We start from the raw sequence: 96014 nt of genomic DNA on the forward strand, positions 1-96014 counted from the left end.
GGGCGCGCAGATCGCCCGCTCGGCCGGTACCTCGGCCACGCTGCTGGCCCGTGAAGGCGTCTACGCCCAGGTCCGCATGCGTTCGGGCGAAGTCCGCCGCATTCACATCGAATGCCGCGCGACCATCGGTGAAGTGGCCAACGAAGAACACAGCCTGCGCCAGCTCGGCAAGGCCGGTGTGAAGCGCTGGATGGGTATCCGCCCGACCGTTCGCGGCGTGGTGATGAACCCGGTCGACCACCCGCACGGTGGTGGCGAAGGCAAGACCGGCGAAGGCCGTCACCCTGTCGACCCGTGGGGCAACCTGACCAAGGGTTACCGTACCCGTAACAACAAGCGCACGCAGGTCTTCATCGTGTCGCGCCGCAAGAAGTAAGGGATAGCAAATGACTCGCTCTCTCAAAAAGGGTCCGTTTGTTGACCATCACCTCGTTGCCAAGGCCGACAAGGCCGTGACGACGAAGGACAAGAAGCCGATCAAGACCTGGTCGCGCCGCTCGATGGTCCTGCCCGAATTCATCGGCCTGACCATTGCCGTGCACAACGGCAAGCAGCACGTGCCCGTGTACATCACCGACCAGATGGTCGGCCACAAGCTCGGCGAATTTGCGCTCACGCGCACGTTCAAGGGGCACCCCGCGGACAAGAAAGTCCAGAAGAAGTAAGGAACGACCATGTCTGAAACACGTGCAGTCCTCCGCGGTGTCCGCCTCTCGGTCGACAAGGGCCGTCTGGTCGCCGACCTGATCCGCGGCAAGAAGGTCGATCAAGCGCTCAACATCCTGCAATTCACGCAGAAGAAGGCCGCTGTGATCGTCAAGAAGGTGCTCGAGTCGGCCATCGCCAACGCGGAGCACAACGACGGTGCCGACATCGACGAACTGAAGGTCAAGACCATCTACGTCGAACAGGGCGCCACGCTCAAGCGCTTCACGGCGCGCGCCAAGGGTCGCGGCAATCGCATCAGCAAGCCCACGTGCCATGTGTACGTGACGGTTGGCAACTAAGAGCCTGGAAGAAATATGGGACAGAAAATCCATCCGACCGGCTTCCGTCTGGCGGTTACCCGTAACTGGTCCAGCCGCTGGTACGCCAGCGACCGCGATTTCGCGGGCATGCTGGCCGAAGACATCAAGGTTCGCGAATACCTGAAGAAGAAGCTGAAGAACGCTTCGGTGTCGCGCGTCCTGATCGAGCGTCCCGCCAAGAACGCCCGCATCACGATCTACTCGGCTCGTCCGGGCGTCGTGATCGGCAAGAAGGGCGAAGACATCGAGAACCTCAAGCGCGAACTGGGCCGCCAGCTCGGCGTGCCGGTGGCAGTGAACATCGAGGAAGTGCGCAAGCCCGAAATCGATGCCCAGCTGATCGCCGACAGCATCACGCAGCAGCTCGAAAAGCGGATCATGTTCCGCCGCGCCATGAAGCGCGCCATGCAGAACGCCATGCGTCTGGGTGCCCAGGGCATCAAGATCATGTCGGCTGGCCGCCTGAACGGCATCGAAATCGCTCGTACCGAGTGGTACCGCGAAGGTCGCGTGCCGCTTCACACGCTGCGCGCCGACATCGACTACGGCACCTCGGAAGCCAAGACCACCTACGGCGTCATCGGCGTCAAGGTGTGGGTCTACAAGGGCGACACCCTGGGCCGCAACGACCTGCCCGCCGTCGAGACCCCGCGTCCCGAGGAAGAGCGTCGTCCGCGTGGTCCGCGCCGCGATGGCCGCCCGGGTGGCGACCGTCCGGGCGGTGACCGCCGCGGCGGTCCGCGTGCCGGTGCCCGTGGCCCGATCGGTGGCAACACCGCTCCCGCCGACGGCAGCGACAAGCCCGCAGAAGCAACCGGCGGTGCCGGTGCAGACTCGAAACCCGCCGTTAAGCGCGTCCGCAAAGCCGCGCCCGCTGCAGCAGCGGACGGTGCCAAGACCGAGTAATCGGTCTGTAGCCCCGGGTGTGCATCCGCACAGGAAGCCCGGGGCAGTCCTCACGGAGTAACAAGACATGCTGCAACCTGCACGCAGAAAGTTCCGCAAGGAACAAAAGGGCCGCAACACCGGCGTCGCCACCCGGGGCAACTCGGTGGCCTTCGGTGACTTCGGTCTGAAATGCACCGACCGCGGCCGCCTCACGGCGCGCCAGATCGAAGCCGCTCGCCGCGCGATTTCGCGTCACGTGAAGCGCGGTGGTCGTATCTGGATCCGCGTGTTCCCCGACAAGCCGATCTCGACCAAGCCCGCAGAAGTGCGGATGGGTAACGGCAAGGGCAACCCCGAGTACTACGTCGCCGAGATCCAGCCCGGCAAGATCGTGTTCGAGATCGTCGGCGTGCCCGAAGAACTCGCCCGCGAAGCCTTCCGCCTGGCCGCTGCCAAGCTGCCGCTGCGCACGACGTTCGTCTCGCGCCAGCTCGGCGCCTGAGAGGAGAACATCCATGGCAACACGTAAGAAGAAAGAAGCCGCGGCTCCGGCCAAGGTGAGCAAGGCAGCAGCACTGCGCGAGAAGGACGTCGCCGGTCTGCAAGCCGAAATCAAGGATCTGCAGAAGGCCCATTTCGGCCTGCGCATGCAGAAAGCCACGCAACAGCTGTCGAACACCTCGACGCTGCGCGTGACGCGTCGCGACATCGCGCGCGCCAAGACCGTTCTTGCTCAGAAGCAGCAAGAAACCCAAGCCGCCAAGTAAGGAGTGAACATGACGGAAGCTAAAAAATCCCTCAAGCGCACCTTGATCGGCAAGGTGGTCAGCGACAAGCGTGCCAAGACCGTGACCGTGCTGGTCGAGCGCCGTGTGAAGCACGAGCTCTACGGCAAGATCGTGGCGAAGACGAGCAAGTACCACGCCCATGACGAAAAGGGCGAGTACAAGCTGGGCGACACCATCGAGATCACGGAAAGCCGTCCGATCTCGAAGACCAAGAACTGGGTCGTGACCCGTCTGGTCGAGAAGGCCGTCCTGGTCTGATCCCCCTCGGGTAAGCCGGCTCCGCGAGGCAGCCGGCAGTCCATCGCGAAACGGCCCACAATGTGGGCCGTTTTTCTTTTTCCAGGAGCACTTTCAAATGATCAAAGTTGGCGACACCCTTCCCTCGGCCACCCTGCAGGAGTATTCCGAAGTCGAGGGCGAAGGCTGCAGCATCGGCCCGAACCCCGTCGACGTGAGCAAGGCAATGGCTGGCAAGACCATCGCGCTGTTCGCGCTGCCGGGCGCCTTCACGCCCACCTGCTCGGCCAAGCACGTGCCCGGCTATGTGCAGCACTTCGACGACTTCAAGGCCGCGGGCGTGGACGAGATCTGGTGCGTGAGCGTGAACGACGCCTTCGTGATGGGCGCCTGGGCGCGCGATCAGAAGACCGGCGCCAAGGTGCGCATGCTGGCCGACGGCAGCGCCGATTTCGCCAAGGCCACCGGCCTCACGCTGGACCTCACGGGTCGCGGCATGGGCCTGCGCAGCAACCGCTACTCGATGCTCGTGAAGGACGGCAAGGTCGCGACGCTCAATGTCGAGGCACCGGGCAAGTTCGAGGTCAGCAACGCCGAGACGCTGCTGGCGCAAGCCAAGGGCTGAAGCGGCGAAGCCGGGGCGACGCCTACAGGTCCACCTTCAGGTAGTGCGCCCCCGCAATGGGGTTGTGATAGAAGGGCGGCACCTCTGCGAAGCCCAGGTCCTCGTAGAGGGCGCGTGCCGACTCCATCTCGTCGAGCGTGTCGAGCAGCACGCAGCCGTAGCCCGCGCCACGCGCCGCGTCGAGGATCGCCTCGGCGAGCTGGCGGCCCAGTCCCAGGCCGCGAAAGCCCGGGCGCACGTACAGGCGCTTCATCTCCGCCGCATTCACATAGTCCGCGCTGTCGAGCGGCCGCAGCGCGCAGCAGCCGGCCACGTGCGCGAGCCGGCCATCGGCGCGCACCAGCGTGGGCGTGGCGCGGCCGGCCTCGTCCCTGACGTGCGCCGGATCGACCAGCGCCAGCAGCAGCGTGCCGCGCGGCTCGACGTATTCGCCCGGCAGCGCGGCCAGTTCCTGGTCGAAATTCTGGAAATCGAGATCGATGCCCAGCGAGGCGGCGTAGTCGCGGAAGATGAGGCGCGCGGCCTCGAGTTCGTGGGCCTCGTCGGGCGTGAGCAGCACGACGGCCGGCGTGTCCGACAGCGGCAGGGGGCGTGAGACGGATGAGCTCATGCGCGCAACGACGAAACCCAGTACGCGACGCCCGCGCACAGCAGCGCGAGCACCAGCGCGAAGCCACGCGACGCGGCGTCGTCGCGGCTGCCGGCGGCGGCGATGTGCTTGTCGCCCGACACCATCGGCGCGACCAGCCGGTGGCGCTTCACCAGCACGTAGAACAGCACCGCGAGCACGTGCAGGCTCGCGAGCGCGATCACGATCCACTTGCCCTGCGTGCTGTGCCAGCCCGTGGCCAGGCTCACGAGATCGCCCGAGACGAAGCGCGTGAGCGGCCCGGCGGCCGAGATCTCGTCGTCGGCCACGAGGCCGGTGGCCACCTGCAGCGCCAGGATCGCGAGCACCGCGAACACCGACAGCGCGCCCAGCGGCGTGTGGCCGATCAGGTGGTCGGGATGGGCGCGGCCGCGCAGGTAGGCGAGGAGCGAGCCCGGCGCGTAGACGAAGGCCGCGAAGCGCGACCAGCGTCCGCCGACGAAACCCCAGACCAGCCGGAACAGCAGCAGCGCGAGCACCGTGTAGCCGAGGCGGAAATGCCATTCCATGACGCCGCCGAGGCCGGTGGCGATCAGCCCGATCACGGCGGCGGCCAGGGCCCAGTGGAACAGCCGGGTCGGCAGGTCCCAGACGCGTGTTCGGGTGGCCTGGCGGGACGCCGCGGCCGCGGGGGAGTCGGTCATCGAAGGAGGGGGGAGCGCAAGGCTGCGGAAGGCGCAGATTAGCAAAGTCCGGGCCGTCCGCTCCATCGGGTTGTTGCTATGCGCGCCGGCCGGCCTGCCCCTACACTGCCGCGCAGGTGCCGCGCCCGACGGCATCACCCACGATTTCCCCACGTCAGGAGGACCCCGATGATCCGACTCGCCACCTTCGCGCTGGCCGCCGCCTGCGCCGCCACCACCCTGCCGGCCGCGGCCCAGTTCGCGAAGCCTGAAGACGCCATCAAGTACCGCCAGAGCGCGCTGTTCGTCATGTCGCAGCACTTCGGCCGCCTGGGCGCCATGGCCAATGGCCGCGCGCCCTACGACGCGGCCGCCGCCGCGGCCAATGCCGAGGTGGTGGCCGACATGGCGAAGCTGCCCTGGGCCGGCTTCGGCGCCGGTACCGAGGGCGGCAAGGCCAAGCCCGAGGTCTGGAAGGAAGCGCCGAAGTTCAAGGAGCACCAAGACAAGCTGATCGCCGAGACCGGCAAGCTGCTGGTGGCCGCCAAGGCCGGCAACATCGATGCGCTCAAGGCCCAGTTCGGCCCGACCGCCGCGAGCTGCAAGGCTTGCCACGACAGCTTCCGCGACCGCTGATCCGCCATCGCTTGCCCCAACGAAAAAGGCGCTGCCCGGTCACGGGCAGCGCCTTTTTGGCGGGCAGGGGGAGGGCTCAGGCCTCGGCCAGCAGCTTCTCGATCAGCTTGTGCAGCTCGGCGAAATCGGGTTCGCCCACGTAGCGCTTGACGATCTGGCCCTGCTTGTTCACGAGGTAGGTGGTCGGCGTGAGCTTCACGTCGCCCCAGGCCTGCGCCACGCTGCCGGTGTTGTCGATCGCCACCTTGAACGGCAGCTTGCGGGTTTCGGCGAAATTGACGACGTAGCTCGGCGGGTCGTAGCTCATGGCCACCGCCAGCGTGTCGTAGCCGCGCGCCTTGTACTTGTCGTAGGTGGCGATCACCTTGGGCATCTCGCCGACGCAGGTCACGCAGCTGGTGGCCCAGAAGTTGACCAGCGTGACCTTGCCCTTGAGGTCCTCGGTGCTCTTTTTCGTGCCGTCGAGCAGCACGAAGGTCGAGGCGGGCGCCGCGGTGGTGCCCGAGCCGAGGTACACCCCCACGCCGGTGGCCAGGGCGACGGCAACGGCGGCTGCGATAACGTACTTTTTCATGGCTGCTGACTGAGTGGGGCGGCGCGATTCTAGTTCCGTGCGTCCGAACGTGCAGGCGCGCGCGACAGTCTCCGTGGAACGGTGGATCGATAATCCGATCCCCATGCCGCTGCCCACCTCCCGTCTTCGCCGCCGTGCGCGCGCCGCCTGCGCCGCCGCCGCGGTCCTCGCGCTCGCGGCCTGCAGCCCGACCTTCAACTGGCGCGAAGTCCCGGTGGCCGAGGCCGGCCTGATCGCGCTGCTGCCCTGCAAGGCCGACCGCGCCACCCGCGCGCAGCCGCTGGGCGCCGAATCGGTGCAGGTCGACATGGCCGGCTGCGAGGCCGGCGGTGCCACCTTCGCGATCGCGCATGCCACCGCCGCCGATGCCGCCCAGGCCGAGAGCTGGCTGCGCGCCTGGCAGCTCGCCACGCGCGAGCAGCTGCAGGGCGCGGCCACCACCGAGGCGCCCGCCACGGTGCCGCGCGCCGCCCCCGTGCCCGCGCCGCTGCGGCTCGACGCGCCGGCCACGCCCACGGGGCAGCCGCTGCAGGTGCTGTGGTTCGCCCAGGCCGAGACCCGCTCGACGCCGCCGGGCGCCGTGTCGCTCTACCAGGCGATGGTGCTGGGCCGGCCCTCGTCGGGCGAGGCCGCCAAGACCTTCTTCGAAGGACTGCGGCTGCCATGAGCCGCGCGCGGCGACGGTTTCGATCGTGCGTCGTTGCCGCGCGCCGCGGCGTCCGTTGCGCAATGGCCAAGCTTGCGGGCTGGCGCGTTATGTCGTCTATCTACTTCCTCCGGGCGCCCCCGCATAATCGAAGCGCCGTCCCCCGAGCCGCATGAACAGCATCCTCATCATTGCCCATTCGCCGTTCGCACAAGCGTTGCGGAAGTGCGCGCTGCATGTGTTTCCCGACAGCGAGAACGCCATCGTCGCGCTCGACGTGCTGCCCAACGTGCCGCCCGAGGAAACCCTGGCGGCCGCGCGCATCACGCTCGCGCAGCAGCTCAACGGGCCGCGCGTGCAGGTGCTGGTGCTGGCCGACGTGTTCGGCGCCACGCCCTGCAACGTGGCGCAGAAGCTGGTGGACGGCGTGCGCTCGCGGCTCGTGGCGGGCGTCAATCTTCCGATGCTGCTGCGCGCCGTGACCTACCGGCACGAGCCGCTCGACGTGCTCGTGCAGCGCGCCATCACTGGCGGCACTTCGGGCGTGATGCAAGTGGCGGTGGCGGCACCGCAGAACCAGGCCAAGAGAAAGCACAGTGATCAAGAAATCCGTGACCATCAGCAATAAGCTGGGACTGCATGCGCGCGCATCGGCCAAGCTGACCAAGCTCGCCGGCAGCTTCCCCTGCGAGGTGTGGCTCTCGCGCGGTGACCGCCGCATCAACGCCAAGAGCATCATGGGCGTGATGATGCTGGCCGCCGGGCTCGGCTCGACCGTCGAGCTCGAGACCAACGGGCCGCAGGAAGAAGAAGCGATGAACGCCATCGTCCAGCTCATGGACGACAAGTTCGGCGAGGGCGAATGACCTTCGCAGTCCACGGCCTCCCCGTCGCCCGTGGCATCGCCATCGGCCGCGCGGTGCTGGTGGTGTCGAGCCGCATCGACGTGGCCCACTACTTCATCAAGCCCGAGGAGATCGAGACCGAGATCGACCGGGTGCGCATCGCGCGCAACGAGGTGGCCGAGGAACTCGCCAAGCTGCAGACCAGCGTCGCGCAGATGGGGCCCAACGACGCGCCGCACGAACTCGCGGCGCTGCTCGAGGTGCACCAGCTGCTGCTGCAGGACGAGGCGCTGACCGGCGGCGTCAAGCACTGGATCACCGAGCGGCTCTACAACGCCGAGTGGGCGCTGACCACGCAGCTGGAGATCGTCGCGCGCCAGTTCGACGAGATGGAGGACGAGTACCTGCGCGAGCGCAAGGCCGACCTCGAGCAGGTGGTGGAGCGGCTGCTGCACCGCATGAAGGGCACGGCCGCGGTGCTGGCACCGAGCCCGCCGCGGCGCAAGCGCGCCTCGTCCGACGAGGACGACGACCTCACCGCGGGCGACGGCATCGACGTGCCGCTGGTGCTGATCGCGCACGACCTCTCGCCGGCCGACATGCTGCAGTTCAAGAAGAGCGTGTTCGCCGGCTTCGTCACCGACGTCGGCGGACGCACCTCGCACACCGCGATCGTGGCGCGCAGCATGGACGTGCCGGCCGTGGTCGGCGCGCGCACCGCGAGCCAGCTGGTGCGGCAGGACGACTGGGTCATCATCGACGGCGATGCCGGCGTGATGATCATCGATCCCTCGCCGATCATCCTGGCCGAGTACGGCTTCAAGCAGCGCCAGGGCGACCTCGAGCGCGGGCGCCTCGCGCGGCTGCGCCACAAGCCGGCCGTCACGCTCGACGGCCAGCGCGTCGAGCTGCTCGCCAACATCGAGATGCCAGAGGACACGGTGGGCGCGATGAAGGCCGGTGCGGTCGGCGTGGGCCTGTTCCGCAGCGAGTTCCTGTTCATGGGCCGCGAGTCGTCGGCGCGCCAGACCCGGCTGCCCGACGAGGAGGAGCAGTACCAGGCCTACAAGCGCGCGGTCGAGGGCATGCAGGGCATGCCGGTCACCATCCGCACCATCGACGTGGGCGCCGACAAGCCGCTGGACAACAAGTCCGCCAACAAGCAGGAGCACCTGAACCCCGCGCTCGGCCTGCGCGCCATCCGCTGGAGCCTGGCCGATCCCGCGATGTTCCTCACGCAGTTGCGCGCCATCCTGCGCGCGGCCGCGCACGGAGAGATCCACCTGCTGATCCCGATGCTCGCGCATGCGAGCGAGATCCGCCAGACGCTGGCGTTGCTCGCGCTCGCGCGCACCGAGCTCGACAACCGCGGCGCGGTGCACGGCCAGGTGAAGCTCGGCGCCATGATCGAGATCCCGGCCGCGGCGCTCACGCTGCGCACCTTCCTGAAGCACTTCGACTTCCTCTCGATCGGCACCAACGACCTGATCCAGTACACGCTGGCGATCGACCGCGCCGACGAGTCGGTGGCGCACCTCTACGACCCGGCCCATCCGGCGGTGCTCAAGCTGGTGGCCGACACCATCGCGGAGTGCCGGCGCCAGGGCAAGGCCGTGGCGGTGTGCGGCGAGATGGCGGGCGACGTCGCCTTCACGCGGCTGCTGCTGGGCCTGGGGCTGCGCAGCTTCTCGATGCATCCCTCGCGCATCCTCGCGGTCAAGCAGGAGGTGCTGCGCGCCGACACGAGCAAGCTCGAGGCCTGGGCGCGCTCGGTGGTCGACTCGGACGATCCCGCCACCATGCTCGCGGGCTGAGCGCCGCGCGCGCTTCAAGCCCGCCGCAATAAAACGAAACACGCCGAAACCGCGGCGAAAGGACTTGCCGCGCGCCGGCAAGCACGATCAGGCCTTCTCTTCACCAACCCTGAAAGGCCCGATCCATGAAGCTCTCCCTGACCCAGGCTGTCGCCGTCGCCTCCTTCGCCATGCTCGCCGCCGCGGGCGCCAAGGCCGAAAGCTATGACGGCGTGCACCAGGCCGTGTCGGCCAAGACCCGCGCCGAGATCAACGAGGAAGCCGTGCGCGCCGCCGCGGCACCGAACCAGAACGTGACGCGCGGCTCGCGCGGTCCCGAGACCGTGGCGCGCTCCACCGACCGTGCCAACGTGGTGGCCGAGGCGGTGCGCACCGCGGCCGCGCCCGACCAGAACGTGAGCTCGGGTTCGCGCGTCAACAGCAAGGTGATCTCGACGCTGCAGAACCCGGTGGACGCACGCGCCGCCGCCTCGCGCGACGCCAGCAAGCTCTGAGCGACACGGCCCTTCGCGCCCCCGGAAGCAAGCGACGCATCGGCGTCGCTTTTTCGTTTCGGCCCTCCGGCCTCGCATCGCAATAAAACGAAACACGCCGATACCGCGGTGAAAGGACGCGAAGCCGCTCCGAAAGCACCATCGAGCTTCCTCCTCCAACACACACAAGGACCCGTCATGAAACACTGGATCAAACGCACGCTCTTCGGTTTTGCCGGGCTCGCCGTGGTGGCCGGCAGCGTCGCCGGCTGCGCTGGCCATCGCCACGGCTGGAACGGCGACAGCGCCGAGTTCCGCGCCAAGATGGTCGAGCGCGTGGGCAGCAAGCTCGACCTCGATGCAGCGCAGAAGCAGAAGCTCACCGTGCTGGCCGAGAAGCTGCAGGCGCAGCGCCAGGCCCTGCGCGGCGCCGACGGCTCGGGCGACCCGCGCTCGCAGTTCCGCGCCCTGTTCGCCGGCAACAAGCTCGACCAGGCTGGCGCCACGCGCCTGGTCAACGAGAAGACCGCGGCGCTGCGCAACGGCAGTCCCGAGATCATCGCGGCCGCGGCCGACTTCTTCGACCACCTGAACCCCGCGCAGCAGCAGAAGGTGCGCGAGTTCATGGAGCGCGGCGGACGCCGCTGGAGCCGCCAAGGCTGATGCACCGGCGGCCCCGTCCCCCGGCCGGGGCCGCATTCCCATCCTTTCCGGGGCCCGGCGCCCTCCACCTGATGCGAGCACACCATGAAGACCATCGAACCGAACCTGGCCGACCTGATCGCGCTGCGGCGCCAGGCCGCGCGCCGCGCGAGCGATGCCGCGACCGATGCGCAGGAAGGCGCCGCGACCGGCGGCGTGCGCACCACGCTGCGGCTCGAGGCACTGGCCGTGCTGGCGGGCGCGCTGATCGCCTACGACCGCACCGGCAGCGGCTGGGGCCTGTTCGCGCTGCTGTTCCTGCTGCCCGACCTGTCGATGCTCGGCTACCTGACCAATGCACGCATCGGCGCGCGGGTCTACAACCTCGCGCACTCGTACCTGGTGCCGCTGGGCATCGGCGCGCTGGGCCTGCTGGTGGCGCTGCCCTTCGCGCTGCCGCTGGCGCTGGTCTGGGCCGCGCACATCGCGTTCGACCGGACGCTGGGCTTCGGCCTCAAGTACGAGGCGGGCTTCGGCTTCACGCACCTGGGCCGCGTCGGAAGGCAGGACCCATGGTGAGCGCGCGTCCCGACGATGTCGTGCGGCCCGTGCTGCGCCCCGCCGTCGCGCGCACCTGGCTGCTGGCCGAGGCGCTCGCGCTCGGCACTGCCTCGGCCGTGCACGCGGGCCGGCTGATCCCCGGCTTCGCGCATGCGCAGGCGCGCACGGCCGAGGCCGTGATCGCGCTGGTGCTGGTGGGTGCCGCGGCCGCGAGCTGGCTGCGCCCGGCCTGGACGCGCTGGTTCGCGATCCGTGCCCAGGGCTTCGCGCTGCTCGGCACGCTGGTGGGCCTGTTCACCATCGCGATCGGCATCGGGCCGCAGACCGTGCCCGATGTCGCCTATCACCTGGTCCTGCTCGCCGCGCTCGCGGCCGGCCTCGTCGTGGCGGTGCGATGCCGGGCGGGTTGATCATCAGCCAGCTCCTGGCCAGGAGGCACAATCCGCCCATGCCGCGCATCCTGCTGATCGACGACGACGAGCATCTCGGCGCGCCGCTGGCGAGCTACTTCGCGCGCTTCGGCTGCACGCTCGAGAGCGCGGTGCGGCCCAGCGAAGGCCTGGCGCGACTGCGCGCCGAGAGCTTCGACGCCGCCATCCTCGACGTCATGCTGCCCGAGATGGACGGCTTCGCGCTGTGCCGCGAGATCCGCAAGGAAAGCGACATCCCGATCGTGATGCTGACCGCGCGCGGCGAGGTGATGGACCGCGTGGTCGGCCTCGAGCTCGGTGCCGACGACTACGTGCCCAAGCCCTTCGAGCCGCGCGAGCTGGTGGCGCGCGTGCAGACCATCCTGCGGCGCCAGCGCGTCGCGCCGCCCGCGGCGGCCGCGTCGCAGCAGCGCGTGTTCGACGGCCTGGCGATCGACCTCGACCGGCGCCTGGTGCTGCGCCAGGGCGAGCGCGTCGACCTCACCGGCACCGAGTTCGAGCTGCTGGCGCTGCTGGCGGCCGAGCCCGGCAAGGTGTTCAGCCGCGACGACATCCTCAACCGGCTGCGCGGCCACGAGGCCGAGCTCTACACGCGCGCGGTCGACATCGTGGTGAGCCGCCTGCGCAAGAAGCTCGAGCCGCTGGACTGCATCAAGACGCTGCGCAACGCGGGCTACGCGCTGGCCGTGGCGCCCGGCGAGCCTTCTTCATGAACTTCCGCCGCAGGGAACGCCGCGATCGCGAGGGCGCGTGGCATGCCTTCGCCTGCCGCCGCGACGAGCTGCACCGGCAGTGGCATGCGCAGTGGCACGAGAAGGTGCAGGGCAAGCGCCGCTGGCGCCGCTCGCTGCGCATCCGGCTGGTGATGATGTTCGTGCTGCTCGCGGTGGTCATGACCGGCGTGTTCCTCGCGGGCATGAAGAAGTCCTTCTCCACCGGCTGGGCCGAGGCCGCGCAGCCGATGCTGGTCGACTACGCCGACCGGCTGGTGGCCGAGCTCGGCACGCCGCCCGACGTGTCGCGCGCGCAGGCGCTGGTCGACCGCCTGCCGATCACCATCCGCATCGTGGGGCCGACGGTCAACTGGGATTCCAATCCCGGCGAGCACGGCACGCGCGGCGGCTGGATGCGCGACCACGACGAATCGATGTGGGGCGACAAGTGGTTCATCCGGCCCACGGCCGACGGCCACCGCGTGATCTTCGGCTGGGCGCCGCGGCTGTGGCAGATCGCGCCGCGCGCGGCCGGCTGGGCCACGCTGAGCCTGCTGCTGCTGCTCGTGGTGCTGGGCTATGCCTACGTGAGCCGGCTGCTGCGGCCGCTGATCGACATCCGCGAGGGCGCGCAGCGCTTCGGCCGCGGCGACTTCGAGCGACCGATCCCGGTGCGGCGCAACGACGACATCGGCGACCTCGCGGAACACATCAACACCATGGCCCACGACATCCAGGCCATGCTCGATGCCAAGCGCGGCCTGCTGCTGGCGCTGAGCCACGAGCTGCGCTCGCCGCTCACGCGCGCGCGGCTCAATGCCGAACTGCTGCCGTCCACGGCCGAAGGCCGGGCCGAGCGCGAGGCGCTGCTGCGCGATCTCAACGAGATGCGTGACCTGATCAGCGACCTGCTCGAGAGCGAACGGCTCGCGAGCCCGCACGCGGCACTGCAGCGCGAGCGCATCGACCTCGCGGCGCTGGTGCGCGAGACCGTGGCCGAGATGCCGGCCGCGCGCGAGGTCCACCTCGACCTCGCCGAGGGCCTGCCGGCCCATTCGGTGGATCGCATGCGCATCCGCCTGCTGGTGCGCAACCTGCTGGACAACGCGCTGCGCTACAGCACCGAGGCGCCGCGTCCGCCGAGCGTGTCGGTGCGCGCCGTGCTCGAGGGCCAGGCGCAGGGCGTGGAGATCGAGGTGCGCGACTTCGGCCCGGGGGTGGACGAGGCGCAGCTCGAGCGGCTGACCGAGGCCTTCTACCGCACCGACGGCGCGCGCCAGCGCGCCACCGGCGGCGTCGGCCTGGGCATGTACCTGTGCCGGCTGATCGCCGAGGCGCACGGCGGCAGCCTGCGGGTGCGCAATGCCTCGCCGGGGCTGCAGATCGTGGTGCGGCTGGGCTGAGCGCGGGCCTCGCTGTCGCCTGCGCTACGCGCTGCCTGGAGCGGCGCGGCTAGCATGCGCCGCATCCGCCACACCGGGGCGCGGGCCCCATCTCCAGGAGACGCTTCATGACCGACACCACCGCACTCGTCAACCACCAGGTCCGCCTTGCCAAGCGTCCCGAGGGCGCCGCCACGCGCGAGCACTGGAGCTTCGGCAGCGAGCCCGTGGCCCAGCCGGCCGAGGGCGGCGTGCTGGTCAAGACGCTGTCGCTGTCGCTCGACCCGGCCATGCGCGGCTGGCTCAACGACGCCAAGAGCTACATCCCGCCGGTCGAGATCGGCGCCGTGATGCGCGCCGGCGGCATCGGCCGCGTCATCGCCTCGAAGAACCCGCAGTTCGCGGTCGGCGACACCGTCTACGGCACGCTCAACGTGCAGGAATACATGCTGATCCCGCAGGAGGAGATCAAGCGCAACGGCCTGGTGAAGATCGACCTGCGCGTGGGCAGCATCACCCAGTGGCTCAACGTGCTGGGCATGCCCGGCATGACCGGCTACTTCGGCCTGATGGACGTGGGCCAGCCCAAGGCCGGCGAGACCGTCGTGATCTCGGGCGCCGCCGGCGCGGTCGGCCAGACCGTGGGCCAGCTGGCCAAGATCAAGGGCTGCCGCGTGGTCGGCATCGCGGGCGGCGAGGCCAAGTGCGACTGGGTGGTCAAGGAGCTGGGCTTCGACGCCTGCATCGACTACAAGGCCGGCGCCGCCGCCGTGCGCGACGGCCTCAAGCAGCACTGCCCCAAGGGCGTGGACATCTACTTCGACAACGTCGGCGGCGAGATCCTCGACCTCGTGCTGGCGCGCATCGCGCGCAAGGCCCGCATCATCATCTGCGGCGCCATCAGCCAGTACAACAACGCCAACAGCATGCCTGCGGCCGGCCCGCGCAACTACCTGAGCCTGCTGGTGAACCGGGCCCGCATGGAAGGCATCGTGGTGTTCGACTACGCCGACCGCTATCCCGTGGCCATTGCCGAATTGGCCGGCTACCTGAAAGATGGGCGCATGAAGAGCAAGGAAGACATCGTGCAGGGCCTCGATACCTTCCCCGAGGCCCTGAACCGGCTCTTCAGCGGCGCCAACTTCGGCAAGCTGGTCCTGCAGGTGGCGACCGAGTGATGACAGCTGGGTAGTATTTGGCAAAACTTTCGTATCGAAAAGTTCGCGATTGGCTTTAGTTCACAAACAGTTAGTTAACAATGTCAACCACTGTCAACTGAGGCCAAATGCACTTCTTCTCCTAGGAATTGATTAATAGACTGCGCTCTGCCTTGTAAAGGCATGTAGTCCTTTTGTTAACAATCCCCAGGGAATTCAGATGCGTAAAAGTTTCTTCAAGCTGGCGGCTCTGGCCGCTGTTGCCGGTGCGCTGTCTCAAGGCGCGATGGCTGCCGACGGCACCATCAACTTCACGGGCGAAATCGTCGATGCGCCCTGCTCGATCTCGCCGAACAGCCAGAACATGACCGTGCCGCTGGGCAAGGTCGCGCGTACGGTGCTCGACGGCGGCAAGGGCAAGAAGGCCACGCCGTCGAAGTTCACGATCGACCTGCTCGGCTGCGGCGCCACCGCCAAGGGCGCGACCGTGTCGTTCACCGGCACGCCCGACCTCGACGACGCCACCACCCTGCGCCTGGCGAATGCCGGCCAGGTCGGCGTGACCACCGCTTCGGGCGTGGCCATCGAGCTCGGCGATTCCGCCGCCACCAAGATTCCGCTCGGCTCGGAATCGGCGCAGTACGTCCTGGGCCAGGGCGACAACGCCCTGAAGTTCCAGGCCGTGTACGTGTCGACCAAGGACACCGTGACGGTCGGTCCGGCCAACTCGGTGGCCCAGTTCACGGTCAACTACAAGTAAGCCGCTGACGCGGGATCCGGCCCCTGCCATCGCGCAGGCGCCGGCCGGATTTCGCTCCGGACCGACGCGGCGCGGCGACCTCGCGTGGGCGCGCCGCGTCGGCCGGTTTTTTCCATCACCCGTCTTTTTTCCGCCGGTGCGCCGCGTGCGCCGCCGTGCTGGGGTGCGCCCGGACGCCAGCGTCCACCGCACCGAGGAACCCGTCGTATGTGCAGCAAGAATCGAATTCGTTGGACCCTGGGCATCGTGGCGATGCTCTGCCTTCAATGGCCGGCCGCGGCGGGCGTGATGCTCGGCGGCACGCGCGTCATCCTGGGCGAGAAGGACCGCGAAGCCTCGATCCCGGTGAAGAACACCGGCACCTCGCCCTACGTGGTCCAGGCCTGGATCGACGCCGGCGAAGGCAAGAACAAGACCCCGATGCTGGTCACGCCGCCGCTGTCGCGGCTCGATCCCGGCATGGAGAACATCCTGCGCATCATGCGCGTGGCGGGTGAGCTGCCCGCCGACCGCGAATCGGTGTTCTGGCTCAACGTGAAGGAGATTCCCGAGCGCTCGAAGGACGAGAACGTGCTGCAGATCGCGGTGCGCAGCCGCATCAAGCTGTTCTACCGGCCCAGCGGCCTGGGCGGCAAGTCCGAGGAGGCCCGCGCGCAACTGCAGTGGGCGGTGGCCGGCGGCGCGCAGGGCCCGGTGCTTCGAATCGGCAACCCGACGCCCTACCACGTGACCTTCACGGGTCTGAAGATCAACGGCGGCCAGCAGGACATCAACGCCGACATGGTGCCGCCCTTCGGCGAGTCGGTGTATCCGCTGACCGCGGTGAAGGCGCCGCAGGCGATCCAGGTCAACTTCACCACGCTCAACGACTACGGCGGCGAAACGCCCGAGGAGCTGGTGCGCGTGCCCGCGGGCGATGCGCCGGTGGCCGTGAAGGCCGAGCTGGTTCCGGTCGCGGCGGACGCCGCGAAGCGCTGAGGAAGGCGAGCCGAGCCATGCGCCGCCGCGTGCCCACCTTCCCCGCGCTGCGTCGCGCGCCGGTCGCCGCCGCGCTGCTCGCGGGACTCGGCATGCACGGCGCCCATGCCACGCCCGCGCCGCAGAAGCAGCAGCTCGCCGCCTCGAGCTTCAACGAGGAATTCCTCGGCATCGGCGGCGACCAGCCGAATGCCGACCTCTCGCTGTTCTCGTTCGGCAACCGCGTGCTCGCGGGCAAGTACACCGTCGACGTCTCGCTCAACGAGCGCGGCGTGGGCCAGAGCGAGGTCCGCTTCGAGGACAGGGAAGGCACGAACGACGCGGTGGCCTGCCTCACGCGCGGCCTGCTCGAGGGCTGGGGCGTGAACGTCGCCGTGTTCCCCACGATCGCCGGCGCCGCCGACGAGGCCTGCATCGACCTCGCCAGCGCCATTCCCGAATCGAAGCTCAGCTACGACGCCGGCCGCCAGCGCCTGTTCCTGAGCATTCCGCAGGCCGCGCTCAAGCGCAGCGCGCGCGGCGCCGTGGGTCCCGAGAAGTGGGACAAGGGCATCACCGCCTTCATGCTGGACTACCAGCTCAACTACTCGCGCTTCAGCGGCAGCAACTACCGCAACGACACCCCGCTGGCCAACCCGCAGCTCAACGTCTTCGACGCGGCCGACCCGTTCAACCGCAACCGCAACACGCTCCAGCGCAACACCTTCTTCGCGGGCGTGCGCGCGGGCTTCAACATGGGCGACTGGCGCTTTCGCCACTACTCGACCTACAACCGCGGTCTCGACGGCAAGAGCCGCTGGCAGGGCGTCACCAGCTACGCGCAGCGCGACCTGGCCTCGATCAACGGCCAGCTGCTGATCGGCGACGGCAACACGCCCGGCAACTTCTTCGACAGCCTGCCGTTCCGCGGCGTGCAGGTGTCCTCCGACGACGCGATGCTGCCCGACAGCCTGCAGGGCTACGCGCCCACGATCCGCGGCATCGCCCAGACCAATGCGCGCGTCACCGTGCGGCAGAACGGCTACGTGGTCTACAGCACCTTCGTGGCGCCCGGGCCGTTCGTGCTCGACGACCTCTACCCGACCTCCTCGAGCGGCGACCTCGAGGTCACGATCACCGAGGCCGACGGCCGCCAGACCAGGTACACCCAGGCCTTCTCGGCCGTGCCCACGCTGTTGCGCGAAGGCACCTGGCGCTACTCGGCCACCGTGGGCAAGTACCGCAACGGCTACGACAGCGTGAACACCAACCCGCTGCTGCCGAGCCAGGTGCCGGCCGAGCCCGTGTTCCTGCAGGCGACCCTGGCGCGCGGCCTGCCCGACGAATACTCGGTGTACGGCGGCCTGATCGCCGCGCGCAGGTACCAGTCGGGCCTGGTGGGCGTGGGCAAGAACATGCGCACCTTCGGCGCGGTCTCGGTCGATCTCTCGGCCGCGCGCACCGTCGACCGCTTCGACAAGACCTACAACGGCCAGTCGCTGCGCTTCCTCTATTCGAAGGCCTTCGTCGATTCCGGCACCAACTTCCGCGTGGCCGGCTACCGCTACTCGACCAGCGGCTATCGCACCTTCCAGGAGGCGGCGCTGATGCAGGGGCTGCTCGCGCCCGGCAACTTCAACAGCCGCCGCAACGAGCTGCGCTTCGAACTCTCGCAGCAGATCGGCGACTGGGGCTCGGTGTTCGCCTCGGCGCGCCAGCAGACCTACTGGGGCACGCCCGCCAAGGACCGGCTGGTGCAGATCGGTTGGTCGGGCAACTACAAGCAGTTCGGCTACAGCATCTTCTACAACTACAGCACCAACAACGGCAGCGTCGACGCCCTCGGCACCGGCGTGGCGCGCCCGGCCAACCGGCAGCTCATGGTGCTTTTCACCATTCCGCTGGGCGACACCCGCGCGAGCGCGCAGTACACGGTCAGCCGCGACAGCGACGGGCGCCTGAACCAGCAGGCCAGCGTCTACGGCAGCGCCTTCGAGGACAGCCGGCTGACCTACAACGTCACGGCGGGCCACACCAGCGTGCAGGGCGACGGCGCGAGCGGCAGCAGCAGCGCCAGCGCCAGCGCCAGCGCCAGCTATCTCTCGCCGGTCGGGCGCTTCGACCTCGGCCACTCGCAAGGCAAGGGCTACGGGCAGACCACCTTCGGCATGTCGGGCGGCCTGCTGGTCCACGGCGGCGGCATGACGCTGTCGCAGCCGCTGGGCGAGACCATCGCGCTGGTGCAGGCACCCAAGGCCGGTGGCGTGGGGCTGGAGTCGCAGCCGGGCGTGGCCACGGACAGCGCGGGCAACGCCGTCATCCCGAACCTGAGCCCGTACCGTCTCAACCGCCTCGCGCTGCGCACCGGCGACCTCGGCGACACCGTCGAGGTGAAGAACGCGGCGATGGAGGTGGTGCCCACGCGCGGCGCCGTGGTGGTCGCCAAGTTCGAGACCTCGGTGGGCTTCCGCCTGCTGATGACGCTGACCGACACGAAGGGCCGGGCGTTGCCGCTGGGCTCGAAGATCGAGAACGAGGCGGGGCAGGAGGTCGGCATCGTCGGCCCCGACGGCCAGGCTTTCGTGACCGGCGCGGGGCAGAGCGGGCGCCTCGTGGTGCGCTGGGGGCAGGGCGCGAGCGACCAGTGCTCGGTGGCCTACAGCCTGCCCGAGGACGCCAATCCGCCGCCGATCCGCGAGCTCGCGGGGCGCTGCGACGCCGAGCCGGCGCCGCAGGCCGTGCCCGGCTTCCTGCAATCCAGGGATGGCGCGGGAGGCGGCCAGGACGCCCGCGCCACCCCCTCATCGAAGGGAGCGGAATGACGCATCTCCGACACCGACCCGCCGCGCGGCGCCTGCTTCGCCTCGCGCTGCCCGTCGCCATGCTTTCGCTGGGCGCCCAGGGCGCATGGGCCGCCTGCACGAAGAATCCCGCCTACACCGAGCGCGTCATCAACATGGTGATGGGGACGATCGTCGTGCCCAACGACGCGGTCGTGGGGCAGAAGATCGGCGAGAAGGACTTTCCCGTCTACACCGCCGGCGTGAACAACCAGCCCTGGGTCTGCAATGGTGCGGGCGGCACGGTGAGCGGCGTGATGCTGCAGGGGCAGGACCTGAACTTCCCGGGGTTGGAGAAGCTGTACTCCACCAATGTCCCGGGCATCGGCATCCGGCTGCTGCGCACCATCTCCAGCACGCAGAAGACCTACTACCCGCACACGCTCACGGGCAGCTTCGGCTCGTTCGACCCGAACGCCGCGTTCCGCGTCGAGGTGTACAAGACCGCGGCCACCACCGGCAGCGGGCCGCTCGCCTCGGGCACCTACACCCAGTACTACAGCCTCGACGACGGCAAGTCGGTGCTGACCACCTTCCTGAGCGCCAACGCGATCACGATCATCACGCCGACCTGCTCCGTGGACGTGGGCTCGCGCAACATCTCGGTGCAGTTCGGCAAGGTGCCGCAGAGCGATTTCAAGGGGCGGGGCACGACCGCGGCCGAGCGCAACTTCAACATCAAGCTCAACTGCAAGGCGGGCACGGGCATCACGAACACGGTCTACCTGCGCATGGATGCGACCAAGGATCCGGCCGGCGACGATGGCGTGCTGCGCATCACCCAGGGCGGCGCCGGAACCGCCACCGGCGTCGGCATCCAGGTGATCGACGGGCAGAAGACGCCGGTGAAGTACGGCGAGGGCGCGCTGGTCGGCCCCTCGAAGGACGGCGACTACACGCTGCCCTACACCGCGCGCTATTTCCAGACGGGCAACGCGGTGACGCCCGGGCGCGCCGACGGCACCGCGACCTTCACGCTCGAATACAAGTAGCGGCGGCGCGCGCTGGAAGGACCGGACAGGCTGTGACTCAGCCCAGGTCCGGCCGCATCGGAATGTCGCCCATCGCGTCATCCTCGCGCAGCCCGCGCGCGGCCTTCAGCAGCTCGATCGACAGTCCGTCGCCATGGCCCGCGAAGCCCTGCGCGATGCCCTCCAGCGCGGTCGAGAGTCCGAGTTCCCCGTCGGCGCGCGCGTCCATGCTGATGTTGAGCACGCGCGCCGCCATCTGGCGGTAGGTGACGGCGCCCGCGCCCTCGAGCGCCGCGACCAGGTCGAGGTACAGCGCGAGGTTCATGTCGAACACGAGCTTGGGGGTGATCTCGAAATCCTCGTTGTTGTTCTTCTTGTCCATGCGGTGACTCCTTTCTTCGGGAGTCACCACTCTAGCCACAAAAAGCGCGCGCGCCCGTCGGACACGGGCGATGTTGTGCCGCGTGCACGCATCCGGGGCCGCGCCCGCGCCGCGGTCATCCCAGCCGCAGCAGCAGCGCTGAGGCCGCGCACACCAGCAGGAAGGGCACGCTCAGGCGATGGAACTCGCGCAGCCCGTTCGGCAGCTTCGCGAGCCGCAGCGCGATCAGGTTGGCGAGCGAGCCCAGCACGCAGCCGAAGCCGCCCACGCTCACGCCAGCGGCCAGCGCCGGCAGGTCGTGCACGTAGCGGTCGAGCAGGATGGTGGCCGGCACGTTGCTGATGAACTGCGAGCTCACGATCGCCGCCAGGTAGGCGCGCCAGCCCTCGGCGATCGGCCACTGCGTCATCAGCGCGGCGATGAAGGGCAGCTCGGCGAGCTGGCGCAGGTCGACGAACATCAGCGCGATGATCGCGAGCAGCGCCCAGTCGACGTCGCGCAGCACGCGGCGCTGGAACAGCAGGTAGGCGCCGAACACCACCGCCAGGCCCGCGGCCAGCCAGTGCCGGTCGAGCGCGACCACGAAGCCCACGAACAGCAGGCCCGACAGCGCCAGCAGCCGCGGCTGCACCGGCGCGCTGTCGGCCGCCGGCTTGAGCGCGATCGCGGTGCGGGGCACCAGCAGCCAGACGGCGGCGAACAGCCAGAACAGCATCACGCCCACGGTGGGCGCCATCATTCCCATGAAGCCCGCGAAGCTCTCGCCGCTGCGGTGCCACAGGTAGAGGTTCTGCGGATTGCCGATCGGCGTGAGCGCCGAGCCCGCGTTGACCGCCAGCGCCTCCAGCACCACCAGCCGTGCCAGCGGCAGGTGCGCCTGGGTGGCGAGCACGCGCGTGAGCGGCACCAGCAGGAACAGGCTGACGTCGTTGGTGACCAGCGCCGACAGCACGGCGGCGCTGGCCACGAGCAGCAGCGCGAGCCGGCGCAGGTCGGTGGTGCGCGCCAGCAGGCGCTGCGCGGCCGACTGCAGCACGCCGCTCTTCTCCACGCCCTGCGTGATCGCGAGCAGGCCCGCGAGCGCGCCCACGGTCTGCCAGTCGATCAGCTTGAGCCAGTCGAGCGGCGCGTGCGGCCGCAGGAAGGCGAACAGCACGGCCACCGCCACCAGCACCCAGAGCAGGCCGTTGCCGCCGCCCTCGTGCGGCGGTGCGGAGTCCGTGGAGGCGGTGGCGGGGGGCAGGGCGGACGCGGTGTCTTTGGTCATGGAGCGGCGGTGATCGGGGCACGGGCGGCGGGAGCGTGCGCGGCACGCACCTGCCGCCCCCGAGTTTCGGGCATGGCGAGCGCGAACAGCGCGAGCGCCGCGGCGGCGATGGCCGCGAGCACGACGAAGGCGCTGCCGTAGCCGGCCGCGTGCGCGATGCTGCCCGCCAGCAGGTTGCTGAGCGCGGCACCCAGCCCGACGCAGGCCGCGCCCAGGCCGAGCGCGAAGTTGAAGTGGCCGCTGCCGCGCGTGAGGTCGCCGATCATCAGGGTCAGCATCACGCCGAAGATGCCCGCGCCGATGCCGTCGAGCACCTGCAGCGCGAGCAGCGCGGCGGGGCTGTCGGCCAGCAGGTAGAGCAGCCCGCGCACCGGCAGCACCGCGAAGCCGACCAGGAACACCGGCTTGCGCGCGAGCCGCGGCGCCCAGCGCCCGACCGCCATCGCGATCGGGATGGTCACCAGCTGCGTGACGATCACGCCGGCCGACAGCCACAGCGTGGCGACTGCGCCGGTGCGCGTGCCGACCTTCTGCGCCACCAGCGTCAGCATCGCGGCATTGGCCAGGTGGAACAGGAAGGCGCAGGCCAGCAGCACGACGAGGCGGCGGTCGTGCCAGCGGACGGTGCCCTGGGCGGCGTCATCGGATGGCGCGTCGGCGCCGCGCGCCAGCCGCGGGTCGACGTCGCGGTCGCGGATCAGCAGCGCCGCCGCGATGGTCGGCAGCGCCATCGCCACCGCGTAGAAAAACATCGCGCGCGGCCCGAAGGCATGGCCGACCCAGCCGGTGCCCAGCGCCCACAGCACGGTGCCGGCCGCGGTGATCGCGGCATTGCGGCCGATGCGCGCATCGAGGCCGGCGCGGCCCACCATGCCGAGGCTGGTGGCCGCGATGGCGGGCGCGACCAGCGTGCCCGCGGCGCCGATCAGCGACTGGCCCGCGAGGATCACGCCATAGGTCGGCCAGCGCGCCATCGCCACCAGGCACAGCGCGATCAGCGCGATGGCGCCCGCGATCCAGCGCGGCTTGCGGCGCACGCTGTCGATCAGCGCGCCGGCCGGCGCCTGCACCGCCAGCCCGACCAGCGCCGAGACGAACATCACGCTGCCGATGCGCTGCGGATCCCAGGCCAAGGAGCCGGCCATGAAGACCACCAGGAAGGGGCCGACGCCGCCCTGGATGTCGGGTGCGAAGAAGGCCAGCGCATCGAGGGCGCGCAGGCTGCGGCGGGCGGGCGTGGTCGTCATGGCGGGGCGAGCCGAGGATCAGGAAGCCGGGCCGCGCGGGGCAGGGCGCGGACCGGGCCCGGACGTGGACCGCGCAGCACCTCGGCGACCGTGTCCGCCGTCGGGCCCAGGCCGGTGGCCTCGAGCGCCGTGCCCTGCGCGCCGCGCGTGCCCCAGCCGCGCGCATGGAGCTCGGCGCCCGGCCGCAGCTGGTCGCGGTACATCGCGCCCACATGCGGCGGGAAGCGCACGATGGTCTGGTCGGCCAGCAGCACGCCGTTCACATCGCCGCGGTCGGTGTAGAGCAGGCGGTCGATGCGGCCCTGCGCGCTCAGCGCGTCGAGCGCGCCCGGTTCGCGCGGCGGCCGCGGCGGCGCCTTGCCGGGCGCGGGCGGGGTGTCGGCCAGGCTGCGGCCGTTGGCCTCGAGCGAGCGCATGCGCAGCACCGGCACGCCGGGCGCGCGCCAGCCGCCGACCTGCACCGTGTCGCCGGGCCGCAGCAGCTGCATCGCGTCGGCCGACAGGTGCGGCGGGAACGCGACCTGGGTGCCGTCGGCCAGCAGCAGGCCGTCGGCCTCGCCGCCGGGGTTGAGCAGGAAGCGCTGCACGCGGCCTGTGACGACCGTGCCGGCCTCGGGCGCGGCGGTTGCGGCGCCCGGGGGCAGCGGAGCACCGGGCGGCGGGGACGGCAGTTGGGCGAAGGCCGTGCCGCCCGCGAGCAGGAGGGCGGCGGCGATGAAGGGGGTGCGGACGGTCATGGGAGGCTCCTTGCGGGGTGGATGTCTCCAGGACATCTCACGCAACGTGCCAGCACCGGAATCCTTTGGAATCAACGACTTGCGAGCGCCGCCGCGGCGGCGTCCGGATGATCCGGGGACAGCGGGCGTCCGCTTTCCGGACACCGCGTCACTCGAGCCCGTACTGCGTCAGCTTGCGATAGAGCAGTTGGCGGTGGATGCCGAGCCGGCGCGCGGCCTCGGCCCGGTTGCCTTGCGCCTGCGCGAGCGCATGCGCGATCAGCAGCCGCTCCAGCCTTTCGACGGCCACCGGCAGTTCGGCCTCGAGCCAGTCCGCGGGCAGCGCCGGCGCGGCATCGGTGGCCGGCGCGGCACCCAGCGCGGCGGCCAGGTCGGCCTCGCCGATCACGCGGTGCCGCACCAGCGCCTGGCAGCGCTCCATCGCATTGCGCAGCTCGCGCACGTTGCCGGGCCAGGGATGGCCGAGCAGGCGGCGGGCGGCCTCGGCCGACAGCGACTTCGGCGGCTCGGTCGCATCGCGCGGGACCGCGCGGCGCAGGAAGTGCTCGGCCAGCGGGATGATGTCGGCCAGCCGCTCGCGCAGCGGCGGCAGGCGGATCGACAGCACGTCGAGCCGGTACAGCAGGTCCTCGCGGAAGCGCCCCTCGCGCACGGCCGCGCGCAGGTCGCGGTGGGTCGCTGCGACCACGCGCACGTCGACCTTCACCGTGCGGTGCCCGCCCAGCGGCGTCACTTCGCCCTCCTGCAGCGCGCGCAGCATCTTGGCCTGCACGTCGAGCGCCATGTCGCCGATCTCGTCGAGCAGCAGCACGCCGCCGTCGGCCGCGCGAAAGCACCCGGGCCGCTCGCCGGTGGCGCCCGTGAAGGCGCCGCGCACATGGCCGAACAGCTCGCTCTCGAGCAGCTCCTTCGGGATGGCCGAGCAGTTGATGGCCACGAAGGGCCCGCCGGCGCGCGCCGAATGGCGGTGCAGCGCGCGCGCCACCATCTCCTTGCCGGTGCCCGTCTCGCCGAGCACCAGCACCGGCATCGCGCTGGCGGCGGCCAGGCCGATGCGCTTGTGCACCTCGCGCATGGCTTCGCTCGGCCCGATCAGTTCGGCGTCGTCCGCGTCGTCGGGTGCGGCCGAGGGCGCGGTCGCCGTGCGCTGCTGCAGCGCGCGCTCGAGCACCTCGCGCACCGCCTCGCGGCCGATCGGCTTGGCCAGGTGGTCGAAGGCACCCAGGCGCATCGCCTCGATGGTGTTGCCCGCGCTCGCGAACGCGGTCAGCACGATCACCGGCGGCAGCCGGCCCGCGCGGGCGCGCAGCGCCGAGAGCGTCTGCAGGCCGTCCATGCCGGGCATGCGGTGGTCGAGGAACACGGCGTCGAAGCGCGTGCGCGCGAGCGCATCGAGGGCCTCGGCGCCGCCGGCCACGGCCGTCACGCCATGGCCCAGGCCCTCGAGGGTTTCGGCCAGCGTGTCGCGGAAAGCGTCGTCGTCGTCGACGATCAGGAGGTGCGCCATGGAAGCTCCAGTTCGAAACGGGTGCCCGGCGCCAGCGGCAGGTGGCGCAGCTCGCCGCCATGCGCCAGCGCCACCTCGCGCGCCAGCGCCAGGCCCAGGCCGGTGCCGTCGGCGCGACCGGTGGCGAAGGGCTCGAACAGGCTGGCCTGCAGCGATTCGGGCACGCCCGCGCCGTCGTCGTCGACGCGCAGCGCCAGCGTGCGCGCATCGGGTTGCACCGCCGCGAGCACGACCTCGCCGCCGCGCGGCGCATGGCGCACGGCGTTGTCGAGCAGGTTGTCGATGGCGCGCGCCAGGTGCACGGGGTCGAACACGGCGCTGTCGGGCGCCTCGTGCCGCAGTACGAGCCGCACGCCCGCGGCCTCGGCCTTCGGCGCCACGGCCGCCAGCCGCTCCTCGAGCCAGCGCGCGAGCGGCACCGGCACCGGGGTCAGCGTCACGGGCTGCACCAGCGCCAGCAGGCTCTGCACCAGTCCGTCGAGCCGGTCGATCTGGCCGACGATGGCCTGCAGCGCCGGGCCCTGCCGTTCGGGCGAGGCGGCCAGCGCGTTCTCGGCCTTCAGCCGCATGGTGGCGATGGGGTTGCGGATCTCGTGCGCGATGCCGCCCGTCATGCGGCCCAGCGCGGCCAGCCGCTGGTCGCGGCTGCGCTGCTGCGCGGCCGCGCGCAGGTGGGCGCGCGCCTCCTCGAAGCGCAGCCGGTAGCGGTTGAAGCCGTCGACGATGCGGTCGAGCTCGCGCACGCCGGTGCGCGGCAGCTCGGGCATGGCGTCGCCATCGGCGTCGGCCCGCGCCAGCCGGCTCTCGAGGCGCTGCACGTGGCGCAGCCCGCGCAGCAGGATCGAGCCCAGCCACAGGCCCGAGGCCAGCACCAGCAACAGCAGCACGCCGAGCCCGGTGCGCAGGCTGTCCTGGGCCGCGAGCGCGCCGCCGTTGGTGCGCGTCATGGTCCAGGCGGCGAGGTCGTCGGCCGGCGCCGGGAGCGGGCAGGCCGAGACGATCAGCGCCTCGCGGCTGCCGCGCACCACGTCGGTCTGCGGCTGGCGGGTGCGCGCCGCGAGCTGCGCCAGCTGGGCGATCAGCGGCTGCTCGGCCGCGGGCACGTCGCGCTTGACGCCGCTGCCCTCGTAGGTCGGGTAGGCATAGGCCAGCGGGCCGTCGACCGCATGCCAGACGCCGCCCTCGACATGCGGCGCCTCGATCAGCACCAGTTGCAGCAGCACGCGCAGCAGGTCGAGTTCGGGCCGCGGCGGGGCGGGCGTGGCGATCGACCTGGCGTAGCGCGTCGCGATCGCGCGGCAGGACTGCTCGGTGGCGGCGCGTCCGGCCGCCACCTGGGCGCCCGCGCTGCTGCGGTAGAGCGTGAACATCACGACCGCGAGCGCCGCGCACATGCCGAGCAGCAGCACCCAGAAGAAGACCAGTTGACCGCGCAGCGATTTCATCTGCCGCGATCCTGCCCGGTCTTCACGGCGCGGCGCGTCAGCCGCGGACGCGTTCTCTCAGCTCGCGCTTGAGCACCTTGCCGATCGCGCTGCGCGGCAGTTCGTCGATCAGCTCCAGGCCCGCGAGCCGCTGCGTCTTGCCGAGCTGGGCGTTGGCCCACTGCAGCAGCGCCTCGGCATCGGTGGCATCGCCCTCGCGGCGCACCACGAAGGCCACCGGTGTCTCGCCCCATTGCTCGGACGGCACACCGACCACCGCCACGTCGGCCACGGCCGCATGGCCGCGCAGCACCGCCTCGAGGTCGCTCGGGTAGATGTTGAAGCCGCCGCTGATGATCATGTCCTTCTTGCGGTCGAACAGCGTGAGGAAGCCGTCGGCGTCGAAGCGGCCCACGTCGCCGGTGCGGATGAAGCGCTTGCCCGTCGCGTCGAACCACTCGGCCTCGCGCGTCTTCTCGGGCTGGCGGTGGTAGCCGGTCATCATGCCGGCCGAGTGGCCGACCACCTCGCCGGCCACCTCGGTGTCGCCGGCCGGCAGCTCGCGGCCTTCCTCGTCGATCAGCCGGATGTCGCTGCCCGGCGCCGGCTGGCCCACGGTGTGCAGCTTGGTCGGATGCAGGTGGGCCTCGAGGATGCAGGTGCCGCCGCCCTCGGTCATGCCGTAGAACTCGATCAGCCCGCCGGGCCAGCGCGCGAGCACGTCGGCCTTGAGCGCGGCATTGAAGGGCGCGCTGGTGCTGAACTTGAAGCGGTAGGCCGAGAGGTCGTGCGCGTCGAAGCGTGGATGCGCCATCAGCCGCTGGTACTGCACCGGCACCAGCATGGTGTGGGTCACGCGGTGCCGTTCGGCCAGCTGCAGGTAGCCGAGCGCGTCGAACTTCGGCATCAGCACCACGCAGCCGCCGAAGGCCAGCGTGGGGAAGAACACGACCAGCGTGGTGTTGGAATAGAGCGGCGTCGACAGCAGCGTGACGGTGTGGCTGTCGTACTCGTACTTGGCACCGCGCTGCACGTGGGCCCAGCGCATGCCGTGGCCCTGCACGATGCCCTTGGGTTCGCCCGTGGTGCCCGAGGAATAGATGATGTTGAAGGCCGTGCCGGGCTGCACGTCGGCGGGCTCGGGCGTGGCGCCTTCGGGCGCGAGCCAGTCGACCAGCGAGCGGCCGATGGCCGAACCGTCGAGCGCCACGCGCGCGATGCCGCCGGGCTGCGCCGGGCCGATCACCTCGGCCGCGCCCGCGTCGGCGAAGAGGATGCGCGCATCGGCGTCCGAGATCATGCGCGCCAGGCTGGCCGGCGTGGAGCCCGGGGCCAGCGGCGCCACCGCCACGCCCGCGCGCAGCGCGCCCAGGAACACGGCCGCGTAGTTCACCGACGAGGCGGCGCAGACCGCGATCGCGTCGCCGGCGCGCAGGCCGTCGCGCTGCAGGCTGGCGGCGATGCGGTCCATCAGCGCGTCGAGCGCGCGGTAGTCGAGTTGCTGCGCGGCATCGGCGAGCGCGGGCCGCTCGGGGGTGTTGTGCGCGTGGAAGCGGATCAGGTCGGCGATCACGCCGAAGTCGCGTTCCATCAGGGCCTGAAAGGAAGCGTCGGAAGAAGCGGAAGCGGGTTGCTGCAAGGTCGGTCCTCGGTCGTTGCCGGTCGTGCAGGATAGCGAAGATGCCCCGCGCCCGGTGAGCCCGAGGCGACGGGCCGCGCCATGAAAAAAGCGGCCCGGAGGCCGCTCGTTGCAGGGGCTCGCGCGGCTCAGACGCCGGCCGCGTGCGCCTGCTGGTCCGCGTGGTAGCTCGAGCGCACCATCGCGCCCACGGCCGCGTGCGTGAAGCCCATCTTGTAGGCCTCTTCCTCGAACATCTTGAAGGTGTCGGGATGCACGTAGCGGCGCACCGGCAGGTGCGAGCCCGACGGCGACAGGTACTGGCCGATGGTCAGCATGTCGATGTCGTGCGCGCGCATGTCGCGCATCACTTGGAGGATCTCCTCGTCGGTCTCGCCGAGGCCGACCATGATGCCGCTCTTGGTCGGCACGTCGGGGTGCAGCGCCTTGAACTTCTTCAGCAGGTTGAGGCTGAACTGGTAGTCGCTGCCCGGGCGCGCTTCCTTGTACAGGCGCGGCGCGGTCTCGAGGTTGTGGTTCATCACGTCGGGCGGCGCGGCCTTGAGGATCTCGAGCGCGCGGTCGTCGCGGCCGCGGAAGTCGGGCACCAGGATCTCGATCTGCGTCATCGGCGAGAGCTCGCGGATGTTCCTGATGCAGTCGACGAAGTGCTGGCTGCCGCCGTCGCGCAGGTCGTCGCGGTCGACGCTGGTGATCACCACGTACTTCAGGCGCAGCTTGGCGATGGTCTTCGCGAGGTTGAGCGGCTCGTCCTTGTCGAGCGGATCGGGGCGGCCATGGCCCACGTCGCAGAAGGGGCAGCGCCGCGTGCACTTGTCGCCCATGATCATGAAGGTGGCGGTGCCGTTGCCGAAGCATTCGCCGATGTTGGGGCACGAAGCCTCTTCGCAGACCGTGTGCAGGTTGCTCTCGCGCAGGATCTGCTTGATCTCGTAGAAGCGCGTGGTGGGGCTGCCGGCCTTGACGCGGATCCACTCGGGCTTCTTGAGCACCTCGCCCTGCTGGATCACCTTGACGGGGATGCGCGAGAGCTTGGCCGCGGCCTTCTGCTTGGCCAGCGGGTTGTAGGTTTCGGCGCTCTGGGCGTCGCGGACGACTTCGGTGGTGCTCATTGGAGTTCTCGTCAAGGCGCCAGGAAAGTACCGAGCTTGCGGCCCAGCACGGCGGCGGCTTCTTCCCATGTGGATTGGACGCCGATTGTAGAAAGGTCGACCGTTTGCAGCCCGGCGTAGCCGCAAGGGTTGATTCGCGAGAAGGGTTCGAGGTCCATCGCGACGTTGAGCGCCACGCCGTGGTAGGTGGCGTGGCGGCTGACCTTGATGCCCAGCGCGGCGATCTTGCCGAGGCCGCGGAACGGGTCGTGCGCGGGCCGCGGGCCGGTGAGGGCGGCGTGCGAGAACGGGTCGTCCAGGCGCACGTAGATGCCGGGCGCGCCCGCCACGCGGTGGCCGGTGACGCCGAAATGCGCCAGCGTGCGCAGCACCGCCTCCTCGAGCCGGTAGACGTATTCCTTGACGAAGTAGCCCGCGCGGCGCAGGTCGATCAGCGGATAGGCCACCACCTGGCCCGGGCCGTGGAAGGTGACCTGTCCGCCGCGGTCGGTCTGCACCACGGGGATCTCGCCGGGGTTGAGGATGTGGTCCTGGCGGCCCGCGATGCCCTGCGTGAAGACCGGTGCGTGCTCGCAAATCCATAGCGCATCGGGCGTGTCGGGCGTGCGTTCCAGCGTGAACTGCTTCATCGCGGCGAAGGTGGCGGCGTAGTCGACGCGGCCTTGCCGGTCGAGGGCGATGGGGGGCGCTGCGGTGTCGGTGCTCATCGTGGGGGCTGCCGCTCGGGCAGGGTGCGGGTCTCGCCGATGGCGAGCGTGAAGAAGTCGTCGGCGGCCACGCCCTGGGCCCGGCGCGCGGCGGCGAGGTCGCGCGGCGGCTGGTCGAGCGCCTCGTCGGTCAGCGCGAAGGTGCCCCAGTGCACGCCCAGGCTGCGCCTGGCGCCGAGTTCGCGGTGGATGCGCACGCTCTCCTCGGGATTCACGTGCTGGTCCTTCATGAACCAGCGCGGCTCGTAGGCGCCCACGGGCAGCAGCGCGAGGTCGAAGCCGCCGCCCTGGCTCGGGCCCTGGCGCGGCGCGAAGCGGGCCTGGATGTCGGCGAAGTCGCGCGAGTAGCCGGTGTCGCCCGAATAGAAGAGCTGCAGCTTCGGCGACAGCACGGCGAAGCCGCCCCACAGCGTCTTCAGGCGGTCGCCGAGGCCGCGCGCGCTCCAGTGCTGGGCGGGCGTGAGGAAGACCTGGGTGGCGTCCGTCGCGGCCGCGAGGCCCGCGCCGTTGCGCTGGATGCGCGCCTGCGAAGCCCGCGGCGGGGCGCTGCCGGCGCCCGTGCCGGCCGGCAGCTCGAGGCTGTCCCACCAGTCGAGCTCGACCGCGTTGGCGATGCCGCGCTCGGCCAGCCAGGGCGCGATGCCCAGCGGCACCACGAACAGCGGCGATCCGCCGGCCTGCGCCGCGAGCGCCTTCACGCTGGCCTCGTCGAGGTGGTCGTAGTGGTTGTGGCTGATCAGCACCAGGTCGATGCGCGGCAGCTCGGCCAACGCCAGGCCCGGCGGCTGGAAGCGCTTCGGGCCCGCGAAGGACACCGGCGAGGCGCGTTCGCCGAACACCGGGTCGGTCAGCACCTGGAGGCCGCCGGTCGCGGTCGGCAGCTGCACCAGCACGGTGGCATGGCCGATGAAGGTGGCGGTAGGGCGCATCGGCTGCGCCGTGGCGTTGGCGCGCAGCAGCGCGAGGTCGGGCTTCACTACCGGTGGCGGCGCCTCGGGCGCCTTCGGCAGGCCCTTGAACCAGGACGGGATCTGCCAGCGCACCAGCACGTCGATGAAGAAGTTCTTGGGCTGGAACTCGACGTAGTTGTCCTGGAAGCCGTCGGGCCGGTGGTGCGGGCGGCTCGCGTCGTAGTAGGGAGTGGGGGCGGTGGAGCAGGCCACCGCCAGGCCGCCCGCGCACAGCGCGGCCGCGAGGTGCCGCCAGCGTGTCAGCGCGGAACGCGGCATCGCTCGCCCGTGCTCAGAGCACGACCTTGACCATCGGGTGCGAGGACAGGGCGCGGTAGAGGTCGTCGAGCTGCTCGCGGCTGGTAGCGGTCACGGTGATCGTCACGCCGAGGTAGTTGCCGGCCTTGCTGTCGCGCAGCTCGACGGTGGTGGCGTCGAACGTCGGGTCGAAGCGCTCGGCGATCTGGGTGATCGCGTGCACGAAGCCGTCGACCTTCGCGCCCATCACCTTGATCGGGAACTGCGAGGGGTACTCGATCAGCGAATCCTTGCGCGGATCGGTGACGGCGTCGGTGGCGGGCGTGTCGGGACGTTCGGTGCTCATGCGGATACTCCTCGTGGCGGCTGCTGCGCCTGTGCGTTGCGTCGCTTGGCCTCCTGGTAGGCCGCGTACAAGCTCTGGTAGATGGGGCCGGGTCGGCCATTGCCAATGGGCCGGTCGTCGAGCTGCGTCACGGGCAGCACCTCCTTGGTGGCCGAGGAGATCATCAGCTCGTCGGCCGCGAACACCTCGTCGCGCGCGATGCGCCGCAGCACGAACGGGATGCCGCGCTCGGCGCACAGGCGCTCGAGCAGGCCGTAGCGGATGCCGGTCAGCACGAGGTTGTCGCGCGGCGGGCCGTACACGGTGCCGTCCTTGACCACCCAGACGTTGCTCGAGGCGGCCTCGCTGAGCCATTCGTCGCGGAACATCACGGTCTCGGTCGCGCCCGCGTCGACGCCGATCTGGCGCGCGATCACCGCGCCCAGCAGGCTGGTGCTCTTGATGTGCGCCTTGGCCCAGCGGAACTCGTCGGCCGTCACGCATTTCACGCCGTTGGTGCGCGCCGCCACATTCGGCAGGGTGAGCCGGTTGACCATCGCGAAGACGGTGGGCGCGATGCCCTGGACCATGGCGTGGTCGCGCGGCGCGACCCCGCGCGTGACCTGGATGTAGACTGAAACGGTCGCCTCTTCCGTGGCCGAGTCCACGAGCCGCTGCGCCAGGGCGCGCCAGCCCTCGCGGTCGTGCGGGTTCGGGATGCGCACCTCGGCGAGCGAACGCTCGAGCCGGGCCAGGTGCTCGTCGAGGCAGAACAGGTGGCCGTCGTAGGCCGGGATCACTTCGTAGATGCCGTCGCCGAAGATGAAGCCGCGATCGAGGACGCTGATCTTCGCGTCGCGCAGCGGGAGGTATTCGCCATCGAGGTGGCACAGGGTGGCGGGCAGGGCTTGCATGGCGCAAATTATGAGCGCCGTCCCCAATGTGTCGCTTGTGCGCCCAAGATGTCCGGATCGGGGCGGGTTTGTCCTTATAATCAGAGGCTTTGTAGAATTCTCGGCTGGCGAGGGGTCGCATTCCAAATGACAACCAGAACCCCGGAAGCCCACGTGGAGGCCGAAGAAGATGATTTCAAGCCGCTGACGCCCGAAGAGGCACGGCGGTTGCGCGAGAAAAATCCCGGACTGTCGCCCTGGTGGGTGATCGGGGCCCAGGTGGCCTTGGGATTGATCGTGGCGGGGGTGGCATGGATGTGGACTGGACGGCCTTCGGCTGCCGTGTCGGCGCTCTACGGGGCGATCGCGGTGGCCGTTCCGGCGGCACTGTTCGTTCGAGGCGTACGGCGCGGAACGGGTGCAGTGTCACAGTCGGCTGCCATGCTGAGGTTTTTTGTGTGGGAGTCGATCAAGATCGTGCTGACCGTGGCCATGCTGGTCGCGGCGCCCTGGCTGATCGGCGGGCTGAACTGGCTGGCGCTGGTCGCCGGCGTGATCGCCGCCCTGAAGACGTACTGGATCGCGCTCATGGTGCGGCCCAGGTTGTTGAACCGGATTTGATGTTTAAGAAGAGACGCTGAAGATGGCCGCCGAAGGACACGCACCGACTGCGAGTGAGTACATCGTTCACCACCTCCAGCATTGGCAGGTCGACTGGAATCTCAATCCCGTGGTGCAGAAGTCGATCGTCGACTTCAACATCATCAACCTCGACTCGATCCTGTATGCGCTGGTCATCGGCGCGCTGGGCTGCTTCGTGCTGTGGCTCGCCGCGCGCAAGGCCACGCCGGGCGTGCCGGGCCGCTTCCAGGCCGCGGTCGAGATCCTGGTCGAGATGGTGGACAACCAGGCCAAGGCCAACATCCACAACGCCAAGAGCCGCAAGTTCATCGCGCCGCTCGCGCTCACGGTGTTCGTCTGGATCTTCCTGCTCAACGCCATGGACATGCTGCCGGTGGATCTGCTGCCGGCCATCTGGGCGAAGCTGCACGAGGTCGCCGGCCACGATCCGCACCACGCGTACATGCGCGTCGTGCCCACGGCCGACCTGTCCACCACGCTGGGCCTGTCGACCTCCGTGCTGCTGCTGTGCCTGATCTACAGCGTCAAGATCAAGGGCGCCGGCGGCTGGGCGCACGAACTGGTGACCGCGCCGTTCGGCACCAGCAAGAACCCCGCGTTTGCCGTGATCCTCGGCATCATCAACCTGCTCATGCAGATCATCGAGTACGTGGCCAAGACCGTGTCGCATGGCATGCGGCTGTTCGGCAACATGTACGCGGGCGAACTCGTTTTCATGCTGATCGCGCTCATGGGTGGTGCGATGGCTGCGTCGTTCTCGGGAGTGCTGTTGCCAGTGGGCCACGTCATTGCCGGTACTGTCTGGGCGATCTTCCACATTCTGGTGATCACGCTCCAGGCATTCATTTTCATGATGCTGACGCTCATTTATCTGGGCCAGGCTCATGAGGCCCACTGAGGCTCGGTTCCCTTTCGTTCTTTTTCTTTTGCATTCATCCAGTTAAATCTAAGGAGTCATCATGGAAGCATCCAACGTTCTCGGTCTCGTTGCCCTCGCCTGTGGTCTGATCGTCGGTCTCGGCGCTATCGGTGCATCGATCGGTATCGCCCTGATGGGTGGCAAGTTCCTGGAATCGTCGGCCCGTCAGCCCGAGCTGATGAACGACCTGCAGACCAAGATGTTCATCTTGGCCGGTCTGATCGACGCGGCCTTCCTGATCGGCGTGGCCATCGCCCTGCTGTTCGCGTTCGCCAACCCCTTCCTGTCCGCCCTGCCGAAGTAATCCGGTTTCAACGCCACTCTAGAAAGGTGTTGCCGTGAGTATCAACGCGACCCTGTTCGTTCAGGCCATCGTCTTCCTGCTGCTCGTGCTGTTCACGATGAGATTCGTGTGGCCGCCGATCGCGAAGGCTTTGGATGACCGGGCACAAAAGATCGCCGCGGGCCTGGCGGCCGCCGACAAGGCCAAGGCCGAACTGCAGTCCGCCAACCAGCGCGTCGAGCAGGAACTGTCGGCGTCTCGCACCGAGACCGCCAGCCGTCTTGCCGACGCCGAGCGCCGCGCCCAGCAGATCATCGAAGAAGCCAAGGGCCGTGCGAACGAAGAGGCCAGCAAGATCGTCGCGGCTGCCCGCGACGAGGCCGAGCAGCAGACCGTGCGCGCCCGCGAAGCCCTGCGCGAGCAGGTCGCCGCGCTGGCCGTCAAGGGTGCCGAGCAGATCCTCCGCAAGGAAGTCGATGCCGGCGTCCATGCCGACCTGCTCCAGCGCCTGAAGACCGAGCTCTGAGGACGACATGGCCGAACTCGCGACCATTGCCCGTCCCTACGCTGAAGCGCTGTTCCAGGCCAGTGCCGGCAACCTCGACGCCACCGCCGGCTGGATCGACCAGCTGGCCGCCGTCGTCGGGAACCCGCAGCTGATGCAGTTCGCGGCCAATCCCAAGGTCGCGCCCGAGCAGGTCGTCGGCCTGGTCGCCGGCCTGTTGTCCCAGCCGCTGCCGGATCTCGGCACGAACTTCCTTCGCACCGTCCTCGACAACGGCCGCCTCGCGGCCGTTCCCGAGGTGGCGGTCCAGTTCCGTGCCCTCAAGAACGCCAGCAGCGGTTCGTCCGATGCGGTGATCTACAGCGCCTTCCCGATCGAAGGCGCCGCGCTGCAGGACATCGAGGCGGCGCTCGTGCGCCGCTTCGGTCGCAAGCTCAAGACGAGCGTCGCGATCGATCCCGAGCTGATCGGCGGCATCCGTGCCGTGGTCGGCGACGAGGTGCTCGACATGTCCGTCAAGGCCCGGCTCGAACAAATGAAAGCAGCGCTCACCGCCTGAGGCGGTCTGTCGCCGCGGTAAGCCCTATTTATTGAAAGAAGGAAAGAGTCATGCAACTCAATCCCGCAGAAATTTCCGAGCTGATCAAGAGCCGCATCGAAGGGCTTGGCGTCAGCGCAGACATCCGTAACCAGGGCACCGTGGTGTCGGTGACCGACGGCATCGTGCGCGTGCACGGCCTGTCGGACGCGATGCAGGGCGAAATGCTCGAGTTCCCGCCCACGGCCGACGGCGTCCCGTCGTACGGCCTGGCGCTGAACCTCGAGCGCGATTCCGTCGGCGCCGTGATTCTGGGCGAGTACGAGCACATCTCGGAAGGCGACACCGTCAAGTGCACGGGCCGCATCCTGGAAGTGCCGGTGGGCCCCGAGCTCATCGGCCGCGTGGTCAACGCGCTGGGCCAGCCGATCGACGGCAAGGGTCCGATCAACGCGAAGATGACCGACGTGATCGAGAAGGTCGCGCCGGGCGTGATCGCACGGAAGTCCGTCGACCAGCCGATGCAGACCGGCCTCAAGTCGATCGACTCGATGGTGCCCGTCGGCCGTGGCCAGCGCGAGCTGATCATCGGCGACCGCCAGACCGGCAAGACCGCCGTGGCGATCGACGCGATCATCAACCAGAAGGGTCAGAACATGACCTGCGTCTACGTCGCGATCGGCCAGAAGGCTTCGTCGATCAAGAACGTGGTGCGCGCTCTCGAACAAGCCGGCGCGATGGACTACACCATCGTGGTGGCCGCATCGGCGTCGGAATCGGCCGCCATGCAGTACGTGTCGGCCTACTCGGGCTGCACGATGGGCGAATACTTCCGCGACCGCGGCCAGGACGCCCTGATCGTCTATGACGACCTGTCGAAGCAGGCCGTGGCCTACCGCCAGGTGTCGCTGCTGCTGCGCCGCCCGCCGGGCCGCGAAGCCTACCCCGGCGACGTGTTCTATCTCCACAGCCGCCTGCTCGAGCGTGCGGCCCGCGTGAACGCCGACTACGTCGAAGCCTTCACCAAGGGTGAAGTCAAGGGCAAGACCGGTTCGCTGACCGCGCTGCCGATCATCGAAACGCAGGCCGGCGACGTGTCCGCCTTCGTTCCGACCAACGTGATCTCGATCACCGACGGCCAGATCTTCCTCGAGACCAACCTGTTCAACGCCGGTATCCGTCCCGCCATCAACGCCGGTATCTCGGTGTCGCGCGTGGGTTCGTCGGCACAGACCAAGGCGATCAAGGGCCTGTCGGGCGGTATCCGTACCGACCTCGCGCAGTACCGTGAACTGGCTGCGTTCGCGCAGTTCGCTTCCGACCTCGACGAAGCCACCCGCAAGCAGCTCGACCGCGGTGCCCGCGTGACCGAACTGCTGAAGCAGGCCCAGTACAGCCCGCTGTCCATCTCGCTGATGAGCGCGTCGCTGTTCGCGGTCAACAAGGGCTTCATGGACGATCTCGACGTCAAGAAGGTCCTGGCCTTCGAGCACGGCCTGCACCAGTTCCTCAAGACCAGCCACGCGGCCCTGCTCGACAAGGTCGAACAGGCCAAGGCGATCGACAAGGACTCGGAAGCCGAACTGCACGCGGCGATCACCTCGTTCAAGAAGTCGTTCGCCTGATCGACCCCCAAAGGAATCCTCATGGCAGCTGGTAAGGAAATCCGCGGCAAGATCAAATCGGTGGAGAACACCAAGAAGATCACCAAGGCCATGGAAATGGTGGCCGCGTCGAAGATGCGCAAGGCGCAGGAACGCATGCGCGCCGCCCGCCCCTACAGCGAGAAGATCCGCAACATCGCGGCCAACCTCGGCCAGGCGAATCCGGAGTACACGCACGCGTTCATGAAGGAGAACGAGGCCAAGGCCGCGGGCTTCATCGTCGTCACGACCGACAAGGGTCTGTGCGGCGGCATGAACACCAACGTGCTGCGCGCCGTCACCGCCAAGCTGCGCGAGCAGCAGTCGGCCGGCAACGCGGTCGAGGCGGTCGCCATCGGCAACAAGGGCCTGGGCTTCCTCAACCGGATCGGCGCCCGCGTGGTGTCGCATGTCACCCAGCTGGGCGACACGCCGCACCTCGACAAGCTGATCGGCCCGGTCAAGGTCCTGCTCGACGCGTACGCCGAGGGCAAGCTGAGCGCCGTGTACCTGTGCTACACGAAGTTCATCAACACGATGCGCCAGGAATCGGTGGTCGAGCAACTGCTGCCGCTCGCTTCCGAGACGCTGCAGGTCGAGAGCGGCCAGCACGCCTGGGACTACATCTACGAGCCCGATGCGCAGAGCGTCATCGACGAGCTGCTGGTGCGCTACGTGGAATCGCTGGTCTACCAGGCCGTGGCCGAGAACATGGCGTCCGAGCAGTCGGCGCGCATGGTCGCGATGAAGGCCGCCACCGACAACGCGGGCAACGTGATCAGCGAGCTGAAGCTGGTCTACAACAAGACCCGCCAGGCCGGCATCACGAAGGAGCTTTCGGAAATCGTGTCGGGCGCGGCCGCGGCGGCGGGCGTCTGATCGAGGCAATGCACAGGGCCACATTGCCCACGGGTTCGCACGCGGACCGGTGACAACGGCCCAGCTCATAAGAAGGGGACCCGACTCAATGAAGAAACTTCTCGCCCTGGTAGCCGTGGCTGCCGCTCTGACCGCCTGTTCCAAGAAGGAAGAGGCACCGGCACCCGCGCCCGCTCCGGCGGCCGCACCGGCTCCGGCGCCTGCTCCCGCTGCATCGGCTCCCGCCGCGGCACCGGCAGCGCCCGCTTCGGCACCGGCCGCAGCAGCACCGACGGCTTCGGCCGCCGACCTGCCGCAAGAGTGCAACGACTACCTGACGAAGGTCAGCGCCTGCGTCGCCTCGCAAAGCGGTGCCGCCGCCGACGCGATGAAGGCCAGCCTCGACCAGACCAAGGCGACCTGGGCTTCGATGGGCGCCGACAAGGCCGCCCTGGGCCAGGCCTGCAAGGCTGCGTCGGACGCTTTCGCCGCGCAAGCCACGGCGATGAAGTGCTGAGCACGGCGAGCGCAGAGATCCGAACGCATCGTCATTGACCTCGAGGATGCCGGCCCGGCCGGCATTCTTGCAAAAGCGGCCCGCATTGGCACCAGGACGCTTCTGCAAGAACCTGTCGCAAATTTATTGAGAATCCATCCAGAAGGAAACGCCATGGCTGAAGGAAAAATTGTCCAATGTATCGGCGCCGTGGTCGACGTGGAGTTCCCGCGTGACCAGATGCCCAAGGTGTACGACGCCTTGAAGTTCGAAGGCAGCGCGCTGACCCTCGAAGTGCAACAACAGCTCGGTGATGGCGTGGTGCGCACGATTGCGCTGGGCTCGTCGGACGGCCTGCGCCGCGGCCTCGTCGTGACCAACACCGGCGCACCCATCACGGTGCCGGTCGGCAAGGCCACCCTCGGCCGCATCATGGACGTGCTGGGCGCGCCCATCGACGAGCGCGGTCCCGTCAGCCAGGAGCTGACCGCCCCCATCCACCGCAAGGCCCCCGCGTACGACGAACTGTCGCCCTCGCAGGACCTGCTGGAAACCGGCATCAAGGTGATCGACCTGGTGTGCCCGTTCGCCAAGGGCGGCAAGGTGGGCCTGTTCGGCGGCGCCGGCGTGGGCAAGACCGTGAACATGATGGAACTCATCAACAACATCGCGAAGGCCCACTCGGGTCTGTCGGTGTTCGCCGGCGTGGGTGAACGTACCCGCGAAGGCAACGACTTCTATCATGAAATGTCGGACGCCAAGGTGGTGGACCTCGACGACCTGCCGAACTCGAAGGTGTCGATGGTCTACGGCCAGATGAACGAACCCCCGGGCAACCGTCTGCGCGTGGCGCTGACCGGCCTGACCATCGCCGAGTCGTTCCGCGACGAAGGCCGCGACGTTCTGTTCTTCGTCGACAACATCTACCGCTACACGCTGGCCGGTACCGAAGTGTCGGCACTGCTGGGCCGCATGCCTTCCGCCGTGGGCTACCAGCCGACGCTGGCCGAGGAAATGGGCCGCCTGCAGGAACGCATCACCTCGACCAAGGTCGGCTCGATCACCTCGATCCAGGCCGTGTACGTTCCCGCCGACGACTTGACCGACCCGTCGCCCGCCACCACCTTCGCCCACCTGGACTCGACCGTGGTGCTGTCGCGCGACATCGCTTCGCTCGGTATCTACCCCGCCGTGGACCCGCTGGACTCGACCTCGCGCCAGCTCGACCCGAACGTAGTCGGCGAAGAGCACTACAACGTGGCCCGCGCCGTGCAAGGCACGCTGCAGCGCTACAAGGAACTGCGCGACATCATCGCGATCCTGGGCATGGACGAACTGGCGCCCGACGACAAGCTCGCCGTGGCCCGCGCCCGCAAGATCCAGCGTTTCCTGTCGCAGCCCTTCCACGTGGCCGAAGTGTTCACGGGCTCGCCCGGCAAGTACGTGCCGCTGTCGGAAACCATCCGCGGCTTCAAGATGATCGTGAACGGCGAAGCCGACCACCTGCCGGAACAGGCGTTCTACATGGTGGGCAGCATCGACGAAGCGTTCGAGAAGGCCAAGAAGGTCGCTTAAGAAGGAATCACCATGGCAGGCACCATTCATGTGGACGTGGTCAGCGCGGAAGAGTCGATCTTCTCGGGCGAAGCCAGGTTCGTCGCGCTGCCCGGTGAAGCCGGTGAGCTCGGCATCTATCCGCGCCACACCCCGCTGATCACGCGCATCCGCCCCGGCGCCGTGCGCATCGAAACGGCCGACGGCAACGAGGAGTTCGTCTTCGTCGCCGGCGGCATTCTCGAAGTGCAGCCGAACGCCGTGACCGTGCTGTCGGACACCGCGATCCGCGGCAAGGACCTCGACGACGAGAAGGCCAACCAGGCCAAGGCCGCCGCCGAGGAAGCGCTGAAGAACGCCAAGAGCGACATCGACATCGCGATGGCGCAATCGGAACTGGCCGTGATGGCCGCGCAGATCGCAGCGCTGCGCAAGTACCGCCAGAAGAAGTAAGCCCGCGCGCTTGCTCATCGCAAAAGCCGCCCCTCGAGGCGGCTTTTTTTCGTCCCGGCCCGGGGCGGAGCGGGTCCGTCAAGATCGAATCGAGCCATCTTCGATCCGAATATGGTCGAAGTTCAGCCTTGCCCGGCTGAAGCCGGCCTCCTAGTATTCGCCTTCGCCCGCCGGCCTCGATGCCGCCGGGTCCCGACAAAGAACCGGAGACAAGCGCGCGTGGCACCCTGGAGCGGCATCACTGCGGACGAAATGCGTTTGCTGGAGACCACCTTCTGGTCGGCCGGCGGTTCGCGCCATGCCATGGCCGAGGAGCTCGGCTTCTCCAAGAGCAAGGCCAATGCGCTCATCGCCGGGCTGCTCGAACAGGGCCTGCTGGCCGAAGCAGGCCTGCAGCGCTCATCGGGCGGGCGCCGCCCCGAAAACCTCCAGCTCCATGCCGACCTCGGCGTGCTCGTGGGCGTCGACATCGGCGCCACCAGCCTCGGCGTCGCCGTGCTGCAGCCCGACCTCACGGTGCTCGCGCAGCACGAGGAAGCGGCCGACGTACGCGACGGCCCCGCGGTCGTGCTGGCGCGCGTGCGTGCGCTGATGCGCGAACTGCTGGGCCGCTGCGGCCGCACGGCGCGCGACGTGTTCGGCATCGGCATCGGCGTGCCCGGACCGGTCAACTTCGAGATCGGCCAGCTCGTCAATCCGCCGCTGATGCCGGCCTGGGACAGCTTCTCGATCCGCGACTACCTGCGCGAGGACTATGCCGCGCCGGTGTTCGTCGACAACGACGTCAACCTGATGGCGCTCGGCGAGCTCTGGCGCCTCAAGCGCTCGCTCTCGAACTTCCTCGTCATCAAGATCGGTACCGGCATCGGCTGCGGCATCGTCTGCCACGGCGAGGTCTACCGCGGCGCCGCCGGTTCGGCCGGCGATGTGGGCCACATCTGCGTCGACCAGGAAGGGCCGCGCTGCCACTGCGGCAACCTGGGCTGCGTCGAGGCGATGGCGGCCGGTCCCGCGATCACGCGCATGGCGGTGCAGGCGGCCGAGGCCGGCGAGAGCGCCGTGCTGGCCGAGGTGCTGCGCAGCCAGGGCCGCATCGAGGCACTCGACGTGGGCCAGGCCAGCCGCGCCGGCGATCCCGCAGCCAACGCCATCGTGCAGCGCGCGGGCAACCTCATCGGCCAGATGCTGGCTTCGGTCGTCAACTTCTTCAATCCGTCGCATGTGTTCATCGGCGGCGGCATCACGCGCATCGGCCCGCTGTTCCTCGCGGCCGTGCGGCAAAGCGTCTACCAGCGCTCGCTCGCGCTGTCGACGCGCCACCTCGAGATCCAGTACACGCCGCTGGCCGCGCAGGGCGGCCTGATCGGCGCCGGCGTGCTCGCGATGCAGCAGAGCCTCAAGGCGAGGGGGATCGCGCCATGAGCGAAGCGCAGAGCAAGACCAGCGTGGCCGTCGAATTCGACGACGTGCGGAAATCCTTCGGCCCGGTGCAGGTGCTGCACGGCGTGAGCTTCGCGCTCGCGCCCGGCAAGGTCTACGGCCTGCTCGGCGAGAACGGCGCGGGCAAGTCCACGCTGATGAAGATCCTCTCGGGCTACGAAGGCCTCACGGGCGGCGCGCTGCGCATCAACGGCCAGCCGCAGCAGTTCGCCGGCTCGCGCGATGCCGAGGCGCTGGGCATCGTGCTGATCCACCAGGAGTTCAACCTCGCCGAGGACCTGAGCATCGCGCAGAACATCTTCCTCGGCCACGAGAAGAAGAAGGGCCTGTTCCTCGACGACGCCGCGATGGAGCGCGAGGCCGCCGCCGCGCTGGCCGCAGTGGGGCTGCAGGCCGACCCGCGCACCAAGGTGCGCCGGCTCATCGTGGCCGAGAAGCAGCTGGTGGAGATCGCCAAGGCCATCGCGCGCCGCGCGCGCCTCCTGGTGATGGACGAGCCCACCGCCACGCTCACGCCCGGCGAGACCGAGCGCCTGTTCAAGCTGATCGCGCAGCTGCGTGCCGACGGCGTGACCATCGTCTACATCTCGCACAAGCTCGACGAGGTCGAGCGCGTGACCGACGAGGTGATCGTGATGCGCGACGGGCGCTTCGTCGCGCGCTCGCCCACGGCCGAGGTCACGCGCCAGCAGATGGCCAACCTGATGGTGGGCCGCGAGCTGGCCGACCTCTATCCGCCGCGCGACCCGGTGTCGGCGGCGCAGGCGCCCGCGATGCGCGTGCAGGGCTTCAGCGTGCCCGGCTGGGCACGGGACGCGAGCTTCGAGGTGCGCCCCGGCGAGATCCTCGGCTTCGCGGGCCTGGTCGGCGCCGGCCGCACCGAGCTGTTCGAAGGCCTGCTGGGCCTGCGGCCCGCCGCCGGCAGCGTCGAGATGCTCGGGCGCGCGGTGCCCCACGGCAAGGGCTGGCGCAGCCCGCGCGATGCCGCCAGGCACGGCCTCACCTACCTGAGCGAGGACCGCAAGGGCAAGGGCCTGCACGTGCACTTCGGCCTGCGCCAGAACCTCACGCTGATGGCGCTCGAGCGCTACGCCACGCCCTGGCTCAAGCCCGAGGCCGAGCGCGGCGCGCTGGCCGAGGCGGTCAAGGACTACGGCATCCGCGCCGGCTCGCTCGAGGTCAGGGCCTCGTCGCTGTCGGGCGGCAACCAGCAGAAGCTCGCGCTCGCCAAGGTGCTGCAGCCGCGCCCGCGCGTGGTGGTGCTCGACGAGCCCACGCGCGGCGTCGACGTGGGCGCCAAGCGCGACATCTACTTCCTGGTCCAGCGCCTGGCGCGCGAGGGCCTGGCCGTGATCGTCATCTCGTCCGAGCTCATGGAACTGATCGGCCTGTGCCACCGCGTCGCGGTGATGCGCGCGGGCCGGCTGGTCGCCACGCTCGACGCCGACCACCTGAGCGAAGAAGCGCTCATCGCCCACGCCACCGGCGCGCACTGAGCCACGACCCACACCCGGCCCCCATGAACAACAGCCCCGAACCCACCGCCGACACCCACCGCGCCCAGCCCAAGGCGCGCTGGACCGAGCACCTGCACGGCCTCGGCCCCGTCATCGGCCTGGTGCTGCTGTGCATCGCAGGCACCCTGCTCAACGGCGACTTCGCCACCGTCGACAACGCGATGAACGTGCTCACGCGCACCGCCTTCATCGGCATCATCGCGGTCGGCATGTGCTTCGTGATCATCTCCGGCGGCATCGACCTGTCGGTGGGCTCGATGGCCGCGCTGATCGCGGGCAGCGTCATCATGTTCATCAACTGGGCCGGCCCCGCCACCGGCTCGCCGCTGATGGCGGTGATGCTCGGCGCCGTGCTCGCGGTGGTGCTGGGCGCGCTGTTCGGCCTCGCGCACGGCCTGCTCATCACCAAGGGCCGCATCGAGCCCTTCATCGTCACGCTGGGCACGCTCGGCATCTTCCGCGCCTACCTCACCTACTTCGCCGACGGCGGCGCGCTCACGCTCGACAACGAGCTGTCGGACCTCTACGCGCCGGTCTACTACGCGAGCCTCGCGGGCATCCCGGTGCCGGTGTGGGTGTTCGTCATCGTCGCCATCGTCGGCGGCGTGATCCTCAACCGCACCGCCTACGGCCGCTACGTGCAGGCCATCGGCTCCAACGAACAGGTGGCACGCTACGCCGCGGTCGACGTCGACCGCGTGAAGATCCTGACCTACGTGCTGCTCGGCGTGTGCGTGGGCATCGCCACGCTGCTGTACGTGCCGCGCCTGGGCTCGGCCTCGCCGACCACGGGCCTCTTGTGGGAGCTCGAGGCGATCGCCGCGGTGATCGTCGGCGGCACCGCGCTCAAGGGCGGCGCGGGCAGCATCACCGGCACCGTGGTGGGCGCGATCCTGCTCTCGGTCATCAGCAACATCCTGAACCTCACCAGCATCATCAGCGTGTACCTGAATGCCGCGGTGCAGGGCTTCGTGATCATCATCGTGGCCTTCCTCCAGCGAGGAAAGCGATGACGCCGTTGGGCGTGGCCACACCTGGTTCCTTCCCGTTCCGTTCCATCCACCAAGAGGAGACATCAGCATGACCCGTTTCACCCGACGCATCGCGCTCACGGCCGTGGCCGCCGCGGCATTCGCCAGCCTGCCCGCGCTCGCCGCGGACAAGGTCAACCTCGGCGTTTCGATCCCCGCCGCCACCCACAGCTTCATGGGCGGCATCAACTACTGGGCCAACCAGGCGAAGAAGGATCTCGAGAAGGAACACAAGGACCTGAAGATCACGATCAAGACCGCCGCCAACGCGCCCGAGCAGGCCAACCAGCTGCAGGACCTGTCGACGGTCACCAAGATCAACGCGCTGGTCGTGTTCCCGTTCGAATCGGCCGCGCTGACCAAGCCGGTCGCGCAGGTCAAGGCCAAGGGCGCCTACGTCACCGTGGTCGACCGCGGCCTGACCGACACCAGCGCGCAGGACGCCTACGTGGCCGGCGACAACACCGCCTTCGGCCGCATCCCGGCCGAGTACATCGTCAAGCAGCTCGGCGGCAAGGGCAACGTGGTGGCATTGCGCGGCATCGCGACCACGCTCGACAACGAGCGCATGGACGCCTTCAACGCGGTGCTCAAGAACAGCCCCGACGTGAAGCTGCTCGACGCCAAGTACGCCAACTGGAACCGCGACGACGCCTTCAAGGTCACGCAGGACTACCTCACGCGCTTCAAGCAGATCGACGCCATCTGGGCCGCCGACGACGACATGGCCGTGGGCGTGCTCAAGGCGATCGAACAAGCCAAGCGCGACGACATCAGAATCGTGTTCGGCGGCGCCGGCGCCAAGGGCATGGTCAAGACCATCATGGACGGCAAGGACAAGCGCATCACGGCCGACGTGAGCTACTCGCCCAAGTTCATCTACGACGCCATCAAGCTCACGGCCGAGGCGCGCCTGAAGGGCGAGAAGCTGCCCGCGACCACGATCATCCCGTCGGTGCTGATCACCAAGGACAACGCCAAGGACTTCTACCACCCGAACTCGCCGTTCTGAACGGGATCGGCCGGCCGGCCGATCGCTTCGCTCCCTCTCCCCGCGGGGAGGGGGAACCCCGTCTCTGGAACCTCAAGGAGTTGGATGACCGACACCCCCCATCGCAAGCTGCGCTACGCCATGGTCGGCGGCGGCCGCGATGCCTTCATCGGCGGCGTGCACCGCAAGGCGATCGCGCTCGACGGCCAGATCGAACTCGTGGCCGGCGCGCTGTCCTCCGATCCCGTCAAGGCGCGCGCCTCGGGCGCCGACCTCGGCCTGGCCGACGCGCGCAACCATGGCGACTGGCAGGCCCTGCTGGCCGATGAACTGAAGCGGCCCGCCGGCGAGCGCATCGACTTCGTCTCGATCGTCACGCCCAACCACGTGCACTACCCGGTGGCGCGGGCTTTCGTCGAGGCCGGCTTCCACGTGGTGTGCGACAAGCCGCTGGTCCACACGCGCGAGCAGGCCGATGCGCTGGTCGCCAGCGTGGCGGCACAGGGCACGGTCTTCGGCGTCACCTACAACTACACCGGGTACCCCATGGTGCGGCAGGCGCGCGCGATGATCCGCGCGGGCGAGCTCGGCACGCTGCGCAAGGTGGTCGTGGAATACAACCAGGGCTGGCTCGCGAGCCAGCTCGAGGGCACCGGCAACAAGCAGGCCGACTGGCGCACCGACCCCGCGCGCAGCGGCGCGGCCGGCGCGATCGGCGACATCGGCTCGCATGCCGAGAACCTCGTCGCCACGCTGACCGGCCTCGAGATCGAGAGCCTGTGCGCCGACCTCACGGCGCACGTGGCCGGCCGCCAGCTCGACGACGACGGCAGCCTGTTGCTGCGCTACCAGGGCGGCGCGCGCGGCGTGCTCATCGCCTCGCAGATCAGCACCGGCCTCGAGAACGACCTGCGCGTGCGCATCGCGGGCACCCTGGGCACGCTCGAGTGGCACCAGGAACAGCCGAGCCGGCTGCTGCACCTGCCGCACGACGGGCCGCTGCGCGTGCTCACGCGCGGCGCCCCCTGGCTGCACGAGTCGGCGCGCCGCGCGAGCCGCCTGCCCGCGGGCCATCCCGAGGGCTTCATCGAGGCCTTCGCCAACGTCTACGCGGGCGTCGCCGCCGACATCCGCGCGCGCCTCGAAGGCCGGCGCGCCGATCCGCTGGACGCCGACTATCCGCGCGTGGAGGATGGGGCGCGCGGCGTGCGCTTCATCGAACGCACGGTGGCCTCGGCGCGAAGCGATTTAAAGTGGACGCCCTGGTGATGCCGCGGCCCCGCACCCGCGGGGCCCGCGCGCATCGCCTCCGGCGCCCATGACCTCCTTCCCCGACTCCAAGCCCTTAGCAACGCCAACGCCCTGGGCCCGCGCCCTGGGCCGCCGCGCGCTCGCGCTGTGGCCGCTCAAGCTGATCGGCAACACCCTCGCCACCATCGGCTTCTTCCCGCTGTACTTCTGGGTCATGCGGCATTCGGGCGAGGCCTGGGTGCTGCCGCTCACGCCGATCGACCGGCTCGTCGCCTTCTGGCCCGCGCTGCTGCCGGTGTACCTGTCGCTGTGGCTCTACATCGCGCTGCCGGTGCTGTTCTCGCGCGACCGGCGCGAACTCACGGCGTTCTCGTTGGCCTGCGCGCTGATGACGACCATCGCGCTCGTCGTGTTCTGGTGCCTGCCGACGGCGATCCCCAACTTCACCATCGACACCAGTCCCGGCACCACGCTGCACTTCCTCAAGACCAAGGACTCGGCGGGCAATGCCTTTCCCTCGCTGCATGTCTCGTTCTCGGTGTTCGCCTGCGTGCTGCTTGCGCGCCAGCTGCGCAGCGTGGGCGCGCCCGCCTGGCTGCGCGGCCTCAACCTCGCGTGGGCCGCGGGCATCGTCTACTCGACCATGGCGGTGCGCCAGCACGTGCTGATCGACGTGGGCGGCGGCTTCGTGCTGGGCGTGGTGTTCGGGCTGGCCACGCGCGTGCGCGCGGCGGCGAGCGGCACGAGCGGCATCGCCGGGGCCGGCCGCGCGGCGTAGACCGATCGCGGTATTCCGCGTCGCGGGGGCGCCCTGTACAAACCGGGGCATCGTCGAGCCTTCGACACGCCGCGCCCGGAGCCGCCCCATGAAGACCCTTCCCCTCGTCCTGGCCTTCCTCGCCGCCTGCGCCGCCTGCGCCGCGGTGCTGCCCTGCACCGTGCTCGCCGGGCCCGCGGTGGCGATCGACTATCCGGCGCGCAAGCCCGGCCTGTGGGAGATGCGCAGCGACGACGGCAGCGGCGCGAAGGAGGGCAGCCACACCATGCAGCAGTGCATCGACGCGGCCACCGACAAGGCCCTGCGCGAGATGGGCCAGGGCATGGGCCGCAGCATGTGCTCGAAGCAGGACCTGCGCGCCGAGGGCGGCAAGCTGGTGATCGACTCGGTCTGCAAGATCGGCAGCACCACCGCCACCTCGCGCGCCGTGATGAGCGGCGACTTCGGCTCCGCCTACCGCGTGGAGAGCAAGTCGAGCTACAGCCCGCCGCTGATGGGCCGCAGCGAAGGCATGGCCGTCGTCGAGGCGAAGTGGGTCGGCCCCTGCAAGGCCGGCCAGAAGCCCGGCGACATGGTGATGGCCAACGGCATGAAGATGAACGTGCTCGAGATGACGGCCGCGCGCCGCGGCAAGCAACCCTGAGCACCCGGGACAGGCGCGCCGGGTAGGCGCCGGCCCACGGCGCCTCGCGGCATCCGGGCCGAGGCGTCGCGGGCCGCGAGCGCCTACGATGACATGCCATGCCCGCGCAGGAAGAAGATCTCGTCGTCGCGCGCCCCGAGGGCCTGTACTGCCCGCCGGGCGATTTCTACATCGACCCCTGGCGGCCGGTCGCGCGCGCCGTCATCACGCACGCGCACTCCGACCATGCGCGCACCGGCCACGGCCACTACCTCGCCCACACCGACAGCGCCGGCACCTTGCGCGCGCGCCTGGGCGCCGACATCCCGCTGCAGACGCTGCCCTACGGCGCGGCGATCGAGCACCGCGGCGTGCGCGTGTCGCTGCATCCGGCCGGCCATGTGCTGGGCTCGGCGCAGGTGCGGCTCGAACACGGCGGCCGCGTCTGGGTGGCCTCGGGCGACTACAAGACCGAGCCCGATGGCACCTGCGCGCCCTTCGAGCCGGTGCCCTGCGACACCTTCATCACCGAGTCCACCTTCGGCCTGCCGATCTATCGCTGGCCCTCGCAGGCGCAGCTCATCGCGGAGATCGACGCCTGGTGGCGCGCCAATGCCGAGGCCGGCCGCGCCTCGGTGCTGTTCTGCTATGCCTTCGGCAAGGCGCAGCGCATCCTGCATGGCGTCGACGCCTCGATCGGGCCGATCGTCGTGCACGGCGCGGTCGAGCCGCTCAATGCGGTCTACCGCGCCGCGGGCGTGGCGCTGCCGGCCACCTTGCGCGTCACCGATCCCGGCGTCGACGCGGCGCTGCTGAAGCGCGCGTTGGTGCTGGCGCCGCCCTCGGCACAGGGCACGCCGTGGATGAAGCGCTTCGGCGCCTATGCCGATGCCTTCGCGAGCGGCTGGATGCAGTTGCGCGGCACGCGGCGCCGGCGCGGCGTCGACCGCGGCTTCGTGATGTCGGACCATGCGGACTGGCCCGGGCTGCAGCAGGCGATCGCGGGCACGGGCGCCGAGCGCGTGTTCGTCACCCATGGCAGCGTGCAGGTGATGGTGCGCTGGCTGTCGGAGAACGGCCTCGACGCGCAGGGCTTCAAGACCGAGTACGGCGACGAGGACGACCGGGAAGCACCGCCGCCCGCCGGAGAGGCGGCGCCGGCATGAAGGACTTCGCCGCGCTCTACCGCGAGCTCGATGCCAGCACCTCGAGCCTCGCCAAGCAGGCCGCATTGCAGCGCTACCTGCGCGCGGCCGATCCGGCCGATGCCGCCTGGGCCGTCTACTTCCTCGCGGGCGGCAAGCCGCGCCAGCTGGTGCCGACCAAGCTGCTGCGCCTGCTCGCGCAGGAGGCCGCGGGCCTGCCCGAGTGGCTGTTCGACGAGAGCTACGAGGCCGTCGGCGACCTCGCGGAGACCATCGCGCTGCTGCTGCCGCCGCCGAGCGAAACGCACGAGCTCGGGCTCGCGGCCTGGGTCGAGCAGCACCTCCTGCCGCTGCGCGAGGCCGCGAAGGCGGCGCCCGAGGAACTGGCCGACAGGCTGCGCGCGCAATGGCGCCGGCTCGCGGCCGAGGAGCGGCTGGTCTACTTCAAGCTCATCACCGGCGCCTTCCGCGTCGGCGTGTCGAAGCTGCAGGTCACGCAGGCGCTCGCGGCCGTGGGCGGCATCGATGCCAAGCGCGTCGCGCAGCGGCTCATGGGCTACACCCACATCGGCGCGCGGCCGCGGGCCGGCGACTACGGCACGCTGATCGCGCCCGAATCGGATGCCGAGCAGGTACAGAAGACCAGCGGGCAGCCCTATCCCTTCTTCCTCGCGCACCCGTTCAACCTGCCGCTCGAGCAGTTCGACGCGGCGCTCGGGCCGCCCTCGGACTGGATCGTCGAGTGGAAGTGGGACGGCATCCGCGCGCAGCTCGTGAAGCGCGCGGGCGTGGTGTGGCTGTGGTCGCGCGGCGAGGAGCTGGTGACCGAGCGCTTCCCCGAGCTCGCGGCGCTCGGCGAGGCGCTGCCCGACGGCACGGTGGTCGACGGCGAGATCGCCGTGTGGCGCGACGGCCGGGTGCAACCCTTCGCCGAACTGCAGAAGCGCATCGGCCGCAAGACGCTGGGGCCGAAGCTGCTGCGCGAGATCCCGGTGGTGCTGCTGGCCTACGACCTGCTCGAGTGGGAGGGCCGCGACCTGCGCGCGCTGCCGCAGGCCGAGCGCCGCGTGCTGCTCGACGAGCTGGTCGCGGGCCTCGCGCATCCGCTGCTGCTGCCGAGCCCGATGCTCGAGGGCGCCGACTGGGCCGATCTCGCGCGCCAGCGCGAGGCGGCGCGCAGCATGGGCGTCGAAGGGATGATGCTCAAGCGCCGCAGCGCGCAGTACGGCGTGGGCCGCACCAAGGACGTGGGCGTGTGGTGGAAGTGGAAGATCGATCCGCTGAGCATCGACGCGGTGCTGGTCTATGCGCAACGCGGCCATGGCCGCCGCGCCAGCCTCTACAGCGACTACACCTTCGCCGTGTGGGACGGTCCGCCCGAACAGGCCGAGCGCAAGCTCGTGCCTTTCGCGAAGGCCTACTCGGGCCTCACCGATGCCGAGATGGCGCGTGTCGACGCGGTCATCCGCAAGACCACCATCGAGAGCTTCGGGCCGGTGAAGAGCGTCAAGCCCACGCTGGTGTTCGAACTCGGCTTCGAGGGCATCGCGCGCAGCGCGCGCCACAAGAGCGGCATCGCGGTGCGCTTTCCGCGCATGCTGCGCTGGCGCGAGGACAAGCCGGTGCAAGAGGCCGACACGCTGCAGACGCTGGCCGCGCTGCTGCCGTCATGAACAGGGCGGTCAAGGCGGCGCTCGACGCCTGGTTCGCCGCGCGTGGCTGGAAGCCCTTCAAGTTCCAGCGCGAGGTCTGGAAGGCCGTGGCGCAGGGCCGCTCGGGCCTGTTGCATGCGACCACCGGCGCGGGCAAGACCTACGCCGTGTGGCTCGGCGCGCTGCTGGCCCATGCGCAGGCCGCGCGGCCGCGCAAGGAAGGCGCGCGGCCGGCACCGGCGCCGCCGCTCACCGTGCTGTGGCTCACGCCGATGCGCGCGCTCGCGGCCGACACCCTGCGCGCGCTCCAGCAGCCGCTGGAGGCGCTCGGTGCCGGCGTGCAGCCCTGGAGCGCGGGCGCGCGCAGCGGCGACACCTCCTCGGCCGAGCGCAGCGCGCAGAACACGCGCCTGCCCACGGTGCTGGTCACCACGCCCGAGAGCCTGTCGCTGTTGCTCGCGCGCGCCGATGCCGGCGAGGTGCTGGGCCAGGTGAGGATGGTGGTGGTCGACGAGTGGCACGAGCTGCTCGGCAACAAGCGCGGCGTGCAGGTGCAGCTCGCGCTCGCGCGGCTTCGGCGCTGGAACGCGGGGCTCGCGGTCTGGGGCATGTCGGCCACGCTCGGCAACCTGCACGAGGCGATGCATGCGCTGCTGGGCCACGGCGACGGCGTGCTGGTGCAGGGCCAGGTGCCGAAGAAGCTGGTCATCGATTCGCTGCTGCCGGGCCGCGCCGAGCGCTTTCCCTGGGGCGGCCACCTGGGCCTCACGATGCTGCCGCAGGTGCTCGAGGAGATCGCGGCCAGCAGCACCACGCTGGTCTTCACCAACACGCGCTCGCAGTCGGAGATCTGGTACCAGGCGATGCTCGAGGCGCGGCCCGAATGGGCCGGCACCATCGCGCTGCACCACGGCTCGCTCGACCGCGAGGTGCGCGAGTGGGTCGAGCTGGGCCTCAAGAGCGGCGAGCTCAAGGCCGTGGTCTGCACCTCGAGCCTGGACCTCGGCGTCGACTTCCTGCCGGTGGAGCGCGTGTTGCAGATCGGCTCGCCCAAGGGCGTGGCGCGGCTGCTGCAGCGCGCGGGCCGCTCGGGCCATGCGCCGGGCCGGCCCTCGCGCATCACGCTCGTGCCCACGCACAGCATCGAGATGGTCGAGGGCGCGGCGGCGCGCGGCGCGATCGCCGAGGGCCACATCGAGGCGCGCCATTCGCCTGACCAGCCGCTCGACGTGCTGGTGCAGCACCTCGTGACCGTGGCGCTCGGTGGCGGCTTCGTGCCCGACGATCTCTACGAGGAGGTGCGCGGCACGGCCGCCTATGCCGGCCTCACGCGCGCGCACTGGGCCTGGTGCCTGGACTTCGTCGCGCAAGGCGGCGCCTCGCTCGCGGCCTATCCCGACTACAGGCGCGTGGTGCCCGATGCGCAAGGCGTGTGGCGCGTGCCCGATGCGCGGCTCGCGCGGCGCCACCGCATGAACATCGGCACCATCGTGAGCGACGCGAGCATGGCGGTGCAGTACCTCGGCGGCGCGAGGATCGGCAGCGTGGAGGAGGGCTTCGTCGCGCGCATGAAGCCCGGCGACTGCTTCCTGTTCGGCGGCCGGCTGCTCGAGCTGGTGCGCATCCACGACATGACGGCCTGGGTGCGGCGCGCCAGCGGCCAGCGGCCCGCGGTGCCGCGCTGGAATGGCGGGCGCATGCCGCTGTCGAACACGCTGGCCGACGCGGTGGTGCAGCAGCTCGCGCTGGCCGACCAGGGCCGGTGGGAGTCGCCCGAGCTGCGCTGCGTGCGGCCGCTGCTCGAGCTGCAGCAGCAGTGGTCGGCATTGCCCACGCCGCGAACGCTGCTGGCCGAGACGCTGAAGACGCGCGAGGGCTGGCACCTGTTCCTCTATCCCTTCGCGGGCCGCCATGTGCACCTGGGGCTCGCGAGCCTGCTGGCCTGGCGCGTGGCGCAGCACGAGGCGCGCACCTTCTCGATCGCGGTCAACGACTACGGCTTCGAGCTGCTGAGCGCGAGCGAGGTCGACTGGCCCGCGCGGCTGCCCGAGGTGCTCGGCATGCCGGCGGGCGACGCGGCACAGGCGCATGAGGCACTGCTGCACGAGGTGCTGGCCTCGCTCAACGCGGGAGAGCTCGCGCAGCGGCGCTTTCGCGAGATCGCGCGCGTGTCGGGGCTGATCTTCCAGGGCTATCCGGGCGAGAAGCGCAGCAGCCGGCAACTGCAGGCCTCGTCCTCGCTGTTCTGGGAGGTGTTCCGCAAGTACGACCCCGACAACGCGCTGCTCGCGCAGGCCGAGCGCGAGCTGCTGTCGCAGGAGCTCGAGATCGGCCGCCTCGCCGCCAGCCTCGCGCGCATGGGAACGCAGCAGCTGGTGCTGCGCGCGCTCGAGCGGCCGACGCCGTTCTCGTTTCCGCTGATGGTCGAGCTGTTCCGCGAGAAGCTGTCGAACGAGAACGTGGCCGACCGCATCGCGCGCATGGTCGAGCAGCTCGAGAAGGCGGCCGGCGGTGCCGTGACCGCGGGCGGTGCGGAGCGGGTGCGAAGCACGCTGGCCTTCGGGCAGGAGGGCGCCGCCCGGCCGCCGGCACCGCGGCGCGAACGCCGGCGGCGGCCTTGACGCTTCAGCCGGCGCCGTGGGCCCTGGCCCAGCGCACGATGTCGGCCGCGCCCATCGCGCCGGCCTGGCGCGCGACCTCGCGGCCGCCCTTGAACAGCGCCAGGGTCGGGATGCTGCGGATGTTGAAGCGCGCGGCCAGCGCGGGCACGGCCTCGGTGTCGACCTTGGCGACGCGCACGCGCGGCTCGAGCTGCGCCGCGGCCTGCTCGTAGGCCGGTGCCATCTGGCGGCAGGGGCCGCACCACGGGGCCCAGAAATCGACCAGCACCGGGATCTCGTTGCGCGCGATGTGGCGGTCGAAGCTCGCCACGTCGGGCAGCGCGGCCGAATGGGCGCCGAACAGCGGCTTGTGGCAGTTGCCGCAGTCGGGCGCGCTGGCCAGTTGGGCCTCGCGCACCCGGTTGGTGGTGTGGCAGTGCGGGCAGACGATGTGCAGCGTGGGCGATTCGGTCATCCGGCAAAGCTAGGGGCAGGGCGGGCGAATTGCAAGTCGGACGCGGCCGCACGGTGCTTTTGCGACACTGGCCGGCGATGCGTTCCCTTCCGTCTTCTTCCACCTCCACGCCGCTGCCGCTCCAATGGGCGGGCGAAACGGTGCAACTGCTGCCCGAGCGCGCGCTCTGGTGGCCGGCCGGGCGGGCGCTGTTCGTCGCCGACCTGCACCTGGGCAAGGCCGCCACCTTCCGCGCGCTGGGCCTGCCGGTGCCGGGCGGCACCACGCTCGAGAACCTCGCGCGGCTCGATGTGCTGATCGCGCGCCATGCGCCCGAGCGCCTGGTGTTCCTCGGCGACTTCCTGCATGCGGCGCCCGCGCGCGCGGTGCTGCCCGTGGTGCGGGAATGGCGCGAGCAGTATGCGGCGCTCGCGATGACGCTGGTGCGCGGCAACCACGACAGCCGCGCGGGCGATCCGCCGCCCGCGCTCGGCATCGAGGTGGTCGACGAGCCCTGGCTGCTCGGTCCGTTCGCCTGCTGCCACCATCCGCAGGCGCATGCCACGCACTTCGTGCTCGCGGGCCATCTGCACCCGGCGCGCCGGCTGCACGGGCCGGGTCGCGACAGCGTGCGGCTGCCGTGCTTCGTGCACGAGGAAGGACAAGGACAAGGTCAGGCCGTGCTGCCCGCCTTCGGCGAGTTCACGGGTGGCTGGACCATGGAGTCGGCGCCGGGGCGGCGCTTCTATGCGGTGGGTGGATCGACCGTGTGGGCGTTGCCCGCGGTCGATTGACGAACCGGTTCAGAGCACCACGGGTTCGTCGGGCAGCTCGTTGCGATCGGGCTCGTCGTCGCGCAGCGGGAAGTGCTCGACCAGCAGCGCCGACATCTCCTCGAGCGCCTGCGTGAGCCCGTCCTCGAAGCGGCCTTCGCGAAAGGCCGCGCCCATGCGCTGCGCCATCGCGCGCCAGTCGTCGTCGCTCACCCGTGCATCGATGCCGCGGTCGGCCACGATCTCGATCGCGTGCTCGGCCAAGAGCAGGTAGATCAGCACGCCGTTGTTGTGCTCGGTGTCCCACACGCGCAGCTTGCCGAACAGCGTGACCGCGCGCTGCCGTGCAGGCGCCTCGCGGCGCAGGTAGGACATCGGCAGGCCGGCCTCGATGCAGATGCGGATCTCGCCGCTGTGGCGCCGCTCGCTCGCGCCCACGCGCGCGGCCAGCCGCGCGAGCGCGTCGGCCGGCAGCACGCGGCGCACCGCGGCCTCGTCGATCCAGCGATGGCGCCACATGCGGCCAAGCTTGGAGAAAAGGGTTGCCATGCTCACCAGTCTCCCGAGGCGCCGCCGCCGCCGAAATTGCCGCCGCCGCCCGAGCTGAAGCCGCCGCCTCCGCCTCCACTGCGGCCGCCACCGCCCCAGCCGCCACCTCCGCCGCCGCTCCAGCCACCGCCGCCACCCCCGCTGCTCCAGCCGCCACCGCCGAAGCGCGCGAGGCCCGAGGCCAGCGAGACCACGAGCGCGACCATGCCCGCGAGCACCGCGATCACGAGGCTGGTGGTGAGGAAGAACGCGACCACGCCGATGCCGCCGCCCATGACCACCGAGCCCAGGGTCTTGCCGAGGATCGCGCGCACGATCGGCGCGCCGATGAAGACGCCGACGAACAGGAAGATCGCGAGGTTCTCCCAGTCGAAGCCCTGGCTGCCGCGATCGCCGCCGTCGCGCGCGGGCTCGGGCAGCGGCTCGCCGTCGACCAGGCCGATCAGCCGGTCGACCGCCGCGTTGATGCCGCCCGCGAAGTCGCCGTTGCGAAAGCGCGGCTTCATCTCCTCGTCGACGATGCGTGCCGCCGCGAGGTCGGGCACCGCGCCCTCGAGCGCCTTGGCGGGGGCGATGCGCATCCGGCGGTCGTCCTTGGCGACGATCACGAGCAGGCCGTCGCCCACGCCCTTGCGGCCGATCTTCCAGGCATCGCCCACGCGCTGGGTGTAGCTCTCGATGTCCTCGGGCTGCGTGGTCGGCACCATCAGCACCGCGATCTGCGAACCCTTGCGCTGCTCGAAGGCCGCGAGCTTGGTCTCGAGGCCGGCGCGCTGCGCGGCGTCGAGCGTGCCGGTCTGGTCGATCACGCGCGCCGTGAGCGCGGGCACCGGCAGCGGGGCCTGCGCGAAGGCCGGCAGCGCGGCCCAGCCGAGCGCCACGGCGAGGAACGCGGCCAGCAGGCGGCGGATCAGGGCTGCGGCCATCGGCGCAGCTTTGCCTTACTTCTTCGGCGCGCCGAAGTCGACCGTCGGCGGCACCGAGATCTGGGCTTCGTTCTGCACCGAGAAGTTGGGCTTGGGCGCGTAGCCGAAGACCTTGGCCGTGAGGTTGGTCGGGAAGCTGCGCGCGAGCACGTTGTACTCCTGCACGCTCTCGATGTAGCGGTTGCGCGCCACGGTGATGCGGTTCTCGGTGCCCTCGAGCGTCACGCGCAGGTCGCGGAACGCCTGGTTGGCCTTGAGGTCGGGGTAGCGCTCCGACACCACCATCAGTCGCGACAGCGCCGAGGAGAGCTCGCCCTGCGCCTGCTGGAACTTGTTGAAGGCCTCGGGGTTGTTGAGCGTCTCGGGCGTGACCTGGATCGAGGTCGCCTTGGCGCGCGCCTCGATCACCTTGGTCAGCGTGTCCTGCTCGAAGGCGGCTTCGCCCTTCACGGTGGCGACGATGTTGGGCACGAGGTCGGCGCGCCGCTGGTACTGGTTGAGCACCTCGCTCCAGGCCGACTTGCTGGCCTCGTCGAGCGACTGGAACTGGTTGTAGCCGCATCCGCTGAGGGACAGGACCGCCGCGAGGATCAGGAGCCAGCGCTTCATCATCATTTGCATTACCTCCACAGAATGGGGCCGAAGTTAGCATAGGTGCTGCTATGTCCCTCGATCCGCTCCAAGCCCTGCGTGGCGCGAACCGCCCGGCGGTGCCCGTCCCCGACGCCTCCGCCGCCTTCGGCACGCTGCTCATTGCCGGTGCCACCGGCGCGCTCGGGCAGGAGCTGCTGCACCGGCTCGCGGGCAGCCACCGCCACGCCCATGTGCGCGTGCTGGTGAGCGAGCCCATGCACGACGGGCTGCCCGGCGTCGAGTCCTGCCTGTGCCCGCCGCGGCCGATTGCGCAATGGCCGCCGACCTCGGCCCGGGCCGCGATCGTGGCCTTCGACGCGCCGCGCCTGTACCACGGCCGCGAGCGCGCGCTGTGGCTGCCCGACCCCGAGCAGCTGCCGGCGCTCGCGCGCTGGCTGCGCGGCTGCGGCGTGCAGACGCTCGTCATCGTGCAGCCGCACGACCAGGGCCGCCTGCCCGAGGCGCTCAAGCGCGGCCTCGCGAACCTCGACGAGCAGGCCGTGGTGGCCTGCGGCTTCGAGCGCCTGCTGATCCTGCGCTCGGCGCGCAAGCCGGCCGCGGCGCAGCGCGCGAGCCGCCCCGAGCGGCTGGCGGCCTGGATGCTCGGAACGCTGAGCTACATGGTGCCCAGCAGCGAGCAGCCGGTGCGGCCCTCGAAGCTGGCCGAGCTGGTCGACCTCGCGCTGCGGCTCGCGCCGCCGGGCGTGCACATCGCGGCGCCCGAGGTGGTGTGGCGCGCGGCACAGCCCGGGGCGATGCAGGCGGTGGCGCGCGAGTGGCTCGGCGCGCCGGCCGAGGCGCCGGACGCTGCCTGAAACCGGCGCCGCGGCCGGGCGAAAGCGCCTGCAGTGGGCGCGTCACGTTGGGCGCGGCAGAATCACGCCCATGCCCAAGTCCCCACTCCGCACCGCCGCGGCCATCGGCGGCACCGCCGACGACATCGAGGCCGCCTTCTACGAGGCGCTGCAGCGCGGCGACATCGACGCGCTGATGGCCTGCTGGGCCGATGAGGACGAGGTGTTCTGCGTCCATCCGGGCGGTCCGCGGCTGGTGGGCACGGCGGCGATCCGCTCGGCGTTCGAGCAGATGTTCGGCAACGGCGCGATCCACGCCACGCCCGCGCACGTGCGCAAGATCGATTCGATCGCGAGCGCGGTCCACAACGTGCTCGAGCGCATCGAGGTGCTCACGGTCGAGGGACCGCGCCATGCCTTCGTGCTGGCGACCAACGTCTATCACAAGACCGCGCAGGGCTGGCGCATGGTGGCGCACCATGCGAGCCCGGGCAGCGCGCGCGAGCCCGACGACGCGAACGAGCTGCCGCAGATGCTGCACTGAGCGCCGGCGTCTTCCTCCTTCGTTCGATGTCCGCGTTCCTTCCTTCTTCCTTTCCCTCCGGCACGCCCGACGCGCCGACGCCGTCCGCGATGGACTACCTGGCGCCACGCTGGCTGCCGGGCGGCAACCTGCAGACGATCTGGGGCGCGCTCTATGCGCGCCGCTTCGAGGGCGCGGCGCCGGTCTACCGGCGCGAGCGCTGGACCGCGCCCGACGGCGACTTCGTCGACGTGGACTTCGCCGATGCGCCCGGTTCGCGGGGCGCGTCCGGCGGCCGGCCCCTGCTGGTGCTGTTCCATGGCCTCGAAGGCTCCTCGCGCAGCCACTATGCCGAGGCCTTCGCCGACTTCGCCGCCGCGCGCGGCATGGACTTCGCGGTGCCGCATTTCCGCGGCTGCAGCGGCGAGATGAACCTCGCGCCGCGCGCCTACCACTCGGGCGACTTCGAGGAGATCGGCTGGATCCTGGCGCGCATGCGCGCGAGTCGCAAGGACGGCGCGCCGGTGCTCGCGGCCGGCGTCTCGCTCGGCGGCAACGCTCTGATGCGCTGGGCCGGCGAGGCCGGCGACAGCGCCTCGCGGGTGGTGAGCGCGGTGGCCTCGGTGTGTTCGCCGCTCGATCTCGCGGCCGGCGGCGACGCCATCGGCCGCGGCTTCAACCGGCTGGTCTACACCCGCATGTTCCTCGCGACCATGAAGCCCAAGGCGCTGGCCAAGCTGGCGCAGTTTCCGGGGCTGTTCGATGGCGCCCGGCTCGCGGCCGCGCGCGACCTGCGGACCTTCGACGACGTCTTCACCGCGCCGCTGCACGGCTTCGTCGACGCGGACGACTACTGGCGGCGCGGCTCGGCCAAGCCGCACCTGGGCGCGATCCGCGTGCCGGCGCTGGCGGTGAATGCACGCAACGACCCCTTCATCCCCGCGGCCAGCCTGCCGCGGCCCGGCGAGGTCGGCCGCCACGTCACGCTGTGGCAGCCCGCGCACGGCGGCCACGTGGGCTTTCCGATGGGGCGGCCGCCGGGCCATGTGCGCGGCATGCCCGAGCAGGTCGGGCGCTGGCTCTGCCGCCAGGCCGGCGTGCCGGCCGACGCGGTGCGCGCCGTGCCGCGGGGACAATGAGGCCATGGACGACATCGTCAGACAGGCCCTGGCCAAGTGGCCCCACGTTCCGCACTGCTACGGCTGGCTCGGCCTCGACGCGCGCGGCAACTGGTACATGCGCGACGACCGCACCCAGGCCCAGGGGCCGTTTCCGGCCGCCAAGGGCTCGATGCTGCGGCACGACAAGCTGATCGACTTCATCCACCGCAACTACGAGCACGACGACGAAGGCCAGTGGTTCTTCCAGAACGGGCCGCAGCGCGTCTACGTGGAGCTGGAGGCGGCGCCGCTGGTCTGGCGCATCGCCGAGACCGGCTTCGCGGTGACGGCGCACACGGGGCAGACCGTCGAGGTCACGGGCTGCCTGCTCGACGAGCACGGGCATCTCTATCTGTCGGCGGCGCCCGGGCTGGGGCTGGTTCATACGCAGGACGTGGGTCTCGCGGCCGATGCGATCGAGCAGGGGCTGTGGACGCCCGAGACGGTAACGGCGGCGGAGCTGCCGGCGCGCTTCGGGCATGTGCTGAGCCCGGCCGAACGCCATGCCACGCAAGCCTGAATTGCTATCTAAAGCGTAGCAAGCGAACGCAAAAAAGCCGGCGCGAAGCCGGCTTTTTGCTGGGCGGACGCGGCGCGCGGGGCCGCGATCCTCTGCGAAGAATTATTTGCTGGCGCTGGCCGCCGGAGCGGCAGGCGCCGCGCCAGACGCTGCGGGGGCCGCGCCCGAAGCCGCGGGTGCCGCGGCGGCCGAAGCGCCATCGGCCGGGGCTGCCGCCGCCGGACGGTCGGGCACCGGGAACTTGGCGCCGCCGGCATTGGCCATGTAGACCACGGCACGGCCGATCTCGAGGTCTTCGAAGTCGCCGCCACCCTGGGCAGGCATCGCGCCCTTGCCCTTGAGCGCATGCTCGAGCAGCGTGGCGTAGCCCTGGCCGATGCGCGGGCCCCAGGCGGCCGCGTCGTTCAGGTGCGGTGCGCCGGGAATGCCGGGCGCGCCGTGGCAGGTCACGCACTGGGCCTTGAACACCGCTTCGCCGGCCGCCAGCGGGCGGTTGGCATCGCGGATCTCGATCGCGCCGATCTTCTTCAGGCGATCGGCCACCTCGCGGTCGCGCGCTTCCTGGGTGACGCCGTAGAGCGCCATGTTGTCGCCCTCGGCGGTACCGGCCGGCTTGTTGCCGGACACCACATAGGCCACGAGGCCCACGATGATGAAGATGGGTGCGAGGAAGGAGAAAAAGACCGCCAGCAGCAGTTGCTTGGGATTCTTGATCGGACCGGTGTGGGCTTCTTCGGTGGCCTGGTAATGCGGGTCTGCGCTCATGGCGTCCTCAAAATCGGGGGCTCGTCGGGGGGCGTTTTTCGAATCAACCGACGATTATAGAGAGGCCCTTCGCCGCAAGGCGAAGGGCCGGTCGCATGAGCGTGCGCGGATTTGCGCGCAAACAACCTTCGAAGCGGGTTCAGCCCTTGCGGCGGATGACGACGGCGGGCGGCGTCGAGGCCGCGCCGGTCGTGGCCGCGGGGGCCGCGCCACCGCTCGCGCCGCTGGTCGCGGTGCCGGCCGCGGCCGCATCGCGCGAGGCCCAGCCGCCGCCCAGCGTCTTGTACAGCGTGACCTGGTTCTGCAGCAGTTGCAGCTGCGTGGTCACGGCCGACTGCTGCGCCGTGAACAGCGAGCGCTGAGCGTCGAGCAGGTCGAGCGCGCTGGCCACGCCGTTGCGGTAGCGCAGGTCCGAGAGCTTGAAGCGCACCGCCTCGGCATCGGCCTGCGCGCGCTGCGCGCGTGCCTGCTCGCCGAAGGTGGCGCGGCCCGCGAGCGCGTCGGCCACTTCGCGGAACGCCGTCTGGATCGACTTCTCGTACTGCGCCACCGCGATCTCGCGCCCGGCCTTGGCCGAGTCGAGACCCGCGATGTTGCGGCCCGCGTCGAAGATCGGCAGCGTGACCGTGGGCGCGAAGCTCCAGGCCTTGGTGCCGCGGTCGAACAGGTTCGAGAACTCGCTGCTCGCGGTGCCGATCGAGGTGGTCAGCGAGACGCGCGGGAAGAAGTTCGCGCGCGCCGCGCCGATGTTGGCGTTGGCGCCGATCAGCTGCTGCTCGGCCGCGCGGATGTCGGGCCGCTCGGCCAGCAGGTCGGAGGGCAGGCCCGCGGGCACGTCGGGGATCGGGCGGATGCCGCCCAGGCCCTTGGCGCCCGCGAAGGCGCTGGCCGGCACCGGCGCGCCCAGCAGCAGCGCGAGCGCGTTCTCGTCCTGCTGGCGCGTGCGCAGCTGCTGCGCATAGGCGGCGCGCGCGGTCTCGGCCAGCGAGTTGGCGGCCTGGAAGTCGAGCTCGGACGACACGCCGTTGTCGAAGCGCAGCTTGGTCAGCCGCACCGATTCCTCGCGCGTGCTCAAGGTCTGGCGCGTGATCTCGAGCAGTTCGTCGTCGGCCAGCACCGTGAGCCAGCCGTTGGCGACCGCGGCGATCAGGCTGATCTGCGCGGCCTTGCGCGTTTCGTCGGTCGCGAGGTACTGCGCCAGCGCCTGGTCCTTCAGCGCGCGGATGCGGCCGAAGAAGTCGATCTCCCAGGCGGTGATGCCGAGGTTGACCGAGTACTGCGACGTCACGCTGCCCTGGCTGCTGTCGATCGCCTGATACGGGTTGGGGCTCGAGCGCGAGCCATTGCCCGACAGGCCCAGCGCGGGGAACAGGTCCGCGCGCTGGATCTGGAACTGCGCGCGCGCCTGCTCGATGTTGAGCACCGAGACGCGCAGGTCGCGGTTGTTGGCCAGCGCGGTCTGGATCAGGCCCGCGAGGCGCGGATCGGTGAAGAAGTCCTGCCACGGGATCGACGAGGCGGCCGGCCCGGCCGGCTGCGCCGGATCGCCCGGGTAGGTGGTGGGCACCGGCGCCGCGGGGCGCTCGTAGGTCGGGATCAGCGAGCAGCCGGCCAGCAGCAGCGCGGCCGCCAGCGCGGTGGGAATCAGTTTGTTATTGAGGTTCATGTTTTTCCTCCGTGATGCCGGCGGCTTGCGCATGCCGCTTGTTGGCTTCGCGCTGGCGCTCGCTGCCCTTGAACAGCGTGCGCACCACCACGAAGAAGACCGGCACGAAGATCACCGCGAGCAGGGTGCCCGTCACCATGCCGCCGAGCACGCCGGTGCCGATCGCGCGCTGGCTCGCCGAGCCGGCACCCGAGGCCGTGAACAGCGGCACCACGCCGAGGCCGAAGGCCAGCGAGGTCATGATGATCGGCCGGAACCGCAGGTGCGCGGCCTCGAGCGCCGACTCGATCACGCCGCGGCCCTGCGCCTGCAGGTCCTTGGCGAACTCGATGATCAGGATCGCGTTCTTCGCCGACAGGCCGATGATCGTGATCAGGCCCACCTGGAAGTACACGTCGTTCGAGTACGAACGCAGCAGCGTCGCGAGCAGCACGCCGATCACGCCGAGCGGCACCACCAGGATGACCGACAGCGGGATCGACCAGCTCTCGTACAGCGCGGCCAGGCAGAGGAACACCGCCAGGATCGCGAAGCCGTAGAGGATCATGGCCTGCGAGCCGGCGAGCTTTTCCTCGCGCGACTGGCCGGTCCACTCGAAGCCGAAGCCTTGCGGCAGCTGCGCGGCGAGCTTTTCCATCTCGGCCATCGCGGCACCGGTGCTGTAGCCGGCCGCCGCGTCGCCGCTGATGCGCATCGCGGGATAGCCGTTGTAGCGCACCGTCTGCGTCGCGCCGTTGACCCACTTGGTGGTCGCGAACGCGCCCAGCGGCACCGGCTGGCCCTGCGTGTTGGTGGCATTGAGCTTGAGCATGTCCTCGGGCTGCATCCGCGCCGGCGCATCGGCCTGCACCACCACGCGCTGCAGGCGGCCGCGGTTCGGGAAGTCGTTGATGTAGCTCGAACCCAGCGCGGTCGACAGCGCGCCATTGATCGCGTCGAAGGTCACGCCCAGGGCGTTGGCCTTGTCGCGGTCGATGTCGATCTGCAACTGCGGTGCGTCTTCCAGGCCGTCGGGACGGACCTGCGACAGGATCTTGCTCTGCGAGGCCATGCCCAGCAGCTGGTTGCGAGCGTTGACCAGTGCCTCGTGGCCCGCGCCCGCGCGGTCCTGCAGCCGGAAGCTGAAGCCGCTGGCGTTGCCCAGTTCGGGAATCGGCGGCGGGCTCAGCGGATAGATGAAGGCGTCGCGGATGCCCGAGAGCGCGCCGAAGGCACGGCCGGCGAGCGCGCTGGCCGAGTTGCCCGGGTCCTTGCGCTCGTCCCAGTCCTTGAGCGTCACGAAGGCGAGGCCCGCGTTCTGTCCCTGGCCCGAGAAGCTGAAGCCCATCACGCTCACGATGCTCTGCACTTCGGGCTGCTTCATGATGAAGCCCTCGACCTGCTGCATCACCGACAGCGAACGTTCCTGCGTCGCGCCCGGGGGCAGCTGCACGTTCACGATGATGTTGCCCTGGTCTTCCTGCGGCAGGAACGAGCTCGGCAGATGGGTGTAGAAGTACACCACCGCGCCGATGATCGCCGCGTAGATGATCAGGTAGCGCGCGGCGCGGCGCAGGATGCGCGCGACGATGCCTTCATAGCCCTTGGCGGTGCGCGAGAAGCCGCGGTTGAACCAGCCGAAGAAGCCGCGCTTCTCGTGGTGGTGGCCGGCTTCCACCGGCTTGAGCAGCGTGGCGCACAGCGCCGGCGTGAGCGACAGCGCCATGAAGGCCGAGAAGCCGATCGAGGCCACCATCACCGCCGAGAACTGGCGGTAGATGTTGCCGGTCGAACCCGCGAAGAAAGCCAGCGGCACGAACACCGAGATCAGCACCACGGTCACGCCGATGATGGCGCCCGAGATCTGCTGCATCGCCTTGCGCGTGGCCTCCAGCGGCGAGAGCCCTTCCTCGCTCATGATGCGCTCGACGTTCTCCACCACCACGATCGCATCGTCCACCACGATGCCGATCACCAGCACCATGCCGAACATGGTCAGCACGTTGATCGAGAAGCCTAGAGCGAGCAGGGTGGCGAAGGTACCGAGCAGCGCGATCGGCACCACGATGGTCGGGATGATCGTGTAGCGCCAGTTCTGCAGGAACAGGAACATCACGAGGAACACCAGCGCGATGGCTTCGAACAGGGTCTTCACCACCTCGGTGATCGAGATCTGCACGAAGCGCGAGCTGTCGTAGGGGATGTCCCATTTCACGCCCTTGGGGAAGTAGCGTTCGAGCTCGCCCATCTTCGCGCGGATGGCCTTGGCCGACTTCAGCGCGTTGCCGGTCGGCGTGGGCTGCACGCCGACGCCCACCGCGGGCACGCCGTTCAGGCGCGCCGAGGTGGCATAGCTCTGGCCGCCGAGCTCGACGCGCGCCACGTCCTTCAGGCGCACGGTCGAGCCGTCGGTGTTGGCGCGCAGCACGATCTCGCGGAACTGCTCGACGCTGGTGAGCTGGCCGTTGACCGTCACCGTGGCGGCGATGGCCTGGCCCGGCACGTTCGGCAGGTCGCCGAGCGTGCCCGAGGACACCTGGGCGTTCTGCGCGCGGATCGCGTTGTTGACGTCGGCCGGCGACAGGTTGAAGCCCTGCAGCTTGGCCGGATCGATCCAGATGCGCATCGCGTTCTCGGAGCCGAACAGCTGCACCTGGCCCACGCCGGCGATGCGCTGCAGTTCCGGCACGATGTTGCGCGCGGCATAGTCGCCGAGCGCCACCGGGTCGACGTCGGGGTTGTCCGACGAGAGCATCGCGAACAGCAGGAAGTTGTCGCGCGACTTGTCGACGCGCACGCCTTGCTGCGTCACCGCCGAGGGCAGCCGCGGCGTGGCGCGCGAGAGCCGGTTCTGCACGTCGACCTGCGCGAGGTCTTCATTGGTGCCGGGCTCGAAGCTGATGGTGATCGCACCGGTACCGTCGGCCTGCGCCACCGATTCCATGTAGATCAGGCCGGGCGAGCCGTTCATTTCGCGCTCGATCACGGACAGCACGCTGTCCTCGAGCGTCTGGGCCGAGGCGCCCGGATAGGCCACGTTGATCACGATGGCGGGCGGCGCCACCGGCGGGTACTGGGCGATCGGCAACTGCGTGATGGACACGCCGCCGAGCACGAGGATGAACAGCGCGATCACCCACGCGAAGATGGGTCGATCGATGAAGAATTTGGCCATTGCGGGCGCGCTCCTTGATTACTTCTTCTCGGCCGGAGCCGAGGCTGCCTTCTGGGGGGCGGGTGCCGCGCCAGAGGCTGCCGGCGCGGCGGCGGGCGCCGCACCGTTGGGATTCGGTTTCGTCCACGGGACCGCCTTCACGGGCGTGCCCGGCGGCATCATCTGCAGGCGCTGGAAGCCGTCGACCATCACCTGTTCGCCGGCCTTCAGGCCTTCGAGCACCACCCACTGGTTGTCCTTGGCGGCGCTGATCTTCACCGTGCGCTGGCTCAGCTTGCCGTCGGCGCCCACCACCGTGAGGTGGTCACCCTGCTGGGTGCGCGTGACCGCCTGCTGGGGCACCGTGATCGCGTTGCTGGCCTGCGCCTGCTCGAGCTTCACGCGCACGTACAGGCCCGGCAGCAGTTCGCCCTTGGGGTTGGGGATCTCGGCGCGCAGCGTGACCTGGCCGGTGGTGGCGTCGACCGTGAGGTCGGAGAACAGCAGCTTGCCGTCCTGGCCGTACTCGGTGCCGTCCTCGAGCACCAGCCGGATGCTGGCGGCGTCCTCGCCGCCGGCGCGCTTGTACTGGCCCGCGGCGACCGCGCGGCGCAGCTTCAGCACGTCGGAAGCCGACTGCGTGAAGTTCACGTACAGCGGATTGATCTGCTGCACCACGGCGAGCTCGGTGGCATCGCCCTGGCCGACCAGCGCGCCCTCGGTGACCAGCGCGCGGCCGATGCGGCCCGCGATCGGCGAGGTCACGTCGGCGTAGCCCTGGTTGATCTTCGCGGTCTGCAGCGCGGCGCGGCTGGCGGCCACGTCGGCCTCGGCGGTCTTCTGCGAAGCCACCGCGTTGACGTATTCCTGCTTGCTCACCGCATTGGCCTCGACCAGCGGCTTGTAGCGGTCGGCCAGTGCCTTGGCCTGCGCGGCATTGGCTTCGGAGCGGGCCAGCGCGGCCTGCGCGTTCTGCGTGGCGGCCACCAGCGGTGCCGGATCGATGCGGAACAGCAGCTGGCCGGCCTTCACGTCGCTGCCTTCGCGGAACTCGCGCTTGAGCAGGATGCCGGCGGCGCGGGCGCGCACCTGGGCGACGCGCGAAGCCTCGAGGCGGCCCGGCAGTTCGGTCACCAGGCCGACGTCGGTCGGGGTCGCGACGATCACGCCCACTTCGGGGGCGGGATGGGCGCCGCCACCGCCGCCCGCGCCGGCACCGGCGGGGGCATCGCTCTTCGAACAACCCGCGATGACCAGCAACACGACGGCAGCCACGGTCGCGAGGCGCGGCGAAAGAAACGATGGGCGCGAAACATGCAGGAGAGGCATGCGATTCCTTTGAAGCGAAGACGGGAGACGGCGATTTCTGCGGCCGCGCCGGAAAGCCAGCACGGCCAGGTGGGCCATCGGGAAGGGCGACAGTTTACATACATTCATGGATGTATAGTGACATCCACGCAATGGCCCCACGATATGCAAAGGGCGTTGCCTTTACAAATCAGGAGACTTGGTGGCACGTCGTACGAAGGAAGAAGCACTGGCGACGCGGAATCGACTGCTCGATGCCGCGGAACTGCTGTTTCAGGCGCAAGGGGTCTCCCAGACCACGCTGCAGCAGATCGCGCAGCAGGCCGGGGCGACGCGGGGCGCCATCTATTGGCACTTCAAGGACAAGGCCGATCTTTTCAACGCGATGATGGAGCGGGTCATCCTCCCGCTCGAGGCACCGCCGAAGGCCGCGGCCGTCGGCCACGACGACCCGCTGGCCGAGATCGAGGAGGGCATGGTGCATGCGCTGACCCTCATGACCACCGACCCGCAGGTGCGCCGCGTGTTCGACGTGGCGACCCACAAGGTCGAATACACCCACGACATGGCCTCGGTGCAGCAGCGGCATCTCGATGCGCGCAATGCCTGCGTGGGCGATTTCGAGAAGGCCCTGCGGCTGGCCGCGCGCCGCGCCCGCATCAGGCTGCCGGTGCCCGGCAGCGTGGCGGCGCAGGGGCTGCATGCGCTGATCAGCGGACTGATCCAGAACTGGCTGCTCGATCCCGCGGCCTTCGACCTCGTGCCCACGGGCCGGCGCACCTTCCGGGTGTATCTCGCGGGCCTCGGTTTCGCGCGGCAGACGGGGGCGAATGGCGCGGCCGCGCACGAAGCCGAAACGGCGGCCGCCTGATAGGCGATAATGCGAGGCTCCGGTTCGACCGGAAACCCATTTCTCGCTGTATTTCAACGGATAGAATTCGGCCCTCCGAAGGCTGAGATCCAGGTTCGATTCCTGGCGGCGGGACCAGACACACGGCAAAAAGGCCGGAAGCTCCAAGGGGCTTCCAGCCTTTTTCATTGGGAATGCGGCCCGATCGATGGCTGCTTCAGACCCGGCAGTCGGGCGCCAGCCGGTCGAGCGTCTGCACGATGCGCATCGACAGCCGCTGCGAATAGGCGCCGGCCGGATGCAGGATGTCGGCCATCTCGGCGGCCCTGAATTCTTCCGCGCCCCAGTCCGCGAAGCCCGCGCCGGTCTCCAGCGCCACCTTGCGGATGGCCGCGTCGTACTGGTCGCGGCCCGGCACCGGGATGCGCTGGCGCGACAGCCCCGTGACGATCACGACCCGGCCTTCGCGCACCGCGGTGGCGATCATGCTGCGCAACGGCGCCTCCACCGGCAGCGAGAGCGCCGCGTCGTTGAGGCCGTGGGCGATGACGACGAAGCGCGCGGCGCGCTTCTCGTTCGCGAAGCCCGCCGCGCGCGCGGTGGCCGTCTCGCCGTTGGCGCTGCGGTCGTCGACCGTGTAGCGCGGCCGCAGCCGCTTGAGCGCCGCCGCCGGCGGCTCGGCCAGCCGCAGGTTGCCGCCATAGCCGCCGTGCAGGATCGAGTCGCCATAGAGGACCACGCTGCAATGGGAGGCCGCGGCCGTGGCGGCAGGGGGCGCGGCGGCTGCCGCCACTGGAGCGGCTGGCGCGGCCGGCGCGGTCGCCGTCGGGGGCGGCGGCACGGGCGCGCGCGGGGTGTCGGGCTTCAAGAGACCGCAGGCCGCGAGCATGCCAATGCACAGGAAGGCGATGACGCTTCGCGGCGCGCGCGAAGCTTCGCGCGCACCGCGATGCGCTGCTTGAAAAGGGGGCATGGGGAAGGAGGGGAGTCGGGTTCCGTGAGCCCCGATCTTGCGAGCGCAATGTGGAGCAACTGTGAAGATCGTACCGCCGGCATGGCCTTCCTTGCTTTTGCGGGCCGCGGCGCAGCCAATGGTCCCGGACCCGCCACGGGCGCCGCCGCGCGCGGCATCATCGGCATTCATCATGAGAATCGGCATCCGGACCAAGCTCTTCTTCTTCGTGCTGGTGGCCTGCGCCGCCGTGGTGGTGGTTCAGGCCAGCGCCATGCGCTTCGTGTTCGCGCGCGGCTTCCTCGGCTACCTCAACCAGCAGGGCCGTGCGCATGTCCAGGAGATGGTGCCGCGCGTGGCCGCGGCCTATGCGGCGCACGGCGACTGGCAGTTCCTGCGGCAGGACTTCCGCAACTGGATGGAGCTGGTGTTGCCGATCGCGCGCGAGCCCGGCGTGGATCCGGCGCCGCAGCTCGCCTCGTCCGACCAGACCGGCGCCCTCGCGCGCATCGGCCTGCTCGATGCGCAACTGCGCCGCGTGGTGGGCAATCCCTCGGTCGGGCCGGACTCGATCCGGCTGCCGGTGTCGGTCGACGGGCGCATCGTCGGCTGGGTGGCGATGGTGCCCTTCGAGGACGTGCTGCCCAAGGACGACGCGCGCTTCCTCGAGCGGCAGTTCAAGGCGCTGACGCTGATCGGCCTGGGCTCGATCGCGGTGGCGGCGCTGCTGACCTTCGTGCTGTCGCGCGCGCTGCTGCGGCGGGTGCGCGGCATGGCCGGCGCCACGCAGCGGCTGGCGGCCGGCGACTACGCCTCGCGCATCGAGGTCGGCTCGAACGACGAGCTCGGCCATCTCGCGAAGGACTTCAACCGCATGGCGCAGACGCTGGAGCACACCGAGCGCGCGCGCCGCACCTTCATGGCCGACATCTCGCACGAACTGCGCACGCCGCTGGCGGTGCTGCGCGCCGAGCTCGAGGCGATCCAGGACGGTATCCGTCCGACCACCGAGCAGTCGGTCGATGCAATGCACGCCGAGGTCGGCCGCCTGGGCAAGCTGGTCGACGACCTGCACGACCTCTCGCTGACCGACATCGGCGCGATGACCTACCGGCGCACGCCGATCGACGTCGCCACGGTGTTGCGCACGGCGGTCGGCGGCATGCAGGGCCGGCTCGAGGCCGAGGGCCTCGAGCTGCGCGTGCATGTCGCGCCGTCGCCGCTGTCCATCAGTGGCGACGAGCGGCGGCTGCAGCAGCTGATCGCGAACCTGCTCGAGAACTCGCTGCGCTACACCGATCGCGGCGGCGTGGTGCAGGTGCGCGCCGATCGTCACGAGAGCGGCGTGCGCATCGTGGTCGAGGACAGCGCGCCCGGCGTGCCGCTCGACAAGCTCGAGAAGCTGTTCGAGCGCTTCTACCGCGTCGAGGGTTCGCGCAACCGCGCCAGCGGCGGCAGCGGACTGGGCCTGGCGATCTGCCGCAACATCGTCGAGGCGCACGAGGGCCGCATCCAGGCCCAGGCCTCGCCGTTCGGCGGGCTGCGCATCGTCATCGACCTGCCGGGGATCGACGCATGAGCGCCGCGCCGGGCCGCCCCAGGCAAGCTCGCACCGCAGTGCGAAGCACGAAGGTCTTTCAATGAGCACCGGCCTTCCGGCCCAGGGCCATGTGCTCGTCGTCGAGGACGAGCCGCGGCTGGCGGCCGTGCTCGGCGACTACCTCGCGGCGGCCGGCTACACGCACCACTGGGTCGCCGACGGCAACGCGGCGCTGCCGGCCTTCCATGCGCAGCGGCCCGACCTCGTGCTGCTCGACCTGATGCTGCCCGGGCGCGACGGCGTCGAGATCTGCCGCGACCTGCGGCGCATCGGCACGGTGCCGGTGATCATGGTGACCGCGCGCGTCGAGGAGGTCGACCGCCTGCTGGGTCTGGAGATCGGCGCCGACGACTACGTGTGCAAGCCCTTCAGCCCGCGCGAGGTGGTGGCGCGCGTGGGCGCGGTGCTGCGGCGGCATCGCGCCGCGAACGCGAGGCCCTCGGCCGCGCCCTTGCCCGCGCAGGCCGCATTGCTGGTGGTCGATGCCGCGGGCCGTGCCAGCGTGCGCGGCCGCGAACTCGACCTCACGCCGGTCGAATTCCGCCTGCTGGCCGTGCTGCACGGCGCGCTCGGCCGCGCCTTCTCGCGCGACCAGCTGCTCGGCCGCATCTACGACGACCGGCGTGTCGTGACCGACCGCACCATCGACAGCCACATCAAGAACCTGCGCCGCAAGCTCGCCGAGGCCGGCGGTTCGGAGGACTGGATCAAGTCGATCTACAGCGTCGGCTACCGCATGGAGCTCTGAGCGCCGGCATCCGCGAAGTGCGAGGGCGGGCGGCCCAGCGCGCGGCGGAACATGGTCGAGAACGCCGCCGGACTGTCGTAGCCCAGGTCGAGCGCCACCGCCGTCACCGTGTCGCCGGACGCCAATCGCGACAGCGCCAGCAGAACGCAGGCGCGCTGGCGCCACTGGCCGAAGGCCATGCCGGTCTCGCGGCCGAAGCGGCGACTGAAGGTGCGTTCGCTCACGTGCAGCCGCGCGGCCCATTGCGCCGGCGTGGCATGGATGTCGGGCGTGCGCAGGAAGTCCAGGCACAGCGTGGCCAGCGCCGGCTCGCGCGGCAGCGGCAGATGCAGCGGCAGCGCCTCGGCGCGCGCCAGTTCGTGCAGCGCGAGCCGCATCAGCAGGCCGTCTCGGCCCTGGCGTTCGTATTCGGCCGGCACCTCGACGGCCGCCAGCAGCAGCTGGCGCAGCAGCGGCGACACCTCGAGCACCTCGCACTGGCGGCCATGGCGCGGCGCCTCGCGCGGCTCGATGTAGAGGCTGCGCGTGCTCACGCCCAGCATGCGCACGCGGTGCGGCTGGCCCGCCGGTATCCACACGCCGCGCTGCGGCGGCACCACCCAGGCGCCGTCGTCGGTGCCGACCTCCATCACGCCGGTGGCGCCGTAGAGGAACTGCGCGCGACGATGGCTGTGCGTGGGCAACAGCTGGCCCGGCGGGTAGTCGGTGCCGATCGCGAGCACCGGGCGGGCGGTGGCGTCGACGGTATCGATCGGGACATTGCGCATTGGGGGGAGGACGGGTTGGCCGGAACGAGAACATCATTGTCCGACTTGCGCGGGCGCGCCGCACGGCAGCGGCCTATCTTCGAGGCCTGTCTTCGTTCTCCTGGAGTGCCTCTCGTGTGGATCTATCTCCTGCTCGCGGTCTTCGGCGGCCTCGCGGGCGTCACCACCGTGCTGTTCGGTTTCGGTGGCGGCTTCGTCGTGGTGCCGCTGCTCTACCGCGTGCTGCTGCTCGCGCATGGCGAGCACAGCGCCACCGGCCGCGCGGCCATGCACATCGCCGTGGCCACCTCGACCTGCGTGATGATCGCGAGCGCGCTGCTCGCCACGCGGCGCCACCAGCGCGCCGGCACCATCGACTGGCCGCTGATCCGGCCGCTGCTCGGTTTCATCGGGTTCGGTGCCATCGTCGGTGCCGCGGCCGCCGTGCGGGCCGATGGCGAATTCGTGCGGCTGGCCTTCATCGTCTACCTGGGCGTCACCATTCTCGACTGCCTGTTGCGCCCGGGTTTCATCGTGCGCCGTGCCGCGGCGACGGCAGCCATCGCGCCGCTCTCGCGCGGCATCGCCACCGCGGGCAGCTTCGTCATCGGCCTGATCGCGGCCTTCCTCGGCGTCGGCGGCAGCGTGATGACCGTGCCGCTGATGCGCCGCCGCGGCATCGACATGACGCGCGCCACCGCCATGGCCAATCCGCTGTCGCTGCCCATCGCGCTGGCCGGCACCGCCACCTACATGGCGCTGGCCTGGCGCTCGGGCGCGGCGCTCGAGGGCTGGCACCTCGGCTACGTGGACCTGCCGGCCTTCGCCGCGCTGGTCGCGGGATCGCTGCTGGGCGTGCGCGCCGCCGCGCCGCTGATCGGCCGCCTGCCCGACCGCGTGCATGCCTGGGGCTACCTCGTGCTGCTGGTGGCGGTGCTGCTGGGCATGCTGCTGCGCTGAGCGGTTTCGCCGAACGCGCGCCTCCTTGTCATCGAAGTTCCACAGTTCGCTGCCGGCGGTTGCGGCGCCGCGCCGGGCCTGCCACCATGGCCGCATGCCTTACCAACTCCATTACTGGCCCACCATCCAGGGCCGCGGCGAATTCGTGCGGCTCGCGCTCGAGGCCGCCGGTGCCGACTATGTCGACGTGGCGCGCGAGCGCGAGGACAAGGGCGGCGGCGAGGGCGCCCTCGGCCGCCGCCTTGCCGATCCGCTCGCGACGCGGCCGCCGTTCGCACCGCCTTTCCTCGTCGATGGCGACATCGTCGTCGGCCAGACCGCCGCGATCCTGCTCTACCTGGGGCCGCGCCTGGGCCTGGCCGGCGTCGGCGAATCGGACGGCCTGTGGACGCACCAGCTGCAGCTCACCATCGCCGACGCGGTGGCCGAGGCGCACGACACGCACCACCCGATCTCGACCGGCGACTACTACGAGGACCAGCGCGACGCCGCGCTGGCGCGCGCGAAGGCCTTCCGCGAGCAGCGCATCCCGAAGTTCCTCGACTGGTTCGAGCGCGTGCTGCGGCGAAATCCCTCGGGCGACCTGCACCTGGTGGGCGACGTGCTGACCTATGCCGACCTCTCGCTGTTCCAGCTGGTCGACGGACTGCAGTACGCCTTTCCCAAGGCCACCGCGCAGGCGCTCGCGAAGACGCCGGCGGTGGCGAAGCTGCATGCCAACGTCCGGCGCCGCCAGCGCGTGCACGACTACCTGCAGAGCCCGCGCCGCATCGCCTTCAACGAGGACGGCATCTTCCGGCGCTATCCCGAGCTGGACGCCTGATTCAGCGCACCAGCGCCGCCGCATCGCGCCATGCGGGCAGCGGCACCAGGCCGGCCATGGCCACGGGCCTGGCCTGCGGGCCGAACAGGTAGCGGTTCGGCACGATGCCTTCGAGATGGCCCAGCACGTCGCTGCGGTCGTCGATGAAATGCGTGATGCCCAGTTCGCGGCAGTGGTCGGCCTTCTGCGGACGCTGCAGGCAGAAGCGCAGGTTGCCGGGCGCCATGCCCGTGCGTTCGAAGAAGCGGTGGTGCGCGAGCCAGGCGCGGCTCCTGGCCTGCACGCTCGGACCGCACTTCGACACCAGCCAGACGCGGCCCTCGAAGCGATCGACCAGCGGCGCGACGGCCTCGAACATGCCTTCGTAGGGTGGCGTGTCGAGCGCGTCCCGCAGCGAGCCGCCGATGAAGGCGGTGTCGCCGCCGTCGGCCCGTTCGGCCGCGATCAGCACGCGGCCGATGTCGATGCCCAGGCGCGGGGGATGTTGCGATGCGTTCTTCATGTCGTGTTCCTTTCTCTTGTGTGCGGTGGATCGTAGGAACGAAGACCATCACCAGGAACTACCGATATGCGATGGGCTATCCATAGAATGGATAGGTGGACATCCCCCGCACCAACCTCGACGCGCTGCAATCCTTCGCCGTGTTCGCCGACACGCTGAACTTCAGCGAGTCGGCGCGCCTGCTGCACATCAGCCAGCCGGCCCTGCATGCGAAGGTGCGAAAGCTGTCGGAGCAGCTCGACGCCAAGCTCTACCTGCGCGTGGGCAGCGCGCTGCAGCTCACGAGCGCGGGCGAGCAGGTGGCGCGCCATGCGCGCGAGTTGCTGCTGCTCAACCAGCGCTTCGTGAAGGGGCTCGCGCAGGGGCAGGAGCAGGCGGTGGTCAGCCTCGCGGCCGGCGAGGGCGCCTACCTCTACCTGCTGGGCAAGGCGCTGTCGCAGTTCTCGGGGCCGGGCGCCTCGCCGCACCTGCAGCTGCTCACGCGCAACCGCGACGCCTCGGTGCAGGCGGTGCGAGCGGGCCAGGCCCAACTGGGCATCGCGCCGCTGGGCGCCGTGCCGGCCGATCTGCATGCGGTGCGGCTCACGGTCGTCGGCCAGGTGCTGGTGCTGCCGCGAGCGCATGCGCTGGCCTCGCGCCGTTCGGTGCGCCTGCGCGAGCTGCAGGGGGCGCAACTGATCGTGCCGCCCGCGGGTCGGCCGCACCGCGAACTGCTCGGCCGGCTGTTGCAGGCCGAGTCGGTGTCGTGGCAGCCCTCGCTCGAGGCCGATGGCTGGGAGCTGATGCTGCGCTTCGCCCAGCTCGGCTTCGGGCTGACGGTGGTGAATGCCTGCTGCCGCATTCCCAAGGGCCTGGTGGCGGTGCCGCTGCAGGGCTATCCGCCGCTCGAGTACCACCTGTTCCGCGCGGCCGACCGTCCGCCGTCCGTGCATGCGCAACGCCTGTGGAACGCGCTGCTCGCGCAGGCCGATCATTGGAAGAGCGCATGACGCCCGAGGACGCGAGCCGGTTCATCGCCTACGTGCTGCGTCATGCGCCCGAATCCATCGGCCTCGCGCTCGATGCCGAGGGCTGGGCCGAGATCGATGCGCTGGTGACCGGCGCTGTGGCCTCGGGCCGCGCGCTCACGCATGCGCAGGTGGTGCAGGCGGTCGATGCCGGCGCGAAGAAGCGCTACGCGCTGTCGGCCGACGGCCGCTGCATCCGCGCGCTGCAGGGCCATTCGACGCCGCAGGTCCGCCGCAGCTTCGAGCCGGCGGAGCCACCGGCCGTGCTCTTCCATGGCACGGCCACGCGCTTCCTCGCATCGATCCGTGCCGAAGGCTTGCGGCCCGGCACGCGGCAGCATGTGCACCTGTCGGCCGACGAGGCGACCGCCGTGCAGGTCGGGCAGCGCCATGGCAAGGCGCATGTGCTGCGCGTTGACGCAGGCGGAATGCAGGCGCTGGGCCATGCCTTCCATCGCGCGGAGAACGGGGTCTGGCTGACGGAGGCCGTGCCGCCGCGATTCCTGTCGGGCTGGCCTTCGTCCGTCTGAGCTACGCGCCCGAGCGCTGGGTGGTCGAGCGCGAACGCGAGCGCTTGCGGGTGCTTCGGGGTTCGGCGGCGGGCTGCGCCGCGGCGCTGCGCAGGTCCTGGTTGCGCTGGTGCGCGCCCGCGATCACGCGGCGCAGGCCGCGCTCCATCGACTCGAGCTCCGAAGCCGTCATGTGCTCGTTGAACATCTCGTGGATGAGCTTCTGGTAGGGCGGCCACATCCTGCGGCGCAGCGCGCGGCCCTGCTCGGTCAGCACCGCGACGCGGCCGCGCCCGTCGGTCTCGTCGACCTCGCGCACCACCAGCCCCTCGGCCTCGAGCGTGGTGACGATGCGCGAGATGAAGCTGCGGCTGTAGACCGCGCGCTCCGCGAGCTCGTGCATGCGCATGCGGCCGTTCGGCGAGGCGTCGAGCAGCCACAGCACGTCGTACCAGGTCAGCGGCGGCAGGCCTTCCTTGCGGAAGCTGTCCTCCATGAAGTCGAGCACCAGCACATAGGCGCTGATGAAGGAGGCCCAGGTGGAGGTGCCGCGCACGGCGGTGGAACGGGGCGTTGCCATACGGGGGAGAGCGTTTTCGAGAGTGGACCTCGATTCTCTCTCCGCCGCCCCGGCGCGCATCGTCAGGGCAGCGCCGCGTACCTGGCTTCGGGGTCGATGCCGTAGAGCGACAGGGCCCGCGCCGGCAGTTCCGCGTCGACCGTGCCGTCGTCGGCCAGCGCCTTGAGCGCCGCGAGCGCGACGTGATGGCGGTCGACCTCGAAGAAGGCGCGCAGCGCTTCGCGCGTGTCGGAGCGGCCGAAGCCGTCGGTGCCCAGGGTCACGAAGCGGCGATCGCCGACGAAGGGGCGGATCTGGTCGGGCACGATCTTCATGTAGTCGGTGGCGGCGATCGCCGGCCCGTCCTCGCCAGCCAGGCACTGCGCGACGTACGAAGCGCGCGGCGCCTGCGCCGGATGCAGGCGGTTCCAGCGTTCGGCTTCGAGGCCGTCGCGGCGCAGCTCCGAGAAACTCGTGACGCTCCAGATGTCGGCGCTCACGCCGAAGTCGCGCTCCAGCAGCGCAGCGGCCGCGATCACCTCGGAGAGGATCGCGCCGCTGCCCATCAGCTGCACGTGCGGCGCGCCGGCGGCACGGGCGCCCCGCTTCAGGCGGTACATGCCTTTCACGATGCCTTCCTCGGCGCCCTCGGGCATCGCCGGATGCGCGCTCTTCTCGTTGAGCAGCGTGAGGTAGTAGAAGACGTCCTCCTGCGGCTCGCCGTACATCCTGCGCAGCCCGTCCTGCACGATCACCGCGATCTCGTACGAGTAGGCGGGGTCGTAGGACACGCAGGACGGGATCACCGACGACAGCACGTGGCTGTGGCCGTCGTCGTGCTGCAGGCCCTCGCCCTCGAGCGTGGTGCGGCCCGAGGTCGCGCCCAGCAGGAAGCCGCGCGCGCGGATGTCGCCGGCGGCCCAGGCCAGGTCGCCCACGCGCTGGAAGCCGAACATCGAATAGAAGATGTAGAACGGGATGGTGGCGACGCCGTGCGTGCTGTGCGCCGTCGCCGCCGCGATCCAGGACGACATCGCGCCCGATTCGTTGATGCCTTCCTGCAGGATCTGTCCCTGGCGGTCCTCCTTGTAGAAGCTCAGCTGGTCGGCATCCTGCGGCGTGTAGAGCTGGCCCACGTGCGAGTAGATGCCGACCTGGCGGAACATGCCGTCCATGCCGAAGGTGCGCGACTCGTCGGGCACGATCGGTACCACGCGCGGACCCAGCACCGGGTCCTTGAGCAGTTGCGCGAGGATGCGCACGAAGGCCATGGTGGTGGCGTACTCGCGCTCGCCGCTGCTTTGCAGGTGGCTCGCGAAGGCCGCGAGCGCGGGCGTTGCCAGCGGGCCCGGTCCGCGCGAGCGTGACGGCAGGAGCCCGCCGGCGCGCTGGAGGCCAGCCTCGAGGCAGGCGGCTTCGGGGCTGCCGGGCGCGGGCTTGATGTACGGGATCTCCTCGAGCCGTTCGTCGGGCACCGGGATCGCGAAGCGGTCGCGGAAGGCACGCACGGCCGGGTCGCCCATCTTCTTCAGCTGGTGGTTGATGTTGGCCGCTTCGCCCGCCGCGCCCATGCCGTAGCCCTTCACCGTCTTGGCGAGGATCACGGTCGGCTGGCCTTGGTGGCGCACGGCGGCGGCATAGGCCGCATGCACCTTGAGCGGGTCGTGGCCGCCGCGGGCGAGGGCGCCGATCTGCGCGTCGCTCAGGTGCGCGACCCGCTGGCGCAGCTCGGGGTCCTTGCCGAAGAAGTGTTCGCGCACGTAGTCGCCGCCGTGCGCCTTGAAGGCCTGGTACTCGCCGTCGACGCATTCCATCATGCGCCGGTGCAGCCGGCCGTCGTGGTCCTGCGCCAGCAGTTCGTCCCAGCCGCTGCCCCAGACGACCTTGATCACGTTCCAGCCCGCGCCGCGGTAGACGCTCTCGAGCTCCTGGATGATCTTGGCGTTGCCGCGCACCGGGCCGTCGAGGCGCTGCAGGTTGCAGTTCACCACGAAGATCAGGTTGTCGAGCTTCTCGCGGCCCGCCATTGCGACCGCGGCCAGGGTCTCGGGCTGGTCCTGCTCGCCGTCGCCGAGGAAGGCCCAGACCTTGCGGCCCTGCGCCGGGATCAGCCCGCGGTCCTCGAGGTAGCGCATGTAGCGTCCCTGGTAGGCCGCCATCAGCGGACCGAGGCCCATCGAGACGGTCGGGAACTGCCAGAAGTCCGGCATCGTGCGCGGATGCGGGTAGGAGGCGAGGCCGCCGCCGATCTCGCGCCGGAAGCGGTCCATCTGCTGCTCCGACAGGCGCCCCTCGAGGTAGGCGCGCGCATAGATGCCGGGCGAGGAATGGCCCTGGATGTAGAGCATGTCGCCAAGGAACCCGGGCGTGGCGGCGCGGAAGAAGTGCCGGTAGCCGGTCTCGTAGAGCGTGGTGGCCGAGGCATAGGTCGCGATGTGGCCGCCGACGCCCGAGTGCTTGCCCGCGCGCAGCACCAGCGCCATCGCATTCCAGCGCAGGTAGGCGTCGAGCCGCAACTCGATGTTCACGTCGCCCGGAAAGGCCGGCTGGTCGGCGACGCGCACGGTGTTCACGTAGGGCGTGGTGCGCGGCGCGGCATAGCGGCCCGCGGCCGCGTGGTCCTGCTCGATCAACTGGTCCAGCAGGTAATGGGCCCGGTCGCGGCCTTCGTGGATCACCACGGCGCGCATGGCGTCGAGCCATTCGCGTGTCTCTTGCGGATCGATGTCGTCCGCGCTCGCCAAGTCGTTCATTCGTTGCTCCTTCGATGTGCGGTTCGTTGTTCGAACGTCGTTCGCATCGCCTTTAAATTTCATTATGCGGATATGAATCGTGCAATGCGCAACTGCAATGTATCCCTAGTTCATTGCAAATGCAATCAGTTGTGATGTAACCTGATGGACGTGCACAGAGGTATCGTGAGAGAGAACGAAGGCCGGGATGGCCATGAATCGATGCCATGACCTCGGTCACGATGAATCGATCTGAATGCAGTAGCAATGATTGGGACGTCGATGATCCGCACCCATGCCCGCGGCCGCCGGCCGGGGCCGAAGACAACCCCTCGAGAACCAGAAGGCATCCATGCCGCCCTCCGACCGCGACCTCTACGACCCGCCATCCAGCTTTCCGACGCCCGCGCAGCTGCGCGATCTCGATCCCGCGGACCTCGCCACGGTGGCGGCCGGACTCCGAAGCGCGCTGCTGCGCAGCGTGTCGCGAACGGGCGGCCATCTCGCCTCGAACCTCGGCGTGGTCGAGCTCACCCTTGCCTTGCACCACGTCTTCGACACGCCGCGCGATGCGCTGGTCTGGGATGTCGGCCACCAGTGCTATGCGCACAAGATCCTCACGGGCCGTGGCCCGGCGATGGCCACTTTGCGCAAGGTCGGCGGCCTGTCGGGGTTCACCTCGAGGGACGAGTCGCCCTACGACCCCTTCGGTGCCGGCCATGCGGGCACCGCCGTCTCGGCGGCGGTGGGCATCGCGATGGGCATGCGGGACGACGGCAGGCATGCCGTCGCCATCGTCGGCGACGGCGCGCTCTCGGCGGGAATGACCTTCGAGGCGCTCAACCATGCGGGCAGCTTCGCGACCTTGCCGCTGGTCGTGGTGCTCAACGACAACGGGATGTCGATCTCGCCCGCGCTGGGCGCGCTGCACCAGCATCTGCGCGGCCTGGTCGAGCGGGGCGCATCCGCTCGCGCCGACCACCGCTCGCTGTTCGAGCTGCTGGGCCTGCGCTACACCGGCCCCATCGACGGCCACGATGCCGAGGCGCTCGTGGCCGCGTTCCGCGCCGCGAAGCGATCGCGCGCGCCGCAGGTCCTCCACGTCGTCACGCAAAAGGGCAGGGGCTATGCGCCGGCCGAGGCCGACCCGACCACCTACCACGGGCCCGGCCCCTTCGACCTCGCCGTGGGCGTGGCCGCCAAGGCCGCGAGCCGCCCGAGCTTCAGCCAGGTCTTCGGCCAATGGGTGTGCGACGCGGCGGCCGACGACCCGGCCATCGTCGCGATCACGCCCGCGATGCGCGAGGGCTCCTGCCTGGTCGATTTCGAGCGGCGATTCCCGGCGCGCTTCGTGGACGCCGCCATCGCGGAGCAGCATGCGGTGACGCTGGCCGCGGGACTCGCCGTGGCCGGCATGCGGCCGATCGTGGCGATCTATTCGACCTTCCTGCAGCGCGGCTACGACCAGCTCGTCCACGACGTCTGCCTGCAGAACCTGCCGGTGCTGTTCGCGATCGACCGCGCGGGAATCGCGGGCGGGGACGGTGCCACGCACCTGGGCGCCTTCGACGTGGCGGCGCTGCGCTGCGTTCCGAACCTGTTGCTGATGACGCCGGCCGACGGGCACGAATGCCGGCGGATGCTCGCGCTGGGGTTGGATCACGACGGGCCGTCGGCGGTGCGCTACCCGAGGGCCGTCGTCCCCGCGGACGACGGCGTTCGCACGGACCAGCCCTTGGCACTCGGCCGCGGCGTGGTCGTGCGCAGGTCGACGGGCAACAGGCCCGCCAGGGTGGCGTTGCTCGCCTTCGGGCCCTTGCTCCATGCCGCGATGGAGGCCGCCGAGGCGCTCGACGCGAGCGTCGCCAACATGCGCTTCGTCAAGCCGCTCGACGAGGCGCTGCTGCTCGACCTTGCCGCGACGCACGAGGTGCTCGTCACGCTCGAGGAGGCCTCGGTCATCGGTGGCGCGGGCGCGGCCTGCGCGGAGCGCATCGCGATGGAAGGGCTGCCGGTGCGGCTGCTGCGCCTGGGCCTGCCCGATGTCTTCATCGGGCATGGAGATCGGGGCGAACTGCTCGCGTTGCAGGGCCTCGATGCGGCGGGCATCGTCGCGTCGATCCGGGCATTCGTCGAGCGGCACTGACGGCCGGTGCAACGGGCCGGTGTAGGGCAAACGCGCCTCTTGCCCCGCCGGCATGGCGCGGCGCCGGGGCTCTGCCCGACAATTCGCGCCGAATCCTCCGCATCCGGCGCGCCTTGTTCTCCAAAAACGCTTCCACCGACGTCCGCCGCGAAGGCGAGGGGCCCCTGGCCCGGGCGAAGGCACGCCTGCCGTCGCCGATCGCCTGCCTGGTGTTCGTCGTGTCGGTGGCGCTGCTGGTCGCCATGGGGGCCTTCTTCGGCGATCACTCGGGCGGCAAGTACCCCCCGGGCGCGACGCAGCACATCACGCGGGCCGACTGGCAGGTGCAGCGCGCGAACGGTTTCATGGCGCCGCCGCTGATCTTCAGCGGCCAGCAATTGCCCGATGCCTGGCAACCGGTCGAGCTGCCGCTGGCGCTGCCGATCGCGCTGCTCGACCAGGCCGACGCCAACACGATCTCGGACCCGGGCAAGGAGACGCGCACCACCTGGCTGCGGCTGAAGGTGCCGCCCCATCCCGGGCTGCGCGGTCCGCTCGCGCTGTACGGCTCGCGCGTGAAGACCGACGGCACGATCGCGATCTATGCCGATGGCCGGCTGGTGTATCGCGCGCAGGAACTGGGACCGCTGTGGAACAGCACGCGCACGCCGCTGTGGGTGGTGTTCGAGCAGCGCGACGACGGCTCGGCCGCGCGGCCGGCCGAGATCCTGATCCGGCTCGAGCACACCCGCGCCGCGCAGGTGGGCATCGCCTCGCTGTGGCTGGGGCCGGTCGACGCGCTCAAGGGCCGCTACCAGATGCGCCAGTGGCTGCAGCAGGAGCTGCCCGCGATGCTGAGCGCGGCCTTCATGGCGGTGGGCGTGTTCGCGCTGTTCGTGTGGCTGTGGCGCCGCCACGAGACCGGCTACCTGCTGTTCTTCAACCTCGCGACCACCTCGTACCTGCGCGGGCTGCATTTCTACGTCTCGCTGCCGATCGCCAACGACTGGTTCGCCTGGCTCACGGTCAATGCGCTGTTCTGGCTGGTGGCGGTGGTGCACTACGCGCTGCGACAGCTGCACGAGCGGCCGCTCACGCTGCTGACCTGGGCCGTGACGACGATCACCTTGCTGGTCAGCGTGCTGACCCTGCCCGGCATCGCGCTGCTGCCGAACACGCCGCAGGTCACGCCGCTGATCTACCTGGTGGTGGCGGGCATGGCCACGGTGGTGGGGCTGGTGGGCGGCATCAGCGCCTGGCGCCGTTCGCCCGAGGGGCGGCTGGTGGCGGCCGGCATCGGCGTGTGCGTGCTGCTCGGCGCCACCGACTGGATGGTGCAGAACAACATCGTGAGCCCCGAGGGCTGGTACCTGGGCGCCTACACCAACGCCGTCACCTTCGCCGTCTTCGGCATCCTGCTGTATCGGCGCTACGTGCACGCGATCGGCGAGGTGGAACGCGTCAACGCCAGCCTCGCGCAGCGGTTGCAGGCGCGCGAGAGCGAGCTCGACCTGAGCCATCGCCGGCTGCGCGAGGTCGAGCGGCAGAAGACCATCAGCGACGAGCGCCAGCGGCTGATGCAGGACATGCACGACGGGCTGGGCTCCTCGCTGATCAGCGCGATCCGCTCGGTGGAGGAGGGCCGGCTCAGCGACCAGAAGGTGTCGCAGATCCTCCAGGGCTGCCTCGACGACCTGAAGCTCACGATCGACTCGATGGAGCCGATCGACGCCGACCTGCTGCTGCTGCTCGCCACCCTGCGCTACCGGCTCGGCCCGCGGCTCGAGGGCATGGGCGTGTCGCTGACCTGGGAGGTGCAGGAGATCCCGCCCTTGCCGTGGCTCGATCCGTCGAGCGCGCTGCACGTGCTGCGCATCGTGCAGGAAAGCATCTCCAACACCCTGCGCCACACGCGCGCCACCACCATCCGCGTGGCGACCGGCACGGATGCCGCGCACGTGTGGGTGCGCATCGAGGACAACGGCCAGGGCTTCGACGTCGAGCAGGCCCTGACCGGCGGCCGGGGCCGCGGCCTGCAGAACATGCAGCGCCGCGCGCTCGCGGTGCAGGGCCACGTGGCGTGGGAGTCGGATGCCGCGGGCACGCGCTTCCTGCTGTGGCTGCCGCTGGTGCGGGCCGAGCGCCCTTCGGGGGCATGAGCCGTCGGGTACAGTGACGGCCCCTTGCCGCCGCACACCGACCCCTCCTCCGCCGACCACGGCATCCGTCTCGAATCCGTCGTGCTGGAGCGCGGCGCGCAGCGCGTGTTCGACGACCTCTCGCTCGCGTTGCGCGAGGCGCGCATCGGCGTGATCGGCGACAACGGTGCCGGCAAGAGCAGCCTGTTCCGCCTGATCAGCGGGCTGGAGCAGCCGGGCTCGGGCAGCGTGCGCGTGCATGGCTGCGACACGGTGGTCGACCGCCGCCGGCTCTCGCAGCACGTGGGCCTGATGTTCCAGAACCCCGACGACCAGATCATCTTTCCGACCGTGGCCGAGGAACTGGCCTTCAGCCTCACGGCGCGCGGCGAATCGCGTGCCGAGGCACGCCGGCAGGCGCGCGACTTCCTCGCGCGGCGCGGCCTTGCGGCCTGGGCCGAGCGCGCCATCGGCGAACTGAGCCAGGGCCAGCGCCAGCAGGTCTGCCTGCTGGCATTGCTGATCAGCCGGCCCGCCACCTTGCTGCTCGACGAACCGTTCGCGAGCCTCGACCTGCTGAGCCAGGCCCGGCTGTCGGCGCAGCTCGCCGCGAGCGACCAGCAGGTGCTGGTGTCCACGCATGTGCTCGAGCACGTGCACGACTTCGAGCGCGTGCTGTGGCTGGTGCAGGGCCGGGTGCGGGCCGACGGCCCGGGCCGCGAGGTCTGCGAGGCCTATGCGCAGGACGTGCGGCAACGCGCGGCGATGGACCTGCCGCATGCGTAGCCTCTATCTCGACAGGCGCACCTGGATGCACGCGGTGCCGGCGTGGCTCAAGCTCGCGCTGCTGTCGGCCGGCGGCACCGCGCTCGTGCTGACCAACCGGCCTGCGCTGCTGGGCGCGGCCTGCGGCCTGGCGCTCGCGCTGTTCGCCTCGCTCGGGCGGCCCGCGTGGGGCCGGGTGCGCACGCTGTTCGGCATCGCGATCGCCTGCGCGCTCATCGTCGGCTTCCATGCACTGCTCGGCACCACGCTGCTCGGCGTGGCGAGCGCGCTGCGCATCGCCACCGCCGCGGTGCTCGCGCTGATGCTGACGCTGACCACGCGCTTCGAGGACCTGCTCGCGGTGCTCGAGACGGTGCTGCATCCGCTGCGCCGCCTGGGCGTGCCCACCGACCGCATCGCGCTCGGCCTCGGGCTCACGCTGCGGTTCGCCGAGAACTTCTACGTGCAGTGGCAGCGGCTCGACGACGCGCACCGCGCGCGCGCCGGCCATGGCGGCGGACTGCGGCTGCTGGCGCCGCTGACCATCCGCACGCTGCAGACCGCGGAGCGCGTGGCCGATGCGCTCGCGGCGCGGCTCGGGCGCTGATCAGCAGGCTGCGCGGCGGAAGTTCGTGAGGCTCACGTAGTCCTTGCGTGGACCGCGCACGGTGTGGCGCAGCGTGAAGCTGCCATCGTCCAGGAAGCGGTAGAGGCTGTCGTAGAGGTCGGCGGCGCACAGGTGCGCGGCGGTGCCGGTCCAGGCCGTGTCGCCGTCGTCGCCCGGCAGCAGCGCGATCTCGTGGAACAGGCGTGGCGGCCGTTCGGCGAACAGCACCGCGAAACCGCCGGGACGGCCCTGGTACAGGTACTCGCGGTGGGCGTCGAAGCTGCGGCCGTCGAGCAGGCGCAGCCGGCCTTGCTCGCGACAGTGCAGGGTCGCGGGTATCGCGTCGGGCACGGCATGGAAGACAGCGGTGCCGTGCATCGAGGCCTGGCCTTCGATCGCGCGTTCGAAGGTCCAACTGCCTGCGAGACGGCGCCAGACATCGTCGGCTTCGCCCCATGGCGAGAGAGAAAGGGTGGGGTTGGCCGCACGCATGGGGCGACTCTATCCCTCCGGGGAAAGCCCCTCCATGTCGGACGCGGACCATCGATTGTTTCCTTCCCGTGAACGCCGCGGTTCCATTTGCCTAGGGTTTTTACCTAGATTCGAGGCGCACAATTCGTCTCACGGACCAGCCGCCGACTCCAAGACAAGCAGAAGGCAGCGACTGATCTGGGTGAACAGGCACTGGCGAGGTGGCCGCCCCCGAAGGGACGGCGCCCCACCAAGACCGGTTCGAATCATCCAAAGTCAAGTCACAAGAATTGAAGGAATACTCAAAATGAACGCCTCGAAGCTCCTCTCCGCCGTTGCCCTCTCCCTGCTCGCCGCTGCCGGTGCAGCCCATGCAGAAACCTATGAGGGTGTGCATCCCCTGACCTCGGCCGCCAGCCGCGCCGAAGTCGCCGGCCAGGCCGTCATCGCCGCTCGCAGCGCCGACCCCTATGCCGAAGGCGCCAACGCCGGCCCGGCCCAGGTGGTCGCCTCGGATACCAGCCGTGCCGCCGTCCGTGCCGAAGCCGTTGCCGCTGCGCACAGCGACAACCCCTACGCCGAAGGCGCCTCGTCGGGCGTGGCGCCGCTGGTCGCCAGCACCGTGGACCGCAATGCGGTGCGCGCACAAGCCCGCGCTGCTGCCCGCGGCGACTCGCTGCCGCTGTAATCGGCGCCCAGAACTCGGTCGCATCGCGGGGCTCGCTCCCGCGGTGAGTCGAGTGGTTTAGCCACCCGGAGGCCGGCCCTTGCGAAAGCAGGGGCCGGCCTTTCGCTTGGATGTCGGTCAATCCAAAGCATTAACGGCGGATGCAGCGCACTTCGCGGCCGATGCGGCCGTGAAGCCGGGTCTGTCGCGCAAATCGCACAGAGCCGCATGCGGCATATCGAGCGCTTTCGGCCTCCATGCCGTCGCGTGCGAACCCGCGCGGTTGCTGGGACACCGCGACACGCCACTGCAACGTTGCACCGCCGCGGTGCGCTTCGCTCTCCCATTCGGCCGATCGCACGAGCCGTCGTCCGCCGAATGGCGCATTGCCATGCTGCAATGCATGATCGATGATGTTGCTCGCGGCTCGATGGACCGCACAACGTCATGCTTTCGGCCTACAGCGCCATTGTGGTGCGGGCACGCGAAAATGTACGGGCGCTTCTGCCACGACAAAAGCAAGCACGACCCCGCCGCCGAGCGCGGCTGACCCATTACGCATGGCCCTCACTCTCGACACCGAAGACACGCGACAAAGGATCCACGATCTCGTGTGGTCAGGCTTTCATCACGACGCCGACGTCGAATGGATGATCACCGACGAGTACCTCGATCCCGACGAGCTGACTTCCGATGACCGGGCCTGGGTCAAGGCCGAGACCGCGCGTGCCTGCGCCGCCAAGCATGCGGCCGAAGCCGAGTGGCCCGCGCAGACCGAATACGACCGCCTCGAGACCGCGTTCGCGCAGCTGCGCGAAGAGAAGATCATCGCGCTGCACCGCGCGGGCAACACGCTGGCCGACGGCCAGGACGACGTGCGCGATGCCTGGCGCGCCGCCGGCCGCGACGCCTCGGGCATCGTGGGCTGCTGCTTCTATCACGCGCAGGACCTCGAGCGCGCGGTGCGCACCGGCCGGCTGCACCTGGCCTTCAGCGGCGGCCTGATTCCCGAGATCGCGCGGCGCGAGGCCAATACCGTCGCGGTCGGGCAGCGCATCGCGGAGCTGCTCCAGGGCGTCGGCTTCGCCGTGCACTGGAGCGGCAACATCGACGAACGCATCGAGGTCGACCTCGGCCAGTGGCGCAAGCGAGGCCCATCGGCGTGAGCGTGCAGGCCTGGCAGCCGCCGCGCCGCATCGATGCGATCGATTTCTGGCTGCGCTCCCGGTTGCTGGCCATCGCGCATGGGTTGCGCGAAACCTGGCGTCCTTCCGCGCGCCGCTGGCCCATGGCCGATGCGCTGGCCGATGCGCCCGTGCTGGCGCGCTTCAGCAGCCCGCTGTGGACCGATGGCCGCGACGACGAATTCGCGCTGGTCGCCGGCAAGGTGCAGAACCTGCGCGTGGCGCGCGCCGCCTTCGATGCCATCGAGGTGCCCGCGGGCGAGCTGCTGAGCTTCTGGCGCCAACTCGGCCGGCCCAGCGCATGGCGCGGCTTCGTGCAGGGCCGCGAACTGCGCGGCGGCTGCGTGGTGCCGACACTGGCGGGCGGGCTCTGCCAGCTCTCGAATGCACTGGCCACGGTCGGCGCTCGCGCGGGATTCGAGCTGGTCGAGCGCCATGCGCACACCGCGCGCATCGAGCAGGCCGCGGTCGGGCCCGACGATGCGGTCGACGCGACCGTGTTCTGGAACTACGTCGACCTCAAGCTGCGCGCGCGCCATGCGTGGCGGCTCGAAGTCGAAATCACCGCCACCGAGCTGGTGCTGCGCATCCGCGCGCATGCGCCGCCGGTCGCGCCGCGCGTGATGTGGCGCGCGCCGCGCGATGCCGGCGCCGACGCGCTGGCGCCGCCCGTGGCGCGCGGCTGCCTGAGCTGCGACCGCAACGACTGCTTCCGTCACCGGCCCGCGCTGCCGGTCGCGGCCCAGGGGCGGACCGCCGTGCTGCTCGACGCATGGACGCCCGAGTTCGCGCGCTACCTCGAGGCCCGGTATCCCGAGGCCGATCGCATGCAGCGCGCGCCCGTGCGGCTGGCTTTCTGGCGGCCGATGAGGGACTGGCGTGGCGGTGAGGCCTCGGTGCACCGCCCCTGGCTGGCCAGCGTTCGCGGCGCGTTGTGGCGCCGCCTGTGGGCGCGCCGGGAAGGCGGGCGGCGGCAGGCCGGCGTGATCGATGCGCAGCGCTGGCTCGCGCGGGCCTTCGCGGCACGGCTTCGGCCCGAACACACGCAGCTGGTGGTCGACCAGGCGCTGCTGCCGCATCTGCAGCGCCTCGGCGCGCTCGACGGACGCGCGTTCACCGTGCTGGCCGGCGCGCTGCCGATGGCCGAGATCGAGGCACGTCTCGATGCGGCCGCGGCGCGCTGGCCTGACGACACCACGTTGCGCGACTTCCGTGCCGCGCCGTCGTTGGTGCGTGCCGAAGCCCAGGCATTCGCGCGCGCGGCCACGGTGGTCACCCCACATGCGGCGGTGGCGGACGCGATGGCCACCGCGGCGCCGCAGGCCACGCTGGAGCGGCTCGAATGGGTGCTGCCCGGCATGTCGCCGCGTGCGAATCGGGCACCGGACGATGGCGCGCCGCTGGTCGTGCTGCCCGCCAGCGCCCTCGCGCGCAAGGGCGCGCGCGAGCTGGCCGCGGCATTGCGCGGCAGCGGATGGCGCCTGCGCGTGCTCGGCTCGCCATCGGCCGATGCCTCGCTCTGGCGGGGCATCGCGCTGGATGCGGCCCGCGATCCGCGCGGCGACTGGCTCGACGGCGCCCGCGTGGTGGTGCTGCCCGCGCATGTGGAGCATGCGCCGCGCGCGGCGCTGCGCGCGCTCGCGGCCGGCGTGCCGGTGGTGGCCTCCACCGCCTGCGGCCTCGCGGGCCGGCAGGGCGTGCGCGAAGTGCGCGCGGGCGACATCGAGGGCCTGCGCGCCGCGCTGCGCGAGGCGATCGACGGCCAGTGCCATTCCAACGAACAAGACGACAACGACCAGCGCTTCCCATGACCATCGATCTCCAGACGCTCAAGTGCGGCGAATGCGGCAGCAGCGTGCTCAAGCGCACCGGCCTCAACGAATTCACCTGCCAGCACTGCGGCTCCGTCACGCTGGTGGAGGACGACATCTCCGACCGCCTCGACCGCGTGCTCGACCAGGTCAAGGATGCGGCCGCGCGCCGTCTCGCCGACGAGCAGGCGGCGCGGCAGAAGGTGGCGATGCGCACCGCGGGCTTCGCGGTCGCGGCCGTGGTCGGCATCACCCTGCTCGTGACGGTGGTGCAGATGTTCACGCGCAAGGACACGTCCGACGGCGGCCGCCGCGCCGCGGTCGCCTCGGTGGTCGACCGCAACATTCCCACCGATGGCCTCAAGCTCGGCGAACCGCGCCAGGTGCTGGTGGGCAGCGGCAGCTCGGCGCGGCCCAAGCTGCTGGTGGTGGCGCGCAACGAGACCGGCAAGCCGCTCGAGCGCGCGAGCGTCAAGGCCACCTACTACGACGGCGAGACGCGGCTCGAGGAGCGCGGCGAATCGCTGCCGATCTCGGTGCTCGAGCCCGGCGAGAGCGCGCCGCTGCTGATCGACCTGCCGAGCGGCAAGAACGTCACGCGCCAGGAGCTGCAGGTGCAGCGCCTGTCGGCACCCTACCGCTCGGCCGACGGCCCGCGGCTCGCGTTCACGCGCCTGCGGCTGGTGCAGCAGGGCGACCGCGTGCGGCTGGTGGGGCGCGTGGTCAACGAGCGCAAGGATGCGGCGATCGGCGGCGTCGAGGCGCTCGCCACGCTCTACGACGACGCCGGCAACGTGATCGGCTTCGGCCGCGGCTATGCGCAGGGCAACGACATCCCGCCCGGCGCGCGCAGCGCGATCGACATCGACCTTGCGCGCTTCGGCCGCGCCGCGCAGGTCGCGGCCTGGGACTACCGCATCGCCTACAGCACCATCGAAGCCGGCGGCTCGCGCAGCGCGGTGCGCAGCGCCGACCGCGTGATCCGCACCGTGGGCGCGCCCGAGGTCTTCCACGCCGACCTGCGGCTGAGCACCGAGGACCTGCTGGCCGACGACAGCGAGCGCTTCGACACCAAGGATCTCGAGCTGCTGCCGCTGGTGGCGGGCCGCAGCAACATCCAGCGGCCGCTGTTCCTGACCGAGCTCGTGAACCGCAGCAAGGAGGCGGTGGTGATCGCGCCCGGCGGCGTGATCTCGCGCTTCGGCGGCAGCAAGGCCGACGGCGCCACCGCCATCCAGGGCCTGGCCTATCTCTACCCGGGCGAGCGCTTCCCGATCCTGCTGGAGCCGCGCGATGTCGACCGCATCACCCAAACCCGCGTCGAGTGGAAGCCGATGCGCCGCGCCGCGCTGCCCGGTCCGCGCACGCCGCTCGAGGTGCAGGTGACCGGCACCAAGGCCGAGACCGGCAGCGTGCTGCTCAACTTCAGCCAGCGCTTCCTCTACAAGAGCGTGCAGGTCACGGGCAAGGTGAGCAATCCGGGCACGACCATCGTCGGCAAGGTGCGGCTGTGGGTCAGCCTGCGCGACCGCGACGGGCAGCTCAGCGGCTTCAAGCTGGTCGACAACCTGCCGGCCATCGCGCCCGGAGAGAGCGTGCCGTTCCAGGTCAACGTGGAGCAGAACGGCCGCGACTTCGCGAGCGTCGGCACGCTATACCAAACCGAATAGCCCCGCAGCCAGCGTTCGCGGGCGCTTCGCGCCATGATCGGCGGATGACCGATTTCTCGATCCTCGACCTCTCCCCGATCGTCGAAGGCAGCGATGCCGCGCAGTCCTTTCGCAACTCGCTGTCGTTGGCGCAGCATGGCGAAAAGCTCGGCTACCGGCGCTACTGGCTCGCCGAGCACCATGGCATGCCGGGCATCGCCAGCGCGGCCACGGCGGTGCTGCTGGCGCACGTGGGCGCGGGCACCTCGACGATCCGCATCGGCGCCGGCGGCGTGATGCTGCCCAACCATTCGCCGCTGGTCATCGCCGAGCAGTTCGGCACCCTCGAGTCGCTCTACCCGGGCCGCGTCGACCTGGGCCTGGGCCGCGCCCCCGGTTCCGACCAGCGCACCGCGCGCGCGCTGCGCCGCAATCTCGAATCGGACGCCGACCAGTTCCCGCAGGACGTGATCGAGCTGATGGACTTCATGTCGAAGAACCCGCAGCAGGCGGTGCGCGCCGTGCCGGGCGCGGGGCTCGAGGTGCCGGTGTGGATCCTCGGCTCGAGCACCTTCGGCGCGCAGCTGGCCGCCCACCTGGGCCTGCCCTACGCCTTCGCCTCGCACTTCGCGCCGCAGCAGATGATGCAGGCGATCCAGATCTACCGCGAGACCTTCAAGCCCTCGGCGCAGCTTGCCAAGCCCTACGTGATGCTGGGCTTCAACGTGTTCGCGGCCGACACCGACGCCGAGGCCGAGTTCCGCGCCACCTCGTGGCAGCAGGCCTTCGTCAACCTGCGCAGCGGCCGGCCCGGCCGGCTGCCGCCGCCGGTCGAGGGCTACCGGCAGAAGGTCGGCCCGGCCGAGAACGCGCTGCTCGACTCGGTGCTGTCGTGCTCGGCCGTGGGCTCTCCCGACACCGTGCGCGCGGGCGTCGAGGCCTTCATCGAGCGCACCGGCGCCGACGAGCTGATGATCACCTCGCAGGTCTTCGACCACGCCTCGCGGCTGCGCTCCTACGAGCTGCTGGCCCGCATCCGCGACAGCCTGCGCGCCTGAACGGGCGCCCCCGATTTCCCCCACGCCGACCCCGCCTCGTCGGGGCTGGGACAATGTCGCCCCTATGGCAAAGCAACGGATCGTGGTCGGGCTGAGCGGCGGTGTGGATTCCGCGGTGACCGCGCACCTGCTCAAGCAGCAGGGGCACGAGGTGGTCGGCATCTTCATGAAGAACTGGGAAGACGACGACGACAGCGAGTACTGCTCGTCGAACATCGACTTCGTGGACGCCGCCAGCGTGGCCGACGTGCTGGGCATCGAGATCGAGCACGTGAACTTCGCGGCCGACTACAAGGACCGCGTGTTCGCCGAGTTCCTGCGCGAGTACAAGGCCGGCCGCACGCCCAATCCCGACGTGCTGTGCAATGCCGAGATCAAGTTCAAGGCCTTCCTCGACCATGCGATGCGCCTGGGCGCCGAGAAGATCGCCACCGGCCACTACGCGCGCGTGCGGCTCGACGAGGCTACGGGCCGGCACGAGCTGCTCAAGGGGCTCGACCCCTCGAAGGACCAGAGCTACTTCCTGCACCGCCTGAACCAGGCGCAGCTGTCGAAGACGCTGTTCCCGGTCGGCGAGCTGCACAAGACCGAGGTGCGCCGCATCGCTGAGGAGATCGGCCTGCCGAACGCGAAGAAGAAGGACTCGACCGGCATCTGCTTCATCGGCGAGCGGCCGTTCCGCGAATTCCTCAACCGCTACATCTCGAAGGAGCCGGGCCCGATCAAGGACGACCGCGGCCGCAGGCTCGGCGAGCACCAGGGCCTGAGCTTCTATACGCTGGGCCAGCGGCAGGGGCTGGGCATCGGCGGCGTGAAGGAAAAGGGCGCGCAACGCGGCGCGGGCGACCATTCGCCGTGGTTCGTGGCGCGCAAGGACGTCGAGAACAACACGTTGTGGGTGGTGCAGGGCCACGACCATCCCTGGCTGCTGTCGACCTCGCTGCGCGCCGACGACGCGAGCTGGGTGGCGGGCGAGCCGCCGCTGCCGGGCGCCTATGGCGCCAAGTCGCGCTATCGGCAGGCCGACGCGGCCTGCGAGATGGTGGCCGGCGACGAAGCTCCGCGCGACGATGCCTTCGCATTGCGCTTCGGCCAGACGCAATGGGCGGTGACGCCGGGCCAGTCGGCGGTGCTGTACGACGGCGAACGCTGCCTGGGCGGCGGCGTGATCGTCTGAGTTTGCTCAGCGCGGTTTCCGCCGCACCGAATCATCGACGTGGATCAGGTCCAGCGGATGCCGCTGGCCGGCCAGGTGGTCTTCCACGCATTGCAGCAGCAGCGGGCTGCGATGCCGCTCCACGCTGGCGCGGATCTCGTCGGCGGTCATCCAGAGCGTGCGCACGATGCCGGTGTCGAGTGCCCGGCCTGCCTCGCGTTCGCCGAGCTCGCCGCTGAAGGCGAAGCGCATGTAGGTCACGGCGGGATCGTCGGCCGAACGCGCGAGATAGATGCCGACCAGCGCGGTCGGCACGAAGGCATGGGCGGTTTCCTCGAGCGCCTCGCGCGCGCAGCCTTCGGCCGGTGATTCGCCGGGATCGAGGTGGCCGGCCGGGGTGTTGAGGCGCAGGCCCTGATCGGTGTGCTCCTCGACCAGCAGGAAGCGGCCCTCGCGTTCGATCACCGCGGCGACGGTGACGTTGGGTTTCCAGCGGACGGTTGTGTTCATGGGGATGGATTCCTTCGACGCTCGCGCGGAAGGCGGGCCATGGGCTGGCACGCCGCCGCGCGAATCATCCCCGTATTGGACGCGAACCCGCTCAGGAGCTGCGCGCTTCGCCCCCGCGTGCGCCGAGCTGGCCGGCTTCGACCGTTTCGAGCCGGTAGCCGAGCCCGTAGATCGCCAGCAGCAGGAAGCCGTTGGCGGGCCGCAGGTCGAGCTTGGTCCGCAGGCGCGAGATGTGGGTGTCGAGCGAGCGCGAGAGCGCCTCGACGCCCAGGCCCCATACCGCTTCGTGCAGGTGCTCGCGCGACAGCAGGCGGCCGAGGTTCTGGAACAGGAACAGCGCCAGTTCGTACTCGCGGTTCTTGAGCTCGACCGGCATGCCGCGCACCTTGAGCGTTCGCGAGGGTGGATAGAAATGGTAGGGGCCGAAGACCAGCTCGGTCTCGTGCTGCGCGGGGTACGAGCGCCGCAGCAGGGCGTTGACGCGCGCCTCGAGCTCGGTGGCCTGGATCGGCTTGCTCATGAAGTCGTCGGCTCCCGCGTTGAGCCCGGCGACCATGTCTGCGTCGTCGTGCCGCGCGGTGACGAACAGCACGGGCAACCGGCTCTTGAGGTCGTGGCGAATCGTCTTCACCACGTCGAGGCCGCGGATGTCGGGCAGGTGCCAGTCGAGAAGCAGCAGATCGAAGGTCTGTCGCCGCATCGAATGCAGCAGCGATTTTCCGTCCGCGTACTCATGGCACTCGTGCCCGAGCGACGCCATGGTCTGATGAATCAGTTTTCTCTGATGGGCCTCGTGGTCGAGGACAGCAATGCGCATTTTTTTACCCCCTTACTTCCTCCCATGGGCCGCCTCTGTGTACGGCTCCAAGTGAGGCGAAGTGTATCTATCTGCGTCTAAGGTAAGCAATCTGCCCTGCAACTAATGCACATGAACCCTTCTTTTAAATCAATCCATGGAAGAATGATTACAAAGGCCTACATCTTTGTCCTGTAGATGACACGAAGTTCGTGCAAACGCCGGCGTTGTTTTTGCGCCGCACGATGCCGCCGCGCCGGCGCCGCCTGAGACCGGTTTCCTTACAGCGCGTCAGAGGGAAAGGCCTCGATCCATCATCAATAAGCTATCAAATGGATAGCTAGATTTTCAGCAGCCACGGACGTTGGAGCATGGATACTTCGCCCCTTGCGCGACAGATCGGGCCGAATGTCTTGCTGTAAGCTTCGCCCGCATTTCGCGCTGCACCTTGCCCTGAGGAGAACTCTATGCTGATAGGCGTGCCTGCCGAGACAACGACAGGCGAAACCCGAGTGGCCGTGACCCCGGAGACGGCGAAGAAACTGGTGGCGTTGGGGCACACGGTGCGTGTGCAGAGCGGCGCGGGCGTGGCGGCCAGCGTGACCGACGCGGCCTACCAGGCGGCCGGTGCCGAGATCACCGACCAGGCCGGCGCCTTCGGTGCCGACATCGTGCTCAAGGTGCGCGCCCCGAGCGACGCCGAATGCGCGCTCGCCAAGTCCGGCAGCGTGCTCGTGGGCATGCTCAACCCCTTCGACGCCGCGGGCCTGCAGCGCGTGGCCGCCGCCGGCCTCACCGGCTTCGCGCTCGAGGCGGCGCCGCGCACGACGCGTGCCCAGAGCATGGACGTGCTCAGCTCCCAGGCCAACATCGCCGGCTACAAGGCCGTGATGATCGCCGCCGACAAGTACCAGCGCTTCTTCCCGATGCTGATGACCGCCGCCGGCACCGTGAAGGCCGCGCGGGTCGTGATCCTCGGCGTGGGCGTCGCGGGCCTGCAGGCCATCGCCACGGCCAAGCGCCTGGGCGCGGTCATCGAGGCCTCGGACGTTCGCCCCAGCGTCAAGGAGCAGATCGAATCGCTGGGCGGCAAGTTCATCGACGTGCCCTACGAGACCCAGGAAGAGAAGGACGCCGCCGAGGGCGTGGGCGGCTATGCGCGCCCGATGCCCGCGAGCTGGCTGACGCGCCAGCAGGCCGAGGTCGCCAAGCGCGTGGCGCTGGCCGACGTCGTCATCAGCACCGCGCTCATCCCGGGCCGTGCCGCGCCGACCCTCATCACCGAGGACATGGTCAAGTCCATGAAGCCCGGCAGCGTCATCGTCGACATCGCCGCCGGCAAGGGCCCGGATGGCGTGGGCGGCAACTGCCCGCTGTCCGAAGCCGACAAGACGGTGGTCAAGCACGGCGTGACCATCGTCGGCGAAACGAACCTCGCCGCGCTGGTGGCTGCCGACGCCTCTGCGCTGTACGCGCGCAACGTGCTCGACTTCCTCAAGCTCGTGCTGACCAAGGAGGGCACGCTGAAGATCGACCTCGAGGACGACATCGTCGCCGCCTGCCGCGTCACGCAGGACGGCCAGGTCACGAAGAAGTAAGCGAACACGCGAGGAGAAGAAACCATGGACATCGTCTCTCACACCGTCATCAACCTCATCATCTTCGTGCTGGCCATCTACGTGGGCTACCACGTGGTGTGGACCGTCACGCCCGCGCTGCACACGCCGCTGATGGCCGTGACCAACGCCATCTCGGCGATCGTCATCGTGGGCGCCATGCTAGCCGCCGCGCTCACCGAGACCGGCCTGGGCAAGACCATGGGCGTGCTGGCCGTCGCGCTGGCGGCGGTCAACGTCTTCGGCGGCTTCCTGGTCACGCGGCGCATGCTGGAGATGTTCAAGAAGAAGGAAAAGAAGGCCGCGCCCGCAGCCGCCGAGGGAGCTTCCAAGTGAGCATGAACCTCGTCACCCTGCTGTACCTGCTGGCCAGCATCTGCTTCATCCAGGCGCTCAAGGGCCTGAGCCATCCCACCACCTCGATCCGCGGCAATGTCTTCGGCATGACCGGCATGGCGATCGCCGTGCTGACCACCGGCGCGCTGATCTGGAAGCTGGCCAACGGCAACCCGGCCGGCCTGGGCTACGTGCTGGTCGCGCTGGTCGTGGGCGGGGGCCTCGGCGCCTACATGGCCAACAAGGTCGAGATGACCAAGATGCCCGAGCTCGTGGCCTTCATGCACAGCATGATCGGCCTGGCGGCCGTGTTCATCGCGGTGGCCG

Annotated in this window: 101 protein-coding genes and 1 tRNA gene (1 of these 102 only partly in view); 71 read left to right on the top strand and 31 right to left on the bottom strand. The window is 70.0% G+C overall.

Annotated features, from left to right (window positions below):
* The 8 genes from rplB to ACODT0_RS12165 all read left to right on the top strand — a co-directional run.
* A protein-coding gene (gene rplB, locus ACODT0_RS12130; protein ID WP_057596151.1) for a 50S ribosomal protein L2 crosses the window boundary here: on the top strand, positions 1–376 show its final stretch. It extends 449 nt beyond the left edge of the window; only the last 376 of its 825 coding nucleotides appear in the window; the start codon falls outside the window, past its left edge; its stop codon occupies positions 374–376.
* A 10-nt stretch (positions 377–386) separates the two neighbouring features.
* On the top strand, positions 387–665 hold the full coding sequence (rpsS, locus tag ACODT0_RS12135; protein ID WP_007838132.1) for a 30S ribosomal protein S19: 279 nt from the start codon (positions 387–389) through the stop codon (positions 663–665).
* Positions 666–674: 9 nt separating this feature from the next.
* Complete coding sequence (gene rplV, locus ACODT0_RS12140; RefSeq protein ID WP_019657678.1) at positions 675–1007, top strand: 50S ribosomal protein L22; 333 nt, start codon at positions 675–677, stop codon at positions 1005–1007.
* Between the two features lie 15 nt (positions 1008–1022).
* Positions 1023–1934 carry a 30S ribosomal protein S3 gene (gene rpsC, locus ACODT0_RS12145; RefSeq protein WP_057596153.1) on the top strand — a complete coding sequence of 304 codons (912 nt, stop codon included), beginning with the start codon at positions 1023–1025 and terminating at the stop codon, positions 1932–1934.
* Between the two features lie 67 nt (positions 1935–2001).
* Positions 2002–2418 (top strand): 50S ribosomal protein L16, encoded by a 417-nt coding sequence (gene rplP, locus ACODT0_RS12150; protein WP_057596155.1) that lies wholly within the window; start codon positions 2002–2004, stop codon positions 2416–2418.
* Between the two features lie 55 nt (positions 2419–2473).
* The gene (gene rpmC / locus ACODT0_RS12155) at positions 2474–2683 is read left to right on the top strand and encodes a 50S ribosomal protein L29 (RefSeq protein ID WP_057596180.1); all 210 of its coding nucleotides are present in this window, start codon (positions 2474–2476) and stop codon (positions 2681–2683) included.
* Positions 2684–2692: 9 nt separating this feature from the next.
* Entirely contained in the window at positions 2693–2962 is a 270-nt protein-coding gene (rpsQ, locus tag ACODT0_RS12160) for a 30S ribosomal protein S17 (RefSeq protein ID WP_015867662.1), read from the top strand.
* Positions 2963–3059: 97 nt separating this feature from the next.
* Positions 3060–3566, top strand: coding sequence for a peroxiredoxin (locus ACODT0_RS12165; RefSeq protein WP_489041378.1), 507 nt, complete (start codon positions 3060–3062; stop codon positions 3564–3566).
* A gap of 22 nt (positions 3567–3588) precedes the next feature.
* Here ACODT0_RS12165 and ACODT0_RS12170 read toward each other — a convergent pair whose 3' ends face one another.
* Positions 3589–4176, bottom strand: a complete 588-nt coding sequence (locus ACODT0_RS12170) for a GNAT family N-acetyltransferase (RefSeq protein WP_261215582.1) — start codon at positions 4174–4176, stop codon at positions 3589–3591.
* The gene (locus tag ACODT0_RS12175; protein WP_422099716.1) at positions 4173–4859 is read right to left on the bottom strand and encodes a cytochrome b/b6 domain-containing protein; all 687 of its coding nucleotides are present in this window, start codon (positions 4857–4859) and stop codon (positions 4173–4175) included. The genes ACODT0_RS12170 and ACODT0_RS12175 overlap by 4 nt, the downstream gene beginning before the upstream one ends.
* A gap of 168 nt (positions 4860–5027) precedes the next feature.
* Here ACODT0_RS12175 and ACODT0_RS12180 point away from each other — a divergent pair, with 168 nt between their 5' ends.
* The gene (locus tag ACODT0_RS12180; RefSeq protein ID WP_057596160.1) at positions 5028–5474 is read left to right on the top strand and encodes a c-type cytochrome; all 447 of its coding nucleotides are present in this window, start codon (positions 5028–5030) and stop codon (positions 5472–5474) included.
* A gap of 76 nt (positions 5475–5550) precedes the next feature.
* Here ACODT0_RS12180 and ACODT0_RS12185 read toward each other — a convergent pair whose 3' ends face one another.
* Positions 5551–6048 carry a TlpA family protein disulfide reductase gene (locus tag ACODT0_RS12185; protein WP_057596161.1) on the bottom strand — a complete coding sequence of 166 codons (498 nt, stop codon included), beginning with the start codon at positions 6046–6048 and terminating at the stop codon, positions 5551–5553.
* A gap of 103 nt (positions 6049–6151) precedes the next feature.
* Between ACODT0_RS12185 and ACODT0_RS12190 the strand changes: the two genes are divergently transcribed.
* The 15 genes from ACODT0_RS12190 (at position 6152) to ACODT0_RS12260 (ending at position 20261) form a co-directional block, all read left to right on the top strand.
* Positions 6152–6715 carry a hypothetical protein gene (locus tag ACODT0_RS12190; protein WP_489041381.1) on the top strand — a complete coding sequence of 188 codons (564 nt, stop codon included), beginning with the start codon at positions 6152–6154 and terminating at the stop codon, positions 6713–6715.
* A 151-nt stretch (positions 6716–6866) separates the two neighbouring features.
* A complete protein-coding gene (locus ACODT0_RS12195; RefSeq protein ID WP_057596163.1) occupies positions 6867–7322 on the top strand; it encodes a PTS sugar transporter subunit IIA in 456 nt (151 codons plus the stop codon).
* Complete coding sequence (locus ACODT0_RS12200; protein ID WP_057596164.1) at positions 7291–7560, top strand: HPr family phosphocarrier protein; 270 nt, start codon at positions 7291–7293, stop codon at positions 7558–7560. Before ACODT0_RS12195 ends, ACODT0_RS12200 begins: the two co-directional genes overlap by 32 nt.
* Complete coding sequence (gene ptsP, locus ACODT0_RS12205; RefSeq protein WP_057596165.1) at positions 7557–9353, top strand: phosphoenolpyruvate--protein phosphotransferase; 1797 nt, start codon at positions 7557–7559, stop codon at positions 9351–9353. Before ACODT0_RS12200 ends, ptsP begins: the two co-directional genes overlap by 4 nt.
* 125 nt (positions 9354–9478) lie before the next feature.
* On the top strand, positions 9479–9847 hold the full coding sequence (locus ACODT0_RS12210) for a DUF4148 domain-containing protein (protein ID WP_413761700.1): 369 nt from the start codon (positions 9479–9481) through the stop codon (positions 9845–9847).
* Between the two features lie 177 nt (positions 9848–10024).
* Positions 10025–10489, top strand: coding sequence for a Spy/CpxP family protein refolding chaperone (locus ACODT0_RS12215; protein WP_489041382.1), 465 nt, complete (start codon positions 10025–10027; stop codon positions 10487–10489).
* 84 nt (positions 10490–10573) lie between these two features.
* On the top strand, positions 10574–11047 hold the full coding sequence (locus ACODT0_RS12220) for a DUF4260 domain-containing protein (RefSeq protein WP_489041383.1): 474 nt from the start codon (positions 10574–10576) through the stop codon (positions 11045–11047).
* The gene (locus ACODT0_RS12225) at positions 11041–11439 is read left to right on the top strand and encodes a hypothetical protein (RefSeq protein ID WP_409976582.1); all 399 of its coding nucleotides are present in this window, start codon (positions 11041–11043) and stop codon (positions 11437–11439) included. The genes ACODT0_RS12220 and ACODT0_RS12225 overlap by 7 nt, the downstream gene beginning before the upstream one ends.
* Before the next feature lie 38 nt (positions 11440–11477).
* On the top strand, positions 11478–12173 hold the full coding sequence (locus ACODT0_RS12230) for a response regulator transcription factor (protein ID WP_057596169.1): 696 nt from the start codon (positions 11478–11480) through the stop codon (positions 12171–12173).
* Positions 12170–13576, top strand: a complete 1407-nt coding sequence (locus ACODT0_RS12235; protein ID WP_057596170.1) for a HAMP domain-containing sensor histidine kinase — start codon at positions 12170–12172, stop codon at positions 13574–13576. Before ACODT0_RS12230 ends, ACODT0_RS12235 begins: the two co-directional genes overlap by 4 nt.
* Positions 13577–13683: 107 nt before the next feature.
* Positions 13684–14733: an NADP-dependent oxidoreductase gene (locus ACODT0_RS12240; protein WP_057596171.1), complete on the top strand. Its 1050-nt coding sequence runs from the start codon at positions 13684–13686 to the stop codon at positions 14731–14733.
* A gap of 199 nt (positions 14734–14932) precedes the next feature.
* Positions 14933–15472 carry a fimbrial protein gene (locus tag ACODT0_RS12245; RefSeq protein WP_057596172.1) on the top strand — a complete coding sequence of 180 codons (540 nt, stop codon included), beginning with the start codon at positions 14933–14935 and terminating at the stop codon, positions 15470–15472.
* Positions 15473–15724: 252 nt separating this feature from the next.
* Positions 15725–16450, top strand: a complete 726-nt coding sequence (locus ACODT0_RS12250; protein WP_489041385.1) for a fimbrial biogenesis chaperone — start codon at positions 15725–15727, stop codon at positions 16448–16450.
* Positions 16451–16467: 17 nt separating this feature from the next.
* On the top strand, positions 16468–19251 hold the full coding sequence (locus tag ACODT0_RS12255; protein WP_489041386.1) for a fimbria/pilus outer membrane usher protein: 2784 nt from the start codon (positions 16468–16470) through the stop codon (positions 19249–19251).
* The gene (locus ACODT0_RS12260) at positions 19248–20261 is read left to right on the top strand and encodes a fimbrial protein (RefSeq protein WP_479671407.1); all 1014 of its coding nucleotides are present in this window, start codon (positions 19248–19250) and stop codon (positions 20259–20261) included. The genes ACODT0_RS12255 and ACODT0_RS12260 overlap by 4 nt, the downstream gene beginning before the upstream one ends.
* A 37-nt stretch (positions 20262–20298) precedes the next feature.
* On the opposite strand, the gene ACODT0_RS12265 is transcribed toward ACODT0_RS12260, so the two are convergent.
* From ACODT0_RS12265 to ACODT0_RS12320, 12 genes are all read right to left on the bottom strand, one after another.
* Positions 20299–20622, bottom strand: a complete 324-nt coding sequence (locus tag ACODT0_RS12265; RefSeq protein WP_261215558.1) for a hypothetical protein — start codon at positions 20620–20622, stop codon at positions 20299–20301.
* A gap of 115 nt (positions 20623–20737) precedes the next feature.
* Positions 20738–21889, bottom strand: a complete 1152-nt coding sequence (locus tag ACODT0_RS12270) for an SLC13 family permease (protein WP_489041387.1) — start codon at positions 21887–21889, stop codon at positions 20738–20740.
* Positions 21886–23136, bottom strand: a complete 1251-nt coding sequence (locus ACODT0_RS12275) for an MFS transporter (protein WP_489041388.1) — start codon at positions 23134–23136, stop codon at positions 21886–21888. The genes ACODT0_RS12270 and ACODT0_RS12275 overlap by 4 nt, the downstream gene beginning before the upstream one ends.
* Positions 23133–23873: a hypothetical protein gene (locus tag ACODT0_RS12280; RefSeq protein WP_489041389.1), complete on the bottom strand. Its 741-nt coding sequence runs from the start codon at positions 23871–23873 to the stop codon at positions 23133–23135. Before ACODT0_RS12280 ends, ACODT0_RS12275 begins: the two co-directional genes overlap by 4 nt.
* A gap of 148 nt (positions 23874–24021) precedes the next feature.
* Positions 24022–25380, bottom strand: a complete 1359-nt coding sequence (locus tag ACODT0_RS12285) for a sigma-54-dependent transcriptional regulator (protein ID WP_261215546.1) — start codon at positions 25378–25380, stop codon at positions 24022–24024.
* Positions 25365–26825, bottom strand: a complete 1461-nt coding sequence (locus tag ACODT0_RS12290) for a sensor histidine kinase (protein ID WP_489041390.1) — start codon at positions 26823–26825, stop codon at positions 25365–25367. Before ACODT0_RS12290 ends, ACODT0_RS12285 begins: the two co-directional genes overlap by 16 nt.
* A gap of 37 nt (positions 26826–26862) precedes the next feature.
* A complete protein-coding gene (locus tag ACODT0_RS12295; RefSeq protein WP_489041423.1) occupies positions 26863–28395 on the bottom strand; it encodes a class I adenylate-forming enzyme family protein in 1533 nt (510 codons plus the stop codon).
* A gap of 176 nt (positions 28396–28571) precedes the next feature.
* Positions 28572–29555 (bottom strand): lipoyl synthase, encoded by a 984-nt coding sequence (gene lipA, locus ACODT0_RS12300; RefSeq protein WP_489041391.1) that lies wholly within the window; start codon positions 29553–29555, stop codon positions 28572–28574.
* Positions 29556–29566: 11 nt separating this feature from the next.
* The gene (lipB, locus tag ACODT0_RS12305; protein WP_489041392.1) at positions 29567–30262 is read right to left on the bottom strand and encodes a lipoyl(octanoyl) transferase LipB; all 696 of its coding nucleotides are present in this window, start codon (positions 30260–30262) and stop codon (positions 29567–29569) included.
* On the bottom strand, positions 30259–31491 hold the full coding sequence (locus tag ACODT0_RS12310; RefSeq protein WP_489041393.1) for an MBL fold metallo-hydrolase: 1233 nt from the start codon (positions 31489–31491) through the stop codon (positions 30259–30261). Before ACODT0_RS12310 ends, lipB begins: the two co-directional genes overlap by 4 nt.
* A 13-nt stretch (positions 31492–31504) precedes the next feature.
* Positions 31505–31816: a YbeD family protein gene (locus tag ACODT0_RS12315; RefSeq protein WP_489041394.1), complete on the bottom strand. Its 312-nt coding sequence runs from the start codon at positions 31814–31816 to the stop codon at positions 31505–31507.
* Positions 31813–32709 carry a D-amino acid aminotransferase gene (locus ACODT0_RS12320; protein ID WP_489041395.1) on the bottom strand — a complete coding sequence of 299 codons (897 nt, stop codon included), beginning with the start codon at positions 32707–32709 and terminating at the stop codon, positions 31813–31815. The genes ACODT0_RS12315 and ACODT0_RS12320 overlap by 4 nt, the downstream gene beginning before the upstream one ends.
* 126 nt (positions 32710–32835) lie before the next feature.
* Here ACODT0_RS12320 and ACODT0_RS12325 point away from each other — a divergent pair, with 126 nt between their 5' ends.
* The 20 genes from ACODT0_RS12325 to ACODT0_RS12420 all read left to right on the top strand — a co-directional run bounded on the left by ACODT0_RS12325 (position 32836) and on the right by ACODT0_RS12420 (position 53627).
* Positions 32836–33309, top strand: coding sequence for an ATP synthase subunit I (locus tag ACODT0_RS12325; protein WP_057593984.1), 474 nt, complete (start codon positions 32836–32838; stop codon positions 33307–33309).
* Positions 33310–33331: 22 nt separating this feature from the next.
* On the top strand, positions 33332–34228 hold the full coding sequence (gene atpB, locus ACODT0_RS12330; RefSeq protein WP_057593983.1) for a F0F1 ATP synthase subunit A: 897 nt from the start codon (positions 33332–33334) through the stop codon (positions 34226–34228).
* Positions 34229–34289: 61 nt separating this feature from the next.
* The gene (gene atpE / locus ACODT0_RS12335; RefSeq protein WP_057593982.1) at positions 34290–34553 is read left to right on the top strand and encodes a F0F1 ATP synthase subunit C; all 264 of its coding nucleotides are present in this window, start codon (positions 34290–34292) and stop codon (positions 34551–34553) included.
* Positions 34554–34587: 34 nt separating this feature from the next.
* Positions 34588–35058 carry a F0F1 ATP synthase subunit B gene (locus tag ACODT0_RS12340; protein WP_057593981.1) on the top strand — a complete coding sequence of 157 codons (471 nt, stop codon included), beginning with the start codon at positions 34588–34590 and terminating at the stop codon, positions 35056–35058.
* Between the two features lie 7 nt (positions 35059–35065).
* Complete coding sequence (locus tag ACODT0_RS12345; protein ID WP_057593980.1) at positions 35066–35596, top strand: F0F1 ATP synthase subunit delta; 531 nt, start codon at positions 35066–35068, stop codon at positions 35594–35596.
* Between the two features lie 50 nt (positions 35597–35646).
* Entirely contained in the window at positions 35647–37200 is a 1554-nt protein-coding gene (gene atpA / locus ACODT0_RS12350; RefSeq protein ID WP_057593979.1) for a F0F1 ATP synthase subunit alpha, read from the top strand.
* A 21-nt stretch (positions 37201–37221) separates the two neighbouring features.
* Positions 37222–38097, top strand: a complete 876-nt coding sequence (gene atpG / locus ACODT0_RS12355) for a F0F1 ATP synthase subunit gamma (protein WP_057593978.1) — start codon at positions 37222–37224, stop codon at positions 38095–38097.
* Between the two features lie 88 nt (positions 38098–38185).
* On the top strand, positions 38186–38593 hold the full coding sequence (locus tag ACODT0_RS12360) for a hypothetical protein (protein ID WP_057593977.1): 408 nt from the start codon (positions 38186–38188) through the stop codon (positions 38591–38593).
* A 153-nt stretch (positions 38594–38746) separates the two neighbouring features.
* Complete coding sequence (gene atpD / locus ACODT0_RS12365) at positions 38747–40147, top strand: F0F1 ATP synthase subunit beta (protein WP_057593976.1); 1401 nt, start codon at positions 38747–38749, stop codon at positions 40145–40147.
* Positions 40148–40159: 12 nt separating this feature from the next.
* Complete coding sequence (locus ACODT0_RS12370; protein WP_057593975.1) at positions 40160–40579, top strand: F0F1 ATP synthase subunit epsilon; 420 nt, start codon at positions 40160–40162, stop codon at positions 40577–40579.
* Positions 40580–40831: 252 nt separating this feature from the next.
* Positions 40832–42001, top strand: coding sequence for an ROK family protein (locus ACODT0_RS12375; protein ID WP_057593974.1), 1170 nt, complete (start codon positions 40832–40834; stop codon positions 41999–42001).
* On the top strand, positions 41998–43515 hold the full coding sequence (locus ACODT0_RS12380) for a sugar ABC transporter ATP-binding protein (RefSeq protein WP_489041396.1): 1518 nt from the start codon (positions 41998–42000) through the stop codon (positions 43513–43515). The genes ACODT0_RS12375 and ACODT0_RS12380 overlap by 4 nt, the downstream gene beginning before the upstream one ends.
* Before the next feature lie 23 nt (positions 43516–43538).
* Complete coding sequence (locus ACODT0_RS12385) at positions 43539–44549, top strand: ABC transporter permease (protein WP_057593972.1); 1011 nt, start codon at positions 43539–43541, stop codon at positions 44547–44549.
* A 67-nt stretch (positions 44550–44616) separates the two neighbouring features.
* Entirely contained in the window at positions 44617–45579 is a 963-nt protein-coding gene (locus ACODT0_RS12390) for a substrate-binding domain-containing protein (RefSeq protein ID WP_057593971.1), read from the top strand.
* An 84-nt stretch (positions 45580–45663) separates the two neighbouring features.
* Positions 45664–46827 (top strand): Gfo/Idh/MocA family protein, encoded by a 1164-nt coding sequence (locus tag ACODT0_RS12395; protein WP_489041397.1) that lies wholly within the window; start codon positions 45664–45666, stop codon positions 46825–46827.
* A gap of 49 nt (positions 46828–46876) precedes the next feature.
* Entirely contained in the window at positions 46877–47587 is a 711-nt protein-coding gene (locus tag ACODT0_RS12400; protein WP_489041398.1) for a phosphatase PAP2 family protein, read from the top strand.
* Positions 47588–47675: 88 nt separating this feature from the next.
* Positions 47676–48230: a DUF3617 domain-containing protein gene (locus ACODT0_RS12405; RefSeq protein ID WP_489041399.1), complete on the top strand. Its 555-nt coding sequence runs from the start codon at positions 47676–47678 to the stop codon at positions 48228–48230.
* A 98-nt stretch (positions 48231–48328) separates the two neighbouring features.
* Positions 48329–49375 (top strand): ligase-associated DNA damage response exonuclease, encoded by a 1047-nt coding sequence (locus tag ACODT0_RS12410; protein WP_489041400.1) that lies wholly within the window; start codon positions 48329–48331, stop codon positions 49373–49375.
* Entirely contained in the window at positions 49372–51027 is a 1656-nt protein-coding gene (locus ACODT0_RS12415; protein ID WP_489041401.1) for an ATP-dependent DNA ligase, read from the top strand. The genes ACODT0_RS12410 and ACODT0_RS12415 overlap by 4 nt, the downstream gene beginning before the upstream one ends.
* A complete protein-coding gene (locus tag ACODT0_RS12420) occupies positions 51024–53627 on the top strand; it encodes a ligase-associated DNA damage response DEXH box helicase (protein WP_489041402.1) in 2604 nt (867 codons plus the stop codon). The genes ACODT0_RS12415 and ACODT0_RS12420 overlap by 4 nt, the downstream gene beginning before the upstream one ends.
* 4 nt (positions 53628–53631) lie before the next feature.
* On the opposite strand, the gene trxC is transcribed toward ACODT0_RS12420, so the two are convergent.
* Complete coding sequence (trxC, locus tag ACODT0_RS12425; RefSeq protein WP_057593964.1) at positions 53632–54081, bottom strand: thioredoxin TrxC; 450 nt, start codon at positions 54079–54081, stop codon at positions 53632–53634.
* Between the two features lie 77 nt (positions 54082–54158).
* Between trxC and pdeM the strand changes: the two genes are divergently transcribed.
* Positions 54159–54854 (top strand): ligase-associated DNA damage response endonuclease PdeM, encoded by a 696-nt coding sequence (gene pdeM, locus ACODT0_RS12430; RefSeq protein ID WP_489041403.1) that lies wholly within the window; start codon positions 54159–54161, stop codon positions 54852–54854.
* Positions 54855–54863: 9 nt separating this feature from the next.
* Here pdeM and ACODT0_RS12435 read toward each other — a convergent pair whose 3' ends face one another.
* Genes ACODT0_RS12435 through ACODT0_RS12445 form a run of 3 tightly spaced genes read right to left on the bottom strand, consistent with a single transcriptional unit; the run spans position 54864 to position 56923 of the window.
* Entirely contained in the window at positions 54864–55382 is a 519-nt protein-coding gene (locus tag ACODT0_RS12435) for a TPM domain-containing protein (protein ID WP_172705455.1), read from the bottom strand.
* Between the two features lie 2 nt (positions 55383–55384).
* Entirely contained in the window at positions 55385–56308 is a 924-nt protein-coding gene (locus ACODT0_RS12440) for a TPM domain-containing protein (protein WP_422099735.1), read from the bottom strand.
* 15 nt (positions 56309–56323) lie between these two features.
* Entirely contained in the window at positions 56324–56923 is a 600-nt protein-coding gene (locus tag ACODT0_RS12445) for a LemA family protein (protein WP_395349219.1), read from the bottom strand.
* Positions 56924–56970: 47 nt separating this feature from the next.
* On the opposite strand from ACODT0_RS12445, the gene ACODT0_RS12450 reads away from it, so the two are divergent.
* The 4 genes from ACODT0_RS12450 (at position 56971) to ACODT0_RS12465 (ending at position 59938) form a co-directional block, all read left to right on the top strand.
* A complete protein-coding gene (locus tag ACODT0_RS12450; RefSeq protein WP_489041404.1) occupies positions 56971–57756 on the top strand; it encodes a hypothetical protein in 786 nt (261 codons plus the stop codon).
* Between the two features lie 70 nt (positions 57757–57826).
* Positions 57827–58279 (top strand): YybH family protein, encoded by a 453-nt coding sequence (locus ACODT0_RS12455; RefSeq protein ID WP_057593960.1) that lies wholly within the window; start codon positions 57827–57829, stop codon positions 58277–58279.
* A 26-nt stretch (positions 58280–58305) separates the two neighbouring features.
* Complete coding sequence (locus tag ACODT0_RS12460; RefSeq protein ID WP_489041406.1) at positions 58306–59397, top strand: YheT family hydrolase; 1092 nt, start codon at positions 58306–58308, stop codon at positions 59395–59397.
* Positions 59398–59401: 4 nt separating this feature from the next.
* On the top strand, positions 59402–59938 hold the full coding sequence (locus ACODT0_RS12465) for a DUF2946 family protein (protein WP_489041407.1): 537 nt from the start codon (positions 59402–59404) through the stop codon (positions 59936–59938).
* Between the two features lie 102 nt (positions 59939–60040).
* On the opposite strand, the gene ACODT0_RS12470 is transcribed toward ACODT0_RS12465, so the two are convergent.
* From ACODT0_RS12470 to ACODT0_RS12485, 4 genes are all read right to left on the bottom strand, one after another.
* A complete protein-coding gene (locus ACODT0_RS12470) occupies positions 60041–60703 on the bottom strand; it encodes a c-type cytochrome (protein WP_261215481.1) in 663 nt (220 codons plus the stop codon).
* Positions 60704–60842: 139 nt separating this feature from the next.
* Positions 60843–62369: an efflux transporter outer membrane subunit gene (locus tag ACODT0_RS12475; protein WP_296739136.1), complete on the bottom strand. Its 1527-nt coding sequence runs from the start codon at positions 62367–62369 to the stop codon at positions 60843–60845.
* Positions 62356–65523: an efflux RND transporter permease subunit gene (locus tag ACODT0_RS12480; protein WP_057593956.1), complete on the bottom strand. Its 3168-nt coding sequence runs from the start codon at positions 65521–65523 to the stop codon at positions 62356–62358. Before ACODT0_RS12480 ends, ACODT0_RS12475 begins: the two co-directional genes overlap by 14 nt.
* Before the next feature lie 18 nt (positions 65524–65541).
* The gene (locus ACODT0_RS12485) at positions 65542–66831 is read right to left on the bottom strand and encodes an efflux RND transporter periplasmic adaptor subunit (RefSeq protein ID WP_057593955.1); all 1290 of its coding nucleotides are present in this window, start codon (positions 66829–66831) and stop codon (positions 65542–65544) included.
* Between the two features lie 178 nt (positions 66832–67009).
* On the opposite strand from ACODT0_RS12485, the gene ACODT0_RS12490 reads away from it, so the two are divergent.
* Positions 67010–67681 carry a TetR family transcriptional regulator gene (locus ACODT0_RS12490; RefSeq protein WP_057593954.1) on the top strand — a complete coding sequence of 224 codons (672 nt, stop codon included), beginning with the start codon at positions 67010–67012 and terminating at the stop codon, positions 67679–67681.
* A 42-nt stretch (positions 67682–67723) separates the two neighbouring features.
* Positions 67724–67798, top strand: a tRNA-Arg gene (locus ACODT0_RS12495).
* Between the two features lie 79 nt (positions 67799–67877).
* Here the strand turns inward: ACODT0_RS12495 and ACODT0_RS12500 are convergent.
* Positions 67878–68633 carry an SGNH/GDSL hydrolase family protein gene (locus ACODT0_RS12500; protein ID WP_412180248.1) on the bottom strand — a complete coding sequence of 252 codons (756 nt, stop codon included), beginning with the start codon at positions 68631–68633 and terminating at the stop codon, positions 67878–67880.
* 172 nt (positions 68634–68805) lie between these two features.
* On the opposite strand from ACODT0_RS12500, the gene baeS reads away from it, so the two are divergent.
* Positions 68806–70191, top strand: a complete 1386-nt coding sequence (gene baeS / locus ACODT0_RS12505; RefSeq protein WP_489041408.1) for a sensor histidine kinase efflux regulator BaeS — start codon at positions 68806–68808, stop codon at positions 70189–70191.
* A gap of 61 nt (positions 70192–70252) precedes the next feature.
* Complete coding sequence (locus tag ACODT0_RS12510; RefSeq protein ID WP_057597899.1) at positions 70253–70960, top strand: response regulator; 708 nt, start codon at positions 70253–70255, stop codon at positions 70958–70960.
* Here ACODT0_RS12510 and ACODT0_RS12515 read toward each other — a convergent pair.
* A complete protein-coding gene (locus tag ACODT0_RS12515; protein WP_489041409.1) occupies positions 70942–71727 on the bottom strand; it encodes an AraC family transcriptional regulator in 786 nt (261 codons plus the stop codon). The two genes, ACODT0_RS12510 and ACODT0_RS12515, sit on opposite strands and share 19 nt — an antisense overlap.
* A gap of 114 nt (positions 71728–71841) precedes the next feature.
* Between ACODT0_RS12515 and ACODT0_RS12520 the strand changes: the two genes are divergently transcribed.
* Both ACODT0_RS12520 and ACODT0_RS12525 read left to right on the top strand, forming a co-directional pair.
* The gene (locus ACODT0_RS12520; protein ID WP_489041410.1) at positions 71842–72666 is read left to right on the top strand and encodes a sulfite exporter TauE/SafE family protein; all 825 of its coding nucleotides are present in this window, start codon (positions 71842–71844) and stop codon (positions 72664–72666) included.
* A gap of 94 nt (positions 72667–72760) precedes the next feature.
* Positions 72761–73489 (top strand): glutathione S-transferase, encoded by a 729-nt coding sequence (locus ACODT0_RS12525; RefSeq protein ID WP_413761679.1) that lies wholly within the window; start codon positions 72761–72763, stop codon positions 73487–73489.
* A 1-nt stretch (position 73490) separates the two neighbouring features.
* Here the strand turns inward: ACODT0_RS12525 and ACODT0_RS12530 are convergent, their stop codons facing one another.
* Complete coding sequence (locus tag ACODT0_RS12530; RefSeq protein WP_489041412.1) at positions 73491–73991, bottom strand: hypothetical protein; 501 nt, start codon at positions 73989–73991, stop codon at positions 73491–73493.
* Positions 73992–74086: 95 nt separating this feature from the next.
* Between ACODT0_RS12530 and ACODT0_RS12535 the strand changes: the two genes are divergently transcribed.
* Together ACODT0_RS12535 and ACODT0_RS12540 are read left to right on the top strand one after the other, a co-directional pair.
* Complete coding sequence (locus ACODT0_RS12535) at positions 74087–74980, top strand: LysR family transcriptional regulator (RefSeq protein ID WP_489041413.1); 894 nt, start codon at positions 74087–74089, stop codon at positions 74978–74980.
* Positions 74977–75528: an RNA 2'-phosphotransferase gene (locus ACODT0_RS12540; protein ID WP_296739265.1), complete on the top strand. Its 552-nt coding sequence runs from the start codon at positions 74977–74979 to the stop codon at positions 75526–75528. Before ACODT0_RS12535 ends, ACODT0_RS12540 begins: the two co-directional genes overlap by 4 nt.
* Position 75529: 1 nt before the next feature.
* Here ACODT0_RS12540 and ACODT0_RS12545 read toward each other — a convergent pair whose 3' ends face one another.
* Both ACODT0_RS12545 and aceE read right to left on the bottom strand, forming a co-directional pair.
* Positions 75530–76087, bottom strand: a complete 558-nt coding sequence (locus ACODT0_RS12545; protein WP_057597384.1) for a MarR family winged helix-turn-helix transcriptional regulator — start codon at positions 76085–76087, stop codon at positions 75530–75532.
* Positions 76088–76149: 62 nt separating this feature from the next.
* A complete protein-coding gene (aceE, locus tag ACODT0_RS12550; protein WP_489041414.1) occupies positions 76150–78819 on the bottom strand; it encodes a pyruvate dehydrogenase (acetyl-transferring), homodimeric type in 2670 nt (889 codons plus the stop codon).
* Between the two features lie 331 nt (positions 78820–79150).
* Here aceE and ACODT0_RS12555 point away from each other — a divergent pair, with 331 nt between their 5' ends.
* The 4 genes from ACODT0_RS12555 to ACODT0_RS12570 all read left to right on the top strand — a co-directional run bounded on the left by ACODT0_RS12555 (position 79151) and on the right by ACODT0_RS12570 (position 84433).
* Positions 79151–80944 (top strand): 1-deoxy-D-xylulose-5-phosphate synthase, encoded by a 1794-nt coding sequence (locus ACODT0_RS12555; protein ID WP_489041416.1) that lies wholly within the window; start codon positions 79151–79153, stop codon positions 80942–80944.
* 242 nt (positions 80945–81186) lie between these two features.
* Positions 81187–83082 carry a sensor histidine kinase gene (locus tag ACODT0_RS12560; RefSeq protein WP_413764577.1) on the top strand — a complete coding sequence of 632 codons (1896 nt, stop codon included), beginning with the start codon at positions 81187–81189 and terminating at the stop codon, positions 83080–83082.
* A 24-nt stretch (positions 83083–83106) separates the two neighbouring features.
* The gene (locus tag ACODT0_RS12565; RefSeq protein WP_489041417.1) at positions 83107–83847 is read left to right on the top strand and encodes an energy-coupling factor ABC transporter ATP-binding protein; all 741 of its coding nucleotides are present in this window, start codon (positions 83107–83109) and stop codon (positions 83845–83847) included.
* Positions 83840–84433, top strand: a complete 594-nt coding sequence (locus ACODT0_RS12570; RefSeq protein WP_489041418.1) for an energy-coupling factor transporter transmembrane component T family protein — start codon at positions 83840–83842, stop codon at positions 84431–84433. The genes ACODT0_RS12565 and ACODT0_RS12570 overlap by 8 nt, the downstream gene beginning before the upstream one ends.
* Here ACODT0_RS12570 and ACODT0_RS12575 read toward each other — a convergent pair whose 3' ends face one another.
* Positions 84434–84925, bottom strand: coding sequence for a DUF6314 family protein (locus ACODT0_RS12575; RefSeq protein ID WP_296739281.1), 492 nt, complete (start codon positions 84923–84925; stop codon positions 84434–84436).
* 286 nt (positions 84926–85211) lie between these two features.
* Between ACODT0_RS12575 and ACODT0_RS12580 the strand changes: the two genes are divergently transcribed.
* From ACODT0_RS12580 to mnmA, 7 genes are all read left to right on the top strand, one after another.
* Positions 85212–85592: a hypothetical protein gene (locus ACODT0_RS12580; protein WP_057598204.1), complete on the top strand. Its 381-nt coding sequence runs from the start codon at positions 85212–85214 to the stop codon at positions 85590–85592.
* 79 nt (positions 85593–85671) lie between these two features.
* Positions 85672–86121: a hypothetical protein gene (locus ACODT0_RS12585; RefSeq protein WP_489041419.1), complete on the top strand. Its 450-nt coding sequence runs from the start codon at positions 85672–85674 to the stop codon at positions 86119–86121.
* Positions 86122–86131: 10 nt separating this feature from the next.
* On the top strand, positions 86132–86737 hold the full coding sequence (locus ACODT0_RS12590; protein WP_489041420.1) for a DUF6891 domain-containing protein: 606 nt from the start codon (positions 86132–86134) through the stop codon (positions 86735–86737).
* The gene (locus ACODT0_RS12595; RefSeq protein ID WP_489041421.1) at positions 86734–88566 is read left to right on the top strand and encodes a VanW family protein; all 1833 of its coding nucleotides are present in this window, start codon (positions 86734–86736) and stop codon (positions 88564–88566) included. The genes ACODT0_RS12590 and ACODT0_RS12595 overlap by 4 nt, the downstream gene beginning before the upstream one ends.
* A complete protein-coding gene (locus ACODT0_RS12600) occupies positions 88563–90236 on the top strand; it encodes an FxLYD domain-containing protein (protein ID WP_479671449.1) in 1674 nt (557 codons plus the stop codon). The genes ACODT0_RS12595 and ACODT0_RS12600 overlap by 4 nt, the downstream gene beginning before the upstream one ends.
* Positions 90237–90280: 44 nt before the next feature.
* Positions 90281–91273: an LLM class flavin-dependent oxidoreductase gene (locus ACODT0_RS12605; protein WP_261215435.1), complete on the top strand. Its 993-nt coding sequence runs from the start codon at positions 90281–90283 to the stop codon at positions 91271–91273.
* Between the two features lie 64 nt (positions 91274–91337).
* Entirely contained in the window at positions 91338–92450 is a 1113-nt protein-coding gene (gene mnmA / locus ACODT0_RS12610) for a tRNA 2-thiouridine(34) synthase MnmA (protein ID WP_413761669.1), read from the top strand.
* A 6-nt stretch (positions 92451–92456) separates the two neighbouring features.
* On the opposite strand, the gene ACODT0_RS12615 is transcribed toward mnmA, so the two are convergent.
* Together ACODT0_RS12615 and ACODT0_RS12620 are read right to left on the bottom strand one after the other, a co-directional pair.
* A complete protein-coding gene (locus tag ACODT0_RS12615; protein WP_422099750.1) occupies positions 92457–92939 on the bottom strand; it encodes an NUDIX hydrolase in 483 nt (160 codons plus the stop codon).
* Positions 92940–93030: 91 nt separating this feature from the next.
* The gene (locus ACODT0_RS12620; protein ID WP_261215433.1) at positions 93031–93756 is read right to left on the bottom strand and encodes a response regulator transcription factor; all 726 of its coding nucleotides are present in this window, start codon (positions 93754–93756) and stop codon (positions 93031–93033) included.
* Positions 93757–94202: 446 nt separating this feature from the next.
* Between ACODT0_RS12620 and ACODT0_RS12625 the strand changes: the two genes are divergently transcribed.
* The 3 genes from ACODT0_RS12625 to ACODT0_RS12635 all read left to right on the top strand — a co-directional run.
* Positions 94203–95333: a Re/Si-specific NAD(P)(+) transhydrogenase subunit alpha gene (locus ACODT0_RS12625; RefSeq protein WP_057598203.1), complete on the top strand. Its 1131-nt coding sequence runs from the start codon at positions 94203–94205 to the stop codon at positions 95331–95333.
* 24 nt (positions 95334–95357) lie between these two features.
* Positions 95358–95687: an NAD(P) transhydrogenase subunit alpha part 2 gene (locus ACODT0_RS12630; protein WP_057591510.1), complete on the top strand. Its 330-nt coding sequence runs from the start codon at positions 95358–95360 to the stop codon at positions 95685–95687.
* Positions 95684–96014 (top strand): NAD(P)(+) transhydrogenase (Re/Si-specific) subunit beta (locus ACODT0_RS12635; RefSeq protein WP_489041422.1); only part of this gene is annotated, 331 nt, incomplete at its 3' end. The genes ACODT0_RS12630 and ACODT0_RS12635, both read left to right, overlap by 4 nt.

The organism is Variovorax sp. FG153 (genome assembly GCF_057809595.1).

Excerpts from the sequence above, each read along its gene's own strand:
- ACODT0_RS12325 (WP_057593984.1), top strand. The coding sequence starts at position 32,836 with ATGACAACCAGAACCCCGGAAGCCCACGTGGAGGCCGAAGAAGATGAT.
- ACODT0_RS12245 (WP_057596172.1), top strand. The coding sequence starts at position 14,933 with ATGCGTAAAAGTTTCTTCAAGCTGGCGGCTCTGGCCGCTGTTGCCGGT.
- ACODT0_RS12475 (WP_296739136.1), bottom strand. The coding sequence starts at position 62,369 with ATGAACCTCAATAACAAACTGATTCCCACCGCGCTGGCGGCCGCGCTG.
- ACODT0_RS12415 (WP_489041401.1), top strand. The coding sequence starts at position 49,372 with ATGAAGGACTTCGCCGCGCTCTACCGCGAGCTCGATGCCAGCACCTCG.
- aceE (WP_489041414.1), bottom strand. The coding sequence starts at position 78,819 with ATGAACGACTTGGCGAGCGCGGACGACATCGATCCGCAAGAGACACGC.
- ACODT0_RS12455 (WP_057593960.1), top strand. The coding sequence starts at position 57,827 with ATGCCCAAGTCCCCACTCCGCACCGCCGCGGCCATCGGCGGCACCGCC.
- ACODT0_RS12345 (WP_057593980.1), top strand. The coding sequence starts at position 35,066 with ATGGCCGAACTCGCGACCATTGCCCGTCCCTACGCTGAAGCGCTGTTC.
- ACODT0_RS12600 (WP_479671449.1), top strand. The coding sequence starts at position 88,563 with ATGACCATCGATCTCCAGACGCTCAAGTGCGGCGAATGCGGCAGCAGC.
- ACODT0_RS12310 (WP_489041393.1), bottom strand. The coding sequence starts at position 31,491 with ATGCCGCGTTCCGCGCTGACACGCTGGCGGCACCTCGCGGCCGCGCTG.
- ACODT0_RS12235 (WP_057596170.1), top strand. The coding sequence starts at position 12,170 with ATGAACTTCCGCCGCAGGGAACGCCGCGATCGCGAGGGCGCGTGGCAT.
- ACODT0_RS12500 (WP_412180248.1), bottom strand. The coding sequence starts at position 68,633 with ATGCCCCCTTTTCAAGCAGCGCATCGCGGTGCGCGCGAAGCTTCGCGC.
- ACODT0_RS12180 (WP_057596160.1), top strand. The coding sequence starts at position 5,028 with ATGATCCGACTCGCCACCTTCGCGCTGGCCGCCGCCTGCGCCGCCACC.
- ACODT0_RS12555 (WP_489041416.1), top strand. The coding sequence starts at position 79,151 with ATGCCGCCCTCCGACCGCGACCTCTACGACCCGCCATCCAGCTTTCCG.
- ACODT0_RS12220 (WP_489041383.1), top strand. The coding sequence starts at position 10,574 with ATGAAGACCATCGAACCGAACCTGGCCGACCTGATCGCGCTGCGGCGC.
- ACODT0_RS12515 (WP_489041409.1), bottom strand. The coding sequence starts at position 71,727 with ATGCGCAATGTCCCGATCGATACCGTCGACGCCACCGCCCGCCCGGTG.
- ACODT0_RS12195 (WP_057596163.1), top strand. The coding sequence starts at position 6,867 with ATGAACAGCATCCTCATCATTGCCCATTCGCCGTTCGCACAAGCGTTG.
- ACODT0_RS12410 (WP_489041400.1), top strand. The coding sequence starts at position 48,329 with ATGCCCGCGCAGGAAGAAGATCTCGTCGTCGCGCGCCCCGAGGGCCTG.
- ACODT0_RS12185 (WP_057596161.1), bottom strand. The coding sequence starts at position 6,048 with ATGAAAAAGTACGTTATCGCAGCCGCCGTTGCCGTCGCCCTGGCCACC.
- ACODT0_RS12405 (WP_489041399.1), top strand. The coding sequence starts at position 47,676 with ATGAAGACCCTTCCCCTCGTCCTGGCCTTCCTCGCCGCCTGCGCCGCC.
- atpD (WP_057593976.1), top strand. The coding sequence starts at position 38,747 with ATGGCTGAAGGAAAAATTGTCCAATGTATCGGCGCCGTGGTCGACGTG.
- ACODT0_RS12445 (WP_395349219.1), bottom strand. The coding sequence starts at position 56,923 with ATGATGATGAAGCGCTGGCTCCTGATCCTCGCGGCGGTCCTGTCCCTC.
- ACODT0_RS12175 (WP_422099716.1), bottom strand. The coding sequence starts at position 4,859 with ATGACCGACTCCCCCGCGGCCGCGGCGTCCCGCCAGGCCACCCGAACA.
- ACODT0_RS12215 (WP_489041382.1), top strand. The coding sequence starts at position 10,025 with ATGAAACACTGGATCAAACGCACGCTCTTCGGTTTTGCCGGGCTCGCC.
- rpsS (WP_007838132.1), top strand. The coding sequence starts at position 387 with ATGACTCGCTCTCTCAAAAAGGGTCCGTTTGTTGACCATCACCTCGTT.
- rplP (WP_057596155.1), top strand. The coding sequence starts at position 2,002 with ATGCTGCAACCTGCACGCAGAAAGTTCCGCAAGGAACAAAAGGGCCGC.
- ACODT0_RS12210 (WP_413761700.1), top strand. The coding sequence starts at position 9,479 with ATGAAGCTCTCCCTGACCCAGGCTGTCGCCGTCGCCTCCTTCGCCATG.
- ACODT0_RS12230 (WP_057596169.1), top strand. The coding sequence starts at position 11,478 with ATGCCGCGCATCCTGCTGATCGACGACGACGAGCATCTCGGCGCGCCG.
- ACODT0_RS12290 (WP_489041390.1), bottom strand. The coding sequence starts at position 26,825 with ATGAAATCGCTGCGCGGTCAACTGGTCTTCTTCTGGGTGCTGCTGCTC.
- ACODT0_RS12270 (WP_489041387.1), bottom strand. The coding sequence starts at position 21,889 with ATGACCAAAGACACCGCGTCCGCCCTGCCCCCCGCCACCGCCTCCACG.
- rpsC (WP_057596153.1), top strand. The coding sequence starts at position 1,023 with ATGGGACAGAAAATCCATCCGACCGGCTTCCGTCTGGCGGTTACCCGT.
- mnmA (WP_413761669.1), top strand. The coding sequence starts at position 91,338 with ATGGCAAAGCAACGGATCGTGGTCGGGCTGAGCGGCGGTGTGGATTCC.
- ACODT0_RS12165 (WP_489041378.1), top strand. The coding sequence starts at position 3,060 with ATGATCAAAGTTGGCGACACCCTTCCCTCGGCCACCCTGCAGGAGTAT.
- baeS (WP_489041408.1), top strand. The coding sequence starts at position 68,806 with ATGAGAATCGGCATCCGGACCAAGCTCTTCTTCTTCGTGCTGGTGGCC.
- ACODT0_RS12580 (WP_057598204.1), top strand. The coding sequence starts at position 85,212 with ATGAACGCCTCGAAGCTCCTCTCCGCCGTTGCCCTCTCCCTGCTCGCC.
- ACODT0_RS12540 (WP_296739265.1), top strand. The coding sequence starts at position 74,977 with ATGACGCCCGAGGACGCGAGCCGGTTCATCGCCTACGTGCTGCGTCAT.
- ACODT0_RS12295 (WP_489041423.1), bottom strand. The coding sequence starts at position 28,395 with ATGGAACGCGACTTCGGCGTGATCGCCGACCTGATCCGCTTCCACGCG.
- ACODT0_RS12450 (WP_489041404.1), top strand. The coding sequence starts at position 56,971 with ATGTCCCTCGATCCGCTCCAAGCCCTGCGTGGCGCGAACCGCCCGGCG.
- ACODT0_RS12630 (WP_057591510.1), top strand. The coding sequence starts at position 95,358 with ATGGACATCGTCTCTCACACCGTCATCAACCTCATCATCTTCGTGCTG.
- ACODT0_RS12605 (WP_261215435.1), top strand. The coding sequence starts at position 90,281 with ATGACCGATTTCTCGATCCTCGACCTCTCCCCGATCGTCGAAGGCAGC.
- ACODT0_RS12545 (WP_057597384.1), bottom strand. The coding sequence starts at position 76,087 with ATGGCAACGCCCCGTTCCACCGCCGTGCGCGGCACCTCCACCTGGGCC.
- ACODT0_RS12470 (WP_261215481.1), bottom strand. The coding sequence starts at position 60,703 with ATGAGCGCAGACCCGCATTACCAGGCCACCGAAGAAGCCCACACCGGT.
- ACODT0_RS12510 (WP_057597899.1), top strand. The coding sequence starts at position 70,253 with ATGAGCACCGGCCTTCCGGCCCAGGGCCATGTGCTCGTCGTCGAGGAC.
- ACODT0_RS12620 (WP_261215433.1), bottom strand. The coding sequence starts at position 93,756 with ATGCGCATTGCTGTCCTCGACCACGAGGCCCATCAGAGAAAACTGATT.
- ACODT0_RS12190 (WP_489041381.1), top strand. The coding sequence starts at position 6,152 with ATGCCGCTGCCCACCTCCCGTCTTCGCCGCCGTGCGCGCGCCGCCTGC.
- ptsP (WP_057596165.1), top strand. The coding sequence starts at position 7,557 with ATGACCTTCGCAGTCCACGGCCTCCCCGTCGCCCGTGGCATCGCCATC.
- ACODT0_RS12380 (WP_489041396.1), top strand. The coding sequence starts at position 41,998 with ATGAGCGAAGCGCAGAGCAAGACCAGCGTGGCCGTCGAATTCGACGAC.
- ACODT0_RS12260 (WP_479671407.1), top strand. The coding sequence starts at position 19,248 with ATGACGCATCTCCGACACCGACCCGCCGCGCGGCGCCTGCTTCGCCTC.
- ACODT0_RS12390 (WP_057593971.1), top strand. The coding sequence starts at position 44,617 with ATGACCCGTTTCACCCGACGCATCGCGCTCACGGCCGTGGCCGCCGCG.
- atpA (WP_057593979.1), top strand. The coding sequence starts at position 35,647 with ATGCAACTCAATCCCGCAGAAATTTCCGAGCTGATCAAGAGCCGCATC.
- ACODT0_RS12615 (WP_422099750.1), bottom strand. The coding sequence starts at position 92,939 with ATGAACACAACCGTCCGCTGGAAACCCAACGTCACCGTCGCCGCGGTG.
- ACODT0_RS12360 (WP_057593977.1), top strand. The coding sequence starts at position 38,186 with ATGAAGAAACTTCTCGCCCTGGTAGCCGTGGCTGCCGCTCTGACCGCC.
- ACODT0_RS12375 (WP_057593974.1), top strand. The coding sequence starts at position 40,832 with ATGCGTTTGCTGGAGACCACCTTCTGGTCGGCCGGCGGTTCGCGCCAT.
- ACODT0_RS12485 (WP_057593955.1), bottom strand. The coding sequence starts at position 66,831 with ATGCCTCTCCTGCATGTTTCGCGCCCATCGTTTCTTTCGCCGCGCCTC.
- ACODT0_RS12525 (WP_413761679.1), top strand. The coding sequence starts at position 72,761 with ATGCCTTACCAACTCCATTACTGGCCCACCATCCAGGGCCGCGGCGAA.
- ACODT0_RS12400 (WP_489041398.1), top strand. The coding sequence starts at position 46,877 with ATGACCTCCTTCCCCGACTCCAAGCCCTTAGCAACGCCAACGCCCTGG.
- ACODT0_RS12225 (WP_409976582.1), top strand. The coding sequence starts at position 11,041 with ATGGTGAGCGCGCGTCCCGACGATGTCGTGCGGCCCGTGCTGCGCCCC.
- ACODT0_RS12395 (WP_489041397.1), top strand. The coding sequence starts at position 45,664 with ATGACCGACACCCCCCATCGCAAGCTGCGCTACGCCATGGTCGGCGGC.
- ACODT0_RS12530 (WP_489041412.1), bottom strand. The coding sequence starts at position 73,991 with ATGAAGAACGCATCGCAACATCCCCCGCGCCTGGGCATCGACATCGGC.
- rplV (WP_019657678.1), top strand. The coding sequence starts at position 675 with ATGTCTGAAACACGTGCAGTCCTCCGCGGTGTCCGCCTCTCGGTCGAC.
- ACODT0_RS12575 (WP_296739281.1), bottom strand. The coding sequence starts at position 84,925 with ATGCGTGCGGCCAACCCCACCCTTTCTCTCTCGCCATGGGGCGAAGCC.
- lipB (WP_489041392.1), bottom strand. The coding sequence starts at position 30,262 with ATGAGCACCGACACCGCAGCGCCCCCCATCGCCCTCGACCGGCAAGGC.
- ACODT0_RS12465 (WP_489041407.1), top strand. The coding sequence starts at position 59,402 with ATGGACGACATCGTCAGACAGGCCCTGGCCAAGTGGCCCCACGTTCCG.
- atpE (WP_057593982.1), top strand. The coding sequence starts at position 34,290 with ATGGAAGCATCCAACGTTCTCGGTCTCGTTGCCCTCGCCTGTGGTCTG.
- ACODT0_RS12285 (WP_261215546.1), bottom strand. The coding sequence starts at position 25,380 with ATGGCGCACCTCCTGATCGTCGACGACGACGACGCTTTCCGCGACACG.
- ACODT0_RS12420 (WP_489041402.1), top strand. The coding sequence starts at position 51,024 with ATGAACAGGGCGGTCAAGGCGGCGCTCGACGCCTGGTTCGCCGCGCGT.
- atpG (WP_057593978.1), top strand. The coding sequence starts at position 37,222 with ATGGCAGCTGGTAAGGAAATCCGCGGCAAGATCAAATCGGTGGAGAAC.
- ACODT0_RS12440 (WP_422099735.1), bottom strand. The coding sequence starts at position 56,308 with ATGGCCGCAGCCCTGATCCGCCGCCTGCTGGCCGCGTTCCTCGCCGTG.
- ACODT0_RS12480 (WP_057593956.1), bottom strand. The coding sequence starts at position 65,523 with ATGGCCAAATTCTTCATCGATCGACCCATCTTCGCGTGGGTGATCGCG.
- ACODT0_RS12315 (WP_489041394.1), bottom strand. The coding sequence starts at position 31,816 with ATGAGCACCGAACGTCCCGACACGCCCGCCACCGACGCCGTCACCGAT.
- ACODT0_RS12240 (WP_057596171.1), top strand. The coding sequence starts at position 13,684 with ATGACCGACACCACCGCACTCGTCAACCACCAGGTCCGCCTTGCCAAG.
- ACODT0_RS12560 (WP_413764577.1), top strand. The coding sequence starts at position 81,187 with ATGGGGGCCTTCTTCGGCGATCACTCGGGCGGCAAGTACCCCCCGGGC.
- ACODT0_RS12370 (WP_057593975.1), top strand. The coding sequence starts at position 40,160 with ATGGCAGGCACCATTCATGTGGACGTGGTCAGCGCGGAAGAGTCGATC.
- ACODT0_RS12265 (WP_261215558.1), bottom strand. The coding sequence starts at position 20,622 with ATGGACAAGAAGAACAACAACGAGGATTTCGAGATCACCCCCAAGCTC.
- ACODT0_RS12625 (WP_057598203.1), top strand. The coding sequence starts at position 94,203 with ATGCTGATAGGCGTGCCTGCCGAGACAACGACAGGCGAAACCCGAGTG.
- ACODT0_RS12275 (WP_489041388.1), bottom strand. The coding sequence starts at position 23,136 with ATGACGACCACGCCCGCCCGCCGCAGCCTGCGCGCCCTCGATGCGCTG.
- ACODT0_RS12320 (WP_489041395.1), bottom strand. The coding sequence starts at position 32,709 with ATGCAAGCCCTGCCCGCCACCCTGTGCCACCTCGATGGCGAATACCTC.
- atpB (WP_057593983.1), top strand. The coding sequence starts at position 33,332 with ATGGCCGCCGAAGGACACGCACCGACTGCGAGTGAGTACATCGTTCAC.
- rpsQ (WP_015867662.1), top strand. The coding sequence starts at position 2,693 with ATGACGGAAGCTAAAAAATCCCTCAAGCGCACCTTGATCGGCAAGGTG.
- ACODT0_RS12250 (WP_489041385.1), top strand. The coding sequence starts at position 15,725 with ATGCTCTGCCTTCAATGGCCGGCCGCGGCGGGCGTGATGCTCGGCGGC.
- ACODT0_RS12590 (WP_489041420.1), top strand. The coding sequence starts at position 86,132 with ATGGCCCTCACTCTCGACACCGAAGACACGCGACAAAGGATCCACGAT.
- ACODT0_RS12460 (WP_489041406.1), top strand. The coding sequence starts at position 58,306 with ATGTCCGCGTTCCTTCCTTCTTCCTTTCCCTCCGGCACGCCCGACGCG.
- lipA (WP_489041391.1), bottom strand. The coding sequence starts at position 29,555 with ATGAGCACCACCGAAGTCGTCCGCGACGCCCAGAGCGCCGAAACCTAC.
- ACODT0_RS12385 (WP_057593972.1), top strand. The coding sequence starts at position 43,539 with ATGAACAACAGCCCCGAACCCACCGCCGACACCCACCGCGCCCAGCCC.
- ACODT0_RS12570 (WP_489041418.1), top strand. The coding sequence starts at position 83,840 with ATGCGTAGCCTCTATCTCGACAGGCGCACCTGGATGCACGCGGTGCCG.
- pdeM (WP_489041403.1), top strand. The coding sequence starts at position 54,159 with ATGCGTTCCCTTCCGTCTTCTTCCACCTCCACGCCGCTGCCGCTCCAA.
- ACODT0_RS12170 (WP_261215582.1), bottom strand. The coding sequence starts at position 4,176 with ATGAGCTCATCCGTCTCACGCCCCCTGCCGCTGTCGGACACGCCGGCC.
- ACODT0_RS12280 (WP_489041389.1), bottom strand. The coding sequence starts at position 23,873 with ATGACCGTCCGCACCCCCTTCATCGCCGCCGCCCTCCTGCTCGCGGGC.
- ACODT0_RS12255 (WP_489041386.1), top strand. The coding sequence starts at position 16,468 with ATGCGCCGCCGCGTGCCCACCTTCCCCGCGCTGCGTCGCGCGCCGGTC.
- ACODT0_RS12435 (WP_172705455.1), bottom strand. The coding sequence starts at position 55,382 with ATGGCAACCCTTTTCTCCAAGCTTGGCCGCATGTGGCGCCATCGCTGG.
- trxC (WP_057593964.1), bottom strand. The coding sequence starts at position 54,081 with ATGACCGAATCGCCCACGCTGCACATCGTCTGCCCGCACTGCCACACC.